General features: G+C 62.7%; 110 protein-coding genes and 2 tRNA genes (2 of these 112 running past the window's edge). 59 read left to right on the top strand and 53 right to left on the bottom strand.

The features are described from left to right. Window positions 1–504: the 5' portion of a DUF6515 family protein gene (locus D906_RS08570; protein ID WP_027614887.1), read on the bottom strand. 327 nt of this gene lie to the left of the window's left edge; only the first 504 of its 831 coding nucleotides appear in the window; it begins with the start codon at window positions 502–504; its stop codon lies beyond the left edge, outside the window. Window positions 505–900: 396 nt separating this feature from the next. Here D906_RS08570 and D906_RS08565 point away from each other — a divergent pair, with 396 nt between their 5' ends. Both D906_RS08565 and D906_RS08560 read left to right on the top strand, forming a co-directional pair. After that, window positions 901–1,377: an Lrp/AsnC family transcriptional regulator gene (locus tag D906_RS08565; protein WP_016712159.1), complete on the top strand. Its 477-nt coding sequence runs from the start codon at window positions 901–903 to the stop codon at window positions 1,375–1,377. A 54-nt stretch (window positions 1,378–1,431) separates the two neighbouring features. After that, window positions 1,432–1,635 (top strand): DUF2788 domain-containing protein, encoded by a 204-nt coding sequence (locus D906_RS08560; protein ID WP_003249787.1) that lies wholly within the window; start codon window positions 1,432–1,434, stop codon window positions 1,633–1,635. A gap of 12 nt (window positions 1,636–1,647) precedes the next feature. Here D906_RS08560 and D906_RS08555 read toward each other — a convergent pair whose 3' ends face one another. The 4 genes from D906_RS08555 to D906_RS08540 form a co-directional block, all read right to left on the bottom strand. Then, window positions 1,648–2,280 (bottom strand): pseudouridine synthase, encoded by a 633-nt coding sequence (locus D906_RS08555; RefSeq protein WP_019098010.1) that lies wholly within the window; start codon window positions 2,278–2,280, stop codon window positions 1,648–1,650. A gap of 6 nt (window positions 2,281–2,286) precedes the next feature. Beyond that, a complete protein-coding gene (gene amn / locus D906_RS08550; RefSeq protein WP_016712161.1) occupies window positions 2,287–3,750 on the bottom strand; it encodes an AMP nucleosidase in 1,464 nt (487 codons plus the stop codon). 105 nt (window positions 3,751–3,855) lie between these two features. Beyond that, window positions 3,856–5,508, bottom strand: a complete 1,653-nt coding sequence (locus D906_RS08545) for an acyl-CoA dehydrogenase family protein (RefSeq protein ID WP_027614886.1) — start codon at window positions 5,506–5,508, stop codon at window positions 3,856–3,858. A gap of 154 nt (window positions 5,509–5,662) precedes the next feature. Then, window positions 5,663–7,651: a hybrid sensor histidine kinase/response regulator gene (locus tag D906_RS08540; RefSeq protein WP_027614885.1), complete on the bottom strand. Its 1,989-nt coding sequence runs from the start codon at window positions 7,649–7,651 to the stop codon at window positions 5,663–5,665. 265 nt (window positions 7,652–7,916) lie between these two features. Here D906_RS08540 and D906_RS08535 point away from each other — a divergent pair, with 265 nt between their 5' ends. The 4 genes from D906_RS08535 (at window position 7,917) to D906_RS08520 (ending at window position 11,453) form a co-directional block, all read left to right on the top strand. Then, the gene (locus D906_RS08535; protein ID WP_019098012.1) at window positions 7,917–8,714 is read left to right on the top strand and encodes a hydroxymethylpyrimidine/phosphomethylpyrimidine kinase; all 798 of its coding nucleotides are present in this window, start codon (window positions 7,917–7,919) and stop codon (window positions 8,712–8,714) included. Window positions 8,715–8,727: 13 nt separating this feature from the next. Next, window positions 8,728–9,351, top strand: a complete 624-nt coding sequence (thiE, locus tag D906_RS08530; RefSeq protein ID WP_016712165.1) for a thiamine phosphate synthase — start codon at window positions 8,728–8,730, stop codon at window positions 9,349–9,351. A gap of 16 nt (window positions 9,352–9,367) precedes the next feature. Continuing rightward, window positions 9,368–10,651 carry a glutamate-1-semialdehyde 2,1-aminomutase gene (gene hemL, locus D906_RS08525; RefSeq protein WP_019098013.1) on the top strand — a complete coding sequence of 428 codons (1,284 nt, stop codon included), beginning with the start codon at window positions 9,368–9,370 and terminating at the stop codon, window positions 10,649–10,651. Between the two features lie 256 nt (window positions 10,652–10,907). After that, the gene (locus D906_RS08520; protein ID WP_016712168.1) at window positions 10,908–11,453 is read left to right on the top strand and encodes a tetratricopeptide repeat protein; all 546 of its coding nucleotides are present in this window, start codon (window positions 10,908–10,910) and stop codon (window positions 11,451–11,453) included. Between the two features lie 3 nt (window positions 11,454–11,456). Here the strand turns inward: D906_RS08520 and D906_RS08515 are convergent, their stop codons facing one another. Beyond that, window positions 11,457–11,783, bottom strand: a complete 327-nt coding sequence (locus D906_RS08515) for a DUF1820 family protein (RefSeq protein WP_016712169.1) — start codon at window positions 11,781–11,783, stop codon at window positions 11,457–11,459. Window positions 11,784–11,959: 176 nt separating this feature from the next. Here D906_RS08515 and D906_RS08510 point away from each other — a divergent pair, with 176 nt between their 5' ends. From D906_RS08510 to lnt, 4 genes are read left to right on the top strand one after another with little or no spacing between them, the layout of a single operon-like run. Next, window positions 11,960–12,958, top strand: coding sequence for a PhoH family protein (locus D906_RS08510; RefSeq protein WP_016712170.1), 999 nt, complete (start codon window positions 11,960–11,962; stop codon window positions 12,956–12,958). After that, window positions 12,951–13,424 carry an rRNA maturation RNase YbeY gene (ybeY, locus tag D906_RS08505; RefSeq protein ID WP_019098014.1) on the top strand — a complete coding sequence of 158 codons (474 nt, stop codon included), beginning with the start codon at window positions 12,951–12,953 and terminating at the stop codon, window positions 13,422–13,424. Before D906_RS08510 ends, ybeY begins: the two co-directional genes overlap by 8 nt. 25 nt (window positions 13,425–13,449) lie before the next feature. Continuing rightward, the gene (locus D906_RS08500) at window positions 13,450–14,289 is read left to right on the top strand and encodes an HlyC/CorC family transporter (protein ID WP_016712172.1); all 840 of its coding nucleotides are present in this window, start codon (window positions 13,450–13,452) and stop codon (window positions 14,287–14,289) included. 8 nt (window positions 14,290–14,297) lie between these two features. Further along, window positions 14,298–15,815 carry an apolipoprotein N-acyltransferase gene (lnt, locus tag D906_RS08495; protein WP_027614884.1) on the top strand — a complete coding sequence of 506 codons (1,518 nt, stop codon included), beginning with the start codon at window positions 14,298–14,300 and terminating at the stop codon, window positions 15,813–15,815. 64 nt (window positions 15,816–15,879) lie between these two features. Here lnt and D906_RS08490 read toward each other — a convergent pair whose 3' ends face one another. Both D906_RS08490 and D906_RS08485 read right to left on the bottom strand, forming a co-directional pair. Beyond that, on the bottom strand, window positions 15,880–16,641 hold the full coding sequence (locus D906_RS08490; protein ID WP_019098016.1) for a YdcF family protein: 762 nt from the start codon (window positions 16,639–16,641) through the stop codon (window positions 15,880–15,882). A 135-nt stretch (window positions 16,642–16,776) separates the two neighbouring features. Next, on the bottom strand, window positions 16,777–17,091 hold the full coding sequence (locus tag D906_RS08485) for a hypothetical protein (protein ID WP_019098017.1): 315 nt from the start codon (window positions 17,089–17,091) through the stop codon (window positions 16,777–16,779). Between the two features lie 229 nt (window positions 17,092–17,320). Here D906_RS08485 and leuS point away from each other — a divergent pair, with 229 nt between their 5' ends. From leuS to D906_RS08460, 5 genes are all read left to right on the top strand, one after another. After that, window positions 17,321–19,927 (top strand): leucine--tRNA ligase, encoded by a 2,607-nt coding sequence (gene leuS / locus D906_RS08480; RefSeq protein ID WP_019098018.1) that lies wholly within the window; start codon window positions 17,321–17,323, stop codon window positions 19,925–19,927. A gap of 61 nt (window positions 19,928–19,988) precedes the next feature. Continuing rightward, on the top strand, window positions 19,989–20,594 hold the full coding sequence (gene lptE / locus D906_RS08475; protein ID WP_016712177.1) for an LPS assembly lipoprotein LptE: 606 nt from the start codon (window positions 19,989–19,991) through the stop codon (window positions 20,592–20,594). A gap of 39 nt (window positions 20,595–20,633) precedes the next feature. Then, on the top strand, window positions 20,634–21,671 hold the full coding sequence (gene holA / locus D906_RS08470; RefSeq protein ID WP_027614882.1) for a DNA polymerase III subunit delta: 1,038 nt from the start codon (window positions 20,634–20,636) through the stop codon (window positions 21,669–21,671). Window positions 21,672–21,803: 132 nt separating this feature from the next. Next, on the top strand, window positions 21,804–21,968 hold the full coding sequence (arfA, locus tag D906_RS08465) for an alternative ribosome rescue factor ArfA (protein ID WP_016712179.1): 165 nt from the start codon (window positions 21,804–21,806) through the stop codon (window positions 21,966–21,968). A 60-nt stretch (window positions 21,969–22,028) separates the two neighbouring features. Then, the gene (locus D906_RS08460) at window positions 22,029–23,345 is read left to right on the top strand and encodes a lytic murein transglycosylase (RefSeq protein ID WP_027610062.1); all 1,317 of its coding nucleotides are present in this window, start codon (window positions 22,029–22,031) and stop codon (window positions 23,343–23,345) included. 35 nt (window positions 23,346–23,380) lie between these two features. Here D906_RS08460 and D906_RS08455 read toward each other — a convergent pair whose 3' ends face one another. The 13 genes from D906_RS08455 to D906_RS08395 all read right to left on the bottom strand — a co-directional run bounded on the left by D906_RS08455 (window position 23,381) and on the right by D906_RS08395 (window position 35,752). Next, a complete protein-coding gene (locus tag D906_RS08455; protein WP_025754322.1) occupies window positions 23,381–24,319 on the bottom strand; it encodes an LD-carboxypeptidase in 939 nt (312 codons plus the stop codon). Between the two features lie 86 nt (window positions 24,320–24,405). Next, the gene (gene lipA, locus D906_RS08450; RefSeq protein ID WP_016712182.1) at window positions 24,406–25,422 is read right to left on the bottom strand and encodes a lipoyl synthase; all 1,017 of its coding nucleotides are present in this window, start codon (window positions 25,420–25,422) and stop codon (window positions 24,406–24,408) included. Window positions 25,423–25,424: 2 nt separating this feature from the next. Further along, on the bottom strand, window positions 25,425–26,072 hold the full coding sequence (gene lipB, locus D906_RS08445) for a lipoyl(octanoyl) transferase LipB (RefSeq protein ID WP_019098023.1): 648 nt from the start codon (window positions 26,070–26,072) through the stop codon (window positions 25,425–25,427). After that, window positions 26,072–26,347, bottom strand: a complete 276-nt coding sequence (locus D906_RS08440) for a DUF493 domain-containing protein (RefSeq protein ID WP_003249736.1) — start codon at window positions 26,345–26,347, stop codon at window positions 26,072–26,074. Before D906_RS08440 ends, lipB begins: the two co-directional genes overlap by 1 nt. Before the next feature lie 73 nt (window positions 26,348–26,420). Further along, a complete protein-coding gene (locus D906_RS08435) occupies window positions 26,421–27,581 on the bottom strand; it encodes a D-alanyl-D-alanine carboxypeptidase family protein (RefSeq protein WP_016712184.1) in 1,161 nt (386 codons plus the stop codon). A gap of 220 nt (window positions 27,582–27,801) precedes the next feature. Continuing rightward, window positions 27,802–28,803: a septal ring lytic transglycosylase RlpA family protein gene (locus D906_RS08430; protein ID WP_016712185.1), complete on the bottom strand. Its 1,002-nt coding sequence runs from the start codon at window positions 28,801–28,803 to the stop codon at window positions 27,802–27,804. Further along, window positions 28,803–29,813, bottom strand: coding sequence for a lytic murein transglycosylase B (gene mltB, locus D906_RS08425; protein WP_025754323.1), 1,011 nt, complete (start codon window positions 29,811–29,813; stop codon window positions 28,803–28,805). The genes D906_RS08430 and mltB overlap by 1 nt, the downstream gene beginning before the upstream one ends. Before the next feature lie 17 nt (window positions 29,814–29,830). After that, a complete protein-coding gene (gene rodA / locus D906_RS08420) occupies window positions 29,831–30,934 on the bottom strand; it encodes a rod shape-determining protein RodA (RefSeq protein WP_042131952.1) in 1,104 nt (367 codons plus the stop codon). Window positions 30,935–30,972: 38 nt separating this feature from the next. Further along, window positions 30,973–32,862, bottom strand: a complete 1,890-nt coding sequence (gene mrdA, locus D906_RS08415; RefSeq protein WP_016712188.1) for a penicillin-binding protein 2 — start codon at window positions 32,860–32,862, stop codon at window positions 30,973–30,975. Between the two features lie 16 nt (window positions 32,863–32,878). Continuing rightward, window positions 32,879–33,346, bottom strand: a complete 468-nt coding sequence (gene rlmH / locus D906_RS08410; protein WP_003249722.1) for a 23S rRNA (pseudouridine(1915)-N(3))-methyltransferase RlmH — start codon at window positions 33,344–33,346, stop codon at window positions 32,879–32,881. A gap of 10 nt (window positions 33,347–33,356) precedes the next feature. Next, window positions 33,357–33,776: a ribosome silencing factor gene (gene rsfS / locus D906_RS08405; protein ID WP_016712189.1), complete on the bottom strand. Its 420-nt coding sequence runs from the start codon at window positions 33,774–33,776 to the stop codon at window positions 33,357–33,359. Window positions 33,777–33,819: 43 nt separating this feature from the next. Beyond that, window positions 33,820–34,512, bottom strand: coding sequence for a nicotinate-nucleotide adenylyltransferase (nadD, locus tag D906_RS08400; protein ID WP_019098025.1), 693 nt, complete (start codon window positions 34,510–34,512; stop codon window positions 33,820–33,822). Then, window positions 34,481–35,752: a glutamate-5-semialdehyde dehydrogenase gene (locus D906_RS08395; RefSeq protein ID WP_027614881.1), complete on the bottom strand. Its 1,272-nt coding sequence runs from the start codon at window positions 35,750–35,752 to the stop codon at window positions 34,481–34,483. Before D906_RS08395 ends, nadD begins: the two co-directional genes overlap by 32 nt. Before the next feature lie 295 nt (window positions 35,753–36,047). Here D906_RS08395 and D906_RS08390 point away from each other — a divergent pair, with 295 nt between their 5' ends. Next, the gene (locus tag D906_RS08390) at window positions 36,048–36,716 is read left to right on the top strand and encodes a DNA-3-methyladenine glycosylase (RefSeq protein ID WP_019099047.1); all 669 of its coding nucleotides are present in this window, start codon (window positions 36,048–36,050) and stop codon (window positions 36,714–36,716) included. 2 nt (window positions 36,717–36,718) lie between these two features. Then, the gene (locus D906_RS08385) at window positions 36,719–38,035 is read left to right on the top strand and encodes a bifunctional DedA family/phosphatase PAP2 family protein (RefSeq protein WP_025754327.1); all 1,317 of its coding nucleotides are present in this window, start codon (window positions 36,719–36,721) and stop codon (window positions 38,033–38,035) included. A 14-nt stretch (window positions 38,036–38,049) separates the two neighbouring features. On the opposite strand, the gene D906_RS08380 is transcribed toward D906_RS08385, so the two are convergent. From D906_RS08380 to D906_RS08370, 3 genes are read right to left on the bottom strand one after another with little or no spacing between them, the layout of a single operon-like run. Next, complete coding sequence (locus D906_RS08380) at window positions 38,050–38,640, bottom strand: LON peptidase substrate-binding domain-containing protein (protein WP_016712194.1); 591 nt, start codon at window positions 38,638–38,640, stop codon at window positions 38,050–38,052. Between the two features lie 9 nt (window positions 38,641–38,649). Further along, the gene (locus tag D906_RS08375; RefSeq protein WP_025754329.1) at window positions 38,650–39,366 is read right to left on the bottom strand and encodes an LrgB family protein; all 717 of its coding nucleotides are present in this window, start codon (window positions 39,364–39,366) and stop codon (window positions 38,650–38,652) included. Beyond that, entirely contained in the window at window positions 39,363–39,725 is a 363-nt protein-coding gene (locus D906_RS08370; RefSeq protein ID WP_019099791.1) for a CidA/LrgA family protein, read from the bottom strand. The genes D906_RS08375 and D906_RS08370 overlap by 4 nt, the downstream gene beginning before the upstream one ends. Window positions 39,726–39,868: 143 nt before the next feature. Between D906_RS08370 and D906_RS08365 the strand changes: the two genes are divergently transcribed. From D906_RS08365 to D906_RS08325, 9 genes are all read left to right on the top strand, one after another. After that, window positions 39,869–40,324, top strand: a complete 456-nt coding sequence (locus D906_RS08365; protein ID WP_019099790.1) for a MaoC family dehydratase — start codon at window positions 39,869–39,871, stop codon at window positions 40,322–40,324. 114 nt (window positions 40,325–40,438) lie between these two features. After that, a complete protein-coding gene (gene prmA, locus D906_RS08360) occupies window positions 40,439–41,317 on the top strand; it encodes a 50S ribosomal protein L11 methyltransferase (protein ID WP_027614880.1) in 879 nt (292 codons plus the stop codon). Between the two features lie 42 nt (window positions 41,318–41,359). Further along, window positions 41,360–42,712, top strand: coding sequence for a DUF3426 domain-containing protein (locus D906_RS08355; RefSeq protein WP_027614879.1), 1,353 nt, complete (start codon window positions 41,360–41,362; stop codon window positions 42,710–42,712). A gap of 175 nt (window positions 42,713–42,887) precedes the next feature. After that, a complete protein-coding gene (gene dusB / locus D906_RS08350) occupies window positions 42,888–43,901 on the top strand; it encodes a tRNA dihydrouridine synthase DusB (protein ID WP_027614878.1) in 1,014 nt (337 codons plus the stop codon). Then, on the top strand, window positions 43,898–44,218 hold the full coding sequence (fis, locus tag D906_RS08345; RefSeq protein ID WP_019099786.1) for a DNA-binding transcriptional regulator Fis: 321 nt from the start codon (window positions 43,898–43,900) through the stop codon (window positions 44,216–44,218). Before dusB ends, fis begins: the two co-directional genes overlap by 4 nt. A gap of 81 nt (window positions 44,219–44,299) precedes the next feature. After that, the gene (purH, locus tag D906_RS08340; RefSeq protein WP_027614877.1) at window positions 44,300–45,907 is read left to right on the top strand and encodes a bifunctional phosphoribosylaminoimidazolecarboxamide formyltransferase/IMP cyclohydrolase; all 1,608 of its coding nucleotides are present in this window, start codon (window positions 44,300–44,302) and stop codon (window positions 45,905–45,907) included. Window positions 45,908–46,089: 182 nt separating this feature from the next. Further along, window positions 46,090–47,385: a phosphoribosylamine--glycine ligase gene (purD, locus tag D906_RS08335; protein WP_019099784.1), complete on the top strand. Its 1,296-nt coding sequence runs from the start codon at window positions 46,090–46,092 to the stop codon at window positions 47,383–47,385. Between the two features lie 135 nt (window positions 47,386–47,520). Next, on the top strand, window positions 47,521–50,292 hold the full coding sequence (locus D906_RS08330; protein WP_019099783.1) for a hybrid sensor histidine kinase/response regulator: 2,772 nt from the start codon (window positions 47,521–47,523) through the stop codon (window positions 50,290–50,292). 37 nt (window positions 50,293–50,329) lie between these two features. Beyond that, window positions 50,330–50,926 carry a MarC family protein gene (locus tag D906_RS08325; protein WP_016712205.1) on the top strand — a complete coding sequence of 199 codons (597 nt, stop codon included), beginning with the start codon at window positions 50,330–50,332 and terminating at the stop codon, window positions 50,924–50,926. Here D906_RS08325 and D906_RS08320 read toward each other — a convergent pair. The 7 genes from D906_RS08320 to cobG all read right to left on the bottom strand — a co-directional run bounded on the left by D906_RS08320 (window position 50,923) and on the right by cobG (window position 57,437). Continuing rightward, a complete protein-coding gene (locus D906_RS08320; protein ID WP_019099782.1) occupies window positions 50,923–51,546 on the bottom strand; it encodes a hypothetical protein in 624 nt (207 codons plus the stop codon). The two genes, D906_RS08325 and D906_RS08320, sit on opposite strands and share 4 nt — an antisense overlap. Beyond that, window positions 51,533–52,219 (bottom strand): hypothetical protein, encoded by a 687-nt coding sequence (locus tag D906_RS08315; protein WP_019099781.1) that lies wholly within the window; start codon window positions 52,217–52,219, stop codon window positions 51,533–51,535. Before D906_RS08315 ends, D906_RS08320 begins: the two co-directional genes overlap by 14 nt. A 62-nt stretch (window positions 52,220–52,281) precedes the next feature. Continuing rightward, window positions 52,282–52,971, bottom strand: a complete 690-nt coding sequence (locus D906_RS08310; protein WP_025754332.1) for a hypothetical protein — start codon at window positions 52,969–52,971, stop codon at window positions 52,282–52,284. A gap of 99 nt (window positions 52,972–53,070) precedes the next feature. Then, window positions 53,071–54,768 carry a precorrin-3B C(17)-methyltransferase gene (cobJ, locus tag D906_RS08305; RefSeq protein WP_081741844.1) on the bottom strand — a complete coding sequence of 566 codons (1,698 nt, stop codon included), beginning with the start codon at window positions 54,766–54,768 and terminating at the stop codon, window positions 53,071–53,073. Next, window positions 54,756–55,490 carry a precorrin-2 C(20)-methyltransferase gene (locus D906_RS08300; protein WP_025754333.1) on the bottom strand — a complete coding sequence of 245 codons (735 nt, stop codon included), beginning with the start codon at window positions 55,488–55,490 and terminating at the stop codon, window positions 54,756–54,758. Before D906_RS08300 ends, cobJ begins: the two co-directional genes overlap by 13 nt. Further along, the gene (locus D906_RS08295) at window positions 55,487–56,113 is read right to left on the bottom strand and encodes a precorrin-8X methylmutase (RefSeq protein ID WP_016489386.1); all 627 of its coding nucleotides are present in this window, start codon (window positions 56,111–56,113) and stop codon (window positions 55,487–55,489) included. The genes D906_RS08300 and D906_RS08295 overlap by 4 nt, the downstream gene beginning before the upstream one ends. Continuing rightward, the gene (cobG, locus tag D906_RS08290; protein WP_019099777.1) at window positions 56,106–57,437 is read right to left on the bottom strand and encodes a precorrin-3B synthase; all 1,332 of its coding nucleotides are present in this window, start codon (window positions 57,435–57,437) and stop codon (window positions 56,106–56,108) included. Before cobG ends, D906_RS08295 begins: the two co-directional genes overlap by 8 nt. Before the next feature lie 142 nt (window positions 57,438–57,579). On the opposite strand from cobG, the gene D906_RS08285 reads away from it, so the two are divergent. The 17 genes from D906_RS08285 (at window position 57,580) to D906_RS08205 (ending at window position 74,906) form a co-directional block, all read left to right on the top strand. Continuing rightward, window positions 57,580–58,791, top strand: a complete 1,212-nt coding sequence (locus D906_RS08285) for a bifunctional cobalt-precorrin-7 (C(5))-methyltransferase/cobalt-precorrin-6B (C(15))-methyltransferase (RefSeq protein ID WP_027614875.1) — start codon at window positions 57,580–57,582, stop codon at window positions 58,789–58,791. Next, window positions 58,784–59,878: a cobalt-precorrin-5B (C(1))-methyltransferase gene (locus D906_RS08280; RefSeq protein WP_016712213.1), complete on the top strand. Its 1,095-nt coding sequence runs from the start codon at window positions 58,784–58,786 to the stop codon at window positions 59,876–59,878. The genes D906_RS08285 and D906_RS08280 overlap by 8 nt, the downstream gene beginning before the upstream one ends. Next, entirely contained in the window at window positions 59,875–60,594 is a 720-nt protein-coding gene (locus D906_RS08275) for a cobalt-precorrin-6A reductase (protein ID WP_027614874.1), read from the top strand. The genes D906_RS08280 and D906_RS08275 overlap by 4 nt, the downstream gene beginning before the upstream one ends. Before the next feature lie 89 nt (window positions 60,595–60,683). After that, a complete protein-coding gene (locus D906_RS08270) occupies window positions 60,684–61,121 on the top strand; it encodes an NfeD family protein (RefSeq protein ID WP_016712215.1) in 438 nt (145 codons plus the stop codon). A 26-nt stretch (window positions 61,122–61,147) separates the two neighbouring features. Beyond that, the gene (locus D906_RS08265; RefSeq protein WP_016712216.1) at window positions 61,148–62,002 is read left to right on the top strand and encodes an SPFH domain-containing protein; all 855 of its coding nucleotides are present in this window, start codon (window positions 61,148–61,150) and stop codon (window positions 62,000–62,002) included. 145 nt (window positions 62,003–62,147) lie between these two features. Then, window positions 62,148–62,537 carry a DUF2946 domain-containing protein gene (locus D906_RS08260; RefSeq protein WP_019098903.1) on the top strand — a complete coding sequence of 130 codons (390 nt, stop codon included), beginning with the start codon at window positions 62,148–62,150 and terminating at the stop codon, window positions 62,535–62,537. 46 nt (window positions 62,538–62,583) lie between these two features. Further along, window positions 62,584–63,069, top strand: coding sequence for a copper chaperone PCu(A)C (locus tag D906_RS08255; RefSeq protein WP_019098902.1), 486 nt, complete (start codon window positions 62,584–62,586; stop codon window positions 63,067–63,069). Window positions 63,070–63,091: 22 nt separating this feature from the next. Beyond that, a complete protein-coding gene (locus D906_RS08250; protein ID WP_016712219.1) occupies window positions 63,092–63,523 on the top strand; it encodes a DUF2946 domain-containing protein in 432 nt (143 codons plus the stop codon). A gap of 66 nt (window positions 63,524–63,589) precedes the next feature. Then, window positions 63,590–65,656, top strand: a complete 2,067-nt coding sequence (locus D906_RS08245; RefSeq protein WP_027614873.1) for a TonB-dependent copper receptor — start codon at window positions 63,590–63,592, stop codon at window positions 65,654–65,656. A gap of 58 nt (window positions 65,657–65,714) precedes the next feature. Then, complete coding sequence (locus D906_RS08240; protein WP_027614872.1) at window positions 65,715–67,082, top strand: PepSY domain-containing protein; 1,368 nt, start codon at window positions 65,715–65,717, stop codon at window positions 67,080–67,082. Between the two features lie 159 nt (window positions 67,083–67,241). After that, the gene (cycA, locus tag D906_RS08235; protein WP_027614871.1) at window positions 67,242–68,648 is read left to right on the top strand and encodes a D-serine/D-alanine/glycine transporter; all 1,407 of its coding nucleotides are present in this window, start codon (window positions 67,242–67,244) and stop codon (window positions 68,646–68,648) included. 185 nt (window positions 68,649–68,833) lie between these two features. Further along, entirely contained in the window at window positions 68,834–70,099 is a 1,266-nt protein-coding gene (gene urtA, locus D906_RS08230) for an urea ABC transporter substrate-binding protein (RefSeq protein ID WP_016712223.1), read from the top strand. Window positions 70,100–70,187: 88 nt separating this feature from the next. Then, window positions 70,188–71,708: an urea ABC transporter permease subunit UrtB gene (urtB, locus tag D906_RS08225; RefSeq protein ID WP_371105410.1), complete on the top strand. Its 1,521-nt coding sequence runs from the start codon at window positions 70,188–70,190 to the stop codon at window positions 71,706–71,708. Beyond that, complete coding sequence (gene urtC, locus D906_RS08220; protein WP_027614870.1) at window positions 71,708–72,787, top strand: urea ABC transporter permease subunit UrtC; 1,080 nt, start codon at window positions 71,708–71,710, stop codon at window positions 72,785–72,787. The genes urtB and urtC overlap by 1 nt, the downstream gene beginning before the upstream one ends. Then, on the top strand, window positions 72,784–73,641 hold the full coding sequence (urtD, locus tag D906_RS08215; RefSeq protein WP_016712226.1) for an urea ABC transporter ATP-binding protein UrtD: 858 nt from the start codon (window positions 72,784–72,786) through the stop codon (window positions 73,639–73,641). The genes urtC and urtD overlap by 4 nt, the downstream gene beginning before the upstream one ends. Window positions 73,642–73,660: 19 nt before the next feature. Then, on the top strand, window positions 73,661–74,359 hold the full coding sequence (gene urtE / locus D906_RS08210; protein ID WP_016712227.1) for an urea ABC transporter ATP-binding subunit UrtE: 699 nt from the start codon (window positions 73,661–73,663) through the stop codon (window positions 74,357–74,359). A 31-nt stretch (window positions 74,360–74,390) separates the two neighbouring features. After that, a complete protein-coding gene (locus D906_RS08205) occupies window positions 74,391–74,906 on the top strand; it encodes a GNAT family N-acetyltransferase (protein ID WP_019098565.1) in 516 nt (171 codons plus the stop codon). Between the two features lie 68 nt (window positions 74,907–74,974). Here the strand turns inward: D906_RS08205 and D906_RS08200 are convergent, their stop codons facing one another. Next, window positions 74,975–75,280, bottom strand: a complete 306-nt coding sequence (locus D906_RS08200) for a chaperone modulator CbpM (RefSeq protein ID WP_019098566.1) — start codon at window positions 75,278–75,280, stop codon at window positions 74,975–74,977. Window positions 75,281–75,282: 2 nt separating this feature from the next. Continuing rightward, window positions 75,283–76,239, bottom strand: a complete 957-nt coding sequence (cbpA, locus tag D906_RS08195) for a curved DNA-binding protein (RefSeq protein WP_019098567.1) — start codon at window positions 76,237–76,239, stop codon at window positions 75,283–75,285. Window positions 76,240–76,403: 164 nt separating this feature from the next. Here cbpA and D906_RS08190 point away from each other — a divergent pair, with 164 nt between their 5' ends. Beyond that, window positions 76,404–77,675, top strand: a complete 1,272-nt coding sequence (locus D906_RS08190) for an Hsp70 family protein (protein ID WP_016712231.1) — start codon at window positions 76,404–76,406, stop codon at window positions 77,673–77,675. A gap of 36 nt (window positions 77,676–77,711) precedes the next feature. Here D906_RS08190 and D906_RS08185 read toward each other — a convergent pair whose 3' ends face one another. Beyond that, on the bottom strand, window positions 77,712–78,719 hold the full coding sequence (locus D906_RS08185; protein ID WP_027614869.1) for an AI-2E family transporter: 1,008 nt from the start codon (window positions 78,717–78,719) through the stop codon (window positions 77,712–77,714). Window positions 78,720–78,789: 70 nt separating this feature from the next. Beyond that, on the bottom strand, window positions 78,790–79,077 hold the full coding sequence (locus tag D906_RS08180) for a PsiF family protein (RefSeq protein WP_025754342.1): 288 nt from the start codon (window positions 79,075–79,077) through the stop codon (window positions 78,790–78,792). A 378-nt stretch (window positions 79,078–79,455) separates the two neighbouring features. Between D906_RS08180 and D906_RS08175 the strand changes: the two genes are divergently transcribed. After that, window positions 79,456–80,328 carry a DMT family transporter gene (locus tag D906_RS08175; protein ID WP_016712234.1) on the top strand — a complete coding sequence of 291 codons (873 nt, stop codon included), beginning with the start codon at window positions 79,456–79,458 and terminating at the stop codon, window positions 80,326–80,328. Here the strand turns inward: D906_RS08175 and D906_RS08170 are convergent. Continuing rightward, window positions 80,325–81,215: a triacylglycerol lipase gene (locus D906_RS08170; RefSeq protein WP_020424232.1), complete on the bottom strand. Its 891-nt coding sequence runs from the start codon at window positions 81,213–81,215 to the stop codon at window positions 80,325–80,327. The genes D906_RS08175 and D906_RS08170 overlap by 4 nt on opposite strands. A gap of 123 nt (window positions 81,216–81,338) precedes the next feature. On the opposite strand from D906_RS08170, the gene osmE reads away from it, so the two are divergent. Next, window positions 81,339–81,680, top strand: coding sequence for an osmotically-inducible lipoprotein OsmE (gene osmE / locus D906_RS08165; protein WP_016712236.1), 342 nt, complete (start codon window positions 81,339–81,341; stop codon window positions 81,678–81,680). Between the two features lie 42 nt (window positions 81,681–81,722). Further along, complete coding sequence (locus D906_RS08160; protein ID WP_016712237.1) at window positions 81,723–82,253, top strand: bacterioferritin; 531 nt, start codon at window positions 81,723–81,725, stop codon at window positions 82,251–82,253. Between the two features lie 66 nt (window positions 82,254–82,319). Here the strand turns inward: D906_RS08160 and D906_RS08155 are convergent, their stop codons facing one another. Continuing rightward, a complete protein-coding gene (locus D906_RS08155) occupies window positions 82,320–84,386 on the bottom strand; it encodes an AsmA family protein (protein ID WP_019096787.1) in 2,067 nt (688 codons plus the stop codon). 342 nt (window positions 84,387–84,728) lie between these two features. Between D906_RS08155 and D906_RS08150 the strand changes: the two genes are divergently transcribed. The 3 genes from D906_RS08150 to D906_RS08140 all read left to right on the top strand — a co-directional run bounded on the left by D906_RS08150 (window position 84,729) and on the right by D906_RS08140 (window position 87,079). Then, window positions 84,729–85,181 carry a hypothetical protein gene (locus D906_RS08150; RefSeq protein ID WP_027614722.1) on the top strand — a complete coding sequence of 151 codons (453 nt, stop codon included), beginning with the start codon at window positions 84,729–84,731 and terminating at the stop codon, window positions 85,179–85,181. A 121-nt stretch (window positions 85,182–85,302) separates the two neighbouring features. Continuing rightward, the gene (locus D906_RS08145) at window positions 85,303–85,938 is read left to right on the top strand and encodes a TetR family transcriptional regulator (RefSeq protein WP_019098907.1); all 636 of its coding nucleotides are present in this window, start codon (window positions 85,303–85,305) and stop codon (window positions 85,936–85,938) included. 43 nt (window positions 85,939–85,981) lie between these two features. Continuing rightward, window positions 85,982–87,079: an AGE family epimerase/isomerase gene (locus D906_RS08140; protein ID WP_019098908.1), complete on the top strand. Its 1,098-nt coding sequence runs from the start codon at window positions 85,982–85,984 to the stop codon at window positions 87,077–87,079. Between the two features lie 81 nt (window positions 87,080–87,160). On the opposite strand, the gene D906_RS08135 is transcribed toward D906_RS08140, so the two are convergent. The 6 genes from D906_RS08135 to D906_RS08110 form a co-directional block, all read right to left on the bottom strand. Then, on the bottom strand, window positions 87,161–87,928 hold the full coding sequence (locus D906_RS08135; protein ID WP_016712242.1) for an SDR family oxidoreductase: 768 nt from the start codon (window positions 87,926–87,928) through the stop codon (window positions 87,161–87,163). A 591-nt stretch (window positions 87,929–88,519) separates the two neighbouring features. Then, entirely contained in the window at window positions 88,520–89,236 is a 717-nt protein-coding gene (locus D906_RS08130) for an ABC transporter ATP-binding protein (RefSeq protein WP_016712243.1), read from the bottom strand. Then, window positions 89,233–90,108, bottom strand: a complete 876-nt coding sequence (locus tag D906_RS08125) for an ATP-binding cassette domain-containing protein (RefSeq protein WP_019098909.1) — start codon at window positions 90,106–90,108, stop codon at window positions 89,233–89,235. The genes D906_RS08130 and D906_RS08125 overlap by 4 nt, the downstream gene beginning before the upstream one ends. After that, entirely contained in the window at window positions 90,105–91,406 is a 1,302-nt protein-coding gene (gene livM / locus D906_RS08120) for a high-affinity branched-chain amino acid ABC transporter permease LivM (RefSeq protein WP_016712245.1), read from the bottom strand. Before livM ends, D906_RS08125 begins: the two co-directional genes overlap by 4 nt. A 2-nt stretch (window positions 91,407–91,408) precedes the next feature. Continuing rightward, on the bottom strand, window positions 91,409–92,323 hold the full coding sequence (locus D906_RS08115; RefSeq protein WP_019098910.1) for a branched-chain amino acid ABC transporter permease: 915 nt from the start codon (window positions 92,321–92,323) through the stop codon (window positions 91,409–91,411). Window positions 92,324–92,477: 154 nt separating this feature from the next. Further along, window positions 92,478–93,614, bottom strand: coding sequence for a branched-chain amino acid ABC transporter substrate-binding protein (locus D906_RS08110; RefSeq protein ID WP_025752459.1), 1,137 nt, complete (start codon window positions 93,612–93,614; stop codon window positions 92,478–92,480). Between the two features lie 449 nt (window positions 93,615–94,063). On the opposite strand from D906_RS08110, the gene pncB reads away from it, so the two are divergent. Further along, entirely contained in the window at window positions 94,064–95,269 is a 1,206-nt protein-coding gene (pncB, locus tag D906_RS08105; RefSeq protein ID WP_019098912.1) for a nicotinate phosphoribosyltransferase, read from the top strand. A gap of 3 nt (window positions 95,270–95,272) precedes the next feature. Next, window positions 95,273–96,100: an ammonia-dependent NAD(+) synthetase gene (gene nadE, locus D906_RS08100; protein ID WP_019098913.1), complete on the top strand. Its 828-nt coding sequence runs from the start codon at window positions 95,273–95,275 to the stop codon at window positions 96,098–96,100. 33 nt (window positions 96,101–96,133) lie between these two features. Here the strand turns inward: nadE and azu are convergent, their stop codons facing one another. Continuing rightward, window positions 96,134–96,583 (bottom strand): azurin, encoded by a 450-nt coding sequence (gene azu / locus D906_RS08095; RefSeq protein ID WP_025752457.1) that lies wholly within the window; start codon window positions 96,581–96,583, stop codon window positions 96,134–96,136. A gap of 349 nt (window positions 96,584–96,932) precedes the next feature. Between azu and D906_RS08090 the strand changes: the two genes are divergently transcribed. Further along, window positions 96,933–97,520, top strand: a complete 588-nt coding sequence (locus D906_RS08090; protein WP_025752455.1) for a TIGR00730 family Rossman fold protein — start codon at window positions 96,933–96,935, stop codon at window positions 97,518–97,520. Between the two features lie 43 nt (window positions 97,521–97,563). Here D906_RS08090 and D906_RS08085 read toward each other — a convergent pair whose 3' ends face one another. Continuing rightward, window positions 97,564–99,864 (bottom strand): YgiQ family radical SAM protein, encoded by a 2,301-nt coding sequence (locus D906_RS08085; protein WP_025752453.1) that lies wholly within the window; start codon window positions 99,862–99,864, stop codon window positions 97,564–97,566. A 247-nt stretch (window positions 99,865–100,111) separates the two neighbouring features. Further along, window positions 100,112–100,315 (bottom strand): DUF3077 domain-containing protein, encoded by a 204-nt coding sequence (locus D906_RS26755; RefSeq protein WP_025752451.1) that lies wholly within the window; start codon window positions 100,313–100,315, stop codon window positions 100,112–100,114. 647 nt (window positions 100,316–100,962) lie between these two features. On the opposite strand from D906_RS26755, the gene D906_RS08070 reads away from it, so the two are divergent. Together D906_RS08070 and D906_RS08065 are read left to right on the top strand one after the other, a co-directional pair. After that, entirely contained in the window at window positions 100,963–102,117 is a 1,155-nt protein-coding gene (locus D906_RS08070; protein WP_019098919.1) for a YcaO-like family protein, read from the top strand. Between the two features lies 1 nt (window position 102,118). Beyond that, window positions 102,119–103,786 (top strand): ATP-binding cassette domain-containing protein, encoded by a 1,668-nt coding sequence (locus D906_RS08065; protein WP_027614867.1) that lies wholly within the window; start codon window positions 102,119–102,121, stop codon window positions 103,784–103,786. Window positions 103,787–103,901: 115 nt separating this feature from the next. On the opposite strand, the gene dnaB is transcribed toward D906_RS08065, so the two are convergent. From dnaB to rnr, 7 genes are all read right to left on the bottom strand, one after another. Continuing rightward, window positions 103,902–105,299, bottom strand: a complete 1,398-nt coding sequence (gene dnaB / locus D906_RS08060) for a replicative DNA helicase (protein ID WP_025752446.1) — start codon at window positions 105,297–105,299, stop codon at window positions 103,902–103,904. Window positions 105,300–105,412: 113 nt separating this feature from the next. Continuing rightward, window positions 105,413–105,859 carry a 50S ribosomal protein L9 gene (gene rplI / locus D906_RS08055; RefSeq protein WP_003249568.1) on the bottom strand — a complete coding sequence of 149 codons (447 nt, stop codon included), beginning with the start codon at window positions 105,857–105,859 and terminating at the stop codon, window positions 105,413–105,415. A 20-nt stretch (window positions 105,860–105,879) separates the two neighbouring features. After that, window positions 105,880–106,743: a hypothetical protein gene (locus tag D906_RS08050; RefSeq protein ID WP_019098921.1), complete on the bottom strand. Its 864-nt coding sequence runs from the start codon at window positions 106,741–106,743 to the stop codon at window positions 105,880–105,882. A 33-nt stretch (window positions 106,744–106,776) separates the two neighbouring features. Next, window positions 106,777–107,007 (bottom strand): 30S ribosomal protein S18, encoded by a 231-nt coding sequence (rpsR, locus tag D906_RS08045; protein WP_003249563.1) that lies wholly within the window; start codon window positions 107,005–107,007, stop codon window positions 106,777–106,779. Between the two features lie 28 nt (window positions 107,008–107,035). Then, window positions 107,036–107,461, bottom strand: coding sequence for a 30S ribosomal protein S6 (gene rpsF, locus D906_RS08040; RefSeq protein ID WP_003249557.1), 426 nt, complete (start codon window positions 107,459–107,461; stop codon window positions 107,036–107,038). Window positions 107,462–107,768: 307 nt separating this feature from the next. After that, window positions 107,769–108,515 (bottom strand): 23S rRNA (guanosine(2251)-2'-O)-methyltransferase RlmB, encoded by a 747-nt coding sequence (gene rlmB / locus D906_RS08035; RefSeq protein WP_016712311.1) that lies wholly within the window; start codon window positions 108,513–108,515, stop codon window positions 107,769–107,771. After that, window positions 108,512–111,097, bottom strand: coding sequence for a ribonuclease R (rnr, locus tag D906_RS08030; RefSeq protein WP_019098922.1), 2,586 nt, complete (start codon window positions 111,095–111,097; stop codon window positions 108,512–108,514). Before rnr ends, rlmB begins: the two co-directional genes overlap by 4 nt. A 272-nt stretch (window positions 111,098–111,369) precedes the next feature. Between rnr and D906_RS08025 the strand changes: the two genes are divergently transcribed. The 4 genes from D906_RS08025 to D906_RS08010 all read left to right on the top strand — a co-directional run. Beyond that, window positions 111,370–111,456 (top strand) — tRNA-Leu (locus D906_RS08025). An 87-nt stretch (window positions 111,457–111,543) separates the two neighbouring features. Continuing rightward, a tRNA-Leu gene (locus D906_RS08020) sits at window positions 111,544–111,630 on the top strand. A gap of 274 nt (window positions 111,631–111,904) precedes the next feature. Continuing rightward, window positions 111,905–112,918 (top strand): extracellular solute-binding protein, encoded by a 1,014-nt coding sequence (locus D906_RS08015; RefSeq protein WP_025752435.1) that lies wholly within the window; start codon window positions 111,905–111,907, stop codon window positions 112,916–112,918. Beyond that, window positions 112,918–113,655, top strand: partial view of an iron ABC transporter permease gene (locus tag D906_RS08010; RefSeq protein WP_016712314.1) — the beginning only. Its footprint extends 828 nt past the window's final position; the window shows 738 of its 1,566 coding nt (coding positions 1–738); it begins with the start codon at window positions 112,918–112,920; its stop codon lies beyond the right edge, outside the window. The genes D906_RS08015 and D906_RS08010 overlap by 1 nt, the downstream gene beginning before the upstream one ends.

Raw genomic sequence — 113,655 nt, 5'->3', positions numbered from 1 at the left:
TCCCAGCCAGACCTCACGCGCATAGGAAGGCAGGTAACTGACCCGTACGCCGTAGGGCGGGGCCACCACGATGTAACTGCCACCGTGTGGGCGGTACCAGTAGCCACCAGAATAGAAGTAATCCGCGCCACGGTAGGGCACCTTCCAGTAACGGTCGGGCAAATGATCAATGGTGTGGCCCGGGCGATACTGCGGCCCAGGCCCCCAGCCATTGCCATGGCCATCCGGGCGCCCCTGCCAGTCACCGCCGGGCCGTGGGCCACCGGCTTGCCAGGGGTGGTCGTCGCCATGGCGATGGGGAATGTCCTGGTAATAACCCTGGCGCGGCGGCTGGGTCTGGCGCACTTCATCGCGCGAGTTGAGCGAGCGGCCTGGCCCGCCCTCGCCTTGCACCTGCTGGCCGCGTTCGCCATGCCCCTCGCCCGGCCCTTCGGCCAGTACCCCGAGGCTGATGCTCAAACCCAGCAAACCAACACCTGCCAACTGCCAGATGCGCGACTTCATGGTATTCCTCTCGGTAGAAAATACAGCAACCACAGCCAGTCTACCGCGCCCGTCACACAGGCCAATTAAATTTCCAGACATGAAAAAAGGGAGGCCGCAGGGCCTCCCTTCAGGAATTGTCGTCCGTGCTCGGCACTTGTGGCGCCGGCTCACCTCACACCGTCTTCTGGAGGGTGTGTAGCCCGGGGGCCTGCAGATCCTGTTGGATGGCTGGCCGCGACCGCCCGCCTAGGGCGCGTCGCCGTGGACTGATGTCCGGGCAGTGATTCTGGTGATAAAGATACCGGACAGGTTGCGGCAGAGGATTGCGAAGATTGCTCGGATAAATAACACTTGCGCAATTTTTCACCCTGGATTGATAATTCGCCGCAATACGAACAGAAAAGGGCAAATGCCATGAGCAAACTTGACCGTTACGACCTGAGCATCCTCGCCGAACTGCAGCGCGATGCGCGCATTTCCAACCAGGAGCTGGCCGAACGCATCGGCCTGTCGCCTTCGCCATGCTCGCGTCGGGTCAAGCAACTGGAGGACGACGGCTACATCTCGCGCCAGGTGGCCCTGCTCGACCGCAAAAAGCTGGGCCTGAGCCTGACCGCCTACGTGCTGATCGGCATGGACCGCCACACCCCGGAGCGCTTCGAAACCTTCGAGGCAGCCATCCGCAACCTGCCACAGGTGCTCGAATGCAGCCTGGTCACCGGCATGGATGCCGACTATCAGCTTAAGGTGGTGGTACCCGACATGGACCACTACCAGAAACTGCTTCTAGGCAGCCTGACGCGTATCGAAGGCGTCACCAGCGTGCGTTCGAGTTTCGTGCTCAACCAGGTGCTGGCCAGTACCGAGATGCCATTGACCCACCTGCGTTAATTGCCCATGGCAGCCGGCGTATGATCGGCTGCTCAGACTGCCTGGAGAACACCGATGGATCCCGCCGTATTCGAAGAATGGATGATGATCATCCTGGTCACCGTGTTGATCGGTTTCATGGGTTTCATCGTCTGGGACCTGGCGAAAAAGTCCAAGGCCGGAAAGTTCGGTACGTTGATCCTGTTCTTCGTGTTGGGGCTGGGGGTGTTGGCCTTTATCATCAAGAGCGTGGTGGTGGGGTTTCTGGAAGGCGTGTAGAACCTTCAGGGCCTAAAGCCTGGCGGGGACGTCGCGCCAGCAGCCCTGCTCCAACCCATCCAGCGCCCAATCCCCGATCCGTACCCGCACCAGACGCAAGGTCGGCAGCCCCACCGCCGCCGTCATCCGCCGCACCTGGCGGTTACGCCCTTCGCGTATCACCAGCTCCAGCCAGCTGGTTGGCACGCTCTTGCGAAACCGTACCGGCGGGTTGCGCGGCCACAGCTCGGGTTCGTCCAGCCGCCGTGCCTCGGCGGGCAAGGTAGGCCCATCGTTCAGCTCCACGCCATTACGCAAGCGCTGCAACTGCTCGTCGCTCGGTTCCCCCTCCACCTGCACCCAGTACGTTTTGGCCAGCTTGTGCTTGGGGTCGGCAATGCGCGCCTGCAGCCCGCCATCGTTGGTGAGCAACAGCAAGCCTTCACTGTCGCGGTCCAGCCGCCCTGCCGGGTACACACCCGGGATGTCGATGAAGTCCTTGAGCGTCGCCCGCCCGTCGCCGTCGCTGAACTGGGTCAGCACGTCGAACGGTTTGTTGAACAGGATCAGGCGCGGCTCGGCCGGTGGCGCCTTCGGCTGGCGACGTGGGCCGGCGGCAGGCCGCGCCTGGGGACGGCGCGGCTTGTTACGGGGTGGCAGTGACATGGATCCTCAGCGGAACGGCGGCTCATCGAAGCTGCGCAGTTTACGCGAGTGCAGCGAGTTGAGCTCGGTGCGCAGCAGGTCGAGGGCGGCAATGCCGATCTTCAGATGCTGGCTCACCGCCCGGTTGTAGAAGGCGTTGGCCGAGCCCGGCAGCTTGATCTCGCTGTGCAGCGGCTTGTCGGACACACACAGCAAGGTGCCGTACGGCACACGCAGGCGGTAACCCTGGGCGGCGATGGTACCGCTTTCCATGTCCACCGCCACGGCACGCGACAGGTTGATGAGCGGGCGTTCCTGAGCCCAGCGCAGCTCCCAGTTGCGGTCGTCGTAGGTCAGCACGGTGCCGGTGCGCAGGCGCTTCTTCAACTGTTCGCCACGCTCGCCGGTAACCTGCGCAGCCGCCTCCTGCAAGGCCAGCTGCACTTCGGCCAGGGCCGGAATCGGGATGTTCGGCGGCACCACCCGGTCGAGAATGCCGTCACGGCGCATGTAGGCGTGGGCCAGCACATAGTCGCCGATGGTTTGCGATTGCCGCAGCCCGCCGCAGTGGCCGATCATCAGCCAGCAGTGCGGGCGCAGCACGGCCAGGTGGTCGGTGATGTTCTTGGCGTTGGACGGGCCGACACCAATGTTGACCAAGGTAACGCCGTCGCCGTCGGCGGCGATCAGGTGGTAGGCCGGCATCTGGTAGCGGTGCCAGATCACGCTGGCCACCAGCGCCTGGGTTTCACCGTGGTCCATGCCCTTTTCGATCACCACATTGCCCGGCAGCACCATGCGCACGAAACGCGGGTCGTCACGCAGCTGCTCCAGGCCATGGCTGATGAACTGGTCGACATAGCGGTGATAGTTGGTCAGCAGTATCCATGGCTGCACATGGCGCCAGTCGCTGCCGGTGTAGTGCACCAGGCGGCGCAGCGAGAAGTCGACGCGGGCGGCGTCGAACAGTGCCAGCGGAAAAATTTCGGCACGGTCCCAGTCGTACAGGCCATCGGCGATATTGTCGGTGGCGGCCGAAAGGTCGGTGCTGGGGAACACCCGCGCCAGTTGCGCGGCGGTAATACCGCTGCCGGCCAGCTCGTCGCCCTGGTCGACCACGTAGGGGTAAGGGATGTTCTGTTCGCTGACGCCGACCTCTACCGTGACGGTGTAGTCGTGCATCAATGGGCGCAATTGCTCCAGCAGGTAGCTACGGAACGCGGCTGGCTGGGTGACGGTAACGCTGTAGGTGCCGGCCACCTGGACCTTGGCATAGGCCCGCGTGGTGGCGGCCACTTCGCCGTGGCTGTGGTAGGTCAGGCGCAGTGCCGGGTAGCGGAACAGGTCCCGCTCATCGGCGCCCGGCTCGGTACGGTCCTTCAGGTAACGCTTGAGGGCCTGGCTCAGGGCCCCGGTGGCCTGTTCATGCAAGGCCGCCAGACGGTCGACGGCCTGTTCGGGAGTATCAACGACTACAAAAGCGTGGCTCACACTGTGCTTCCTGTCTGGACATGCATGTGAACCATCTTGCCTGCCTTCTTGGGTAAAAACATCCCCATTGATCGGTGTTGCATGCATTCGCGGGCACGTCCGCACCTACAGCGGCCAGGTGGGCGTAGCCCTTGTAACCAGAGCCTCGACATCTACACCCCGTGGTAACGCTCCGTACACCCGGCCGCTCCCCGCCAGCCGGCTTCCGATAAACGCATCACTCACCACCGCATTCCCCGCCTCCAGCAACAGCTTGGCCTGCAACGCCAGGGCAATGTCCTCAGTCAACTGCCGCGCCCGGTACTGCATGTCGCCCGTGTCGGCAAACGCCCCTTTGAGGTTACCGATGTGCGCGGCCAACCGTGGGTCGCCATGCCCGTCGCCCAGTTCGGCGAACAACGCGTCCAGCACACCCGGCTCCTTGGACAACGCCCGCAACACATCCAGGCATTGCACATTGCCCGAGCCTTCCCAGGTCGAGTTGACCGGTGCTTCGCGGTACAGCCGCGGCAGGATGCTGTCCTCCACATAACCCGCACCGCCCAGGCATTCGGCTGCCTCGTTGATCATGGCCGGCGCTCGCTTGCAGATCCAGTACTTGCCCACGGCCGTGACCAGCCGTGCGAAATGCGCCTGCTGCGGGTCGTCGAGCTGCTCCAGCGCCTGCCCCATGCGCAGGCTCAGGGCCAGCGCGGCCTCGCTTTCCAGCGCCAGGTCGGCCAGCACGTTCTGCATCAGCGGTTGTTCGTTCAACACCCGGCCACCGACCTTGCGGTGCGCGCAGTGGTGAGCCGCCTGAGTCAGCGCCTGGCGCATCAAGGCGCTGGAGCCGACCATGCAGTCGAAGCGGGTCATGGCCACCATCTCGATGATGGTCGGCACGCCCCGCCCTTCCTCGCCAATCATCCATGCCAGCGCCCCCCGGAACTCCACCTCGCTGGAGGCATTGGAGCTGTTGCCGAGCTTGTTCTTCAGCCGCTGGATGTAGAACTGATTGCGGTTGTCGTCCGGGCGATGACGCGGCAGCAGGAAGCAGCTCAGGCCTTTTTCGGTCTGGGCCAAAGTCAGGAAGGCATCACACATGGGCGCCGAGCAGAACCACTTGTGCCCCACCAGCTCGTAGGCCTGGCCCGGGCCGGGAGCGCCCACCGGATAGGCCCGCGTGGTATTGGCGCGCACATCGGTGCCGCCCTGCTTCTCGGTCATGGCCATGCCCAGGGTAACCCCGGCCTTGTGCCGGTCGCCGATGTTGCGAGGGTCATATTCGCAGGCCAGGATTTTCGGCAGCCAGTACTCGGCCAGCTCGGGTTGCAGGCGCAACGCCGGCACGGCGGCGAAGGTCATGGTCAGCGGGCAGCCGGTCCCGGCCTCGGCCTGGCTGTGCAGGTAGGTCATGGAAGCCCGCGCCACATGGGCGCCAGCACGGGCCTCGGCCCAGGGCAAAGAAGGCAGGCCGTGTTCGACGGCGGTGCGCATCAGCTCGTGGTAGGCGGGGTGAAACTCGACCAGGTCGATGCGATGACCATAGCGGTCGTGGCTGACGAATTCGGGTTTGTGTGCGTTGGCCAGGAAACCGGCCTGCATCAGCGGGCCGCCAGCCAAGGCACCATAGGCGTCGATCCGCGACTCGGCCCAGCCTGCGCCAAAACGCCGGGACCAGTCCTGCAGCGGCAGGTCGAGGCGGTAGAGGTTGGCGCCGTCGAGGGGCGGAGGCTGGTTGGTGACTTCGTGGGTTTCAGCGTACTGGTGCAGGTTCATCGGGGGCTCCTGGATCCGGGTAGGCTTGAGAGACCCAGTGAAGCACTGGTTGCGGGGGAGTCAAAGGGGCATTAATGACTAAACGTGGGGTGGGAGCATGGTTTGAGGATGTGTCAGGGCTGACAGGTGTCCGCCCTGCCCCAATCCCACACCTTCAAAGCGAACGCCGCGCCTGCAGGATGCTCGGGCTCATCTGCACCTGCGAAATCGCCATGTTCAAACTCAACTCGAACCGGCTCCCCAACCCACGCGTCGACTCATGCGCCAACCGCGCGCCCAGCAATTCCCCCATCTGCCGGCAGATCGACAAGCCAATCCCCAACCCGCCATAGCGCCGGGTCATCGACCCATCCACCTGGAAGAACCGCTGGTACAGGGTCGACTGCTCAAGGTCATCAAAACCAATCCCGCTGTCACTGACCGTAAAGGTCAACGCCAGATCCCCCGGCCCTACCCGGCGCCCGCGCACCTGGATCATCACCCCGCCCTGGTGGGTGAACTTCAACCCGTTCTCCACCAGGCAGCCAAGGCAGCGGGCCAATTTCTCTCCATCGCCCTCCAGCGCATCCGGCAGGTCAGCCGGGATATCCAGGCTCAGGTACAAGCCTTTGCCCAAGGCCTGCCCGGCATAACCGGCGCGCAAACCCTGCAGCAGTGTGCGCAGGCTGAACGGCGCCGGCTGCGCACGCAGGCGACCGGCCTGCAATTCAGACAAGGTGAGAATGGCATCGACCATGTCCATCATCCCCTGCGCAGACCCCACCGCCGTGCGGTGATACTGGGCCATCTCGGCCTCCATCGGCAGGGTGTGCATCAGTTCCAGCGAGCCGATCACACCATTCATCGGGGTGCGCAGTTCGTGGGTCACACTGGCCAGAAACTCATCCTTCAACCGGTTGCTTCTGGCCAGTTGCAGGTTCAACTGCTCCAGCGTGCGTCCGGATTCGCGCAAGGTTTGCGCCTGCTGCTCGCGCAGGCTGTTGATGCGGTCGGCCAGCGCCAGCGACAGCAGTGCCACCTCCAACGCCGAACCCAGTTGGCTGGCATACATGGTGATGAACAGGTTCGGCAGGTAGCCCAGCACCATCAGGGTGTTGACCAGGCCACCGAGCAGGAAGGCCGTCCAGGCGATGATGAACCAACGCGCCACGCGCAAGCCCCGCCACCAGGCGTACAGCCCCGCACTGAAGATGCTCACGGTAAACAGCAAGGCCAGCAGCGTGGCCATGCGCAGGGCAATGCCATAGGGCACGCTCACCGCCATTACCATGACCAGCGCGCCACCCAGCATCAGCAGTTGCAGCAAACGGTCAAAGCCGCGGCTGATGTTGCCCAATTGCAGGAAATGCCGGGCAAACTGGCAACCGAACAAGCCTGCCGCACCGATGAACAGTGGTGTCGAGGCATTCGCCCACCAGGGGCTGTCCGGCCAGAAATAAGCGACACCCGCACCGTTCACCGACACCTGATAGAAACCGAACGAGGCAATGTACAGGATGTAATAGAGGTAGCTGACGTCCCGCACGCTGAGGTAGATGAACAGGTTGTACACCAGCATCACCAACAACACGCCGTAGATCATCCCCAGCACATACAGGCGCGTGGGCTGCTCTTCCATATAGGCTTCAGGGGACCACAGCGCCAGCGGTGCCTGCACCGAGCCCTGGCTGTGCAGGCGCAGGTAGGCAGTAGTCACCTCGCCTGGCGGCAACTGCAGCTCGAACAGGTAGTTGTTCTGCCGGATCTGCCGGCTGTCGTAGGGCAAGGCATCGCCGGTGCGCTGCGCCAGGCGGTAGACACCGCCGCTATCAGGCAAGTACAGCTCCAGGTGGTCCAGCGGCGGGTAAGCCAGCTCAAGTAGCCACTGCCGAGGGGCAGCGCCGGGCGCGGCAACCGGGCGCAGCTCGACCTTGAGCCAGAACACCGAGGTGGAATAACCGGCATTCAGCACGTCTTTATCGTGGGGGCGGAAATGTTTGGCAAACCCGGGGGCACTGACCTGGGCGATGCTGGCACTGCCATCAAGGTCTTCATACACCTGCATGGCCTTGCCCAATGGAAGGTGCTGCGTAGCGCTGTCGAAATCGACCGCTCCAGCCAGCACGGGCAGCAAGCCCAGAAGCACAATCAGCAAATAGCGCATACAGCCCCAGCATGGCCTGCTCGGTCGCGTCGCGGTTGCCTCCCATCCGTTTGAGACGACGTGATCCTGCAGAACCCGTTTATCGAGTTATCCGAGCACTCTAGCATAGCTTCGCAACCTGGCAATCGGCCATATCAAAAATCAAAGAAAAGGCTCTAAATCAATACTTTCAGAAAAATTCAACAAACAATTCTGACCGAACGATCAACAAAACTCGTTTGTCGGACGATCCGCCCAAACAGGTTTGGTGGTAAGCTCGCCGACCATGAATACCTACAGCTCCCGCCCCGTTGTCCTCTGTCTCTCCGGCCACGACCCAAGTGGCGGCGCCGGCTTGCAGGCAGATATCGAAGCCCTGATCGCCCAAGGCTGTCACGCCGCGCCCGCCGTGACCGCCCTGACCGTGCAGGATACCGTCAACGTTTCCGACTTCCGCGTGCTCGACCGCGAGTGGGTACTGGCCCAGGCCAATGCCGTGCTGGCCGACTCCACCGTGGCCGCCGTCAAGCTGGGCATGCTCGGCTCGATCGAGATGGTCGACACCGTGGCCGAGCTGCTAGCTGCCCATCCGCACCTGCCGCTGGTGTGCGATCCGGTGCTGCGTGCCGGTGGCGGTGGCCGCCTGGGCAAGGACGAAGTGGGCTATGCCCTGCGCGAACGCCTGCTGCCGCTGGCGACCATCGCCACGCCAAACCTGCCTGAGGCGCGCATCCTCGCCGAACTGCCCGAGGGCACCGCCGACGAGTGTGCCGAGAAACTCTTGCCGTTCTGTAGACACCTGCTGATTACCGGCGGTCACGGCGACGAAGACGAAATCCACAACCGCCTGTACACCCAGGACGGCAAGCACCACACCTGGACCTGCCAGCGCCTGCCGGGCAGCTATCACGGCTCGGGCTGCACCCTGGCCAGCGCCCTGGCCGGCCGCCTGGCCCTCGGCGAGCAACTGGTAAGCGCCGTACGCAGCGCACTGGACTACACCTGGCGCACCCTGCGTGACGCCGAACAGCTGGGCAAAGGCCAGTACGTGCCGCGCCGCCTGCCCCTGGACTTCTGCTCCTGATACGAGGCCTTCCATGAAGCTACGCGGTCTGTACGCCATCACCGACAGCCAGCTGCTCGCCGGCCGTTTCCTGTCCCATGTCGAGGCGGCACTGGAAGGCGGCGTGTGCCTGCTGCAGTACCGCGACAAAAGCGACGACGCAGCGCGCCGCCTGCGCGAAGCCGAAGGGCTGATGAAGCTCTGCGAGCGCTACGGCACCCAACTGCTCATCAACGACGACGCCGAACTGGCCGCACGCCTGGGCGTCGGCGTGCACCTGGGGCAGACCGATGGCCCGCTGACCCCGGCCCGTGCCCTGCTTGGCCGCCAGGCGATCATCGGCTCAACCTGCCACGCCAGCCTCGACCTCGCCGCCCAGGCCGCCAGCGAAGGGGCCAGCTACGTGGCCTTCGGCCGCTTCTTCAATTCCGTCACCAAGCCGGGTGCGCCCGCTGCCAACGTCCAACTGCTGGAGCAGGCACGCGCCCAGGTGAAACTGCCGATCGCGGTGATCGGCGGCATCACCCTCGACAACGCCGCCCCGCTGGTCGCCCACGGCGCCGACCTGCTGGCGGTGATCCACGGCCTGTTCGGTGCCGACAGCGCGCAGGAAGTTACCCGCCGCGCCCGCGCCTTCAACGCCTTGTTCGCATCCTGATTTCGAGAGAACTTTCATGTCCCGTTCCGAAGACCTGTTCGCCAAAGCCCAGAAGCACATCCCCGGTGGCGTCAACTCGCCAGTGCGCGCTTTCAAAAGCGTGGGCGGCACGCCGCTGTTCTTCAAGCATGCCGAAGGCGCCTACGTTGTTGACGAGGACGACAAGCGCTACGTCGACTATGTCGGTTCCTGGGGCCCGATGATCCTCGGCCACGGCCATCCGGACGTGCTGGAGTCGGTACGCAAGCAGCTGGAGCACGGCCTGTCCTATGGCGCACCGACCGCCATGGAAACCGACATGGCCGACCTGGTCTGCTCGCTGGTGCCGTCCATGGAAATGGTGCGCATGGTCAGCTCGGGCACCGAAGCCACCATGAGCGCCATCCGCCTGGCCCGTGGCTACACCGGCCGTGATGCCATCATCAAGTTCGAAGGCTGCTACCACGGCCACTCCGACAGCCTGCTGGTAAAAGCCGGTTCCGGCCTGCTGACCCAGGGCGTGCCAAGCTCGGCGGGCGTACCGGCTGACTTCGCCAAGCACACCCTGACCCTGCCGTTCAACGACATCGCCGCCGTCGAGAAGACCCTGGCCGACGTCGGCCAGACCGTGGCCTGCATCATCGTCGAGCCGGTGGCCGGCAACATGAACTGCGTACCGCCGGCACCGGGCTTCCTCGAAGGCCTGCGCGAGCAGTGCGACAAGCACGGCGTGGTACTGATCTTCGACGAAGTGATGACCGGCTTCCGCGTTTCCCTGGGCGGCGCCCAGGGCCATTACGGCATCAAGCCGGACCTGTCTACCTTCGGCAAGATCGTCGGTGGCGGCATGCCGGTCGGCTGCTTCGGTGGCAAGCGTGAAATCATGGGCTGCATCGCCCCGCTCGGCCCGGTCTACCAGGCCGGCACCCTGTCGGGCAACCCGCTGGCCATGGCCGCCGGCCTGACCACGCTGAAGCTGATCAGCCGTCCGGGCTTCCACGCCGAGCTGACCGACTACACCAGCCGCATGCTCGACGGCCTGCAACAGCGCGCCGATGCCGCTGGCATACCGTTCGTCACCACCCAGGCCGGTGCCATGTTCGGCCTGTACTTCAGCGGTGCCGACGACATCGTCACCTTCGAAGACGTGATGGCCAGCGATGCCGAGCGCTTCAAGCGCTTCTTCCATTTGATGCTGGACGGTGGCGTGTACCTGGCACCAAGCGCATTCGAGGCAGGCTTCACCTCCATCGCCCATGGCGACAAAGAGTTGCAGATCACCCTCGATGCGGCTGAAAAGGCCTTTGCAGCCCTGAAGTAACGGTCAGCCTGTACCGGCCTCTTCGCGGGTAAACCCGCTCCTACAGGGGCTGCGTCGCTTTCACGGGTGGCGCGGTCATTGTAGGAGCGGGTTACCCGCGAAGAGGCCGGTGGAGGCAAGAAATATTCATGCACAATCAGCTGACTTCCCCAACCAAGCAGAAATTCGAGTAAAACTTTGTAAGGTTGGCGCTGCTTATCCCATAATGTGCCACCAGAGACCTTGGCCGCAGCTTTGCAGAGGTAAGTCGATCCCCATGAACCGCACCGGCCGCGCCCTGACCCTGGGCTGCCTGTTGCTTCTTCAGCCCCTGCTGGCCCTGGCGGAGGGCGGTAACTCGTTGCTCATTCCAGCGACGGGCCGCTGCACCTTGAACGTTCAGCCTGAAGACCTGGCAAACGCCCTCAAGGCCTGCGAGCAGACGGCAACCGCAGGGGATGCCCAGGCGCAGTTCGAACTGGGCGAGTACTTCTACACGCAAACGCCGAAAAACCTCGACAAAGCCCTGGACTGGTTCCAGAAGGCTTCGCTGCAAGGCCACGCTGACGCGCAGTACCGCCTGGGGGCCATGTTCTTCCATGGCGAAGGGGTCAAGGCCAACAACGTGCAGGCCTACATCCTGCTGAAGATGGCCGCCGTCAACGGCGCAGAAGATGCACTGGACATGGCCGACGAAGTGACCGAGCAAATGCCCCGCGACGAGCTTGAGCACGCCACTCAAGTGCTCGGCCAGATCTTCCGCAAGTACCTGCTGGAACTGCAGAACGCCGAAGGGCGTACGCCGTTCTCGCCGCTCCCCTGAGGCTTACCTTTCCGGCATCGGCATCGGGAACGGCATGACATTGCCGCCGCCCTTGGCTTCGCTGATCTTGGCCGTGCCCAGACGCTCCACCTCATCGATGCGCACGATCGAGTGCATCGGCACAAAACTGCGGACTACCCCTTCGAACTGGCTCTTGAGCTTTTCCTCGCTCGGGTCCACCACCAGTTGCGAGCGCTCGCCGAACACGAACTCCTCGATTTCCAGAAAGCCCCACAGGTCGCTCTGGTAGATCTGCTTGGCATACATCTCGAAGACCTGCCCCTGGTTGAGGAAGATCACTTTATAGATGGCAGGTTCGCGTTTGCTCATGTTCGGCGGGATAACACATGCGTAAGAAAAGGCGGCCATCATAGCAGACAGGTTTGCTGATCTGTGTCGGCTGTAACGGCCCTACATACCGTTGAACGTTTCAGTGCTTTCGCCACTGCCATTCAAGGGTTATTCTTGAGTTCACATCCATTGCCGTCGAGCGGCTAAAAACGACCTTGAACGCACCCATAGAACCCCATCGTTTCATCCTCGAGCCCTTCGAGGCCCACCGTTTCGCCAACCTGTGCGGCCAGTTCGACGAGCACCTGCGCCTGATCGAACAGCGCCTGGCCATCGAAATCCGCAACCGCGGCAATCAGTTCGAACTGATCGGCGAACCCAAGACCACTTCCGCTGCCGAACAGTTGTTGCGCCGTCTCTACCGCGAGACCAAGGCCACCGACCTGTCGCCGGAAACCGTACACCTGTACCTGCAGGAGTCGGCCGTCGAGAACATCGACAACCCGGCCGTCAACGAGGTCAGCGTGTCGCTGCGTACGCGCAAGGGCAACATTCGCCCGCGCGGGCTCAACCAGCAGCGCTACGTGAAGGAAATCCTGGCCAACGACATCAACTTCGGCATCGGCCCGGCCGGTACCGGCAAGACCTACCTGGCCGTGGCCTGCGCCGTGGACGCGCTCGAGCGTGAACAGGTACGCCGTATCCTGCTGGTACGCCCGGCGGTCGAGGCGGGCGAAAAGCTCGGCTTCCTGCCCGGCGACCTGGCGCAAAAGATCGACCCGTACCTGCGCCCGCTGTACGACGCGCTGTACGAAATGCTTGGCTTCGAACACGTGGCCAAGCTGATCGAGCGCCAGGTGATCGAGATCGCCCCGCTGGCCTACATGCGTGGCCGCACCCTGAACAACAGCTTCATCATCCTCGACGAAAGCCAGAACACCACGCTGGAACAGATGAAGATGTTCCTCACCCGCATCGGCTTCGGCTCCACGGCGGTGATCACCGGCGACATCACCCAGGTCGACCTGCCGCGCGGCACCAAATCGGGCCTGGCACACGTCATCGAGGTGCTGAAAGACGTTCCGGGTATCAGCTTTACCCACTTCCAACCCAAAGATGTGGTTCGTCACCCACTGGTGCAGCGCATTGTCGAAGCCTACGACCGCTTCGAAGCCCGCCAGGCCAAGCCCGAGGCGCCCGGCAAAGATGCTTGAACTTGATATTCAACGGGCCACGGACGCTGCCGCCCCGGATGACGCCGCCTTCCGCCGCTGGTGCGAACTGGCCCTGCGCCAGCGCAGTGCCGACTCGGAAATGACCATTCGCCTGGTCGACGAAGCCGAAGGCCGCGAGCTGAACCACACCTACCGGCACAAGGACTACGCGACCAACGTGCTGTCGTTCCCGGCCGACGTGCCTGACGACCTGCTCGATATCCCGCTGCTGGGCGACCTGGTCATCTGCGTGGCGGTGGTCGAGCGCGAAGCGGCCGAACAGGGCAAATCGCTCGAAGCGCACTGGGCACACCTGGTCATCCACGGTTGCCTGCACCTGCTCGGCTACGACCACATCGAAGATGAGGAAGCCGAGGAAATGGAAGGCCTGGAACGAGAATTGCTGGCAGAACTGGGTCACCCCGACCCGTATGCCGACGATGAAACCGACTCAATCACACACTGATACACGAAGGATCACGAGAACCGCCATGAGCGAAGATCGATCGAGCAACGGGCAGAAGTCCTGGCTGGGTAAACTGACCCAGGCTTTTGCCCATGAGCCGAAAAACCGCCAGGAGCTGCTTGAGCTGCTGCGCGAAGCCCACCAGAACAAGCTGCTGGACAGCGAAGCACTGACCATCGTCGAAGGCGCCATCCAGGTCGCCGACCTGCAGGTTCGCGACATCATGGTCCCGCGTTCGCAGATGATCAGCATCAAGGCCAGCCAGTCGCCGCGCGAATTCCTGCCGGCGGTGATCGACGCCGCGCACTCGCGCTACCCGGTGATCGGCGAAAGCCATGACGACGTACTCGGGATCCTGCTCGCCAAAGACCTGCTGCCGCTGATCCTCAAGGAAAACGGCGACAGCTTCAACATCAAGGACCTGCTGCGCCCGGCCACCTTCGTGCCCGAGTCCAAGCGCCTGAACGTGTTGCTGCGCGAGTTCCGTGCCAACCATAACCACATGGCCATCGTCATCGACGAATACGGCGGTGTGGCGGGCCTGGTGACCATCGAGGACGTGCTGGAGCAGATCGTTGGCGACATCGAGGACGAGCACGACGTCGAGGAAGACAGCTACATCAAACCACTGCCCAGCGGTGACTTCCTGGTGAAGGCGCTTACCCCGATCGACAACTTCAACGAGTTCTTCGACAGCGAGTTCTCCGATGACGAGTTCGACACGGTTGGCGGCCTGGTGATGAGCGCCTTCGGCCACCTGCCCAAGCGCAACGAAACTACCGAGATCGGGTCTTACAAGTTCCGTATTCTCAACGCCGACAGCCGGCGGATACACTTGCTGCGCCTGACCCCGATCACCCGTTAAGGACAAACATGCGTTGGATCACCCGCCCCGGCTGGCCCGGTAACCTGCTGGCCCTGGCGGCCGGTGCCTCCACACTCCTGGCCCTGGCGCCGTTCGACATCTGGCCGCTGGCCGTGTTGTCCATCGCCATGCTCTACCTTGGCCTGCGCGAGCTCAGCCCGCGCCAGGCCATGTGGCGTGGCTGGTGGTTCGGTTTTGGCCTGTATGGCGCCGGCACCTGGTGGATTTACGTCAGCATGAACACCTACGGCGGTGCCTCGCCGCTGCTGGCGATTCTGCTGCTGCTGGCGTTCTTCGCCGCGCTGGCCTGGTTCTTTGCCTTGCCCACCTGGCTGTGGGCACGCTGGCTACGGCGCAACGAAGCGCCGCTGGCCGATGCCCTGTGCTTCGCGGCGCTGTGGCTGCTGCAAGAGGCCTTTCGCGGCTGGTTCCTGACCGGTTTCCCCTGGCTTTACGCCGGCTACAGCCAGCTGGACGGCCCGTTGGCCGGCCTGGCGCCGCTGGGCGGCGTGTGGCTGATTTCCTTCACGCTGGCGCTCACTGCTGCCCTGCTGTGCAACCTGCACCGCCTGCGTGCCCGCCCCTCGTTCCTGGCCGTGGGCTGCCTGCTGTTGTTGGCCCCATGGGCACTGGGCCTGGCGCTCAAGGGCCACGCCTGGACCAAACCGGTAGGTGACCCGTTGAAAGTGGCGGCCATTCAGGGCAACGTCGAGCAAGACCTGAAATGGGACCCTGCGCACATCGACGCGCAACTGGCCCTGTACCGTGACTTGAGTTTCAGCTCAAAGCCCGTGGATTTGCTGGTGTGGCCAGAAACGGCGGTGCCGGTGCTCAAGGACCAGGCCCAAGGCTACATCGACGTAATGGGCCGTTTTGCTGCCGAGCGGCATTCAGCGCTGATCACCGGCGTGCCAGTGCGGGAAGTGGTGCACCATCAGCGCCGCTACTACAACGGCATCACCGTGACCGGTGAGGGTGACGGCACCTACCTCAAGCAGAAGCTGGTGCCGTTTGGCGAGTACGTCCCGTTGCAGGACATGCTGCGTGGCGCCATCGAGTTCTTCAACCTGCCCATGTCGGACTTCGCCCGTGGGCCGGAAGACCAGCCACTGCTGCAGGCCAAGGGTTATCAGATTGCGCCCTACATCTGCTACGAAGTGGTCTACCCCGAGTTTGCTGCTGGCCTGGCGTCACGCAGCGACCTGCTGCTGACCATCAGCAACGACACCTGGTTCGGCACCTCGATCGGCCCGCTGCAGCACCTGCAGATGGCGCAGATGCGCGCACTGGAAGCCGGCCGCTGGATGATCCGCGCCACCAACAACGGCGTGACCGCGCTGATCGACCCGTTTGGCCGTATTACCACGCAGATTCCGCAGTTCCAGCAGGCGGTGCTGTATGGTGAGGTGGTGCCAATGCAACAACTGACGCCTTACCTGCAATGGCGTTCGTGGCCGTTGACGATTGTCTGCGCATTGCTGCTGGGCTGGGCATTGCTGGCAGGCCGCATCGCCAAAACCGTCTGAGTTATCCTGTCCCGGCCTCTTCGCGGGCAAGCCCGCGAAGAGGCCGGGACAGGCAGTGCAAGGCTCAATAGAAAACCCGATACCCCACCAACCCCACCGCCTCATTGAACAACTGCCCGCTCTGCCACATCGCCCGGCTCTCCGGCAGCAACCCGCCAAACGGCCGCGCATGATCCTGCCCCAGGAACCCCACCGGCGCCGGCACCACCTCGAACCCCGCCTGCTCAAAGCTCCAGCGCGAGCGCTGCATGTGCCAGGCCTGGGTCACCACCACCACACGACGAATCCCCAACGGCTGCAGCACCTTGGCCGTGAACTGGGCATTTTCCCAGGTCGTGCGGCTGGCCTCTTCACGCCACTTCACGTCAACAGCAAAGTCTTCGTGAAGGCGATCCGCCATCAACCGCGCTTCGCTCGGCGGCGTGCCGTAGTGCAACCCACCACTGGTCAGCACCGGCAAACCTGAGGCCTTGGCCAACTGCGCAGCAAAACGCAGGCGTTCCAAAGCCGTGGCCGTGGGCTGGTCGCTACCGCCCCAGGCCGGGTCTCCGCGCTCACGCCCTGCGCCCAGCACCACAATGGCATCCGCCCGCCGCGCAAGCGCGGTCCAGTCGTTTACGGCCAAGGGAGGCTCGCTTTCCAGCCTATGGGCGATTTCCTGCACCACCAGCGGCAAACTCATGAGCCACAGGCCACCAAGCCCCACGGCAAAGCAAAACGCCGCCAACCGTGGCCGTCGGGCACGCAACCACCACGCCGCAAGCAGCAGCAGAAACAGGATGCCCGGCGGCATCAGCCATTGTTTGATGAAGAATCGGATCGGCATCGGCCACACCTCCTTGGCAGGCGTGCAGCCTAGAAGGATCGGCGCCGGTCAACAAGGGTGCGGCCGGCGCCGATCGTGAGTTGTGTGATAGTGAAGAACCGGCGCGCGATCGCCCGCGCCTGGCGTCCTGAACGGCTAGCGATGTGGCAGCGTCCTGGATCTCGCCGTATTGGCGGGGCGTTTCTTGTCCTTGAGCCAGATGATCTTGGCCGATGTCGGCTCCGCTTGCGGGTAACTGCCGACAGAGGCATTGTGGCGCTCCGGGAGGGATTCCAGGTAAGCCTTGATCACTTCGAACTCTGCGTGGCTCAGGCCACGCAACTCCAGCTCGGCTGGCATCTCGTCGCGCAATCGTACCGAGGTCCTTGCCACTTCCAGTGCCAGGCCAAGCCGGTCGATCAGGCGCTCGTAAAGCTCCGGTTTCATTGCGGGTAGCTGCGTCTCTCCCATCCGTTCACCTCAATTGAAGATAAAGAATATCTCCCCCCACACCTGAGCTTAGCGGCGCCATGAAAAGCAGCCGGGTGCTGCGACCAGCGGCCATTCGCAACGAAGGTTTCCCACGATGCGCAGCGCTGCTGTATGCTACGGCGTTCACTCTAAACGACACCGGAGTGCCGGACGCAGCGAGGTTCCGCTGCCTGGAACAAGGTCTCTTCTCTCTCAGCCAAAAGTAGCCATGCACGAACAATACACGCCCCGTGATATCGAAGCCGCCGCCCAGAAGTTCTGGGACGAGCAACAATCGTTCGCTGTTACCGAACAGCCAGGCAAAGACACCTACTATTGCCTTTCGATGTTCCCGTACCCGAGCGGCAAGCTACACATGGGCCACGTTCGCAACTACACCATCGGCGACGTGATTGCCCGTTACCAGCGTATGCTGGGCAAGAACGTCCTCCAGCCGATGGGCTGGGACGCATTCGGCATGCCCGCGGAAAACGCGGCGATGAAAAACAACGTCGCCCCGGCCAAGTGGACATACGAAAACATCGACTACATGAAGACCCAGCTCAAGAGCCTGGGTCTGGCCATCGACTGGGCACGTGAAGTCACCACCTGCAAACCCGACTACTACCGTTGGGAGCAGTGGCTGTTCACCCGCCTGTTCGAGAAAGGCATCATCTACCGCAAGAACGGTACCGTGAACTGGGACCCGGCAGACCAGACCGTACTGGCCAACGAACAGGTCATCGACGGCCGTGGCTGGCGTTCGGGCGCGCTGATCGAAAAGCGCGAAATCCCGATGTACTACTTCCGCATCACCGACTACGCCGACGAGCTGCTGGAAAGCCTCGACGAGCTGCCGGGCTGGCCTGAGCAGGTCAAGACCATGCAGCGCAACTGGATCGGCAAGTCGCGCGGCATGGAAGTACAGTTCCCGTACGACCAGGCCACCATCGGCCACGAAGGCACCCTGAAAGTCTTCACCACCCGTCCCGACACGCTGATGGGCGCCACCTACGTCGCCGTCGCCGCCGAGCACCCGCTGGCCACCCAGGCGGCCCAGGGCAACCCGGCGCTGCAGGCGTTCATCGACGAGTGCAAGAGCGGCAGCGTTGCCGAGGCCGACATGGCCACCCAGGAGAAGAAAGGCATGGCCACTTCCCTGCTGGTAGAGCACCCGCTGACCGGCGAGAAGCTGCCGGTATGGGTCGCCAACTACGTGCTGATGCACTATGGCGATGGCGCCGTGATGGCCGTGCCGGCCCACGACGAGCGCGACTTCGAGTTCGCCCACAAGTACAACCTGCCGGTCAAGGCCGTGGTGCGCACCAGCGCGGGCGATGAAGTGGGCAGCGAGTGGCAGGCCGCCTATGGCGAGCACGGCCAGCTGATCAACTCCGCCGAGTTCGACGGCCTGGACTTCGCCGGCGCCTTCGATGCCATCGAAGCCGCCCTGATCCGCAAGGAACTGGGCAAGTCGCGTACCCAGTTCCGCCTGCGTGACTGGGGTATCAGCCGCCAGCGCTACTGGGGCTGCCCGATCCCGATCATCCACTGCCCGTCCTGTGGCGACGTGCCGGTGCCGGAAGACCAGCTGCCGGTCACCCTGCCCGAGAACGTGGTGCCGGATGGCGCCGGCTCGCCGCTGGCGCGCATGCCGGAATTTTATGAGTGCACCTGCCCGAAATGCGGCACTGCGGCCAAGCGCGAAACCGACACCATGGACACCTTCGTCGAGTCGTCCTGGTACTTCGCCCGCTACGCTTCGCCGAACTACGACAAGGGCCTGGTAGACCCGAAAGCCGCCAACCACTGGCTGCCTGTCGACCAGTACATCGGCGGTATCGAGCACGCGATCCTGCACCTGCTGTACGCGCGCTTCTTCCACAAGCTGATGCGTGACGAAGGCCTGGTTACTTCGAACGAGCCGTTCAAGAACCTGCTGACCCAGGGCATGGTCGTGGCCGAAACCTACTACCGCGTGGCCAGCAACGGCGGCAAGGACTGGTTCAACCCGGCCGATGTCGAGATCGAGCGCGATGCCAAGGCCAAGATCATTGGTGCTCGCCTGAAGACCGACGGCCTGCCGGTGGAAATCGGCGGCACCGAGAAAATGTCGAAATCGAAGAACAACGGCGTCGACCCGCAGTCGATGATCGAAGCCTACGGTGCCGACACCTGCCGCCTGTTCATGATGTTCGCCTCGCCGCCCGACATGAGCCTGGAATGGTCCGACTCCGGCGTCGAAGGTGCCAGCCGCTTCCTGCGCCGCGTCTGGCGCCTGGCTCAGGCTCACGTCAGCCAGGGCCTGCCGGGCAAGCTGGATGTCACCGCATTGGACGACGCGCAGAAGGTCATCCGCCGCGCCATCCACGCAGCCATCAAGCAGGCCAGCAACGACGTGGGCCAGTTCCACAAGTTCAACACCGCCATCGCCCAGGTGATGACCGTGATGAACGTGCTGGAAAAGGCCCCGCAGGCCAGCGAACAGGACCGCGCCCTGCTGCAGGAAGGCCTTGAGGCCGTCACCCTGTTGCTGGCACCGATCACCCCGCACATTTCCCACGAGCTGTGGCAGCAACTGGGCCACCAGCAGGCCGTGATCGACGCTGGCTGGCCAGCTGTCGACGAAGCAGCCCTGGTGCAGGACACCATCACCCTGGTGGTGCAGGTCAACGGCAAGCTGCGTGGCCAGGTCGAAATGCCGGCTGCTGCCAGCCGCGAAGAAGTCGAAGCCGCTGCCCGCAGCAACGAGAACGTCTTGCGCTTCATCGATGGCCTGACCATCCGCAAGGTTATCGTGGTACCGGGCAAGCTGGTCAACATCGTCGCCAACTGATGGCAGCGCCCGCTCGCAGTCACTGCGGGCGGGCGTAAAAGGCCCACAAGGGAGCAACAACATGATCAAACGCAATTTGCTGGTAATCGGCCTGGCGGTCATGCTCAGCGCCTGCGGTTTCCAGCTGCGCGGCACCGGCTCTACCGAGCTGAGCGTGAAGGAAATGGACGTCAGCGCGCGCAACGCCTATGGCCCGACCGTGGTCCAGCTGCGTGAAGTACTGGAGCGTAGCGGCGTCAACGTACATGCTGGCGCACCGTATCGCCTGGTACTGACCAACGAACAGGAGCGCGAGCGCGCGGCCACCTACAACAGTGGTAACCGCACCGCCGAGTACGAGCTGACTACGGTGTTGAACTACAGCATTCAGGGCCTGAACAACCTGGAGCTGATGAGCGACAAGCTGGAAGTGCGCAAAATCTACCTGCGCGACGGCTCGAACATCACCGGTTCCGAGCAGGAAGCCAACCGCGCCCGTGAAGAAATGCGCCGCGATCTGGTCAACGCCATGGTCGTTCGCCTACAGATGCTGAGCCCGTCCCAACTGGACGAGCTGCAGCGCAAAGCCGACGAACGCGCCCAGGCCGAAGCCGCCGCGCTGGAAGCTGCCCGCCGTCAGCAGGCCGAAACGCCTCAGCAGTCGCCGCTGGAAGTACCGGGCAACTAAGCCCGTGTGGGGCACCTTCGGGTGCCCCCCCTGTTTCCCATGAAACTCGCCCCCGCCCAACTCAACAAGCACCTGCAAGGTACCTTGGCACCGGTCTACGTGGTCAGCGGTGACGACCCGTTGCTATGCCAGGAAGCCGCAGACGCCATTCGTAATGCCGCGCGTCAACAAGGTTTCGACGAGCGCCAGGTGTTCAGTGCCGACGCAAACTTCGACTGGGGCACCCTGCTCCAGGCTGGAGCGAGCCTGTCCCTGTTCGCACAACGCCGCCTGCTGGAACTGCGCCTGCCTTCGGGCAAACCTGGTGACAAAGGCGCCGCGGCGCTGATGGAATACTGCGCCAACCCCGCCGAAGATACCCTGCTGCTGATCAGCCTGCCCAAGCTCGACGGTAGTGCGCAAAAGACCAAGTGGGGCAAGGCGTTGATCGAAGGCGCGCATTGCCAGTTCATCCAGATCTGGCCGGTGGATGTGCATCAGTTGCCGCAGTGGATCAACCAGCGCCTGCAACAGGCCGGCCTGTCGGCACAGCGTGACGCTGTCGAGCTGATTGCCGCGCGCGTGGAAGGCAACTTGCTGGCAGCCGCGCAGGAAATCGAAAAGCTCAAGCTGCTGGCCGATGGCAACCAGATCACCGTGGAAACCGTGCAGGCCGCTGTTGCTGATAGCGCCCGCTTCGATGTCTTCGGCCTGGTGGACGCCATTCTCAATGGCGAAGCTGCACATGCCCTGCGTATGCTTGAGGGGTTGCGTGGCGAGGGGGTAGAACCGCCGGTCATCCTCTGGGCTTTGGCCCGTGAGCTGCGCCAGCTGGCTGGGCTAGCCCAACAGTTCAGCCAGGGTGTACCGCTGGACAAGGCCTTCAGCCAGGCCCGCCCGCCGATATGGGACAAACGCCGACCGCTGGTCAGCAAAGCCCTGCAGCGCTTGTCGGCGCAACGCTGGGCTCAGTTGTTGCAGGATGCCCAGCGTATCGACGCGCAGATCAAGGGGCAGGCCGAGGGGTCGCCCTGGACGGGGCTGTCTCGGCTTTCCCTGTTGATGGCTGGTCAGCGCCTGGCGCTACCTCCAGAATAACTGGGGTCGCGGTGGGAGCAGGCATGCCCGCTCCCACAAGACTGTGATCGACCATAAACATTATCAATTGGCCCCTACCCGCACCAAGCCCTAAAGTGCGCCCCGAAAACCACCCAACCCGGGAACCCCACCATGAGCAAAAAGCCGAAAAAGCACGGCCCCAACAAGGCCAAGTCCATCATCGCCCAACCGCTGTTCCGCTGCCGCCAGGAACAACCGGCCAAGGGCAAAGGCAGCTACCGCCGCGAAGCCTTCCAATCGAGAGATTGGGAGGCTTCCTACTTTTTGGCTGCATGAAAGCATCGCAAGCGCAGGCATGGTATGGTCGTCACCTGACCTGCAATTCTGGATCTGTGCATGCTCTTCCGTCTTCTCCCCCGTTGGGAAACCCGCCAGCTGATCGCGGCCTCCAGCTTCATCCTGCTTGTGGCCTGCGCGGAAAAACCCACCGCCGCCGACGCACTGCCGCTGGCCCCTGCGCAACCCGCTCCCGTGGTAACCGTGCCCGGCGCGACGCCTGACGTCAGCACTGAAATCCAGCCTCTGCAAACCTTCGCCCAGTGGCAGGCCGGCTTCCGCCAACAGGCCCTGCAAGCCGGGATTTCACCCAGCACCTTCGACCGCGCGTTCCTCGGCGTCACCCCTGACATGGACGTGATCAAGGCCGACCGTAGCCAGCCGGAGTTCACACGCCCGGTATGGGAATACCTCGAAGGCGCCCTGTCGCCCCTGCGCGTGCGCAACGGCAAGAAGCTGCTGGAGCAGAATGCCGAGCTGCTGACACGTATCGAACAACGCTATGGCGTGGACCGCCAGGTGCTGGTCGCGGTGTGGGGCATGGAAAGCAACTTCGGTCAGTTCCAGGGCAACAAGTCGGTGATCCGCTCACTGGCCACCCTGGCCTACGAAGGCCGCCGCCCACAGTTCGCCCAAGACCAGCTGATCGCTGCGCTGCAAATCATCCAGCATGGTGATATCGAGCCTGAAGCCATGCGCGGCTCGTGGGCCGGCGCCATGGGCCAGACCCAGTTCATCCCGACCACCTACAACACCCATGCCGTGGACTTCGACGGCGATGGCCGCCGCGATATCTGGAACAGCAAACCGGATGCCCTGGCTTCGACCGCGCACTACCTGCAGAGCTCGGGCTGGAAACGTGGCCAACCGTGGGGCTTCGAGGTACAGGTGCCGGCTGGTTTCGATTTCTGGCAAGCTGATGGCGCGCTGCGCAAACCGGTGAGCGAATGGCTGGCGATGGGCGTGAAACTGCCTGCAGGCACGCAACTGCCCGCCAACAGCAACCAGTTGTCTGCAGCCCTGCTGCTGCCGGCGGGTGCGCGTGGGCCGGCGTTCCTGGTGCTGGACAACTTCCGCGCCATCCTCAAGTACAACAACTCGTCGTCCTACGCGCTGGCGGTGAGCTTGCTGGGGGATCGCTTCAGCGGCTGGGGCTTCATTGCCGGCAGCTGGCCGAAGGAAGACCTGCCGCTGAGCCGCAGCGAGCGTATGGAATTGCAGAACCTGCTGAACAGCAACGGGCATGAGGCCGGAAATGCTGATGGCATTATCGGCGCCAATACCCGCAAGGCCATTCGCAATGCCCAGCAGGGGCTGGGGTGGCCGGCGGATGGGTATCCGACCCACAAGCTGCTGGAAAGCCTGCGCCAACAGTGAGATTGCCGGGGGGGGCGTTGCGCCCCCCGGCAATCTCAAGCCTTGAACAGGTCCTGTTCCAGCACCAATACCTGCCGATCACTGTCCAGCCTCACCCGAGCCCCCAGCGGCAAGCACACGTTCGGGTCACAATGCCCACTGCGCCACCCCGCCAGCACCGGTATCCCCAGAGGCGCAAAGGTTTCCACCAACAACGGTGCAAGCGCCGCCGTGGTAATCCCGGCAAAATCCCCCACCAGCACGCCCTTGACCCCTTCCAGCTTGCCTGCCAGGCGCAACTGGGTCAGCAACCGGTCCACCCGATACAACGGCTCGTTGACGTCCTCGATAAACAAAATGCAGCCCTGCGTATCCAGCTCGGCCAGCGTCCCCATGGTCGCACCCAGCATCGACAGGTTGCCGCCCAGCAGCGGACCACTGGCCACACCTGCCAATACACTGCTCAAGGCATAGTCCGTCGGGTGCACGATCTGCTCGCCTGCCCGCACATGCCCAGCCAGCTGCGCCAGCAACGACGATTCAGTTGGAGGCAACTTCGCCCCCAGAAGGTCGGCATTGAGCATCCCACCATGGAAGGTAACCAGCCCGCTATGCCGATAGATCGCAGCGTGCAGCGCGGTAATGTCGCTGTAGCCGATCAACGGCTTGGGGTTGCGCCGAATCAGGTCAAAGTCGAGCCGGTCGAGCAGGCGCATGCTACCGTAACCACCGCGCATGCACAGGATGGCGTCGATGGCCGGATCGGCAAAGGCATCGTGCAAGTCTTGCAAGCGCTGCTGGTCCGAGCCTGCCAGGTAGCCCTGGGCCTGGTGTACACCGGGGTAAAGGCGGCAGCTGTAGCCACGGTCGGCAAACCACTGGCTGACCTTGTGCGTATCCAGCCGCGCCGCGCCTGCCGGGGCGACAATGGCAAAGCAGGCGTTAGCCGGCAACGCGGCTGGCAGGCTCGGTAGTAAGGTTTCGGCGCAGTTCATTGCGGCTCCTTGCAGCGCTTGGTACACAAACAAAAATGCCGATGCCGCCCTTCGGCGTGCATCGGCATGCGTGCCTCGGACCAGGCTCAGAGCTTGATCTTGGCTTCGTGGGCCTGCTGGTCAGCGTGGTACGAAGAACGCACCAGCGGGCCGGAGGCGACGTTCTTGAAGCCCATCTTGTAACCTTCCTCGGCGAACCAGGCGAAGGTGTCCGGGTGCACGAAACGCTGCACTGGCAGGTGGCTGCGCGACGGCTGCAGGTACTGGCCGAGGGTGAGCATGTCGATGTCATGCTCGCGCATGCGGTGCATCACTTCGATCACTTCCTCGTCGGTCTCGCCCAAGCCGAGCATCAGGCCCGACTTGGTAGGTACATGCGGGACCATCTGCTTGAACTTCTGCAGCAGGTCCAGCGACCAGTCGTAGTCCGAGCCCGGGCGCGCGGCCTTGTACAGGCGCGGTACGGTTTCGAGGTTGTGGTTGAACACATCTGGCGGCTCTTGCGCGGTGATTTCCAGCGCGACGTCCATACGGCCACGGTAGTCCGGCACCAGGGTTTCCAGCTGCACGCCCGGCGACAGCGCGCGGATCTCGCGGATGCAGTCGGCAAAGTGCTGGGCACCACCGTCACGCAGGTCGTCGCGGTCCACCGAGGTGATCACCACGTACTTCAGGCGCAGGTCGGCAATGGCGACCGCCAGGTTTTTCGGCTCGTCCAGGTCCAGCGGCTTCGGCCGGCCGTGGCCCACGTCACAGAACGGGCAACGACGGGTGCAGATGTCACCCATGATCATGAAGGTGGCGGTACCACCGGAGAAGCACTCGCCCAGGTTCGGGCAGGAAGCCTCTTCACACACGCTGTGCAGCTTGTGCTTGCGCAGCAGTTGCTTGATACGGTCTACCTCGGGCGATACCGGAATACGCACGCGAATCCAGTCAGGCTTTTTCGGCAGCTCTTCGGTGGGGATGATCTTCACCGGGATGCGCGCCACCTTTTCGGCGCCACGCAGTTTTACCCCAGCTTCCACCTTCTTCGGCGCTGGGCGCGGGGTGACATCCTGGGTGGGTATCAGGTTCGGCACGGCTTCTTGCACAGTTGTCATATTCAGTCGATTCCGCCCGTGAGGGTCGTCTGCTCAGCGTAGTCGAGGTGCTTGACCAGCTGTCCGCGCAGCCTTGTCCTGACCTCGTCGAGTTCGATCGGACCTGCCAGGTCGCGCAGCTGGGTCATCGCCAGCCCCGCATAGCCGCAGGGGTTGATTCGGCGGAATGGCGCAAGGTCCATGTCCACGTTCAGGGCAAGGCCGTGGAACGAACGGCCGTTGCGAATTCGCAGGCCGAGGGAGGCGATTTTCGCTCCATCGACATAGACGCCCGGGGCGTCGGGCTTGGCAGAAGCCTGCACGTCGTAACTGGCGAGCAGGTCGACCAGCGTCTGCTCGATACGGCTGACCAGCTCGCGCACGCCAAAGCCCAGCCGGCGCACATCCAGCAGTAGGTAGGCCACCAACTGCCCGGGGCCATGGTAGGTCACCTGGCCGCCGCGGTCGGTCTGCACCACCGGGATGTCGCCCGGCACCAGCAGGTGCTCGGCCTTGCCAGCCTGGCCCTGGGTGAAGACCGCGGGATGCTCGACCAGCCAGATTTCATCCTGGCTGTCCGGGGTGCGCTGCTCGGTGAAGCGACGCATGGCCTCCAGCACCGGTTCGTAGGGCTGCAGGCCGAGCTCGCGAAAACCGAGGCAGGCGGACATCAAAGCACCATTTTCACGATGCCGGTAGCGCGCAGGGCGCTGTTGATATCGTGCAGCTGGTTCTCGCTTTCGGCAACGATGTGCAATTGCACGGTGGTGTACTTGCCTTCCTTGCTCTGGCGCTCGGCCAGGGTGGAGAGGTCGACTTTGGCGTGCTTGCTGAGGATTTCGATCACGGTGTCCTTGAAGCCGACAACGGTATCGCCGATTACCTTGATCGGGTAATCGTCGCAAGGGAATTCGATTTTATGCGACTTGACGTCTGGTTCGCTCATGGCGGAAACGGCCTCGTAAGCCGTGGCAACAACAATGCCCCCGCGAGATACGCGGGGGCATGCAGGTCACGTATCAGTTGAACAACCCGTAGAAGAATAGACGGATGCTATCCCACATACGGCGGAAGAAACCACCTTCCTCGACGCCATCGAGGGCGATCAGGTCGGCACTGTGAACCACTTTCTCGTCCAGTTTGACTTCCACTTTGCCGATCACGTCACCTTTGGCGATGGGTGCGGTGAGCTGCGGGTTCATGGTCATCGAAGCCTGCAGGCGCTTCAATTGGCCTTTAGGCATAGTCATGGTCAGGTCGTCGGCCAGGCCAGCCTTGATCTGGCCGGTGGCGCCCTTCCAGACAGGAGCCTGGGTCAGCTCGGTGCCCTTCTGATAGAAGGTCTGGGTTTCGAAGAAGCGGAAGCCATAGGTCAGCAGCTTCTGGGTTTCGGCAGCACGCGATTGCTCGCTGTTGGTACCGAACACCACGGCGATCAGGCGCTGGCCGTCGCGAACGGCCGAAGCCACCATGCAGTAGCCAGCTTCGTCGGTGTGGCCGGTTTTCAGGCCATCGACGGTCTTGTCACGCCACAACAGCAGGTTGCGGTTCGGCTGCTTGATGTTGTTCCAGAAGAATTCCTTCTGCGAATAGATGGCGTAGTGGGCCGGGTCGACGGTGATGATCGCACGGGCCAGGGTGGCCATGTCGTGCGCAGACGAATAGTGGTCCGGGTGCGGCAGGCCGGTCGGGTTCATGAAGTGGCTGTTGGTCATGCCCAGGTCGGCAGCCGTCTTGTTCATCATGTCGGCGAAGGCATCTTCGCTGCCGGCGATGTGCTCGGCCAGGGCGACCGAAGCGTCGTTGCCGGACTGGATGATGATGCCGTGCAGCAGGTCGCTGACGGTCACCTGGCTGCCCACCTTGATGAACATGCGCGAACCGCCAGTACGCCAGGCGTTTTCGCTGACGGTGACCGGGTCGTTTTCACCGATCTGGCCACGGCGGATGTCCAGGGTGGCGATGTAGGCGGTCATCAGCTTGGTCAGGCTGGCCGGCGGCAGGCGCTCGTCACCGTTGTTCTCGACCAGCACGTTGCCGCTGGACGCGTCCATGAGTACGTAGGACTTGGCTGCCAATTGAGGTGGTGCCGGCGTCATCTGCTCAGCCGCGAAGGCGGCAGGCGTGATCATCAGCAGTACAGGCAGGCAAAGTCGTTTGGCAAGGTTGGTGATGTTCATCCGTCTCTCGAAAATCGCTAATGGTCTGAGATGTTCCCTGGGCAAGATCGTGTGCCCAGCGCCAGTCAGTCTAGTTTTTTGGCCGTCGGCCTGGCCCACGAACGTGCGGCTTTATGTCGCTGCGGGCAAAAGCCGTCATTGTACATGGGCGCGCCCGGCAATTCATGACAAAACCGACAGTTTGGTTGCGGCCACGCTGATGGCCGCCCCATATAAACGGTCAGTCTGCTGTGACCAGCTTGGCCTGCCCCAAGTTCGCCAGGCGGATGCTGTCTTGTGCCTGCTGGATCTCGCCCTGGCTGCCAATCGGCCCCAGGCGTACGCGGTGCAGGGTCTGCTGGTTACGCACGATCGAGCTGATGAACACCGGCGCATTGACCATGGTGCTGAGCTTGGAGCGCAGCAGCTCGGCTGCGTCCGGGTTGGCAAAGGCGCCTACCTGCAGGAAGCTGCCGCCGTTGCCCGCCGGCACGTTGTTGCCCCCCACCTGCACCGGCACCACCGGCGCTGCGTGCTGCTGAGGCGGCGGGGTCCATTGCTCGACACGCCCGGTGTTGGCCGGGATCGCCTGGGTCTGGGCTACCTGCGGTTCTTTGAGCACCATCGGCGGCGTCTGGCCACGCTGGGCCCACCACTGCTGCGGGTCGATACCCTCGACGCGCACATGCGCGGTGCCGATCTCGGCGTAACCCAGCTTTTTCGCAGCCGCATAGGACAGGTCGATAATACGGTCGGAATAGAACGGGCCACGGTCGTTCACACGCAGGATTACGCTGCGACCGTTGGCCAGGTTGGTCACCCGCACATAGGCCGGCAGCGGCAGCGTCTTGTGCGCTGCGCTCATGCCGTACAGGTCATACAGCTCGCCGTTGGCGGTGTTCTGCCCATGGAACTTGGTGCCATACCACGACGCGGTGCCCTCGGCGCGGTAGTTGCGCGAGTCCTGCATCGGGTAATAGGTCTTGCCCAGCACCGTGTACGGGTTGGCCTTGTAGTTGCCCGTATGCACGGTCGGCGTGGCATCGGGGATCTTGTTCACATCCACGTCCCACCACGGCGCGCCGTCCTTGTGTGCCCGGTTGATGTCCAGGCCTGGCTGACTGCGCACGACGTTGCCACTGCTTTGCTGGGCCGGGCGGTTGGAGGAGCAACTGGCCAGCACCACGCCAACGGCGAGGCAGGTGAGCAGCTTGAAAGAATTGGCAGAGATGATTGCGCGCATTACTTGACGCCCCGTACTTGAACCAGCTGTTCCGCAAGCTGATGCACCGCCATGGCATACATCACGCTGCGGTTGTAACGCGTGATCGCGTAGAAGTTCTTCAGGCCCACCCAGTACTCGGGGCCATTGTCACCCTCAAGGCGGAAAGCGGTAACCGGCAGATCATCGCGCAGCGAATCATGAACCGACCAGCCGAGCGTGCGCAACTCCCCGACGGTTTTCACAGGCTCGATGCCTGTGGTCAGGCCTTCGTCGGCGCGCGCGCCATCCACCCAGGCGCGGCTGACCACGCCCCCACCGGCCACCCAGCCATGGCGCTTGAAGTAGCTGGCGACGCTGCCAATGGCATCGTCCGGGTTGTTCCAGATGTTGATGTGGCCATCGCCGTCGAAGTCCACCGCAAAGTTGCGGAAGCTGCTCGGCATGAACTGCGGCAGGCCCATGGCGCCGGCGTAGGAGCCTTTGAGCGTGAGCGGGTCGAGCTGTTCATCGCGGGCCAGCAACAGGAATTCGCGCAGTTCCTTGCGGAAGAATTCAGCCCGAGGCGGGTAGTCGAAGCCCAGGGTCGACAGGGCATCGATCACCCGGTAGTTGCCGGTGTTGCGGCCGAAGAACGTTTCCACACCGATGATGGCGACGATGTACTGTGCCGGCACGCCGTATTCCTGCTCGGCACGGGCCAATACCGCCTCGTGCTGGCGCCAGAAGTCCACACCACGGGCGATGCGCGCGTCGGTGAGGAACATCGGCCGGTAGTCCTTCCACGGCTTGACCCGTTCGGCCGGGCGCGAGATAGCGTCGAGGATCGACTGCTTTCGCTGCACGTCAGCGAACACGCCCATCAGCTGCTCAGGGGCAAAGCCATAGTCGCGGCTCATTTCGCCGACAAACTGGGCCACCTGCGGCGAGCCTTGGTAATCACCGGCGTGGGCCAGCTGTACAGCGCCGAACAGGCCCACCGCGCCGATCCACGGCGCACAACGGGCAGCCCAGTTACGCACTGCTTGCATGAAATTCTTCACCTTATTCAAACCTGTGCGATCCATTTGCGGTGCGTGTGGATCGACATCAGAACGCCAAACGCTGACAGCAGCGTCACCAACGATGTTCCGCCATAGCTGATAAACGGCAGCGGCACGCCCACCACGGGGAGAAGGCCGCTGACCATTCCGATATTGACGAACACGTATACAAAAAAGGTCATGGTCAGGCTGCCCGCGAGCAGCTTGCCGAACAGGGTCTGCGCCTGGGCTGTGATCATCAGGCCACGGCCGATCAGCAACAGATAGACAATCAGCAACAGGCAGATGCCGACCAGGCCGAATTCCTCGCCCAGTACGGCGATGATGAAGTCGGTGTGGCTTTCGGGCAAAAAGTCCAGGTGCGATTGGGTACCGAGCAGCCAGCCCTTGCCGAACACTCCGCCCGAACCGATTGCGGCCTTGGACTGGATGATGTTCCAGCCCGTGCCCAACGGGTCGCTCTCCGGGTCGAGGAAGGTCAGTACCCGCTGCTTCTGGTAGTCGTGCATCACGAAGAACCACATCGCCACCGCCACCGGCACTGCCGCTGCCAGCACGCTGAGGATCCAGCGCCAGCGCAGGCCGCCCATGAACAGCACGAAGGCACCGGAGGCAAGGATGAGCAGCGCGGTGCCCAGGTCGGGCTGGCGTACGATCAATATGAACGGCACGCCAATCAGCACAAGGCTGATGGCCACGTGCTTCAAATGCGGTGGCAAGGTGCGTTTGGACAGGTACCAGGCGATGGTCGCCGGCATGATGATTTTCATGAATTCCGAGGGCTGGAAGCGGATCACCCCGGGGATATTGATCCAGCGCGTGGCCCCCATGGCGTTGTGGCCCATCACGTCCACCACCACCAGCAACAGCACACCGGTCAGGTAGGCCAGCGGCACCCAACGGGCCATGAAGCGTGGCTCGAGCTGGGCGATGACGAACATCGACACCAGGCCGATGCCGAACGAGGTGGCCTGCTTGAGCAGCAAGTCCCAGTTCTTGCCACTGGCCGAATACAGTACGAACAGGCTGCCGGCCGCAAGGGTGAGCAGAATGACCAGCAAGGGGCCGTCGACATGAATGCGCTGCAGAAAGCTGGCGCGCCGACGCATCACATCCTCGCTGGAGAGCATGCGATCGAAATTGTTCATCACAGGGCCGATTCCTGGGTCACGGTGGCAGGCGCGAACTCGGGCTTGAGCCGGCCGTTTTCGTCGAGCAGCCAGGCGTCCATGATCTGGCGTACCACGGGGGCAGCAACACCAGAGCCGGACTCACCGTTCTCGACCATCACCGAGACCACGATCTTCGGGTCATCGGCCGGGGCAAAGGCGACGAACAGGGCGTGGTCGCGGTGGCGCTCCTGAAGTTTGTTGCGGTCGTACTTCTCACCCTGCTTGATCGCCACCACCTGGGCGGTACCGCTCTTGCCGGCAATGCGGTACTGGGCGCCAGCAGCCGCCTTGCGTGCGGTACCACGGGCGTTGTGCATCACCTGCTCCATGCCGTGGGTGACCTTGGCCCAGTCGGACTTGTCACGCAGCACGATGTTGTCCATGGGGTTTTCGTCCACCGGCGGCTGGCCTTCGATGGTCTTGGCCAGGTGCGGGCGGTTCCACACGCCCTTGTTGGCGATCAATGCGGTGGCCTGGGCCAGTTGCAGTGGCGTGGCCTGCATGTAGCCTTGGCCGATGCCGAGAATCAGGGTTTCACCCGGGAACCAGGCCTGGCGGCGCGTGGCACGCTTCCATTCACGCGATGGCATCAACCCGGCGGACTCCTCGAACATGTCGAGGGAAACCCGCTGGCCGATGCCGAACTTGTTCATGTAGCTGGACAACCGATCGATGCCCATCTTGTGCGCAAGGTCATAGAAGTAGGTGTCGTTGGAACGCATGATCGCGGTGTCCAGATCGACCCAGCCATCGCCGGAGCGGTTCCAGTTACGGTATTTGTGGTCATAGTTGGGCAACTGGTAGTAGCCCGGGTCGAACACCCGGCTGCTGGCGTTGACCACGCCACTGTCCAGGCCGGCAATCGCCACGGCCGGCTTGATGGTCGAACCCGGCGGGTACAGGCCACGCAGCACGCGGTTGAACAGCGGCCGGTCTATCGAGTCGCGCAGTTCGGCATAGGCCTTGAAGCTGATGCCCGTCACGAACAGGTTGGGGTCGAAACTTGGCTGACTGACCATCGCCAGCACCTCGCCAGTACGCGGGTCGAGCGCCACCACTGCGCCACGTCGCCCGCCCAGCGCGGCTTCGGCGGCTTCCTGCAGCTTGATGTCCAGGCTCAGCACGATGTCCTTGCCAGGTTTCGGGTCGGTGCGCTTGAGCACTCGCAGCACACGGCCACGGGCGTTGGTCTCGACTTCCTCGTAGCCGACCTGGCCGTGCAAGGCGTCTTCGTAAAAGCGCTCGATGCCGGTCTTGCCGATATGGTGGGTGCCGCTGTAGTTCACCGGGTCGAGGGTTTTCAGCTCTTTCTCGTTGATGCGCCCCACATAACCCACCGAATGGGCGAAATGCGCCCCCTGCGGATAATGCCGCACCAGCTGAGCAACCACTTCCACACCTGGCAGGCGGAACTGGTTTACTGCCACCCGGGCGATCTGCTCTTCATTCAGCTCGAACAGGATCGGCACGGGCTCGAAAGGCCTACGGCCCTGACGCATGCGCTTCTCGAACAGCGCCCGGTCGTCGGCAGTCAGCTCCAGCACTTCGACGATAGTATCCAGCACTTCTTGCCAGTTACCTGCACGTTCGCGGGTCATCGACAGGCTGAAGCTGGGCCGGTTGTCGGCAACGATCACCCCGTTGCGGTCGAAAATCAGCCCGCGAGTCGGCGGAATCGGCTGCACATGCACCCGGTTGTTCTCCGACAGCGTCGAGTGGTAGTCGTACTGGATGATCTGCAGGTAATACAGCCGCGCGATCAGCACACAAATAAGCAGCATGATCGCCACCGCGCCAACCACGACGCGGTTGCGCACCAGGCGGGCGTCTTTCTCGTGGTCCTTGAGACGGATCGGCTGCGACATCGGACTGCTTACAGACTCATTTGTGGTAAGGGTGCCCGGACAACACGGTCCAGGCGCGGTAGATCTGCTCGCCGATGAGTATCCTTACCAACGGGTGCGGCAGGGTCAGCGGCGACAACGACCAACGTTGCTCGGCGCGCGCACAGACCTCAGGCGCAAGGCCTTCCGGGCCCCCCACCATCAAATTCACCGTGCGCGCATCCAGGCGCCAGCGGTCCAGCTCGGTCGCCAGCTGCTCGGTACTCCAGGGCTTGCCATGGACCTCGAGGGTGACAATGCGTTCCCCAGGCTGCACCTTGCTCAGCATGGCTTCGCCCTCCTGACGGATCAGGCGGGCGACGTCGGCATTCTTGCCACGGGTGTTCAGCGGGATTTCCACCAGCTCCAGCGACAGCTCGGCAGGCAGGCGCTTGGCATATTCATGCCAGCCTTCCTCGACCCACTTCGGCATGCGCGAGCCGACCGCGATCAGGCGCAAACGCACAGCGCTGCCCTTATTCGCGGTCTTTGAGCTTGTCGGAGTACTCGTGAGCGTGGTCCGGGCTGTGGTGCTTGCCATCGGCAGCACGGCTTTGCTCGGCACCCTGCCACAGGCGCTCCAGGTCGTAGAACTGGCGGGCAGCGGCAGTCATCATGTGCACGATGACGTCGTTCAGGTCCAGCAGCACCCAGTCGCTGTCGCCCTTGCCTTCTTCACCCAGTGGTTGGGCGCCCTTGGCCTTCACGGCTTCGCGGACCTTTTCCAGCATCGCGTTGATCTGGCGGTTGGAGGTACCGGTGGCAATGATCATGTAGTCGGTCAGGCTGTGCTTTTCGCGCACGTCGATGACCTGGATGTCCTGGGCCTTGACGTCTTCCAGCGCTGCCTTGGTCAGGGCGACCAGTTCTTCGCCGTAAATTTTCTGCTTGGTCATATAAAACTCGTTCAACTCGTTGGATGAGGCGCCAGAGGCACCGTCAGTTGGGCGCACGATACAGTTCGTGCGCCTCGATGTAGGCCAGTACGGCGTCCGGCACCAGGAACCTCACCGATTTGCCGCTGGCCAGCAGCTGTCGGATCTGTGTAGCCGACACCGCAAGCGGCGTCTGCCAGACGAACGAAATATTTCCCGCCGGGCCGGACATGGCGGCAGGATCGCTCTCCGAGCGCGCAGCCAGCAGGTTGCGCAGCTCGTCAGGGGGTTCTACGTCGGCATCCGGGCGTTGCAGCACCAGGATGTGACAGTGTTGCAGCAATTCTTCCCAGCGATGCCAGGTAGGGAGGCCACAGAAGGCATCCCAGCCCAGCACCAGGAACAGCTGGTCGTTGTCGGCCAGTTCGGCGCGGATCGACTCCAGCGTTTCGATGGTGTACGACGGTTTGTCACGTTCCAGCTCGCGGGCATCGACGCTCAGGCAGGCAACGCCTTGCACCGCTTCACGAACCATCGCCAGGCGATCCTCGGCGGCCACCTGCGGGGTGTCGCGGTGCGGCGGCCGGGCGTTGGGCAGCAGGCGCAACTCATCCAGCCCCATGAACTCGGCCACTTCCAGCGCGCTGCGCAGGTGGCCGATGTGCACGGGGTCGAAGGTGCCGCCTAGAATGCCGATGCGCCGGACTGCCTGGGCCTTGCTCAACTCAGCACGACCCCTGGCCGCGCAACTGGCCATCGCCGATGACCACGTACTTCTCGCAGGTCAGGCCTTCCAGGCCGACCGGGCCACGGGCATGCAGCTTGTCGGTGGAAATGCCGATTTCCGCACCCAGGCCGTACTCGAAGCCGTCAGCAAAGCACGTCGGGGTGTTGAGCATAACCGACGCCGAGTCGACTTCAGCCATGAACTGGCGAGCTTCGCCCTGGTGTTCGCTGATGATCGAGTCGGTGTGGTGCGAGCCATAGTGGTTGATGTGCTCGATGGCCTGGTCCAGGCCGTCCACGATGCGGATCGACAGGATCGCGTCCAGGTACTCGGTGTGCCAGTCGTCTTCGCTGGCAGGCTTGGCCTCGATCAGCGCACGGGTACGCTCGCAGCCACGCAGCTCCACGCCCTTCTCCTGGAAGCGGCGGGCCATTTCCGGCAGGAAGCGCTCGGCCACCTGCTGGTCGACCAGCAAGGTTTCCATGGCGCCACAGATGCCATAGCGGTAGGTCTTGGCGTTGAAGGCCACGTTCCAGGCCTTGTCCAGGTCGGCATGCTGGCTGACGTAGACGTGGCAGATACCGTCCAAGTGCTTGATGACCGGCACCCGGGCATCGCGGCTGATGCGTTCGATCAAGCCACGGCCGCCGCGCGGCACGATGACGTCGACGAACTGCGGCATGCTGATCAGCGCGCCCACGGCTTCGCGGTCAGTGGTTTCGACCACCTGAACCACGGCGGCCGGCAGGCCGGCTTCAGCAAGGCCACGCTGAATGCAGGTGGCGATGGCGCGGTTGGAATGGATGGCTTCGGAGCCGCCGCGCAGGATGGTCGCGTTACCCGACTTCAGGCACAGGCTGGCGGCATCGATGGTCACGTTCGGGCGCGATTCGTAGATGATCCCGATCACCCCCAGCGGTGTGCGCATCTTGCCGACCTGAATGCCCGATGGGCGGTAGCTCATGTCGCGAATCGCACCGACCGGGTCCGGCAGGCTGGCCACCTGGCGCAGGCCGGTGATCATGCTGTCGATGCGTGCCGGGGTCAGCGCCAGGCGGTCGAGCAGCGCCGGCTCCAGGCCATTGGCGCGGCCGGCGGCCAGGTCCAGCTCGTTGGCGGCCGTCAGCTCGGCACGGGCAGCATCCAGCGCATCGGCGGAGGCTTGCAGGGCGCGGTTCTTCTGCGCGGTGCTGGCACGGCCGATCACCCGGGAAGCCTCACGGGCAGCGCGACCCAGGCGGGTCATATAGTCAAGAGCGGACTCAGTCATGGGTTCGGTGTCTTGGCGAAGGGGAAATCGGCTGATTATAACTGCCGCGCAGGTGTACGCCCAGCGGCGGGTGGCGGATGGTAGAAAATGGTAGTTCGTCTCACGATTATCTGCGCCTGTGAAATCGAGCGCCGCGCGGGCGGCGCTCGATTTCAACGACAACGAATACACCACGGCGAGCACACCGAAGCCCCACCAATGAAACATACAGATACCATTCAATCGCGCCCCTGGTTCAGCCTCGATTAAGCCATTCATTGCTATCATCCCGCCTCCCCAGCCACGAACCGCCCGCATGCCAGCCCTGCCCGACAGCTTTTTCGACCGCGATGCCCAGACCCTGGCCAAAGCCCTGCTAGGCAAGGTTATCCGCCATCGCCACGGCGACCTGTGGCTTGCCGCGCGCATCATCGAGACCGAGGCCTACTACCTCACCGACAAAGGCAGCCACGCCTCGCTCGGCTACACCGAAAAGCGCAAGGCGCTATTCCTGGATGGTGGTCACATCTACATGTACTACGCCCGCGGCGGAGACTCGCTGAACTTCAGCGCCCACGGGCCGGGCAACGCGGTGCTGATCAAGTCCGCCTATCCTTGGCAGGATGCCCTTTCAGGCCCCAACAGCCTGGCGCAAATGCAACTGAACAACCCCGATGCCAGTGGCAAGCTGCGCCCGGATGAGCGCCTGTGCGCGGGCCAGACCCTGCTATGCCGGGCCCTGGGCCTGAAAGTGCCGCACTGGGATGCCCAGCGCTTCGACGCCGAGCGGCTGTATGTGGACGATTGCGGCAACGCCGTACCACGGGTCATCCAGACCGCGCGCCTGGGCATCCCGCACGGGCGCGACGAACACCTGCCCTACCGTTTCGTCGACGCCGACTATGCCCGCTTCTGCACGCGGAACCCGTTACGTCGCGGCCAAGTCGAAGGCCGTGACTTCTTCATTCTCGAACAAGGAAGCTGAACATGGGCCAATGGCTCGACAGCCTGACCGGCTGGCTCAGCGCCAACCCGCAGTGGCTTGGCCTGGCGATTTTCCTGGTGGCCTGCATCGAATGCCTGGCCATCGCCGGCATCATCGTGCCGGGCACCGTGCTGCTGTTCGCCGTTGCGGTACTGGCCGGCAGTGGCACCTTCAGCCTGGGTGAAACCTTGCTGCTGGGCTTCCTTGGCGGCCTTTTGGGTGATGCGCTGTCGTACACGGTGGGCAAGTACTTTCACCAGAACATCCGCCGTCTGCCCTTACTACGGCACCACCCGGAATGGATTGGCAGCGCCGAGACCTACTTCCAGCGTTATGGCATTGCCAGCCTGCTGGTAGGCCGCTTCATCGGCCCTCTGCGGCCGATGCTGCCGATGGTGGCCGGCATGTTCGACATGCCTCTGCCGCGCTTCATCGCCGTCAGCCTGGTGGCCGGTGCTGGCTGGTCGGTCGCCTACCTGCTGCCCGGCTGGGCCACTGGCGCAGCCATGCGCCTGCCGCTGCCGGAAGGCTTCTGGCTGGATGCGGGCATCATCGCCGGCACCCTGGCCGTACTGATTGGCCTTAGCCTCAACAGCAGCCTGCGTGACCAGCGCCACGGCACCCGGCTGGTTGCCGGCCTCAGTTTCATCGCCCTGGCCGGGATATTTATCGGTTGGCCTTACCTGCATGAGTTCGATCAGGGCGTGATGACACTGGTGCAGGAGCACCGCAGCCAGGCCATCGATGGCAGCGTGGTGCTGGTGACCCGGCTGGGCGATTTTCGTACCCAGCTGTTCCTCGGCGGGCTGCTGACAGGCCTGTTGCTGCTTGCCCGGCAGTGGCGACACGCCATGTTCGCTGCCGGCGCCCTGATGAGCACGGCGATTGCCAACGGCACACTCAAATGGCTGTTCGCCCGGGCACGGCCGGAAGTGCTGACCGACCCGCTGACCAGCTACAGCATGCCCAGCGGGCACAGTTCGGCGTCGTTTGCGTTCTTTCTGGTGATGGCCGTGCTGGCGGGGCGTGGGCAGCCGCCGCGGATGCGCCTGACTTGGGTGATGCTGGGTTGCATTCCGGCCCTGGCGATTGCCCTGTCGCGGGTTTACCTGGGGGCTCACTGGCCGACAGACATTCTGGCCGGAGCACTGCTGGCGTGTTGCGTGTGTGCGCTTAGCCTGACCCTGGTGCAACGGCGCCAGGCACTGCCAGCCTTGCCGCAGCGGGCGTGGTGGCTGGTGTTGCCGGCCTGCGTGGCGCTGCTGGCGTTCTTTGCCATGCATGCGCTGCCGCAGGCTTTGCTTCGATACCAATATTGATGTAGCCAGTACCCTCAGGCAAACAGCTCGCCCTGAATCCGCTCCAGCAGCTTCTGGATCTCCCCCAGCCGCTGCTGCGGTGAATCCAGGGTCAACAAGTCCAGCTTGTCCTCTTCCATGAATGGCAGCAGGTACGCCAGCTGATTGGACAGCGCCTGACGCCCGTCCACTGGCCTCGGCATGTCCAGCGCTTCGACCATCGGGTGCTCACCCAACGCCACCAGCAACGCCAGCAGGTCGTCGTCCGCCTCCAGCAACGGGCTGTCCGCCTGCTCCGGCAACCACTGCACCTGCCCCACCAGCAACTGGTCTTTCTGCACTTCGGTGCTGTCGAGGTTAAAGCGCCGAACGCCTTCAACCCGGATACCCAGCAACCCGTTGTCCTGCTGCACGAAGTCGCGGATGACCGCCTCACAGCCAATCGAGGCGACCATCGGCGGCGCTTTGCCAACCTGCTCGCCCTCAAGGATGCACACCACACCAAAACCTTCGCCCTGCTTCATGCAGCGGCTTATCATGTCCAGGTAGCGCGCCTCGAAAATCTGCAAGTCGAGAAAGCAGCCAGGAAACAGCACGGTATTGAGCGGAAACAGCGGTAGCGTCATGACAAGTCCTCAAGCCACCAGGCTGACCGCCAGCGGCAGGAACACCGCCGTGGCCACGCCCATCAGGCTCATCGCCAGCGCGGCAAAGGCGCCGCATTCATCACTTTCCTGCAGGGCCACCGAAGTGCCCACCGCGTGCGCGGTCACCCCCAGCGACATCCCTCGCGCCTCAGGGCTGTGTACCCCGAAGCGATTCAGCAGTGCCGGGCCGAAGATGGCCCCGATCACCCCGGTAATCAATACGAACACCGCAGCCAAGGCCGCCACGCCACCAATCTGTTCGGCCACCAGCATGGCGATCGGCGAGGTCACGGACTTCGGCGCCATGGTCATCAGGATCATGTGTTCGGCACCAAACCACCAGCCCAGCAACAGGCAGAACAGGGTGGCGAACAGGCCCCCGACTACCAGCGTAGTAAATGTGGGCCAGAACAGCTGGCGGATACGCCGCAGGTTGAGATAGAGCGGCACAGCCAGGGCGACAGTGGCAGGCCCCAGCAGGATGTTCATGATTTCGGTGCTTTTGCGGTACTCGCTGTAGTCGATACCGCACAGCAGCAATACACCGATTACCAGCAACATCGACACCAGCACCGGCTGCAGAAAGATCAAGCGGGTCTTTTCGTAGGCCGCCAGCACAACCTGGTAGGCCCCGAGCGTAATGCCGATACCGAACAACGGGTGATGGACGACTGCGTCAAGCGCGCCTTGCCAGTCGAGCATCATGGCTGCTCCTCACGCTTGCCCTGGCGCTGGATGAGCTTTTGCATCAGCACCCCGACAAACACCAGCGTCACCAGACAGGAAATCAGCAAGGCACCGACAATGGCCCAGAAATCAGCGGCAATGTCCTTGGCATACACCATCACCCCTACCGCCGGCGGCACCAGCAACAGCGGCAGGTAGCGCAACAGGCTACTGGCGGCCTCGTTCAACGGCTTGCCCACTTCACCGCGAGCCATGAGAAAGAACAACAGCAGCAACAGGCCAATAATCGGCCCCGGCAAAACCGGCACCAACAGGTGATTGATCGCCGTCCCCAGCAGCTGGAACAGCACCAGCCAGGTCAAACCACGCAACAGCATAAGCATCTCCCTCGGGCATGGTGGCCATTATAAGCACGCCCGGCTATAGACCGATATTCGCCGAAAAGCGGGCAACTTGACTGAAACGGTTAGCCGTGCTGATCTTGCACTTTCGTACCAACTGACAACCCGGAGAGTCCGCGATGCCCTATGTACCGGTTACAGAGCTTTCGCAGTACGTTGGTAAGGAACTGGGCCGCTCTGCCTGGCTCAAGATCGACCAGCAGCGCATCAACCTGTTCGCCGAGGCAACCGGCGATTTTCAGTTCATTCATGTCGACCCTGAGAAGGCGGCAAAAACACCGTTTGGCGGCACGATTGCCCACGGTTTCCTGACGTTGTCGCTGATTCCCAAGCTGATCGAGGACATCCTGGTCCTGCCGCAAGGGCTTAAGATGGTGGTGAACTATGGGCTGGACAGTGTGCGGTTCATTCAGCCGGTCAAGGTCGACAGCCAGGTGCGGTTGAAAGTGGAGCTGGCCGAGGTGACAGAGAAAAAGCCGGGGCAGTGGTTGCTGAAGGCGATTGCCACCTTGGAAATTGAGGGTGAGGAGAAGCCTGCTTATATAGCTGAGTCGCTTTCCCTGTGTTTTGTCTGACGCATTCCGGGGGCGCCGCGTGCGCCCCGATCCACAAATCCCCCGCACTCGCGTAAACTGCCAGCCTTCGCGCAGCCTAGGGCTGCCCCTGTCGATTTACCAAAGGTGCCCGCCATGCCCTGGCTGCAAGTACGCCTGGCCATCAGCCCGGAACAAGCCGAAACCTACGAAGACGCCCTGCTTGAAGTAGGCGCCGTCTCAGTCACGTTCATGGACGCCGAAGATCAACCGATCTTCGAGCCAGACCTCAACACCACCCCGCTGTGGTCGCACACCCACCTGCTGGCCCTGTTCGAGGCCGATGCAGAGCCTGAGCAGGTGTTTTCCCACCTGCGCCTGCTGACCGGCGCCGAGCTGCCCGAGCACCAGGCCGAAGTGATCGAGGACCAGGACTGGGAACGCAGCTGGATGGACAACTTCCAGCCGATGCGTTTCGGCCAACGTCTGTGGATCGTGCCGAGCTGGCACGATGCCCCGGAAAAGGACGCCGTCAACCTGCTGCTCGACCCGGGCCTGGCCTTCGGCACTGGCACCCACCCCACCACGGCCCTGTGCCTGGAGTGGCTGGATGCCCAGCAAATGGAAGGCACCCAGGTGCTGGACTTCGGCTGTGGCTCGGGCATCCTGGCCATTGCCGCGCTGCTGCTGGGCGCCCGTGAAGCTGTCGGCACCGACATCGACGTGCAGGCCATCGAGGCTTCGCGCGACAATGCCCAGCGCAACGGCATTGCCGATGAAAAGCTGGCGCTGTACCTGCCCGAGCAAATGCCGGCCATGCAGGCCGACGTGCTTGTCGCCAATATTCTGGCCGGCCCGCTGGTATCGCTGGCGCCGCAGTTGTCCGGCCTGGTCCGCCCAGGTGGCCTGCTGGCCCTGTCGGGCATCCTCGCCGAGCAGGGCGAAGAAGTGGCTGCCGCCTACGCCGCCGACTTCGAGCTGGACCCGATCGTCGTGCGCGACGGCTGGGTGCGCATCAGTGGTCGCCGCCGTTAAGCGGGCCTAGAATAGTCTTCTGCACAGCTCCCGGATTGCCGCATGACCGACAGTTTCGTCACCCAGTGCCCGCATTGCCAGACCAGCTTTCGCGTCACCCACCACCAGTTGAACGTGGCTCGCGGTGTGGTGCGCTGCGGTCACTGCTTGCAGGTGTTCAATGCCGCCAAGCAGTTGCTGGAGCAGAACCGCGCCAATGCTCCGGTGGTGCCTGCGCCAGTACCCGCTATGCCGGCCGAACCGCTGATCGAACAGGCGGTCACCCCTGAGCCCGCCATCGAAGTACGCAACGATAGCGCTGACGATGCCTGGGCGCTTACCGCCCAGGCCCTGGATGAGCTTGACCTCGACAAGGAACTGGAGCGCCTGGAGCGTCGTGGCCAACCGGCACCCACACGCCCGGCCAACCTGGAGGGTGGGCTGCAGGCACGGCGCGACGAGCTGCACCCGGACGAGCACGCAGACGACCTGTTTGGCACGGCCACCGACGAGCCCTTCGAACCCCAACAGCCGGCAGAAGCCGCCCCGGTGCTGCCGGAGCCAGAGTCCCTGGCGCTGGACCTGGAACCGGCACCCGGCGAGCGCACCGAGCCGACCCTGGGCAGCAACCTCGACCTGGATATCGATGACGAGCCGCCCGTACACCGCGCGCCCGAAATCGATAAGCAGCCTGCCTTCAGCGAGCCACTGCACGCCAGCGATGACGAAATACCGGAAAAAGGCCTGAGCGCCCGCGACGATGAGCCGCTGGCGCTGGATCTGTCGGCCCGCGACGATGAACCTGACGAGCCACTACCCGGCGACCGCCTTGAACCAGGCCTTGCCAGTAAACCCGAGCGCCCGGCACGCAAGGAACCGCTGGTCGACGTGGTCGACGACCCGCTGCAGCTGGGCTGGGAAAAACCCGCCCCCAACTGGGGCAAGCGTTTGCTGTGGGGTTTTCTGACCTTGCTGGCTGCTGGCCTGCTGGCCTTCCAGTACGTGTGGTTCCACTTCGACGAAATGGCCCGCCAGGACCAATACCGGCCAATTTTCCAGCAGATCTGCCCGATGGTCGGTTGCCAGGTGCCCACCCGCGTCGATATTGCACGCATAAAGAGCAGCAACCTGGTGGTGCGCAGCCACCCCGACTTCAAGGGTGCACTGATCGTCGATGCGATCATCTACAACCGCGCCCCCTTCTCCCAGCCGTTCCCGCTGCTGGAACTGCGCTTTGCCGACCTCAATGGCCAGCTGATCGCCAGCCGTCGCTTCAAGCCCAGCGAGTACCTTTCAGGCGAATTGGCAGGGCGTGGCGACATGCCCAGCCAGACGCCGATCCATATTGCCCTGGACATCCTCGACCCGGGGCCGAAGGCCGTCAACTACAGCCTGAGCTTCCGTTCCCCGGAATAGGCAGTGCACCAGCGGGGCTGCCAGGCGGCCCCGCTGTCCATATGTCGCACCAAAAGTCATAAGCCGACAACTGTTCAGATTTTATCCAGATCCATCTTTATCCGGTCACCGAGAGCGGGTATCATGCCAACCCTTTTTCGAACTCCAAGATTCGGCCCCACAACAGGGATCACCTATGTCGGCGGTACGCATCGGCCAATACACACTGCGTAACAACCTGATCCTCGCGCCCATGGCCGGGGTCACGGACCAGCCTTTCCGTACACTTTGCCAGCGCCTGGGCGCGGGCATGGTGGTGTCGGAAATGGTCAGCAGCGACATGAGCCTGTGGAACAGCCGCAAGTCGAGCCTGCGCCGCATCCATGAAGGTGATCCCGAGCCACGCTCGGTGCAGATCGCCGGCGGTGATGCGCAGATGATGGCAGCGGCGGCGAAGGCCAACGTCGAAGCGGGCGCCCAGATCATCGATATCAACATGGGCTGCCCGGCAAAAAAAGTCTGCAACAAAGCTGCAGGCTCTGCTTTATTGAGAGATGAAGCCTTGGTCCACGAAATCCTCCACGCCGTTGTAGGCGCCGTGGATGTTCCGGTGACCCTGAAGATCCGCACCGGTTGGGACCGGGCGAACAAGAACGGCCTGAACGTGGCGAAGATCGCCGAACAGGCCGGCATCCAGGCGCTGGCGGTGCATGGCCGTACACGCGCCGACCTGTACACCGGCGAGGCCGAATACGACACCATCGCTGCCATCAAACAGGCGGTGTCGATCCCGGTTTTTGCCAACGGCGATATCACTTCGCCAGAAAAGGCCCGGGCGGTGCTGGATGCCACCGGGGTCGATGGCCTGTTGATCGGCCGCGCCGCCCAGGGGCGGCCGTGGATCTTTCGCGAGATCGAGCATTACCTGCGCACTGGCGAACACCTTTCAGCGCCGCAGCTGGACGAAGTGGAACGCATCCTGCTGGAGCACCTGGCCGCGCTGCATGCCTTCTATGGCGATGTGATGGGCGTACGTATCGCCCGCAAGCACGTTGGCTGGTACCTGGCAACACGACCCGGCGGCAAGGAGTTTCGCTCCCGGTTCAACGCTTTGGAAGACACACAAGCGCAGTGCGCCAACGTTCGCGCGTTTTTCGGTGAACGTCGACAGAGCCTTGAGACAGAGGACGGACAAGGGGTGGCCGCATGACGATGATGACCGAGACATTTGTGAGTGGAACAACGCCCGTGAGCGACAACGCCAACCTGAAACAGCACCTCAACACGCCGAGCGAAGAGGGCCAGACCCTTCGCGACAGCGTCGAGAAGGCGCTGCACAACTACTTCGCCCACCTGGAAGGCGCGACCGTGACGGACGTGTACAACCTGGTGCTCTCCGAAGTCGAGGCGCCCCTGCTCGAATGCGTGATGAACTACGTGAAGGGCAACCAGACCAAGGCCAGCGAGATGCTCGGGCTGAACCGAGGCACCCTGCGCAAGAAGCTCAAGCAGTACGACTTGCTGTAAGCCAGAATCCCAACCAGAAAAGGCGGCTCCCTGAACAGAGGCGCCTTTTTTGCTGACTCCACCGCGTTATTGGAACCCGAAATGACCGACCAGACTACCCGCCTGCCAGTCCGCCGCGCCCTGATCAGCGTCTCCGACAAGACCGGTATCCTCGAATTCGCCCGTGAGCTGCAACAGCTCGGTGTCGAGATCCTGTCCACCGGCGGCACCTACAAGCTGCTCAAGGACAACGGCGTGAACGCGGTGGAAGTGGCCGACTACACCGGCTTCGCCGAAATGATGGATGGCCGGGTCAAGACCCTGCACCCGAAGATCCACGGCGGCATCCTCGGCCGTCGCGGCACCGACGACGCCATCATGAACGAGCACGGCATCAAGCCGATCGACCTGGTCGCGGTCAACCTGTACCCGTTCGAAGCCACCATTTCCAAGCCGGGCTGTGACCTGCCGACCGCTATCGAGAACATCGACATCGGCGGCCCGACCATGGTCCGTTCGGCTGCCAAAAACCACAAAGACGTGGCCATCGTGGTCAACGCCAGCGACTACGCCGGCATCGTCGAAGGCCTTAAAGCCGGTGGCCTGACCTACGCCCAGCGCTTCGACCTGATGCTCAAGGCGTTCGAGCACACTGCCGCCTACGATGGCATGATCGCCAACTACATGGGCACCATCGACCAGGCCAAGGACACCCTTTCGACTGCCGATCGCAGCGAATTCCCGCGCACCTTCAACAGCCAGTTCGTCAAGGCCCAGGAAATGCGTTATGGCGAGAACCCGCACCAGAGCGCGGCGTTCTACGTAGAAGCCAAGAAAGGCGAAGCCAGCATTTCCACCGCCATCCAGCTGCAAGGCAAGGAACTGTCGTTCAACAACGTGGCCGACACCGACGCCGCGCTGGAGTGCGTGAAGAGCTTCGTCAAGCCGGCCTGCGTCATCGTCAAGCACGCCAACCCGTGCGGCGTGGCCGTTGTGCCTGAAGACGAAGGCGGTATCCGCAAGGCCTACGACCTGGCCTATGCCACTGACACCGAGTCGGCATTCGGCGGCATCATTGCCTTCAACCGCGAGCTGGACGGCGAAACCGCCAAGGCCATCGTCGACCGCCAGTTCGTCGAAGTGATCATCGCGCCGAAAATTTCCCAGGCTGCCCGTGAAGTGGTTGCCGCCAAGCAGAACATACGCCTGCTTGAGTGCGGCGAATGGCCTGCCGAGCGCGCCGCCGGTTGGGACTTCAAGCGCGTCAACGGTGGCCTGCTGGTGCAGAGCCGCGATATCGGCATGATCACCGCTGATGACCTGAAAATCGTCACCAAGCGCGCCCCGACCGAACAGGAAATCCACGACCTGGTGTTCGCCTGGAAAGTGGCCAAGTTCGTCAAGTCCAACGCCATTGTCTACGCCAAGCAGCGCCAGACCATCGGCGTAGGCGCTGGCCAGATGAGCCGCGTCAACTCCGCGCGCATTGCTGCAATCAAGGCCGAGCATGCTGGCCTGCAGGTGCAGGGTGCGGTCATGGCCTCGGACGCGTTCTTCCCGTTCCGTGATGGCATCGACAATGCGGCTAAAGTGGGTATCAGCGCCGTGATCCAGCCGGGTGGTTCGATGCGTGATGCTGAAGTCATTGCTGCTGCCGATGAAGCCGGCATTGCAATGGTGTTCACCGGTATGCGCCACTTCCGCCACTGATTTACGACAATCGGCCGCACTGAAGCAGGCATCTGCTGCGTTGGGGCCGGTTCCGCTGATGCTCATTGCCAAAAGGCAACTCCGCTCATCGGAACCGGCCCCGCCTTGCATCTACCTGCTCCAGTGCGACCTCGTACAGCGTGAAGCTTTGCCTTACGCCCGAAAGAATTCGAGGTTTTGACATGAAAGTTTTGATCATCGGCAGCGGCGGCCGTGAGCACGCCCTGGCCTGGAAAGTCGCCCAGGACCCACGCGTCGAGAAAGTCTTCGTTGCCCCGGGCAACGCCGGCACTGCCATTGAAGCCAAGTGCGAAAACGTCGCCATCGACGTCTGCGCGCTGGAGCAACTGGCCGACTTCGCCGAGAAGAACGTCGACCTGACCATCGTCGGCCCGGAAGCACCGCTGGTCATCGGCGTGGTGGACCTGTTCCGCAGCCGTGGCCTGGACTGCTTCGGCCCAACCAAGGGCGCGGCCCAGCTGGAAGGCTCCAAGGCCTTCACCAAGGACTTCCTGGCACGCCACAAGATCCCGACCGCCGACTACCAGAACTTCACCGAAATCGAGCCTGCACTTGCCTACCTGCAAGAGAAAGGCGCACCGATCGTGATCAAGGCCGACGGCCTGGCTGCGGGCAAAGGCGTGATCGTCGCCATGACCCTCGAAGAAGCCGAAGCCGCCGTGCGTGACATGCTGGCCGGTAACGCCTTTGGTGAAGCCGGTTCGCGTGTGGTAATCGAAGAGTTCCTCGACGGCGAGGAAGCCAGCTTTATCGTCATGGTCGACGGCCACAACGTGCTGCCCATGGCCACCAGCCAGGACCACAAGCGCGTCGGCGACCAGGACACCGGCCCGAACACCGGCGGCATGGGTGCCTACTCCCCTGCCCCGGTGGTGACCGCCGACGTGCACCAGCGCGTGATGGACCAGGTCATCTGGCCGACCGTGCGCGGCATGGCCGAGGAAGGCAACGTCTACACCGGCTTCCTCTACGCAGGCCTGATGATCGACAAGGCGGGCAACCCCAAAGTCATCGAGTTCAACTGCCGCTTCGGCGACCCAGAGACCCAGCCGGTCATGCTGCGCCTGGAGTCGAGCCTGGTGCTGCTGATCGAAGCCGCTTTCGCCAAGGCGCTGGACAAAGTCGAAGCTCAGTGGGACCCGCGTCCAAGCCTGGGCGTGGTGCTGGCAGCTGGCGGTTACCCTGGCGACTACGCCAAGGGCGAGGCGATCAGTGGCCTGGACGCTGCGGCCAAGATCGAAGGCAAGGTGTTCCATGCCGGTACTTCGCTCAAGGATGGCCAAGTGGTCACCAACGGCGGCCGCGTTTTGTGTGCCACCGCCATGGGCAGCACCGTTGCTGACGCGCAGCAGCAAGCTTACCGTCTGGCCAAGGAAGTGAGCTGGAACGGCAGCTTCTACCGTACCGATATCGGTTATCGGGCCATCGCCCGCGAGCGCGGTGAGCACCAGCAGTAAGTACTACCGGAGCGCCGTAGCGCTTTCAGCGCACGGCATCCGGCTCGTCGACAAGGCCCGCCACGGGCCTTGCCTTCGACTTGGCGCGCCGCGCATAGTGAGTACCCGGCACATCGACCAAGAAGGGATTTCGTAGTGCGTCGGCTTCGGATTGCCTCAGCTCTGATCGTCAGCTTGCTGACCTTGCTCTGCATGTTCCCGGCAGCTGCCGAACATGACGGAGGCTGGACCGTTCTGCTCGACGAACAGGCCAACCTGCAACTGAGCGATGTGCGCTCCGAGCGCTACCGCAACCAGTTCAGCCCTCTGATTCTCGCCGAGCTGGATGCAGCGCCTGCGGAACAGGCCTTGTGGCTGCACTATCGCCTGCAACCCGGCGACCAGGAACAACTGCTGCGGGTATTTGCCCCGGACCTTTCTGGCCTGGACCTCTACGCCCTCGAGGGCAACCAGCTTCTGCGTCAGCTGCACCACGGGCGCCTGGCCGGCAACGCCAGCCCCACCCTGCGTGGCAGCGACCATGTATTACCCCTGCCCAACAGCAAACAACCGCTGGACATCTACCTGCGCCTGGTCTCAGAACACCAGCTACGCCCGGCCATCAGCCTGGAACCGGCAGCCGTAGCGGCCTCAGACCAAAGCCAGCCCCTGCTGTTCGGCATGCTGTTCGGCGGCCTGGTGATGCTGATCATGCACAACCTGATCCGCTTCCTCTACAGCCGTTCCACCACCACCCTGATCCTGGCGCTGTACCACGGCCTGATGCTGCTCAGCGGCCTGATCCTGCTGAACCTCAGCGGTCCTTGGTGGCATGTGTGGCACAACGCGCAAACACCCGCCGCCTACCTGACACTGGTGCTGGCAGGCCTGGCCGGGCTGTATTTCACCCAACATTTCTTCACGCCGTGCAATTCGCCACGGCTTAACCGCCTGCTGCAAGGTGAAATGCTGGTGGTCGGGGTCAGCGGCCTGGTGCTGCTGTTCGTCGACACCCTGCCCCTCAACCTGATGACCTACGCCCTGCTGGCCTTGGGCAGCGTGAGCATGCTGCTGGTCAGCAGCTACCACTGGTACCGTGGCTATGCACCGGGGCGCCTGTTCAGCCTGGCCATGGTGGTGTTCAACCTGGGTGGCCTGGTGCTGCTGCCGGCCCTGTTGGGCCTGACCCGCACCTCGACGCCCTGGTTGCTGTGCATCCTGTTGGGTCTGACCGTGGTCAGCGGGCTGCTGCTGAACCTGGCCGTCAGCGAACGCCTGCGGCGCATGAGCGAGGAGCGCTTCAGCGCCAGCCGTGCACTGGCCGCCAGCGATGCCGAAATCAATGCCAAGGCCGAGTTCCTGGCCAAGATCAGCCACGAAATCCGCACCCCTATGAATGGTGTACTGGGCATGACCGAACTGTTGCTGGGCACACCGCTGTCGGTCAAGCAACGCGACTACGTGCAGACCATCCACAGTGCCGGTAACGAGCTGCTCACGCTGATCAACGAAATTCTCGACATTTCCAAGCTGGAGTCCCGGCAGATCGAGCTGGATGATGTGCAGTTCGACCTTAACGCGCTGATCGAGGACTGCCTGAACATCTTCCGCGCCAAGGCCGAGCAACAGAACATCGAGCTGATCAGCTTCACCCAGCCACAGGTGCCGCGCGTGATCAGTGGCGACCCGACGCGCCTGCGCCAGGCCTTGTCGAGCCTGTTGGAGAATGCGCTGAAAAACACCGACCAGGGCGAGATCCTGCTGGTGGTGGCGCTGGACCAGCGCGGCGAGGTACCACGCTTGCGCATTGCCGTGCAGGACAGCGGCGAGCCGTTGCCCGCCGCCGACCGCGAAGCCTTGTTGCAGGCCGAGTTGCACAGCCACCACTTCCTGTCCAGCAATAAGCTGGGCGGCCACCTTGGCCTGGTCATTGCCAAGCAGCTGATCGGCCTGATGCAGGGCGAGTTCGGCATCAAGAGCAGCACGGGCATGGGCAACACCCTATGGCTGACCCTGCCGCTGGACCCTTCACGCCTGGAGCAACCACCGGCCGACCTCGAAGGCCCGCTGCGCGATGCCCGTGTGCTGGTGGTGGACGACAACGACACCTGCCGCAAGGTGTTGGTACAGCAGTGCAGCGCCTGGGGCATGAACGTCAGCGCGGTGCCATCGGGCAAAGAAGCCCTGGCGCTGCTGCGTACCAAGGCGCACCTGCGGGACTACTTCGACGCCGTGCTGCTGGACCAGAACATGCCCGGCATGACCGGTATGCAGCTGGCCGCCAAAATCAAGGAAGACCCGAGCCTGAACCACGACATCCTGGTGGTGATGCTCACCGGTATCAGCAATGCGCCGAGCAAGGTCATTGCGCGTAACGCCGGGGTCAAGCGGATACTGGCCAAGCCGGTGGCCGGCTACACGCTGAAAACCACCCTGGCCGAGGAACTGGCACAGCGCGGCCGCGAGCAGGCGGTGCCTGCCAGCCTGCCAGGCATCCCGCAGGCGCTGGACCTGCCTGGCAACTTCCGCGTGCTGGTCGCCGAGGACAACAGCATTTCGACCAAAGTGATCCGCGGCATGCTCGGCAAGCTCAACCTCGAGCCCGACACGGCCTGCAATGGCGAAGAAGCCCTGCAGGCGATGAAAGCGCAGCGCTATGACCTGGTGTTGATGGACTGCGAGATGCCGATACTGGACGGCTTCTCCGCTACCCAGCAACTGCGCGCCTGGGAAGCGGCCAACCAGCGCCAGCGCACGCCGGTGGTGGCGCTGACGGCGCACATTCTGGCCGAACACAAGGAGCGCGCACGGCTGGCGGGCATGGACGGGCACATGGCCAAGCCGGTGGAATTGTCACAGTTGCGCGAGCTGATCCAGTACTGGGCCAACCAGCGGGAAACCCTGGTAGATCCAGCGCATACTTCCTAGCTGACACAAGCATCAGTATTGCTGAGGACTACGCCCCATGCTCCATGAGTTGTTCAGCGTCTACCTGAAAATGCTCGTGCTCTACAGCCCGTTCTTCGTGCTGTCGTGCTTCATCAGCCTGACCCGCGGCCACTCCAGCAAGGAGCGCAAGCAACTGGCCTGGAAGGTGGCCTTCGCGGCGCTGGTCGCCAGCGTGCTGCTGTACCTGTTCGGTCGGGTGATTTTCGGTATTTTTGGCATCACCGCTGACGCCTTCCGCATCGGAGCCGGCAGCGTGCTGTTCATCTCGGCCCTGGGCATGGCCCAGGGCAAACCGGCCGTGCAGGCCGATAACGTGCAGCAAGATGTGACCATCGTGCCGCTGACCATTCCGCTGACCGTCGGCCCCGGCACCATTGGTGCCCTGCTGGTGATGGGCGTCGGCCAGCCGCACTGGGATGACAAGTTGCTCGCCATCATCAGCATTGCCCTGGCCAGTTTCACCGTGGGCCTGGTGCTGTACCTGTCACACGGTATCGAACGCATTCTTGGCGAGCAGGGCCTGCAGATCGTCAGCCGCTTGATGGGCCTGTTTGTCTGCGCATTGGCAGCGCAGATCATCTTTACCGGTATCAAGGGATACCTGATGCCCTAAACCTCCATTTCATGGATTTCCTTCAAGGCAATCTTCACCAGTGCCCGCTCGACACCGCTGCGACGTTCCTGATTGAACAGGCGTGTATTGAAACGCACCAGCTCTGCGGCCACCTGCATGTTGCGGCGCTCGCGAAACAGAAAGCCATTGGTGAATACCGCCGTGTTGCCAGCCTCGTGGTACACCACAATGTCCACGTAGTTGCCACTGACTGGCGCGCAGGACAACAGTTGAAACTGCGCTCGGTCCCTGCTGCGAGACTCGAAATGCAGCAAGGGTTTGCCGTTTCTCTTTAGCGCCTCGAACGCCAGCGCCATGCTGCTGGAATGCTGAGCCCCTGCGACGGCGTCGATCTTGCTCAACGCCTGATCGACAATTCTGGGCCGCTGCGGGTCCGGCCAATGGACTTCTTCAGCAGACTTCGCGTCCCACCCCAGGTACATCAACTTCTTGCGGTAGTAATCGTATTGTTCCTGCTGCGTTGCTTTGGCCATGTCTTGCAACGTCACGGTCTCGGCCCATAACGAAGCAAGCTTCACGGCCTGACGCTGCTCAAGGCTGACGCCGGGAATGAACGACACCAGGCTTGCGCCTACGACTACGGCTTCATGCTGTTGCATCGCCACCCTCCGGCTTCAACACGCCTAGATCAATGATTTTTCCAACATGCTGTGTTCGCTCAAGTAGATCGTGCAGGCCTTGGCGATGAGCGACAGTCAGGTATTCGCTCAATGTTCCGGCACTGGCCCGCAGGTCTATCCCCTCGGCAGGTATGGGCTGCAAACGGGTATCGGGACGAATCTGTGATGCAGGCAAGGCACTCTTGAACGCCAACCCACACATATCCAGAGACGCATCAGGCAGCATCACGCCCAGCTCGTAGGCGCAGTGTGTGGTCTTGTCCTGCTCCGCCAGCGTGAAGGGTTGCAGGTGCTTCTGCACCACCACCTGCGAGAGCAGGGTAATGGCAGCCCGCAAATGACCCGCCAGGCTGGGATGACGGGCCTGCAAATCGTCGCTGAGCCGCTGAACCGGCACCAGTGATTGCCCAGCCTGCGCCTGCTGGTGATCACTGCGGCTGCGCACGACCACCCAGCCTCGCTCCTCCAGTGCCGTGCGGTACCCGCTGTACCAGCGCCCGTAGTGGATAAACCGTGAGCCGTTCAATTTGTCCGAGCGCAGCTGGGCAAACAGAATCGAGTCCAGCGCATACTGCCTCAAGGGCTGCGCCGCGTCCGCGACCAGCAGCGCGGTGCCACCAACGAGCCACAAGGAGTAGCCTTCCTTACTCATTGCAATACCTCGAATTTCAAACGTGCAGAATGAAGAACGGGGCCCGCAGGCCCCGTTTGCTCTCAAATCTCGTATTCGTCGGCGGCCTTGACGGCCTTGTCAGCGAGTTTCTGCTCGATCGTTGCGCGCACCTGGTCGGTGTAGACCACTTCATTCAAGGCAAGTACTGCCGAACCGCAGTAGCGGTCTTTGCTTGAACTCTTCCATTCGAACACCGTGGTATTCAGGTCGTTTTCACTTGGCGAAGCACTGAATGCGTTCACCAGCATGAACAGTTCGCCCTCAGGCGTTTCAATGCACGTTCCCAACCCTGTGGTCGAGACCGGGTTGCCTTTGACGTTCTGCTTGTAGACCTTCTGTGCTTCTTCAATGTTACCGAGCGCATTGATGGCATCGCCGGCCAGCTTGGCCATGGCCTCGCCTACCGGCCCGCCGAGCAAGGCCTTACCTGCGGCACTGGCGACCTTGAAGGCAATCGGGCCCAGGGTCAGCGATGCGCTCTGGTCGTAGTCACGTTCGTAAGAGCGTCGCCCCGCCACCCAGCCCAGGGTGCGCATCACCTCCAGAAACTTGTTGAACCAGGCTTCGGACTCACCGTCACGGTCATGCAGCTTGGACGCCACGCGAGAAGCGAACTGGAAGGTGGTCTTGGCATCGCGTCGGCTTTGCGCCGACATGCCTGCGCTCAGCGCTAGAAGAGATTGTTCGACAACAGCGATGCTATCGCCACTGGAAGCGTTGATATCGTTCATGTACAGGGTCCTTGAATGCCCCGATGGGAATCATCGAGGGGCATTCACCCTATGCCGTAAACGACGAGGGAACAGGCATGAACCGGTTCCCTCGGTGCCTCACTCGGCAGACGGGTACCAGCGCGGGGTATACACCCACTGCTTGCCGTCGGCGCTGGGGAATTGGCAGGTCGTGGACGAGCCGACCAGAACCATGGTGCGCATGTCGACCATTTCTGGCAACAGCTCGGCCAATGTGACTACCTTCAGCGTCTGCCCCGGCCTACCGATGTCACGGCCAAGGACTACAGGGGTGTTGCCATCGCGATGCCGGCGCACAACCTCCAGTGCCACACCCAACTGATGAGGCCTGGCTTTGGAGATCGGGTTGTAGAAGGCCAGCACCAGGTCAGCCTGAGCCGCCAGGTCCAGGCGCTTCTCGATGATGGACCAGGGCTTGAGGTTGTCCGACAGCGACATCACGCAGAAGTCGTGACCTAGCGGTGCACCTGCCTGGGCGGCCGTTGCAAGCGAGGCCGAAACGCCAGGCAGGATCTCGAGGTCGACGCGGTGCCACGCCGGGTCACTGGACTCATGCAACGCTTCAAGCACCGCAGCAGCCATGGCGAACACGCCCGGGTCACCCGACGACACCACCACCACCGAACGGCCCTGGGCCGCCAGCTCGAAGGCATGCCGGGCGCGCTGCATCTCTTCACGGTTGTCGGTGCAGTGCAGCACCTGGTCGTCACGGAACGGCCCGGCCATGCGCACGTAGGTTTCATAGCCAAGTACGTCTTCGGCACGCGCCAGCTCTGCCTTCACCGCCGGCACCATCAGTTCGGCAGCGCCCGGCCCCAGGCCGATAACGGCCAGACGACCACGACGGCGGCCAACCTGCGCCACCTCGACCGGGGCAGGCGCCACGGCAATGGCCGCACCCTCAAGCTCGGTCAGCCGGGCATCGGGCAACGCCGCCGCAATCATGCTGGCCACCCCGTCTGGATTGGCAGCGAAGCGCAAGGCCACACCCAACGCCTGCGCGGCCTCATGCAAGCCGCTGTCGGCCATGGCCTGCTCGTCTGCCAGCAGACAGGCTACCGATGGCTCGGCGATGCCAGCCTGCTGCAGTGCGGCACGAATACCGTGCAGGTTACCGCCTGCAACAGCCACAACCACCGAACGCGGGTGAATCAGCAATTCGTCGCGGTTGGCCGGGCGCGCCTGATGCCCCACATGAATGGTGCGCCGAGCCGCCTCGCTGGCGGGTAACTGCGCCTGCTGCAGCCAGGGGGCATCACCTTCGATGCGCACCGATTCGCCGGCCAGGAGGTCGGAGACAAAGCGCTTGCCTTGCTCGATATCCGCCAGGGCATAGCCCTGTGGCGGGTTCAGCAAGCAGGTACCAAAACGCAGCTCGCCACTGGTGGTAATGGCAGCGGCAACCCCCAGTGCTTCAGCCAGTTCACGCGCCATCACGTTCACGCCGCTCAGGCCACCGAGTAACGGCACTACCGCGCTGCCATCTTCGGCCACGGCCAGCACCGGCGGCTCGACGCCCTTCTCGCTGAGCAGGCTGGCCAGGCTACGGATGACGATACCTGCAGCGCACAGGGCGATGATCGGCGTGTCCTGCTGGTACAGCCGGCGCAGGGTGTCGCCGAACGCGGTGTAGTGAAGGTCGACACCTTCGACCCGGCCTTCCAGGCCATGGATCGACGCCTGCGGGTAACGCTTCTGGATTCGCTGCGCGGTGGCCAGGCTGCCTGGGCCAAGGATGACGATGGCGGGTGCCTTGTGCATGTTCAACCCTGCCATTTTTCACCCGGCACGATGATCAGCGAGAAGTACGGCGACGACTGCGGGTCAACCAGGTCCAGCGGCACGATCTTCTGGTTGGCCATGGTGGCCCGCTCCACATACAGCGCACGCCCGTCCAGGCCCAGTTCGGCGAGCACCTCGCGTACCTTGGGGAAGTTGCGACCAAGCTTCATGATCACCGCAGCATCGGCGTCGGCCAGGCGGCGCTTGAGCTCTTCGGCCGGCAATACACCCGACAACACCGACAGGCTCTGGTTGCGGTAGACCAACGGCGCGCCCAGCACCGAAGCACCACCGAGCATCGAGCAGACGCCCGGGATCACTTCGGCCTCATACCGCTGCGCCAGGCGATCGTGCAGGTACATGTAGGAGCCGTAGAAGAACGGGTCGCCTTCGCAGATCACCGCCACGTCGCGGCCGGCATCCAGGTGCTCGGCCACCTGCACGCTGGCTGCGTCGTAGAAGTCGCTGATCACCTGTTCATAGGACAGCGGCGCTGGCAGGGCTTCGGTGGTAACCGGGTAGACCAGTGGCAGCAGGGTCTGCTCAGGCTGCAGGTGTGCCTCGATGATACCGAAGGCGTTGCCACGCTTGCCCTTGGCCACGAAGTAACCGACCACAGGCGCTTCGCGCAACAGGCGCAGGGCCTTGAGGGTGATCAGTTCAGGGTCGCCAGGGCCCACGCCCAGGCCCAGCAGTCGTCCACGCGGCGCCATCATTCCACCTCCGTGGCCAGGGCGTTGACCGCGGCGGCGGCCATCGCGCTGCCGCCCAGGCGGCCCTGCATGATCACGAACGGCACGCCACGGCTGTCGGCGGCGAGCATCGCCTTGGACTCGGCGGCGCCGACGAAACCGACCGGGAAGCCGAGGATCAGCGCCGGCTTGGGAGCGCCCGCGTCAATCATCTCCAGCAGGTAGAACAGCGCGGTAGGCGCGTTGCCGATCACCACCACGCTGCCTTCCAGGTATGGGCGCCACAGCTCGAGGGCTACGGCGGAGCGGGTATTGCCAGCATCCTTCGCCAGGCCTGGCACGCTCGGGTCGCGCAGGGTGCAGATAACCTTGTTGTCTGCGGGCAGGCGTGCCCGGGTAATGCCTTCAGCCACCATGTGCGCATCGCAAAGGATCGGCGCGCCGTTAAGCAGCGCTTCGCGCCCGGCCCGGCCGGCACCTTCGGAGAACTGCAGGCCGTCGATGGCATCGACCATGCCGCAGGCGTGGATCACGCGCACGGCGAGCTTTTCGAGGTCTGCGGGAATCCGCTCGAGCCGGGCTTCCTCACGGATGATCCGGAAGGAATTGCGATAGATCTCCTGACCATCGCGGATGTAGTCAATCATCAAGGTGCTCCGTCGGCAGGTCGAGCATGGCGCCTGCTTCATTCAAGGTAAGGTCGGTGGCGCGCAGGGCTCCGAAGCCCGGATGGCGCGCATCACGCAGGTACAGGTCATAACGGCCCGGTGAACGGGCCAGCAAAGTGGCCGGGGCTACATGAGCCACGGCGCAGGAACGGGGGCAACCGGACAGGTGCACGCTGGCGGGTACACCTGGGCCCAGCAGCGCGGCCAAGGCAACGGCGTCGGCCTTGGTCTCGCCAAGGGCCTTGGCGCAGCCGCTGGCGCCAGTGCAGGCGCTGATACGTGCCAAGGGTTCATGGTCGTGGCACAGCAAGCCCAGCGCAGACAGTTCGGCCTGGGCCTGATCGATGTGTCGTTCTTGCAGATTGGTCACCACCAGGCTTTGCCAGGGGCTAAGGCGCAGGCTGCCATCGCCCCATTCACGGGCAATACATGCAGCACCGCGCAACATGGCTGGGGTCAGGCGGCCTTGGGGCGGGGCAACGCCAAGGGCAAGGCCTCGAGCCTGGGGTAGCACCCCCAGCCAAGAAGCACGGTGTGGTTCGCGTCGCCATGTGAGCACAGCGTCGTCGCGGCGGATGTCCAGCCCGAGCCCATCGACGAAATCGCTTGCCGGGTACACCTCAAGCAACTGGCGCATGCGCGCCTGCGCAGGGGTTGCCAGGTCGAGAAAGCGCTCCAGCACGGCACGCACCAGCGCCAGACCTTGCTCCAGCGGCACCGCACCGAGCGCCAGGCCATCTGCCGGGCAACCCGCCAGGCCGAACGCCAGCCAGGTCTGCTGCTCCAGGCGCAGGGCCGACAGCCACAGGTCGTGAGGGTGTTCGAGCATGGCCAGGCGTTCGCCGGCATCCAGCTGCACGGCGAACTTGGCCGACAGTTGATGGAAGCGCGGGGTGCTTTCCAGCATAAGGAGGATCTGCTCGGCCAACGGCCGCGCATCCAGCAGCATGGCTGGGTCATGCCCGGCCAGCGGGCTTAGCATCAGGTTGCGCACATCATCACCGGCCGCTTCGCGGGGGCCCAGGCCGGCAAGGAGCAACGTGTCGATCAGCGCACGGTGCTCGCTGCCGATGCCACGAATTTGCAGGTTGCCACGGTTGGTGGCCTCGATCACACCGCCGGCGAAGCGCTCGGCCGCCGCCGCCACCGCTTCGGCCTGGCTGACCAGCAGCAGGCCGCCCGGCAGCTTGATGCGGCAGATGCCGCCGTCACGGGCACTGACGATGCGCCACAACCCCGGGCAGGCCGAGGGGCGGGGCGAAACGTTGGGAGCATGGGCCTGCGTCAAAGGGGCGTCCGGCAATCTGTGAAAATGCGCTTGAGTGTAGAAGGCGCGGTATTATGCCTGCTTTGTCCGGCGGCATGAAAAGCCGGTGGTCGAGCATCATTCGAGTTTGAGCAGATTTTTGGGTGCGCAGCGGCCCCAAAATCTTGAAGAGGTATACATGGCACCCTGGCTGACAGTAGTAGGCATCGGCGAAGACGGCTTCAGTGGCCTGGGCAAACAGGCCCGGCGCGCGCTGCTGGGTGCTGCGCGGATCTTCGGCAGCCCGCGCCAGCTGGCCTTGCTGCCACGCTGCGTGCCCGGCGAACGGCTGGGCTGGCCAAGCCCGTTCTCGCTGGCCCCGGTGCTGGCCTTGCGCGGCGAGCCAGTGTGCGTGCTGGCCAGCGGCGACCCGATGTTCTACGGCGTCGGCGCCAGCCTGGCGCGTCAGGTGCCTGCCGATGAAATGCGCGTGCTGTCGATGCCCTCCTCTTGCGCCCTGGCCGCTGCGCGCCTGGGCTGGCCGCTGCAGGACGTGCAAGTGGTGTCGCTGGTCGCCCGCCCCTTGGCGGCGCTCAATGCCCACCTGCACAGCGGTGTGCGCTTGCTGGTGCTGAGCAACGATGGCGACAGCCCGGCGGCCGTTGCAGCATTGCTTCGCGAACGTGGCTTCGGGCCAAGCCGCCTGCGGGTTTTCGAACACCTGGGTGGCCAGGAAGAACGCGCATTGGAGGGCACCGCCCAAAACTGGCCGCACGCCGAAACCGCAGCGCTCAACCTGGTGGCCATCGAATGCCTGGCCTCACCCGAAGCGCCACGCCTGCATCGCCTGGCCGGGCTGCCGGACAGTGCCTTCCGGCACGACGGCCAGCTGACCAAGCGCGATGTCCGCGCTATCACACTGGCGCGCCTGGCGCCCCAGCCCGGCGAACTGCTGTGGGACGTGGGCGCCGGCTGCGGCTCGATCGGCATCGAATGGATGCGTGCCCACCCGGCCTGCCGCGCACTGGCCATCGAGGCCGACGAAGGCCGCCAGGGCTTCATCGAACATAACCGCAATGCGCTGGGTGTACCTGGCCTGCAACTGGTTCGCGGCAAGGCGCCAATGGCACTGCAAGGCCTGGAACAGCCCGATGCCATCTTCATCGGCGGCGGCGTCACCCGTGAAGGCGTGCTGGACTTTTGCTGGGCGAACCTGCGCCCCGGCGGCCGGCTGGTGGCCAACGCAGTGACCTTGCAAAGCGAACTGGCCCTGGCGCACTTTCGCGAACAGCACGGGGGTGAACTGACCCGCCTGCATGTCGCCCATGCCCAACCCTTGGGCACGTTCGATACCTGGCGCCAGGCGCTGCCGATCACCCTGCTGGAAGTGATGAAGCCCGCCGATGCGTGAAGAAACCCGCGAACAGCCGGCGCCCCTGCGCAGCGGCCTGACCACCGGCAGCTGCGCTACCGCCACCAGCCTGGCAGCGGCCAAGCTGCTGCTCACCGGCCAGCAAGACGATGCAGTGGATATCACCCTGCCCAAGGGCAAGGTGGTGCAGATGCGCCTGGAGTTCTGCCGCCTGATCGGCGAAGGCGCCGAAGCCGGCACCCTCAAGGATGCGGGCGACGACCCGGATGTGACACACGGCGCCTTGCTCTACAGCCAGGTGCGTCTGTTGGCCGAGACGGGCATCCGCTTTGTCGCGGGGATCGGCGTCGGCACCGTGACCCGGCCGGGGCTGGTGCTTGCGGTGGGCGAACCGGCCATCAACCCGGTACCTCGGCGCATGATCACTGAACACCTGCAGCGCCTGGCCGATGAGTGTGGCTATCCCGGCGGTTTCGAGGTCACGGTCAATGTGCAGGGCGGTGAGCAACTGGCCCTGAAGACCATGAACCCGCGCCTGGGCATACTGGGCGGGCTGTCGATCCTCGGCACCAGCGGCATCGTGCGGCCGTTTTCCTGTGCAGCCTATATCGCCTCGATTCATCAAGGCATCGACGTGGCCCACACCAACGGCTACACGCATATCGCCGCCTGCACCGGCAACGCCAGCGAAGACACCATGCGCCGCGTCTACGGCCTGCCAGAAATCGCCCTGATCGAAATGGGTGATTTCGTTGGCGCAGTGCTCAAGCACCTGCGCAAGGTGCCGGTGCCACGCCTGAGCCTGTGCGGTGGCTTCGGCAAGATCAGCAAACTGGCGGCCGGGCACATGGACCTGCACAGCCGCCATTCCAGCATCGACCTGCCGCAACTGGCTGGCTGGGCTGCAGACATTGGCGCTGACGAAGCGTTGCAGGCCGCCATCATCGGCGCCAACACCAGCCAGCAAGCACTCGCTCTCGCTCATGCGGCCGGCGTTGCCCTCGGTGATGCCGTGTGTGCCCACGCCCTGGCCTTCGCCCGCAGCGTGGTGCCGGCACAGGTGCAAGTGGAAGTGTTCGCCATCGACCGCCAAGGCGGCATCGTTGGCCGGGCGGGCGTGCAATGACTGCGCGCATTCTGCTGTTGGGCGGCGTCACCGAGGCCCTGGCCATCGCCCGCCGCCTCGGCCCGCAGCACGTTTACAGCCTGGCGGGTATCGGCCGCGTGCCGCAGGACCTGCAATGCCAGGTGCGGGTCGGTGGCTTTGGCGGCGCTGAAGGCCTGGCCAGCTACCTGCGCGAGGCCGGTATCACGCTGTTGATCGATGCCACCCACCCTTACGCCGCGCAGATCAGCCGCAACGCCGCCAGTGCTGCGCGTATTGCCGGCATCCCGTGCTGGGCCTTGCGACGCCCGGCCTGGCAGGCGCAAGCGGGGGACGACTGGCGCGAGGTCGAGGACTGGGCGGCGTTGATCGAGGCGCTCAAGCCGTTTCGCAGGCCGCTGTTCACGCTGGGGCGAGAGCCGCTGCAACATCTGGACGAAATACCGCCGGAACAGTTCTGGACCTTGCGGGCGTTGGAGGCATGCCCTGGCAACGAGCGTTGCGAAGTGATTGGTGCCCGCGGGCCATTCCATATCGAGGATGAACAGGCGTTGTTCCGGCGCCGCAGGATCGATGTGCTGATCAGCAAGAACAGCGGCAGTGTGGCGACCGAACCGAAGCTCGAAGTGGCGCGGGAGTTGAATGTGCCGGTACTGATCCTGAAGCGCCCGGTGCTGCCGGAAGTTGACCGACAATTCGGCTCACTGACTGATCTGGCAACAGCGCTCCTACACTGATTTCAGATTTTTCTTCCAGCCTGCCAAGTGGCCCGATACCGCCCTACTGCCTTAAACTCAATTCCCCCACCCCGGAAGGTTTCACCCATATGGAAATGCAATGGTGGATCTGGCTGGTCTTCGGCATCGCGCTGATCCTGCTCGAACTGGTCCTGCCGACGTTCTTCATCCTCTGGTTCGGCATCGGTGCCGTGCTGGTCTCGCTCACCTCGCTGGCCGCCCCCAGTCTGCAACTGGACATGCAGGTATTGCTGTGGGTGTTGCTGTCGTCGGTCACCACCGCGTGTTGGTTCAAGCTGTTCCGGCGCAAGCAGCCGGATGTGCGCTGGACCGCCGACAGCGTGATCGGTGAAGTGGGCTTGCTGACCGCTGGCGTTTCGGAGTTCCAGAAAGGCCGCGTGCGCTTCCAAAAGCCGATTCTGGGTAACGAAGAATGGACCTGCATCGCCGACAGCGAGATCCCTGCTGGCGAGCGGGTGCGCCTTACCGCCATCGAGGGGAACACCGCCCGCGTCATCCGGGCCTGAACCTGCACTAAAAGGAATTTCGCATCATGACCAGCCTTATCGTCGTCGCGGCCATCGCCCTGTTCGTCCTGATCACCGTGTTCAAGGGGGTGCGTATCGTGCCCCAGGGCGAGGAATGGATCGTCGAGCGCCTGGGCCGCTACCACAGCACGCTCAAGCCCGGCCTGAACATCCTCATCCCCTACATGGATGTGGTCGCCTACCGCCTGCCGACCAAAGACATCATCCTCGATGTGCAGCAACAGGAAATCATCACCAAGGACAACGCAGTCATCGTCGCCAACGCGCTGTGCTTCGCCAAGGTGGTCGACCCGCAGAAGGCCTCCTACGGCGTGCAGAACTTCTCGTTCGCCGTCACCAGCCTGACCATGACTTCGCTGCGCGCCATCGTCGGTGCCATGGACCTGGACGAAGCCTTGTCCAGCCGTGAGCAGATCAAGGCACGTTTGCGCGATGCGATGTCGGAGCAAACCGAAGACTGGGGCGTGACCGTGCGCTCGGTGGAAATCCAGGACATCAAGCCCTCCGAGAACATGCAGCTCGCCATGGAGCGTCAGGCGGCAGCCGAGCGTGAGCGCAAGGCCGATGTAACCCGTGCCGAAGGCGCCAAGCAGGCGGCGATCCTTGAAGCGGAAGCACGCTTGCAGGCCGCCAGGCTGGATGCCGAAGCGCAGATCAGCCTGGCCGAGGCCTCGGCGCGGGCGATTTCGCTGGTGAAGGAAGCGGTGGGCAACGAGACCGTGCCGGCCATGTACCTGCTGGGCGAGCGCTATGTCGGGGCCATGGAGAACCTGGCGGGCAGCAGCAATGCCAAGGTGGTGGTGTTGCCAGCTGACCTGCAAGAGACCGTGCGGGGGTTGATGGGCCGCAACAAGGCCTGAGATTGATTTGACCTGCTTCGCGGGCACGCCCGCGAAGCAGACGACACCGCTTCAACTGCCCACCTGCGTCACTTCACCGCACCCCGCCATTTTTACCTATACTCCGCCTTACAATACCCACCACGATTCCTGACCGGATCTCTCCATGCCCCCACGTCGGCACATTGCCTGGATAGCCTGCCTTGCAGTGCTGTTCAACCTGCTGGCCATGCCGCTGTCTTCTGCTGCGCCCAAGGGCCCGGCCGAGCAGTTGCTGTGGGGGGCTTTCTGTTCCAGCATGGCCAACAAGGCCAAAGTCGACGTCCAGGCCCTGGCCAAGATCGACCTCGGCACGCAAAACGACGACAGCGCCAGCATGATGAACTGCTGGTGCTGCTCGGGCGCCGCACCGCTGCTGGCCCTGCCCGGCTACCCGCCACAGTTGCACAACCCGCCGACACTGCTCGCCGGGCTATTGTCGCCACCGGCTGACTACCAACCCTCGCCGCGCCAACTTTGGCCTGCGCTCAACCCCCGTGCCTCTCCGCTGGCCTGAGTTCATCACGTTGTCTGCCTGAACCTGAACAGAACGGAGATTCACCATGCTCAAGCACGCCCTCGTCATGGCCGCCCTGCTGCTGCCTGGCGCCTTTGCCAATGCCCACGAATACAGCGTGGGCGACCTGCACATCGCCCACCCCTGGTCACTGCAGTTACCACCCAACGCGCCGAACGTCGCGGCGTATTTCGTGGTGCACAACAATGGCAAGACCGATGACCGCCTGCTCAGCGTCAACAGCCCCATCAGCGATGACGCGCAACTGCACGAGCATGTCATGAGCGCCAGCGGCGCCATGAAGATGCAGCAGGTGCCCAGCGTGGTGGTACCTGCCGGCAAGGACCTGACCTTCGCCCCCAGCGCCTACCACGTGATGCTGATGCAGCCCAAGGAGCGCAGCCTGCTCACCGACGGCAAGCGCTTCCCGTTGACCCTGCACTTCGAAAAGGCCGGCAACATCACTGTTGAGGTGGCCGTGCAGAAGCAGGCGCCAGCGGACCAGCCGCAAGCCCACGAACACGCGCACTGACACCTGCTGACAGGCACTCGCCATGAGCCTGCCGCGCAACAGCATCAGCCGTACCACCCGCCCTGACCGCAGGCGCGCCGGTGGTGGATGGCTGAGCCTGTTCGCCATGTGGATGATCTTCATCGGCCCACTGATTTCCCAGTCGATGCCGATGGACCACCATGCCGGCATGAGCATGCCGATGGACATGCCGATGACGGCTGCCCATCAGCATGGCGGCGACACCCATCACGGCCACGGCAACGATGGCCAGCTGCATGTGATGTGGGAAAAGTGCGGTTACTGCAGCCTGTTGTTCAACTGCCCGGCCCTGCCCCAGGCCCTCAGCCCGCTCAGTGCCGGCAGTGTCGTCCCCACCCCCCACCTGCTTGCGCCAACGCACCAGGGCCATGCCCGGCAGGCTGTATTCCCCGGTGCGCGCAGCCGCGCCCCACCTTCCGCGATCAGCGTCTGAACCCACATTTTGCGCACGGAGCCAGGAGGCTTCGCGCTAACTCATGACTGATCGACTGGAATCATTATGTCCGGCTGCCCCCCTGTTTTTGCCTTGTCCCTGCGTGGGACCATCGCCGCCCTGTGCGGCTCGCTGCTCGCGCCCGTGGCCCTGGCCGCCGACCCTGGCCATGAGGGCCATGTGCACGAAGCCCCCGAGCTGAGCCCGACGGTGATCACCGCCGTGGCCCCGAGTTCGCCGCTGACCGTGGTCACCAACCCGAAAGACCCGCGCCAGCCCGTACCGGCCAGCGACGGCGCCGACTACCTGAAGACCATCCCCGGCTTCTCGGCAATACGTGCCGGTGGCACCAACGGCGACCCGGTACTGCGCGGCATGTTCGGCTCGCGCCTGAACATCCTCACCAACGGTGGCCTGATGCTGGGCGCCTGCCCCAACCGCATGGACGCGCCCACGTCCTACATCTCGCCGGAAACCTACGACCGCCTCACCGTGATCAAAGGCCCGCAAAGCGTGATCTGGGGCCCGGGCGGCTCGGCAGGCACCATCCTTTTCGAACGCGAACCAGAGAAATTCGGCACCCTCGGCAGCCGGGTGAACGCCAGCCTGCTGGCCGGCTCCAACGGCCGCTTCGACAAGGTGCTGGATGCCGCCGCCGGCAACAGCCAGGCCTATGCCCGCTTCGTCGGTAACCAGTCTCGCTCGGACGACTACCACGACGGCAACAACGACACCGTGCCGTCGCGCTGGGAAAAATGGAACGGCGATGTCACCCTCGGCTGGACGCCCGACCAGGACACCCTGCTGGAGCTGACTGCCGGCAAGGGCGATGGCGAGGCCCGCTATGCCGGGCGTGGTATGGACGGCTCGCAGTTCAAGCGCGAAAGCCTGGGCCTGCGCTTTGAAAAGTCCAACCTCGGCGAGGTGCTCGACAAGGTCGAGGCGCAGGTCTACTACAACTACGCCGACCATGTGATGGACAACTACAGCCTGCGCACCCCATCGGGCAGCGGCATGATGGGCATGCCGATGGTCAGCAACGTCGACCGCCGCACCATGGGCGCACGCATCAAGGCCACCTGGCGCTGGGCCGACGTGCAACTGATCGGCGGCATCGACGCGCAGACCAACGAACACCGCAAGCGCGGTGGCATGGGCGTGGACGCGCACAAGGGCCAGGCCTGGACCAAGGACGCCGACTTCCACAACTACGGCGCTTTCAGCGAACTGACCTGGTACGTCAGCGGTGAGGACCGGCTGATTACCGGTGCCCGCCTGGACCGCGCCTCGGCCCGTGACTTGCGCAAAGGCAGCGCCACCGAAGGCGACACTCGCGCCGACACCTTGCCCAGCGGCTTCGTCCGTTATGAGCACGACCTGGCAGCCATCCCGGCCACCACCTACATCGGCCTCGGCCACGCCCAGCGCTTCCCCGACTATTGGGAGCTGTTCTCGCCCAAGCTGGCACCACCGGGGGCGGCCAACGCCTTTGACGGTATCAAGCCGGAGAAAACCACCCAGCTCGACTTCGGCATCCAGTACCGCACCGAGCGCCTGGAAGCCTGGGCTTCGGGCTATGTCGGGCAGATCCGCGACTACATCCTGTTCGACTACCGCACCGGCATGATGGGCATGAGCACCTCCCAGGCACAGAACATCGACGCCCGCATCATGGGCGGCGAACTGGGCGCGGCCTACCAGCTGACCGAAAACTGGAAGGCCGACGGCACGCTGGCCTACGCTTGGGGCAAGAACAGCAGTGATGGCAAAGCGCTACCGCAAATGCCACCCCTGGAGAGCCGCCTGGGCCTGACCTACAGCCGTGATGTGTGGAGCGTCGGCGCACTGTGGCGGTTGGTGGCGGCGCAAAACCGCATTGCCGAGAACCAGGGCAACGTGGTCGGCAAGGACTACGACAAGAGCGCCGGCTTCGGCGTGTTCTCGCTCAATGGCGCCTACAAGGTGAACAACAACCTCAAGCTCAGCGCGGGGGTCGACAACCTGTTCGACAAAACCTACGCCGAGCACTTGAACCTGGCCGGGAACGCCGGGTTCGGCTACCCGGCTACAGATCCACAGCCGGTCAATGAGCCAGGCAGGACCTTCTGGACCAAGGTCGATTTCAGCTTCTGACAACAACAACGGGCGCAACTTCGGTTGCGCCCATCAGCTGGTCACACAGGAGGTTCCCATGAGAGGAACACGCATCAATTTCTATAACCTGGCCTGGCGTTGGCATTTCTATGCGGGGCTGTTCGTGGCCCCGTTCATGATCCTGCTGGCGATCACCGGGATCATCTACCTGTTCAAGCCGCAGCTCGACCCGCTGCTGTACCGCGACCTGATGGTGGTCGAAGCCGGCCACCACCGACAGGGCGCCGATGCAATGCTGGCCGAAGTGCGCCAGGCCTACCCCAAGGCTCACGTCGGCCAGTACCTGCCGCCGCTGAACGCGGAGCGCAGTGCGCAGTTCGTGGTGCATGACGGCGGGCGTGAACTGAATGTGTTTGTCGACCCGTACAGCGGCAAGGTCCTCGGCGAGCAGGACGGCAAGCAAAACCTGCAAGCCATCGCCCGCGCCCTGCATGGCGAACTGATGGTCGGCACGGTTGGTGACCGCCTGGTGGAGCTGGCGGCCGGCTGGGGCATCGTGCTGGTGGTGTCGGGCCTGTATTTGTGGTGGCCGCGCGGACGCAACGGTGCCGGCGTGCTATGGCCACGGCTGTCGTCACGCGGCAGGCTGTTGTGGCGCGACCTGCATGCGGTAACCGGCTTCTGGGGCTCGGCCTTGCTGTTGCTGATGCTGGTCAGCGGCATGACCTGGACCGGCTTGTGGGGCAAGCAGTACGCCGATGTGTGGAACCGCTTCCCGGCGGCCATGTGGAACGACGTGCCCAAGTCGGACCAGCAGGCGGGTGAATTGAACAGTGCGCACCGCCAGACCGTGCCCTGGGCGATGGAGAACACGCCGATGCCGCAGTCCGGCGCGCACGCCGAACACGCCGGGCACCACATGATGTCGGACATGCCCGCAGCCCCCCAGGTGAGCGTGCAGCAGGTCGAAGACATCGCTACTGCCCGCCAGGTCGAGCCGGGTTACAGCATCACCCTGCCGACCACGGCAGACGGCGTGTTCACCATTGCCGTGTTTGCCGACGACCCGCGCAACGACGCCACCCTGCATGTCGACCAATATACCGGCAAGGTCTTGGCTGATGTGCGCTGGCAGGACTACAGCCCGGTCGCCCGCGCCACCGAGCTGGGGGTAATGCTGCACGAAGGCAAGATGTTCGGCGCCCTCAACCAGATCATCATCCTGCTGGTGTGCCTGATGATCCTGCTGGGCTCGGTGAGCGGGCTGGTGATGTGGTGGAAGCGCCGGCCAACGGGTGGGCTGGGCGTACCGCCGCTGCGCCATGACCTGCCGCGGTGGAAGACGGCGGTGGGGGTGATGCTGGTGCTGGGGGTGATGTTCCCGCTGGTGGGGGTGTCGATGGTGGTGATGTGGGTGGTGGATAGCCTGGTGGTACGCCGTCGTCGGGCGCTGGCCAGCGCCTGAGTTTTAGCCTGCGCCGGTTTACCCGCGAAGAGGCCGGCACAGGCAGAACACTGCTACCCAAATGTAGAGTCGATCTGTCGCGCCCCGAACTGGAACGCGCGTGTCAGCCTAACCGGCTACCTCAGACAAGAAGACCGACCTTACAAGGGAATGCAGCCTATGACGCAAACCTCATCCACACCACCCGAAGAGCAACACCTGCAACGCAACCTGACCAACCGCCACATCCAGCTGATCGCCATCGGTGGCGCCATCGGTACCGGCCTGTTCATGGGCTCGGGCAAAACCATCAGCCTGGCCGGTCCATCGATCATCTTCGTCTACATGATCATCGGCTGCATGCTGTTCTTCGTCATGCGTGCCATGGGCGAACTGCTGCTGTCGAACCTCAACTACAAGTCGTTCATCGACTTCTCGGCCGACCTGCTCGGCCCCTGGGCAGGTTACTTCACCGGCTGGACCTACTGGTTCTGCTGGGTGGTCACTGGTATTGCCGACGTGGTGGCCATCGCGGCCTATACGCAGTTCTGGTTCCCGGACCTTCCACAGTGGATACCCGCGCTGACCTGTGTAGGGCTGCTGCTGTCGCTGAACCTGGTCACCGTGAAGATGTTCGGCGAGATGGAATTCTGGTTCGCGCTGATCAAGATCGTCGCCATTCTCGGCCTGGTCGCCACCGGGCTGTACATGGTCATCACCGGCTTCACTTCGCCCAGCGGGCGCACGGCGCAACTGGCCAACCTGTGGAATGACGGCGGCATGTTCCCTAATGGCCTGATGGGCTTCTTCGCCGGTTTCCAGATTGCCGTGTTCGCGTTCGTCGGTATCGAACTGGTGGGCACCACCGCAGCCGAAGCGAAGAACCCGGAGCGCACCCTGCCACGGGCTATCAACTCGATCCCGGTACGGATCATCGTTTTCTATGTGCTGGCGCTGATTGCAATCATGGCCGTGACCCCGTGGCGCGACGTGGTGCCGGGCAAGAGCCCGTTCGTGGAACTGTTCGTACTGGCCGGCCTGCCGGCGGCAGCCAGCATCATCAACTTCGTGGTACTGACCTCGGCGGCCTCTTCGGCCAACAGTGGCGTGTTCTCCACCAGCCGCATGCTCTATGGCCTGAGCCAGGAAGGTGACGCACCCAAGGCGTTCGAAAAACTGTCGAGCCGCTCGGTGCCAGCCAACGGCCTGTACTTCTCCTGCACCTGCCTGTTGCTGGGTGCGGTGCTGATCTACCTGGTACCGAACGTGGTCGAGGCGTTCACCCTGGTGACCACCGTTTCGGCGGTGCTGTTCATGTTCGTGTGGACGCTGATCCTGCTGTCGTACCTGAAGTACCGCAAGCATCGTGCAGCGCTGCACCAGGCGTCGAAGTACAAGATGCCGGGCGGGCGCTTCATGTGCTACGTGTGTTTGGTGTTCTTCGCTTTCATCCTGGTGTTGCTGAGCCTGGAGGCAGATACGCGTTCGGCGCTGCTGGTGACGCCGATCTGGTTCGTGCTGCTGGCAGTGACTTATCAGGGTGTGCGCAGCAGACGTCATCCACGCTCGGCTGTGCGTAACGGCTGATAGCCCTGGGGCTGCTTTGCAGCCCCAATCCTGTGCACACAAATATCCCAGGCACCAATCTGGATCCAACCAACGCCCCAACACCTCGCACAGCCCCTCTATTACGCACCTTCCGCCACTAGGCACACCCCTTGCAACCCCCCTCCCCGCTTGCCCAACACATAAAAACTCAGCGGAGAGAGCACATGAAGCGTCGCAGTCTGATCAAGGCCTTTACCCTCAGCGCATCGATTGCGGCGATGGGCCTGAGCTGGAGTATCCAGGCCGCCGAGACCATCAAGGTCGGCATCCTGCATTCGCTGTCCGGGACCATGGCCATTTCCGAGACCTCGCTCAAGGACATGGCGCTGATGACCATCGACGAGATCAACGCCAAGGGCGGTGTGAACGGCAAGATGCTGGAGCCGGTAGTGGTCGACCCAGCTTCCAACTGGCCGCTGTTCGCCGAAAAGAGCCGCCAGCTGCTGACTCAGGACAAGGTGGCGGTGGTGTTCGGCTGCTGGACGTCGGTGTCGCGCAAGTCGGTGTTGCCTGTGTTCGAGGAGCTCAACGGCCTGCTGTTCTACCCCGTGCAATACGAGGGTGAAGAGATGTCGCCGAACGTGTTCTACACCGGCGCCGCGCCCAACCAGCAAGCGATCCCGGCCGTGGAATACCTGATGAGCGAAGACGGCGGCAGTGCCAAGCGCTTCTTCCTGCTGGGCACCGACTACGTCTACCCGCGCACCACCAACAAGATCCTGCGCGCCTTCCTGCACAGCAAAGGCGTGGCCGACAAGGACATCGAAGAGGTGTACACGCCGTTCGGCCACGCCGATTACCAGACCATCGTCGCCAACATCAAGAAGTTCTCCGCAGGCGGCAAGACGGCGGTCATCTCAACGGTCAACGGCGACTCCAACGTACCGTTCTACAAGGAACTGGCCAACCAGGGCCTGAAGGCTACCGACGTGCCGGTGGTGGCGTTCTCGGTAGGCGAAGAAGAGCTGCGCGGCATTGACACCAAGCCGCTGGTGGGCCACCTGGCCGCCTGGAACTACTTCGAGTCGGTGGATAACCCGGTGAACCAGAAGTTCGTTGCCGACTGGAAGGCCTACGCCAAGGCCAAGGGCCTGCCGGGCGCCGACAAGGCCGTGACCAACGACCCGATGGAGGCCACCTACGTAGGTATCCACATGTGGGCGCAAGCCGTGGAAAAAGCCAAGTCCACCGATGTGGACAAGGTGCGCGAAGCGCTGGCCGGGCAAACCTTCAAGGCGCCATCGGGCTTCACCCTGACCATGGACAAGACCAACCACCACCTGCACAAGCCGGTGATGATCGGCGAAATTCAGGATGACGGGCAGTTCAGCGTGGTGTGGGAAACCGAACAGCCGCTGCGGGCGCAGCCGTGGAGCCCGTTCATTCCGGGGAATGACAAGCGCCCGGACTATGCAGTGAAAGGTAACTGAGTGCATTGGGGCTGCTTTGCAGCCCTTTCGCGGATAAATCCGCGCCTACAGGTTCAGCGCCGACCGTGTAGGAGCGGATTTATCCGCGATGAATCCACCGCCGATTTCCAGGATTACCCGCATGCTCAGACTCCTGCTCACCCTTCTCCTGCTATTGCCCTTGGCAACCCAGGCCAGCGAGGGCGAATTCTTCCTCACCGCCAAGCCCGCCGAGCAAGCCCAACTGCTCGAAAGCTGGGCGGCGCAACCCGATGCCACTCGCCTGCCGCTGCTCGAAAACCTGCGCCAAGGTCGCATCGCCGCTGACGACACCCGCAAAGTACGCCTGAACAACCGCCTGCGCGGCCTGATCGACAACGCCCTGGCCAGCCACCGGTTGCTCAGCGACAACAGCGACACCCGCCTGGCCGCCGCCCAGCAACTGCAAAAAAGCGCACAACCTGCGCAAATGGCCTTCCTCGACCGGCGCTTCGCCAGCGAAACCGACACCGCCGTGCACGCCGCCCTCGGCCTGGCCTTGGCCAACCTGCAACTGGGCGCCAGCGAGCCGGCAGTACGCCTGGCCGCCGTGCGCCTGCTGGGCGAAACCGGCGACCCGCTGGCCCGCACCCGCCTCGAAGCCCTGTTACAACCCGATGCAGAAAGCGACCCAGGGGTGCGCACCGCTGCCGAAACCAGCCTGGCCCAGGTCAAGCGCAAGCTGCTGGTCGGCGAGCTGCTCGGCCAGGCCTTCAGTGGCCTGTCGCTGGGCTCGATCCTGCTCCTGGCAGCACTCGGCCTGGCCATCACCTTCGGCCTGCTCGGGGTGATCAACATGGCCCACGGCGAAATGCTGATGCTGGGCGCCTACAGCACCTACATGGTCCAGGTGCTGGTGCAGCGCTACGCCCCGGACGCCATCGAGTTTTACCCGCTGATCGCCCTGCCGGTGGCCTTCGCCATCAGCGCCGGGGTCGGCATGGCGCTGGAGCGCACGGTCATCCGTCACCTCTACGGCCGCCCATTGGAAACGCTGCTGGCCACCTGGGGCATCAGCCTGATCCTGATCCAGGCCATCCGCCTGCTGTTCGGCGCGCAGAACGTCGAAGTCAGCAACCCGGCCTGGCTGTCGGGCGGCATCCAGCTGCTGCCCAACCTGGTGCTGCCGTACAACCGCCTGGTCATCATCGGCTTTGCCCTGGCCGTGGTGCTGCTCACCTGGCTGCTGCTCAACCGCACGCGGTTGGGCCTGAACGTGCGCGCCGTCACCCAGAACCGCAACATGGCTGCCTGCTGCGGCGTGTCCACCGGGCGCGTCGACATGCTCGCCTTCGGCCTGGGCTCTGGCATTGCCGGGCTCGGCGGCGTGGCCCTGAGCCAGGTCGGCAACGTCGGCCCGGACCTGGGCCAGAGCTACATCATCGATTCGTTCCTGGTGGTGGTGCTGGGCGGCGTCGGCCAACTGGCCGGCAGCCTCTGGGCCGCCTTCGGCCTTGGCATCGCCAACAAGCTGCTGGAGCCGCAGATCGGTGCCGTGCTTGGCAAGATCCTCATCCTTGCGTTGATCATTCTGTTCATCCAGAAACGCCCGCAAGGCCTGTTCGCCCTCAAGGGACGGGTAATCGACTGATGAACCAGCCACTGCTTGTCACCGCTACGCAAAAGGCCGGGCCGCGCCTGACGCTGGCCATCGGCGCCCTCGTCGTCCTGCTGCTGGTCGCCCTGCCGCTGTTGTCACTGCTGCCGGCGGACCATGCCTTGCAAGTGTCGGCCTACACCCTGACCCTGGTCGGCAAGATCCTCTGCTACGCCATCATCGCCCTGGCCCTGGACCTGGTCTGGGGCTACGCCGGCTTGCTGTCGCTGGGCCACGGCCTGTTCTTCGCCCTGGGCGGCTACGCCATGGGCATGTACCTGATGCGCCAGGCGGCCGGTGACGGCCTGCCGGGGTTCATGACCTTTCTGTCGTGGACCGAGCTGCCGTGGTACTGGGCCGGCACCCAGCATTTCGCCTGGGCTCTGTGCCTGGTGGTGCTGGCGCCGGGGCTGCTGGCGCTGGTGTTCGGCTGGTTTGCCTTCCGTTCGCGAATCAAGGGCGTGTACTTCTCGATCATGACCCAGGCCCTGACGTTCGCCGGCATGCTGTTGTTCTTCCGCAACGAAACCGGCTTTGGTGGCAACAACGGCTTCACCAACTTCCGCACCATTCTCGGTTTCGACATTACCGCGCAAGGCACCCGGGCCGTGCTGTTCCTGCTTACCGTCGGTTTGCTGCTGGCCAGCCTGTACCTGTGCTGGCGCCTGACCCGTAGCAAATTCGGCCGCCTGCTCACCGCCGTGCGCGATGCCGAAAACCGCCTCATGTTCTGTGGCTACGACCCGCGTGGTTTCAAGCTGCTGGTGTGGGTGCTGAGCGCTGTGCTGTGCGGCCTGGCGGGTGCGCTGTACGTGCCACAGGTGGGCATCATCAACCCCAGCGAGATGTCGCCGACCAACTCCATCGAAGCCGCCGTGTGGGTGGCCCTGGGCGGGCGTGGCACGCTGATCGGCCCGTTGCTCGGTGCCGGCCTGGTCAATGGCATGAAAAGCTGGTTCACCGTGGCCTTCCCTGAGTTCTGGCTGTTCTTCCTTGGCGCACTGTTCATCCTTGTCACCCTGTACCTGCCCAAGGGCGTGGTCGGCCTGTTGAAGAAAAGGAGCCAGCCATGAGAGGCGTGCCCCCGGTCCACCCGGAATTCATGCTGGAACCTGTGTTCGACAACCTGGGCGCCGGCCGTGATGCCATCGGCCTGGGCCAGAGCCGCAAGGCCGGCCTGGATACCCGCCACGGCACGGTGCTGAGCCTGGAGGACATCAGCGTCAGCTTCGATGGCTTCAAGGCACTCAACGCGCTGAACCTGTACATCGGCGTGGGCGAACTGCGTTGCATCATCGGCCCCAATGGCGCCGGCAAGACCACGATGATGGACGTGATCACCGGCAAGACCCGCCCCGACACCGGCAGCGCCTATTTTGGCGACACCCTCGACCTGACCCGCATGAGCGAATACCAGATCGCCCAGGCCGGCATTGGCCGCAAGTTCCAGAAGCCCACGGTATTCGAGGCGCTGACCGTGTTCGAGAACCTGGAGCTGGCGCTGAAGACCGACAAGTCGGTGTGGGCCAGCCTCGCGGCGCGCCTGGGCGGTGAGCAGCGCCAGCGCATCGAAGAGGTGCTGACCACCTTGCGTCTGCTGCCCCTGGCTCAACGTCAGGCCGGCTTGCTGTCCCATGGGCAGAAGCAGTTCCTGGAGATTGGCATGTTGCTGGTGCAAGAGCCGCAATTGCTGCTGCTGGACGAACCGGTGGCCGGCATGACCGATGCCGAGACCGAGTTCACCGCCGAGTTGTTCAAAGGCCTGGCCGGCAAGCACTCGCTGATGGTGGTGGAGCATGACATGGGGTTTGTGGGGAGCATTGCCGACCATGTGACCGTGTTGCACCAAGGCAGTGTGCTGGCAGAAGGTTCGCTGGAGCAGGTGCAGGCGGATGAGCGGGTAGTTGAGGTGTATTTGGGCCGATGATCTATTCCAAGGACATGACATGCTGAAAATCGACACGCTGCACCAATACTACGGCGGCAGCCACATCCTCCGGGGCCTGTCCTTCGAAGCCAAGGTTGGCGAAGTCACCTGCCTGCTGGGCCGCAATGGTGTGGGCAAGACCACGCTGCTGCGCTGCCTGATGGGCCTGGTACCTGCCCGCGATGGCAGCATCGAATGGGAAGGCAAGCCCATCACCAGCCTCAAGCCCCAGCAACGGGTACATGCCGGTATCGCCTATGTACCCCAGGGCCGCGAGATCTTCCCGCGCCTCACCGTCGAGGAAAACCTGCTGATGGGCCTGTCCCGCTTCCCGGCCCGTGAAGCCCGCGAAGTCCCCGCTTTCATCTACGAGCTGTTCCCGGTACTGGAGCAGATGAAGCAACGCCGTGGCGGTGACCTGTCGGGCGGCCAGCAACAACAGCTGGCCATCGGCCGCGCCCTGGCCAGCCGCCCGCGCCTGCTGATCCTCGACGAGCCGACCGAAGGCATCCAGCCCTCGGTCATCAAAGAAATCGGTGCTGTCATCCGCCGCCTGGCCGAGCGTGGTGACATGGCGATTCTGCTGGTGGAGCAGTTCTACGACTTTGCCGAAGAACTGGCCGACCAGTACCTGGTCATGGCACGGGGTGAGATCGTCCAGCGCGGGCGTGGCGAAAACATGCAGGCCGAAGGTGTGCGTGGGCTGGTAACCATTTAATCTGCAAGCAACGCCCCTGCGAGACGCTGTCATGAGTTACGAAATACGCGATGCCCTGCCTGCCGACGTGCCAGGCATCCTCGACATCTACAACGACGCCGTGCGCAACACCACGGCGATCTGGAACGAAACCCCGGTAGACCTGGCCAACCGCCAGGCCTGGTTCGATGCACGCGCGCAGCAGGGGTATCCGATCCTGGTGGCGGTGGATGAGACGGGTGTACTGGGGTATGCCTCGTTTGGCGACTGGCGGCCGTTCGAAGGTTTTCGTCTGACCGTGGAGCACTCGGTGTATGTCCGGGGTGACCAGCGTGGCAAGGGGTTGGGGCCGGTGTTGATGGCGGCGCTGGTCGAGCGGGCACGCGGTTGCGGCAAGCATGTGATGGTCGCGGCCATCGAAAGTGGCAATGCAGCCTCGGTGCGCCTGCATGAGCGGTTGGGCTTTGTGGTGACCGGGCAGATGCCGCAGGTGGGGGTGAAGTTTGGCCGCTGGCTGGATTTGACTTTCATGCAGCTGGTGCTGAACCCAGGTGCAGAGCCATCCTGAGATTGATGTTGCCTGCACTGGCCTCTTCGCGGGCACGCCCGCGAAGAGGCCAGTGCAGGCAAACACACTCACATCTGAGTAAACCTGCCCAGCCGCTGGCGCAACATGTTGTTCTCGCTGCGCAACTGCTGCACCTCCTGCAGCAACTCCAGCGCCAGCGCCACCCCTTCCCATTCCAGTTCCAGCTCTTGATGCAGCTTCGCCGCGCGCTTGGCCACTAACGGCGCCTGATCGTCGAACAACCAGTCCTCAGGCGTTCGCCCGGAGGGTTCGACAATGCCGTGCTCGACGATTTCGATCACGCAGTCCGCCGTGACATCGGCTTCCTGACACAGGGTACGCATGTCCAGTTGAACGATCAGGGTGCTGCTCATGATCACTTACTCCATTGTGCCCTCGGGTTGAACGCGGCCTTTTCGGAAAGCTTGGCCCACAGTTCACGGGTAGATTCGTCAGAAGTCGTCGGCATGACCACCTTGAGCTGCGCGTAAAGGTTGCCGCGCTCGCCCTGCTTGTTCGCCAGGCCTTTGCCCGGTACGCGCAGGCGCTGGCCACTCTGGCTGTCGGGGCGGATGGTCAGGTTGATCTTGCCGTCCAGGGTCGGCACCGCCACCTTGGTGCCCAAGGCCGCCTCCCACGGTGCCAGTGGCACGGTGATGATCAGGTCATGGCCTTCGACATCGAACAGCGGGTGCGGTGCCATGCGGATGGTCAGGAACAGGTCACCATTGGCCCCACCACCGCTGCCCGGGGCGCCCTGGCCTTTAAGGCGGATACGCTCGCCGTCGGTCACCCCGGCCGGGATCTTCACGTTCAGCGTCTTGGTGGTGAAGCCGGTGCGCTGGCCCATGGCATTGGTTTGCGGCACCTGGAAGCTGATCTGCTTGGACTCCTTGCTCAGGGTCTCTTCAAGGAATACCGCCAGTTCAAGCTCCACGTCCTGCCCTCGCCTGCCGGCACTGCGTTGTTGCTGACGGGCGCCACCGAAAGGGTTGCCACCCCCTCGCCCACCGAAGATCGAGCTGAAGAAGTCGGAGAAGTCGCCACCCTCGAAGCCGCCGCCACCGCCACGGCTTTCCCAGCCAGGTGGTGCCTGGAACGGCCGGCCATGCTGGCCGCCGTACTTGCGGATTTCGTCGAACTCGGCACGTTTCTGCGCGTCGCCCAGCACTTCGTAGGCCTCGTTGGCCTCTTTGAATTTATCCTCGGCGTCGCGCTCCTTGCTGACATCGGGGTGATACTTGCGGGCCAGCTTGCGGTACGCGGCCTTGATCGCCTTGTCGTCCGCCGTGGGCTCTACGCCGAGTATCTTGTAATAGTCTTTGAAGTCCATTTATGGATCACCAATGTAAATGTGCGTGTTGCCACTGAAGATAGGGGTCAAGCATAGCCTTTCAAGGCCGCTTTGGGTTTGCTCCATGGCAGACGACTGGTCTTGATTCTGTAGCCAACTGGCATACACTGCGCGGCCGTTTTGCCTCCGGAAGCTCATTCCCCATGTCTGACGTATCCCCGGCCCGTGCCCTGGGCATCGACTTTGGCACCTCCAACTCCACGGTCGGCTGGCACCGCCCTGGCGTGGAATCGCTGATCGCCCTGGAAGACGGCAAGATCACCTTGCCCTCGGTGGTGTTCTTCAACATCGAGGAACGTCGCCCGGTTTATGGCCGCCTGGCACTGCACGAGTACCTGGAAGGCTACGAAGGCCGCCTGATGCGCTCGCTGAAGAGCCTGCTGGGCTCCAAGCTGATCAAGCACGACACCAGCGTGCTGGGCAGCGCCCTGCCGTTCAAGGACCTGCTGGGCATGTTCATCGGCGAGCTGAAAAAGCGCGCCGAGGCTGCCGCGGGTCGCGAGTTCGACCAGGTGGTGCTGGGCCGCCCGGTGTTCTTCGTCGACGAAGACCCGGCTGCCGACCAGGAAGCCGAAGACACCCTGGCCGATGTCGCGCGCAAGATCGGTTTCAAGGATGTGTCGTTCCAGTACGAGCCGATTGCCGCAGCCTTCGACTATGAGTCAAGCATCAGCCGCGAAGAACTGGTGCTGATCGTCGACATCGGCGGTGGTACGTCCGACTTCACCCTGATCCGCCTGTCGCCCGAGCGCCACCTGGTCGCCGAGCGCCAAAGTGACATCCTCGCCACCGGCGGTGTGCACATTGGCGGTACCGACTTCGACAAGCAGTTGAGCCTGCAGGGCGTGATGCCGCTGTTCGGCTACGGCAGCCGCATGAAGAGCGGCGCGCTGATGCCCACCAGCTATCACCTCAACCTGGCCACCTGGCACACCATCAACGCCCTGTATTCACAGAAGTCGCAACTGGCGTTGGGCAGCATGCGCTACGACATCGAAGACAGCTTCGGCATCGACCGCCTGTTCAAGCTGATCGAACAGCGCGCCGGGCACTGGTTGGCGATGGAGGTCGAGGCCAGCAAAATCGAGCTGACCCACAGTGAAAGCCGCCACATCGACCTGCGCCGTGTCGAGCCTGAGCTGACGGCAGAGCTGACTCGCGTGCTGTTCGAAGAAGCGATCGAAGGGCTGCTGGAGCGAGTGCGGGGTAGCGTGACCGAATTGCTGGCCAAGGCTGGCGTGAGCGAAGGCCAGGTGGACACGGTGTTCTTCACTGGCGGTTCCAGCGGTATTCCGGCGCTGCGTAACAGCGTTGCGGCGATGCTGCCGAATGCGCGGCATGTGGAAGGCAATATCTTTGGCAGCATTGGTAGCGGGCTGGCCATCGAGGCGCGCAAGCGGTACGGGGCGGCCTGAAGCATCCTGGGGCTGCTTTGCAGCCCCGGCAATCTGTCAGACCAGTTCAGCCCGCTTGAGCTCACTCTTCAGATAGGCATAGTAAATCGGCCCCGCCACCACACCAGGCAGCCCGAACGCCGCTTCGAACACCAGCATCGCCAGCAGCAACTCCCACGCCTTGGCACTGATCTGCCCCCCCACGATCCGCGCATTGAGGAAGTACTCGACCTTGTGGATGACAATCAGGTAGCCCAGCGCCGCCGCCGCCACCCAGATCGACAGCGACAAGCCGACAATGGTGATCAGGGTGTTGGACATCAAGTTGCCGATTACCGGCAGCAAGCCCAGCAGGAAGGTCAGCACGATCAGCGTCTTGGTCAGCGGCAGGTGCACGCCGAACAGGGGCATCACCACCGCCAGGAAGATGCCGGTGAAAAACGTGTTGAGCAGCGAGATCTTGATCTGCGCGAAGACGATGTTGCGAAACGCCTTCACCAGTAGATTGAGGCGCTCGAACAGCGCCGCCGCCAGGGGCTTGCGCCGGGAAACATCGGGAATGCGCTGCAACGCGATGATGGCACCCAGGATCATGCCGATCAGCAGTGTCACGAACATGTGCGCCATGCCCTTGCCCACCAGTTGCAGATCGCTCAGGTGGCTCTTGATCCAGTCACCGATGGCCACCTTGAACTCGGCGGCGCTGGCGGGCAGGTAGCCCTCGATGAACGGCGGCAGCTGGCCACGGGCGCGCTCGACCAACGCCATGAACTTGTCCAGCGAGGCGCCGGGGTTTTCCGCCTCGTGCAGCAGGAAGCTGAAGGCACCGGCAATCAGCAGCGTCAGGGTACTGACCACCAGCGTACCGAGCAGCGCCACGGCCAGCCAGCGGGCGCGTTGGCCGGCCAGCAGCGGTTGCAGACGCGGGGTAAGCATGTTGACCAGTTCGAACACCAGCAGGCCGGCAAGCAGGCTGGGCAGCAACTTCAGGGGCAAGGCCAGCAGCAGCCCGGCCATGAAGATGATCAGGCTGGCCAGGGTGATCTGACGGGGGGTAAAGGTCATACAGCCTCGACGGCAGACAGCGGGAATGCCCGCAGTCTGCCAGCCTTGCGCCTGCAGGCATAGGCGCAGGTCATTTCTTCTTCAGGCAGTCGCTCATGAAGGCTTTGCGTTCGTCACCCTTCAGGGCCTTGGTGGTGGCGTCGGCGTTGCAGGTTTTCATCTTCTCTTGCTGGGTTTGCGGCACGTCCTTTTTCAGGCAAGTGCTCATGAAGGCTTTGCGCTCATCGCCCTTGAGGGCCTTGGCGGTGGCGTCGGCGTTGCAGGTTTTCATCTTTTCCTGCTGCGCGGTGTTGGCCGCGAAGCCTTGGGCGCTGAACAGCACGGCCAGCACCAGTAATGGAATGTGCAGCACTTTCATGGAGTGGTCTCCTTCGCTCCGCGCCCGATGCACGGGGGTCGAGCTGAGTGTAGCCAAGAGATGCCTGACTTGAGTTTTTCGGTGGTGCATAGATCGAGCGCCGCCCGTGCGGCGCATCGCGAGCTGCGCTCGCTCCTACGTTTGTTTCGGGCCAGTAACGCCTGTGCCAGGCGCGCGCGACCGCCTACTTCGTGCAACGCGATATTCAGCCATGCGCCAAAGCGTACGCACGCACATCCCACAGGCATAATTGGCCCGAAACAAACGTAGGAGCGAGCGCAGCTCGCGATGCGCCGCGCGGGCGGCGCTCGATCTGACAGGCGCCGCTGTTATCAAAGGCGAACGCCTCCAAAATCTGCTTTTCCGAGTACCTGTTCCATGAACTACCTGTTCCCCCTCACCGCCATCCTCATCTGGGCCGGCAACACCGTGGTCACCAAGATGTCCGCCGGTGCCATCCACCCCGCCGAAATCGGCTTCTACCGCTGGCTGCTGGCCGCCCTGCTGTTCACTCCGTTCCTGCTGCCCGCCGTGTGGCGCAACCGCGCAGCGATCCGCCCGTACCTGGGCAAGGTGTTCGTGTTGGGCGTGCTGGGCATGGCGCTGTACCAGAGCCTGGCCTACTTCGCCGCCGGCATTACCAGCGCCACCAACATGGGCATCATCCTCTCGCTGATGCCGCTGATGTCACTGGCACTTTCCATCGCCTGGCTGGGCCAGCGCCTGAGCTACGGTGCCCTGCTGGGCGCAGTGGTGTCGTTCTTTGGCGTACTGGAAGTGGTCAGCACCGGCCATCCCGCCAGCCTGCTGGCGCACGGCCTGAACAGTGGCGACCTGCTGATGCTGGTGGCCACCCTGGCTTACGCGCTGTACAGCTTCCTGCTGAAGAAATGGCAGCTGCGCCTGCCGCCTCTGCAGTTGCTGTACCTTCAGGTGCTGGTGGCCATCGTCGTGCTGCTGCCGTTGTTCCTGCTGTCGGACAAGACCGGCCTGAACAGCCACAACATCGGCCTGGTGCTGTACGCCTGCGTGCTGGCCTCGATGATCGCGCCGCTGGTGTGGATGCAAGCTGTGCATCGCCTGGGGCCAAGTCGCACCACGCTGTTCTTCAACCTGCTGCCGGTTGTCACCGCAGTGATCGCCGCCGTGGTGCTCGACGAGCAACTGGCCCGCTATCACCTGGTCGGCGGCTTGCTGACCTTGGCCGGGGTGGTGCTGGCCGAGCGCTGGACCACGCCCATTCGCCGCTAAAGCCCTGCAGCCTTGAGCCGGGCGGCATGTTCAGTGAACAGCCGCACCGGCTCTGCACCTTTACCCACGGCGCCGAGCGACTGGTTGACGATATCCAGATGGTCCAACGGGTAGTCGTCACCAATCACCTGACCCAGGTGCGAACTGAAACGCCCGACCATGCCGTCACATTGGCCCTTTTCCTTGACGAAGCTGCGCGCGAACAGGCGGCAGAAGCGGTTGCTGCCGTCAAAGCGGTTGCGCCCCTGGTCGGTCAGGCCGGGCTGCAAGGTGCCGGACCACGAGTAATAGCGCACGCCATCGACTTCATATGCCCCTTCCCCACCCCAGGTCTGCGGCAGCCCCTGTGGATAAGCCTGGTTGAACAGCCCCACCCCGGCGCGGGTCAGCGACTGGTGCGAGGCGTGCACATCAACCGGCAGCGGGTCGCGGCGCCAACCGGTTTCCAGCCACACCAGCAACACGGCAAAACCATGCAATACGGCCTTGAGAATACGGCCCTGGGGGGAATCGCCCGGTGCCGTGCGCTCCAGGTGGTCAGCCAGCTCGGAGCCGTGGTTGGGGCCAGCCACCGAGGTGACCGAAGCCACCCGATCCGGCCGCTTGGCCGCAGCGTAGCGCGCACTCAGGGCACCCTGGCTATGGCCGATCAGGTTGACCTTGGCGGCGCCGGTGCGCTGGCAAATGTCTTCGATGATCGCCAGCAACTGCTCGCCACGCACCTCGCTTGAGTGCAGCGGCGAAACCTGCACCGGAAACACCCGTGCCCCGCCCTTGCGCAGGGCCGGCACGATGCCGAACCAGTACGGATAGAGCACCAACCGGACAAACCCGAGCATGCCCGGCACCAGCACCAACGGGTATCGCGTGGCCAATTCCTGCTGCATTGCCCCAGCCCCTTTCCGTGGACGACCGGCCAACACTACAGCGGCCATCATGACCATCGCAATCGAACTCCTGGCGCGCGCTGTGGTTCCAAACCACACAGACCCTTTGCAAGGAGCGGGACCATGTACAAGCAGACCCTGGCAATCCTTCTGGCAAGTGCCACCCTGGCCGCCTGCGGCAGCCGCCCGGAAAACCCGGTGGACTACGTCACCTACCGCGACGAACCACTGGTCAAACAAGTGGAACACGGCATGACCATGCAGAAGGTCATCGCCATCGGCGGCAGCCCTTCGAACGTAATCGACCTGCCGCACGGGGGCACCTGCAACGACTACATCCTCAACCGCGACGGCAAACAGCAGCCCTACTACGTGCGCTTCGACGCCACCGGCCATGTCGACGCCAAGGGCTTCAAAACCTGCAAACAACGCCAAGAGGACAGCGACGCCTTGCATGGCGCCTGAGTCCCACCCTGATCTACCGTCCTGACCCGTCTGGAGATAACCATGAGCAACGTTGAACTGACCGATGTGCAAACCCTGCGCGAGCGTGCCCGCCAGCATGTCGAGCAAGGCGCGGTGACCGAGGGCTACAACGCCGACCGCACGGAGATCCTGCGCCTGCTGAACGAGTCACTGGCCACCGAGCTGGTCTGCGTGCTGCGCTACAAGCGCCACTACTTCATGGCCAGCGGCATCAAGGCCAGTGTGGCGGCCAGCGAGTTTCTGGAGCATGCCAACCAGGAAGCCGAGCATGCCGACAAACTGGCGGAGCGCATCGTGCAGCTGGGCGGGGAGCCAGATTTCAACCCGGATAACCTGAGCAAGAATTCCCATGCCCAATATGTCGCGGGTAATTCATTGAAGGAGATGGTGCTGGAGGATCTGGTGGCGGAGCGAATTGCCATTGATAGCTACCGCGAGATCATTCAGTACATCGGCGATAAAGACCCGACTACGCGGCGCATCTTCGAGGACATCCTGGCGCAGGAAGAAGAGCACGCGGACGATATGTCCGATCTGCTACAAGGGCTGTAATCGCAAGGGGCTGCTCTGCAGCCCATCGCCGGCTTGCCGGCGATTGGGCCGCAACGCGGCCCCCTATCATTTCTTGCCTTTCACCGCAGCCGGCGCCTTGCCCGCCTTCATCTGCTGCAACAGCGGCGTGCACTGGTTGGGATCATCCCCACTGCTGGGCGCAATCAGCGCCAGCAACCCCGCCGCCGGCCCGGCCACGACACCGAGCGCCACCATTCCCGCACCGCGTAGCGCCAGCGGCAACGCCTGCACCCCGGCACTGGGCTTGGCAAACGGCCCGCGCACATACAGCGGCGATCGAAGCGAGAACAGCCGCAGCCCTTTCGATTCCGGCGTGATCTTCAAGTCCAACTGCTCGCTGGCGAAATTGGCCGTGCCGTTGATGTAGATGATGGCGTTCTCGGTATCGAAGATGAACAGGCGCGTTGTGGCCAGGCCATCCTTGATCCCCACATCTGCCGCCGCGCAATTGATCTTCACATCCTCGTCACCAAACAGTTTGCCGACCACGTAGTTGCCCACGTTCAAACCGGCAATCTCCATCAAGCTGCGACTGATGGCGCCATCGTTGATCAGCATGCGCAGGTCACCATTGGCCGTGCCCAGCAAAGCCGCTACCGAGTTGCCACGGCCGCTGATGTCGGCATCACCGTTCAGCTCGCCAAAGCTGGTCTGCATCGGTGCAAAGGAAGGGAACAGTTGCTTGAGCTTGAAACCACGTGCAGTCAGCTGGGCACGCCCCTGCAATGGCACGTTGCGCCCGTCCAGGCGGATCTTCGAGGCCAGGTTGCCGCCCGCCACGCCAAACCGCAGGGGCTCCAGACGCAGCAGGCCGTCTTCCAGAATCACGTGGGCCGACAAGTCATTGAACGGCAGTTGCGCGCTGTGCACGATGCGCTTGCCGGCAAAGGTGACATCCGCGTCCATGGCGCGCCAACGCTCGGTGCGGAACTCTTCCACCGGCAGCACCTTGCCCGTCGGCTGCTTGCTGGCACCGCCACGGGCCTTCTGTTCGGCGTTGGAGTCGGCGCCGATCAGCGGTGCCAGATCCTTGAACAGCAACTGGTTCGAAACCAGGTTGCCGGACAACTTGGGCCGTGGCTGGCTGGCGACGAAGGCCAGGTCACCGTGAATATCGCTGTCACCGATCTTGCCGTTGAAGCCCTGATAGTTGAATGTCGCCCCTTGCGCCGCGTGCAGGTTGGCGTTGAGGCGGCCGTCAGTGGAGTAGGCCGGGGTGTCTGGCAGGGTCACGCCGGTCAATGGATAGAGGTTACCCAGGCTGGCGCCGGACAAGCGCAGGCGCAGGTCGAGGGCGCCGAGGTTGCGTGGATCGGTCAGGGTGCCGGCGAGCACCACATGGGTATCGGCAATCCGCACGTCGGCCTGCAGCGGGAACGGCTGGCTGGCGTCCTGTAATGCCAACAGGCCGCCGATTTTGCCGGTGCCGGACACCGGCTGGCCCTTGTAGCGGCCCTGGGCCTTGAGCCCGAAGGCGTAGTCCTGGGCACCACCGACTTTTTCGGCGCTGGCCTTGCCGACGATGTCGCTGAACGGGATCGGTTTGCCCAGCGGGTCGATCTGCACCTTCATGCTGGTTTGCAGGGTCTGGTCGTCGAAGCTGACATTACCTTGGTCGAAACCGATGGCGCCGATGTCCAGCTGCCATTTTGAAGGTTCTGCGTTTTCGTCTTTTGGCCCGAGGTCAAAGGTCCAGTTGGCCCGGCCATCGGCCAGGCGGGTGAGGCTGGCCGTCGGTTTGGTGAGGTTGATGCGCGGGATGCTGATCTGCTGGAACAGCAACGGCAGCGGCGCCAGGCGGAACTCGACACGCTCCAGGCCGACCATCTTCGGCTCCTTGAGCCAGTCGGGGTTGCCCAACGTCAGGTCTTCGGCGATGAAGTGCGGCCATGGCACCCAGGCACGCCAGCCACCTTCTTCGGGCTCGGTATGCCACTGGACGGCAAGGTTGCCATTGATCGCAAAAGGCCGGTGCAGGGCCTCGGACACCTTCTCGTTCAGCAGCGGCTTGACGCGGTTCCAGTCAAAGGTGGCAATCACAACCACCAGGATCGCCAGCAGTGTCAGCAGGCTGGTGAGGGTCCAGACGAGAATTCTGGCGGGACGCGTCATTGCGGGGTTCTCCTTGCGGCATGGCACAAAACGGGCGCAGCGGTGGCACTTGATATCTGGGACTGATGAAAACCCGCAGGGTTTTATCGATGGCGCCATGATAGCGAAGTTTTTCCTGGCCTTTTGCTCAGCAATTTGTCGCGCCAGGCCCTACCTGTTACCCGCCCGCAGCAGGGGAAACTCGCCGCGCCTATCCCTGCAAGGTACGGAATAGAGCCGTTTTCCCACCTCTATCAATGCGGTCGATTGTTACCATTACCCGTATGAACTTCTCTCTGGCGTTACGCGGCGTAGCATTGGCTCCGTACCCACTTTCCAGCCCCCGAGAGGAGCACCGAAATCATGAAACGTCATCTGCTGACCCTGACCCTGTCCATCCTGGCTGCCAACGCGTTTGCCCTGCCAGCCGCCGAACAACACCTGACCGCTGAATCGCGCTCCAGCGCTGCCGAAATCGCCCAACCGCTGAAAACCGTAGCCGAAGGTGGTTCTGACCGCCTGATCGAACGCAGTGGCCGTGTCGCCGAAGGTGGCTCTGATCGCCTGATCGAACGCAGTGGCCGCGTCGCTGAAGGTGGTTCTGATCGCCTGATCGAACGCAGTGGTCGCGTCGCTGAAGGTGGTTCTGATCGCCTGATCGAACGCAGTGGTCGCGTCGCCGAAGGTGGCTCTGATCGCCTGATCGAACGCAGTGGTCGCGTCGCCGAAGGTGGTTCTGATCGCCTGATCGAACGCAGTGGCCGCGTCGCTGAAGGTGGTTCGGATCGCCTGGTTGAACTCAGCCGTGTGAGCTGATCGCCATGGTCGAAAAGAACAACTCATGTCACAACGCTTGCTCCCCTCCAGGCCCGGTCATTGACCGGGCTTTGTTTTTTTAACTAGAGTGCCCAGCCTTACCGTCACAGAAGCCCGCACCATGCTGCCGCGCGCCGAACAGAAGCTACAGACCCGCCAGGCCCTGCTCGATGCCGCCTGCCTGCTGATGGAGAGCGGCCGGGGGTTCGGCAGTATCAGCCTGCGTGAAGTGGCCAAGACGGCAGGCATCGTGCCCACCGGGTTCTACCGGCATTTTTCCGACATGGACGCCTTGGGCCTGGCCCTGGTGGCCGAAATCGACACAACCTTCCGTCAGACCATCCGCCTGGTACGGCAAAACGAATTCGAACTGGGCGGCATCACCGACGCCTCGGTGCGCATCTTCCTCGACGTGGTGGCCGCCCACCGCGCGCAGTTCCTGTTCCTGGCCCGCGAGCAGTACGGAGGTTCACAAGCCGTGCGCCAAGCCATTGCCCGCCTGCGCCAGGACATCAGCGACGACCTGGCCACCGACCTTGCGCGCATGAAACGCTGGCAGCACCTGGACAGCGCCGCGCTGGCGGTGATGGCCGACTTGGTGGTGAAAACGGTGTTTGCCACCCTGCCAGAGCTTATCGACAGCCCGGAACCGGGTTATCCACAGGCACTGACGCCGCAGGAAAAAATCACCCAGCAATTGCGCTTCATCTTTGTCGGGGCGCGGCATTGGCAAGGGCTGGGCAACCCACAACCCTAGTTCTGCTACCATGGCGCCCTGCCCGACAGCGACGAGCGCCGACATGTCCAACCCCCGCCACACCCTGCCCGAACTGGCCCGTTTCAACCAGCACTTCGCCGAGCGCATCGTACCGCTGTGGCAAGGCCCGGGCTGGAATGCCGACATGGCCCTGCCCTACGAGGCGCTGGACAATCAGCATCAGCCATTGCCAGTGCAGCGCTACCGGGCCATGGCCTGCGCACGCCAGCTGTACCTGTTCAGCAGCCGTATCGGCCAACCGGGCGCAGCCGAGCGCGCAGCCGCCTTGTTCCGCTCGCTGCAAAAGCACTTCCACGACGCCGAGCACGGTGGCTGGTTCTACAGCATCGATGCCCAGGGCAAACCGCTGGACAGCCGAAAGGATCTGTACACCCACGCATTCATCGTCTTCGCCTGCGCGCACTACTGGGGCAAGGTACGCGAAAACCTGGTCGAGTCCACCCTGAACGCCGCGCTGGACATCATCGATCAGCAGTTCGCCCGTGACGACGGCCTGTACGAAGCCAGCCTGGGCGAAGACTGGGCCGACCTGGGCAGCGGCCCGCTGCAGAACCCGCAGATGCACCTGGCCGAAGCGTTCCTGCAAGTGCTGGCGGTGCGTGATGACGGGCATACCCAACAGTCGCTGCTGCAACTGTGCGAGGCACTGCAAACACACTTCATCGAACCGGCCCACGGCCTGATGCTGGAAAAGCCACGCGGGGCTGTGGATAACTGGTTTGAGCCGGGGCACCAGTTCGAGTGGTTCTACCTGCTGCATACCTCGCCGCTGCTGCGTGATACGCCGCTGCATGCGTCCATCGACCGGGCATTCGGCTTTGCCGAGCAATACGGGGTGAAAGAAGGGGCGGTATTGGCGATGCTGGATGTGGAGGGCAAGGTGATCGACGCCACCCAGCGGATCTGGGCGCAGGCGGAGTACCTGCGAGCGCTGGTGCTACGTGAGGCGGGTGAGGCGAAATTGGCTACCCAGATGCAGGCGCTGGAAGCGCGGTTCCTGCGGGAAGCGGGCTGGTATGAATGCCGGGATGGGGAAGGTAATGTCAGCCGGCATGATATGCCTTCGACTACGCCCTACCACTTGGCGACCTGCCTGGAAGGGTTGCAGCGCCTGAGCTGACGCTTTCGCGGGTAAACCCGCTCCCACAGGTATTGCACAAGCCCTGTGGGAGCGGGTTTACCCGCGAATAGGCCATCAAATCTAACCCTTGACCGTACGGTCGATGGAGAACCCTGCCCAATCCTGGCTCACCGGCATCAGCTCCAGGCTGTTGATGTTGATGTGCGCCGGCTGGTTGAGGATCCAGAAGATGGTCTCGGCAATGTCCTGCGGCTGGATCGGCTCCGCACCGGCATAGGTAGCGTCGTACTTGGCCTGGTCACCGCCGAAGCGCACCAGCGAGAACTCGCTCTCGCACAGGCCCGGCTCGATGTTGCTCACCCGCACGCCAGTCCCGCGCAGGTCGCAGCGCAGGCTCAGCGAGAACTGGCCGACAAAGGCCTTGGTGCCGCCATACACGTTGCTGCCCGGGTACGGGTAGTTGCCCGCCACAGAACCCACGTTGAGGATCGATGCACCTCGGCCGTGGGCGATCAGGCGTGGCAGCAGCAGGCGGGTGGTGTACATCAGGCCCTTGATGTTGGTGTCGACCATGGTTTCCCAGTCGTCCAGGCTGCAGTTCTGCGCTGCGTCCACGCCCAGCGCCAGGCCAGCGTTGTTCACCAGGCCGCGCAGCTTGTCGAAACCGGCCGGCAGGGTGGCGATGGCCTGTTCCATGGCCTTGCGGTCACGTACGTCCAGCACCAGGCCATGCACTTCGGTCTTGGCCGACAGTTCCGCGCACAGGGCGTCCAGGCGCTCCTTGCGACGGCCAGTGAGCACCAGTTTCCAGCCGGCCTCGGCAAAGCGGCGGGCGGTGGCCTCGCCGAAACCGGACGTGGCGCCAGTGATGAATACGGTGGACGTCATGCTCTGTTCCTCACGGTAGGTTGTCATGGCAGCTTTGCAGCATGCCCGCGCCGGGCGCTGGCAGCAAGCCAGTCTGGCGGCTGTTCATTTTTTGTTCATCTACGGCAAACCCTTGCAGCAGAGGGCCCGGCGCCAGCTATGCGCATGTTATCCACAAGGCTTTCCCCACGGATTGGGGGCAACTTGTCCACGGTGCGGAACCCTTTCAGCGACAGGTGGTCGTTGGATATCTTTTGAGTGATGGCGCAAGGCTTTCAAGCATGCCGCCTGCAGCGGTCTGTCCAACGTTTCTTCACAGAGTTATCCACAGGCGTTTCAGCGACATCCAAGTCCTTGCAGGGCTTTGAAAAACCTTGAAAAATCATCCACAAAGAGCGCCTGATCAAAAAACGATCAACCCTGTGCAGGGCTTGGTATCAAAGGGATTGAGCGAGATGCCACCATGTTTTCCACAGGCGGTTCCACATTATCCGTGGAAAAGATCCGGCCTGTGGAAAGATGGGGCCAGGAAGGAAACCGGGGTATGTGGAGACAGGTCCGTGGCAAGTTGTCCACATTGAGAATGGGCCGCTCAGCGGCCCCGAATGAAACTCAGTGCCCGCCAAGGTAGGCGTTACGCACCTCTTCGTTGACCAGCAACTCCTGCCCGGTCCCGGTCATGCGGATCTGCCCGTTGACCATCACATACGCCCGGTCCGACAGCTTCAGCGCATGGTTGGCGTTCTGCTCCACCAGAAAGATGGTCATCCCGCTCTTGGCCAGCTCGCGCAAGGTCGAGAAGATCTGCTTGACCACAATCGGCGCCAGCCCCAGCGACGGCTCATCCAGCAGCAGCAGCTTCGGCCGGCTCATCAGCGCCCGGGCAATGGCCAACATCTGCTGCTCACCCCCGGACATGGTCATGGCCCGCTGGTTACGCCGCTCCTTCAAGCGCGGGAACAGCTCGTACATGCGCTGCATGTCTTCGTCGGCATGCTTGTCGCCGATGGGGATGGTGCCCATCATCAGGTTCTCCTCGACGGTCATGTCAGGGAACACCCGGCGCCCTTCCGGCGACTGAGCGATGCCGTTGGAGGCGATGTAGTGCGACGACTTGCGGGTGATGTCGGTGCCGCGATAAACGATGTGCCCCGACGCTGCCCGAGGCTGGCCGAAAATAGACATCAACAGGGTCGACTTGCCCGCACCGTTGGCACCAATCAGGCTGACCGTCTCACCTTCGTTGATGTGCATCGACACCTTTTTCAGCGCCTGGATCGGCCCATAGAACACGTCCAGGTCCTTCAGTTCGAGAATGGGCGCACTCATACCAGTTCCTCTTCGTCTGCACCCAGGTAGGCGGCGATCACCGTCGGGTTGTGGCGGATGTCTTGCGGGGCGCCTTCGGCAATCACGTTGCCGTGGTCCAGCACCACGATATGGTCGGAAATGCTCATGACCATGCCCATGTCGTGCTCAATCAGCACCACGGTGATGTCGTGCTCGTCACGCAGCACGCGGATCATGCGGCTGAGTGCCTCGGTTTCCTGCGGGTTCAGGCCTGCTGCCGGTTCATCCAGGCAGATGATTTTGGGCCGCGTACACATGGCCCGGGCAATCTCCAGGCGACGCTGCTGACCGTACGACAGCTCACCGGCCAGGCGGTTGGCGCAGTCGACCAGGTCGACCACTTCCAGCCAGTAGAAGGCGTGGTCCAGCGCATCGCTCTCGGCCTTGCGGTAGGCCTTGGTGTTGAGCACCCCGGCCAGCAGGTTGCGGTTGACCCACATGTGCTGGGCCACCAGCAGGTTTTCCACCACCGACATTTCCTTGAACAGGCGAATGTTCTGGAAGGTACGGGCCAGGCCTGCGCGGTTGACCAGGTGAGTGCCGCCGAACATCTTGTAGTACAGCCGGTTGGCAAAGCGCGCCGGCGACACGAAGTCCGCCGCCTGGAAGCGCTCGCCCAGCAGCTGGATGACGTTGGTGTGGCTGCCGCGAACGTTCAGCTCGATGCGCCCGCCGCTGGCCTTGTAGAAGCCGGTCAGGCAGTTGAACACCGTGGTCTTGCCCGCGCCATTGGGGCCGATCAGGGCGAAGATCTGATTGCGCTTGACCTTGAGGCTGACGTCGCTGAGCGCCTTGATGCCACCGAACTGCATCATCAGGTTGTCGACCGAGAGAATGATATCGTCGCTCATGGCGCCACTCCTTTACGCGGGGTCACACCGGTACGGCTGATGCGGATCAGCCCACGCGGTCGCCAGATCATCATCAGCACCATCAGCACGCCGAACAGCAGTACCCGGTATTCGGAGAAGCTGCGCAGCAGTTCCGGCGCAACGGTCAGCACGAATGCAGCAATCACCACGCCCACGGTCGAGCCCATGCCACCCAGCACGACGATGGCGAGGATCAGCGCCGACTCGAAGAAGGTGAACGACGACGGGTTGACGAAGCCCTGGTAAGTGGCAAAGAACACCCCGGCCAGGCCGGCAGTGGAAGCACCCAGGGTAAAGGCCGACAGCTTGACCAGTACGTGGTTCAGGCCCATCGAACGGCAGGCGATCTCGTCTTCACGCAGTGCTTCCCAGGCCCGGCCGACCGGCATGCGGGTCAGGCGGTGCTTGATGTAGAGCACCGCCAGCACGACGATGAACAGCACCGCGTAGATGAACACGAACTTGAGGTTGGCGTTGTAATCGAAGCCGAAGAACTCGTGGATCGGTACGCCGCCGTCCTTGGCCCGACGGCCGAACTCCAGGCCGAAGAAGGTTGGCGACGGCGCCGGCATGCCGTTGGGGCCACCGGTGAACGACAGCCAGTTGTTCAGCACCAGGCGGATGATTTCGCCAAAGCCCAAGGTCACGATCGCCAGGTAGTCACCGTGCATCCTCAGCACCGGGAAGCCGAGAATGCACCCCGCCAGTGCTGCGGCAATCGCCGCCAGCGGCAGCACGCTCCAGAAGCCCAGGCCCAAATACTGGTAGCCCAGCGCCAACCCGTAGGCACCAATGGCATAGAACGCCACGTAGCCCAGGTCGAGCAGGCCGGCCAGGCCGACCACGATGTTAAGGCCAAGGCCCAGCAACACGTAGATCAGCCCAAGGATGACCACGGTCAGCAGGTACTTGTTGGCAAACACCGGGAACACAATGGCAATCACGATCAGCGCGGGGATGATGTAACGCAAGCGCGACTTGTAGTCCGGTGCGTTCACATGCACGCCCGAGCCACCGCTTTCAAAGCCCTGGAGCATGCGCGTGCCAGCGGCGGTCTGCAGGTACAGGCTGAGCAGGAAGCGCCCCAGCATCACCCCGCCCACCAGCCAGGCCACGCGCCGCGGCTCGGCATTGAAGCTGTAGCCGTCGAGCACCACGCCGACGACCGGGCCAAACACAATGAGTGCCAGCAGGCCGGCGACGATGGTCTCCAGCAGGCTGCGTTTAAGGTCGAAACCCTTGGTTTCGGTAACAGCGGCAGTTTTGGCAACGGACATGTTCACACCTTAGCCACGAGCGGGCGACCCAGCAGGCCTTGTGGGCGGAAGATAAGGATCATCACCAGCAGCGAGAAGCTGAACACGTCCTTGTAGTCGGAGTTGATCAGGCCAGAGAACAGCGACTCGGAAATACCCAGGATGATCCCGCCGAGCATGGCGCCAGGCAGCGAGCCTATACCACCGAGCACGGCGGCGGTGAACGCCTTGATGCCGATGATGAAGCCGGCGTAGAAGTCGAAGGTGCCGTAGTTCATGGTGATCAGCACGCCGGCCAGCGCGGCCATGACTGCGCCGATGACGAACACGTAGGAGATCACCCGGTCGGTGTTGATGCCCAGGATCGAGGCCATCTTGCGGTCTTGCTGGGTGGCGCGGCACATGCGGCCGAGCTTGGTGTACTTGATTACGTAGGTGAGCAGGCCCATGCCGACGAAGGCGGCCACCAGAATGAAGATCTTGGTGTAGGTCAGTTGCACGAAGCCGGTGCCGACTTCGACACGCATGGCACCTTCAAGCAAGGTTGGAACACCTTGCTGGCGGGCACCCTGGCTGATCTGTGCATAGTTTTGCAGGATCAGCGAAATGCCGATGGCGCTGATGAGCGGTGCCAGGCGGGTAGAGTTACGCAGGGGTTTGTAAGCGATGCGCTCGATGGTGAAGCCGTATACGCCCGTAACGACGATGGTGAACAACAGCGTGCCCAGCATCAGCAGGGGGAACGACTCGATACCGAAGTAAGCCAGCAATGCCAGGCTGATCGCCGCCAGGTAGGCGGAGATCATGTACACCTCGCCGTGCGCGAAGTTGATCATGCCGATAATGCCATAGACCATTGTGTAGCCGATGGCGATCAGGCCATAGACCGACCCGAGGGTCAGGCCGTTGACCAGTTGCTGCAGGAAAATACCATCCATAACGCAATCTCACCTGATTGAGATTGCACGAGCGCCGACCACGGCGCGGGCCACCGGTGCGGGGCCCTCGCAGCGCAGAACTGTGCAGATCTACGAATAAAGACAGGTACCGCGGGGCTTGGGCCCGAGCATCAGCCCGGGCCGTGGGCCGTTGTTATTTTTGTTTTTCCAGCTGGTGGTATTTACCGTCTTTATCCCACTGGTAGACCACGTAGTCGGACACGGTGAGGTCACCCTTGCTGTCCCACTTCTTCTCGCCCATCACCGTCTTGACCGGGTTGGCCTTGAGCCACTTGGCCGCGTCTTCGCCCTTGTTCGACTTGGCGCCGTTGAATGCAGCCGCCAGGGCTTCCAGCGAGGCGTAGGCGTACAGGGTGTAACCTTCAGGTTCGGTACCGGCCTTGCGGAACTCCTCTACCACCGCTTTGCTGTCGGGCAGCAGGCGCGGGTCGGCGCCGAAGGTCATGTACACGCCATCGACGTACTGCGCGCCGCCAGCGGTGGACACCAGTTCGTCGGTGACGATGCCGTCATCGGACATGAACTTGACGTCTTTCAGGCCCTGCTCGCGCAGTTGGCGGACCAGCGGGCCAGCCTCTGGGTGCAGGCCGCCGAAGTAGACCACGTCGGCACCGGTGGAGCGGATCTTGGTGACCACGGCGCTGAAGTCTTTCTCGCCGCGGGTCAGGCCTTCGTACAGCACAGGCTTCACGCCGCGTTTTTCCAGTTGCGCCTTGGTCGCGTCGGCCAGGCCCTGGCCATAGGTGTCCTTGTCGTGCAGCACCGCGACTTTCTTGCCCTTGAGCACGTCAACGATGTAGTCGCCGGCGACGATACCCTGCTGGTCGTCACGGCCGCACATGCGGAACATGGCACTGAGGCCGCGCTCGGTCACTTGTGGGTTGGTCGAGCCCGGGGTAATGGCAATGATGCCCGCTTCGTCATACACCTCAGAGGCTGGAATGGTGTTGGAAGAACAGAAGTGCCCCACCACGCCGATCACTTTGTCCTGATCGGCCAGGCGGTTGGCCACGGCCACGGCCTGCTTCGGTTCGCAGGCGTCATCGCCTTTGACCAGGACGATTTTCTCGCCGTTGACGCCACCGGCGGCGTTGATCTTGTCGGCCGCTGCCTGCGCACCTTTCATGTACTGCTCGCCAAACGCGGCGTTAGCCCCGGTCATTGGGCCCGCTACACCGATCTTGACGTCGGCCTGAACATACGAAGAAACACCTAGGGCCGTAGCTACGGCCAGAGCCAGGAAACCTTTCTTGTAAAACGTCTGCGACATGAGGTGGTGCTCCTAGAGTTTTTTTTGGTTGGCACTACAACTTCTCAACCCTGTGCTCAGAGCAAGGGCCGTGCCATAGGGTTTGTCTTCCGGGAAAACACACTGTGCTAGGCGCCAGCAGGCGACCGGCGGCCTTTTCTTTATTGAGCGTGCAACCGTCTGCCACGCGGCAGGCGCCACCACACGTACAGACAAGGAGCAACCGCCCGGTGCCATCATTGCAACCCCGCCAAGTGTTAACGTGCAACCGGCCTGTAACAGCGGACGTCACCGAACTGCACACCGCTGGTGCGCGACTGCTACAGGCGGCACCGTTTCAAGGCTAGCCGGTGCACGGAAAAACACCTCTGTTTTGGCTGTTCCGGCCTCTTCGCGGGCAAGCCCGGACACAACAAGCCCCAAAAGGCTGGCACAATGTCCGCCATTCGCCGCTTCCGGAGCCCCACTTGATGAGCGAGAGCGCATTCGCCGAGCGCATCGTGCACAACCTGCTCGACACCGACTTCTACAAACTCACCATGATGCAGGGTGTGCTGCACAACTACCCGGACGCCGACGTCGAATGGGAATTCCGCTGCCGCAACGGTGAGGACCTGCGCCCTTATCTTGGCGAGATCCGCCACCAGCTCGAACTGCTCAGCGACCTCACCCTGGATGATGGCCAGCCGGCCTTCCTCGAGCGCATCAGCTTCCTCAAGCCCGACTTCCTGCGTTTTCTGCGGTTGTTTCGCTTCAACCTGCGCTACGTGCGCATCGGCATCGAAAACGACCAGCTGTTCCTGCGCCTGAAAGGCCCGTGGCTGCATGTGATTCTGTTCGAAGTACCGCTGCTGGCCATCGTCAGCGAAGTGCGCAACCGCCACCTGCACCCACGCATGCGCCTGGCTGAGGCCCGCGACCAGCTGTACCGCAAGTTCGACTGGCTGCGCGCGCATGCCAGTGACGATGAACTGGCCGAACTGCAGGTAGCCGACTTCGGGACCCGGCGGCGCTTTTCCAGCCGTGTGCAGGAAGACGTGGTGCGGGTACTGCGCGACGACTTCCCGGGCCGCTTCGTCGGCACCAGCAACGTCGACCTGGCATGGAAACTGGATATCAAGCCACTGGGCACCATGGCCCATGAATGGATCATGGCCCACCAGCAACTCGGCCCACGCCTGATCGACAGCCAGATCGCCGCGCTGGACTGCTGGGTGCGCGAATACCGCGGGCTGCTCGGCATCGCCCTTACCGACTGCATCACCATGGATGCCTTCCTTGGCGATTTCGACCTGTACTTTGCCAAGCTCTTCGACGGCCTGCGCCACGACTCCGGTGAACCGGTGGCCTGGGCCGAGAAAGCCATTGCCCACTACCAGAAACTGGGTATCGACCCGATGACCAAGACCCTGGTGTTTTCCGATGGCCTCAACCTCACCCGTTCGCTGGAAATCTTCCGTGCCCTGCGCGGTCGCATCAACGTCAGTTTTGGCATCGGCACCAACCTGACCTGCGACATCCCGGGTGTGGCCCCGATGAGCATCGTGCTTAAAATGACCGACTGCAACGGCGCGCCAGTGGCCAAGATCTCGGACGAAGCCGCCAAGACCCAATGCCGCGACGAGAACTTCGTCGCCTACCTGCGCCACGTATTCAAAGTCCCCAGCAAGGAGTAACCCATGCAAGCGGTTCAGCAAGAGATTGCACAGGCACTGAAGGTACAGCCGCCGTTCGCCGACACTGCCGCGCTTGAGGCCGAAGTCGCCCGGCGCGTGGCGTTCATCAAGGACTGCCTGGCCAACGCCCGGCTCAAGACCCTGGTGCTGGGCATCAGCGGTGGCGTCGACTCGCTGACCGCCGCCCTGCTCGCCCAGCGCGCCATCAACGAGTTGCGCGCCGAGACCGGCGACAAGGCCTACACCTTCATTGCCGTGCGCCTGCCGTACCAGGTGCAGCATGACGAGCATGACGCCCAGGCCTGCCTGGACGTGATCAAGGCCGATGAAGTGCACACCGTCGACATTGCCCCGGCAGTGAGGGCGCTGGCCGCTGAGGTTGTAGAACTGAAGAATGGCTCGCCAACCCTGGTGGATTTCGTGGTGGGCAACGTCAAGGCGCGTACGCGCATGGTCGCCCAGTACACCATTGCCGGCGCACGTGCGGGCCTGGTGATCGGTACCGACCACGCCGCCGAGGCGGTAATGGGCTTCTTTACCAAGTTTGGTGATGGTGCCTGCGACCTGGCGCCGCTGAGCGGGCTGGTGAAAAACCAGGTACGGGCCATTGCGCGCAGCTTTGGTGCGCCGGAGTCACTGGTGGAGAAGGTGCCGACCGCAGACCTTGAAGACCTGGCGCCGGGCAAGCCGGACGAAGCGTCCCATGGCGTGACCTACCAGCAGATCGATGCCTTCCTGCATGGTCAGCCGGTTGATCAGGCGGCATTCGACATAATCGTTGCCACCTACCGCAAGACCCAGCACAAGCGCGAACTGCCGTTCGCCCCCTGAAGCTAAGGGGCCGCCTTGCGGCCCCTTACCCGCTTACTTGACGACGACCTTGCCCTTCATCATCGAGATGTGGCCCGGGAAGGTGCAGAAGAAGCTGTAGTCACCACCGGCTTCCAGCTTGGTAGCGTCGAACTTCACTTCGGTTTCTTTCTCAGGCGCACCGATCATCTTGGTGTGAGCGATGATCGCGGCGTTGTCAGCCTTGATGTAGTCCTTGTCCAGGCCCTGGCTCATGCCTTCGGTAGCAATGCCCTGCATGTCGGCAGTCTTGCTGATCACCAGATTGTGGCCCATCACGTTCTTCGGCAGGTTGCCCGAGTGGGTCAGTTTGACGGTGAATTCCTTGCAGCTCTTGTCGACGGTGATTTCCTTGGTGTTGAAGGACATCTGGTCGGTCGAGTCGACAGTTACCGAGCACTCGGCGGCGAAGACAGAGGCGCTGGCGAGGGTCAGCAGGGATACCGCTACAGCTTTCGCAAACATCATGAATCTCCTTGGCAGGGTTTTATCAATTGCGAGACTGCCTGAAACCGTTCAGCCCCTTGCTGATATGGGTCAAGGGGGTGTCAAGAGGCCAGCCAGTAGAATTGTTCAATGGATTGTATACAACCAATCTAAGGGCACATCATGCCCTTTTATTAGACGATGGGACAACCTCTCATTTAGGAGCAATACCAAATGCCCATCTCTGCCTTCCTCAATAGCCTGCTCGCCGCCTATGCCCACGGGGCTACCGGCGCCATCTGCGAATTCTCCCGCCCGGAATGAACGCGGCCTTGGAAGCAACGGGCATGCGCCGTACCCTGTGCACCTGAGTGACAGGAGATGAGCAATGCCCGTACGTTCCGTTTGTGTGTTCTGTGGTGCCAGCATTGGCGCCAACCCTGCTTACCGTGAAGCTGCCGTCGCGCTCGGCCAGGCCATTGCCCGCCGTGGGCTGACCCTGGTGTATGGCGGCGGCGCCGTGGGCCTGATGGGCGTGGTGGCCGACGCGGCCATGGCAGCAGGTGGCGAGGTGGTCGGCATCATCCCGCAAAGCCTGCTGGACGCTGAAGTCGGCCACAAAGGCCTGACGCGCCTGGAAGTGGTCGATGGCATGCACGCGCGCAAGGCACGCATGGCCGAGCTGAGCGATGCCTTCATCGCCTTGCCGGGTGGGCTGGGTACGCTGGAAGAATTGTTCGAGGTATGGACCTGGGGGCAACTGGGCTATCACGCCAAGCCGCTGGGGCTGCTCGATGTGAACGGCTTCTACGACAAGCTGGGCGGGTTCCTCGACCATATCGTCGAAGAAGGCTTTGTGCGGCAGCAACATCGGGCGATGTTGCTGCTGGCGCAGCAGCCGGATGAACTGCTGGATGGCATGGACAGCTTCATTGCGCCGGTGGCGCCGAAGTGGGTCGACAAGAAGCCTGATTGACCTTGAGATTTCGGGGCTGATTTGCAGCCCCGAAATTCATCAATCAGCGCGGGATCACTGGCTGACGCGGCTTCTTGTTGCCCTTGCCACCCTTGGCTGCTTCCTTGCGCTCTTTGGCCGCCTTCTCGTTACGCGCAAACGCCTCGGCCTTGGCCTTCTCGCGTTTGTCCCACGGCTTGCTGCCATCGCTGGCACGCGGTGGCAGGCCGGTGTGCTGGGTAAGGATCTTCTGATCCTTGCCCACCTTGTGGCTGCCCGCCGGCGTCGAGTTTTTGCGGCGTGCGCTCTGGTAGGTATCGGTCTGCGGCTGGTGCAGCGGGATCAACTGGTGCTTGCCCGGCCCGATCAGGTCGGCACGGCCCATGCGCTGCAGCGCCTCACGCAGCATCGGCCAGCCTTTCGGGTCGTGGTAGCGCAAGAACGCCTTGTGCAGGCGGCGCTGCTCGTCGCTCTTGACGATCTCCACCCCTTCGCTCTTGTAGGTCACCTTGCGCAGCGGGTTCTTGCCCGAGTGATACATGGCCGTGGCCGAAGCCATCGGCGACGGGTAAAACGCCTGCACCTGGTCGGCGCGGAAGCCGTTACCCTTCAGCCACAGGGCCAGGTTCATCATGTCTTCGTCAGTGGTGCCCGGGTGCGCGGCGATGAAGTACGGGATCAGGTACTGTTCCTTGCCCGCCTCTTTCGAGAACTTCTCGAACATGCGCTTGAAGCGGTCGTAGGTGCCGATGCCCGGCTTCATCATCTTGTCCAGCGGGCCACGCTCGGTGTGCTCCGGGGCAATCTTCAGGTAACCGCCCACATGGTGGGTAACCAGCTCCTTCACGTACTCCGGCGACTCGACGGCCAAGTCGTAACGCAGGCCCGAGGCGATCAGGATCTTCTTCACACCCGGCAAGGCACGGGCCTTGCGGTACAGCTCGATCAACGAGCTGTGGTCGGTGTTGAGGTTTTCGCAGATGCCGGGGAACACGCACGACGGCTTGCGGCAGTGCTTCTCGATATCGTGGCTCTTGCAGGCGATGCGGTACATGTTGGCAGTCGGGCCACCAAGGTCGGAGACCACGCCGGTGAAGCCCGGCACCTTGTCGCGCATCTCTTCGATTTCATTCAGGATCGACTCGTGCGAGCGGTTCTGGATGATGCGGCCCTCGTGCTCGGTGATCGAGCAGAAGGTGCAGCCACCGAAGCAGCCACGCATGATGTTCACCGAGAAACGGATCATCTCGTAGGCCGGGATGCGCTCCTTGCCATAGGCCGGGTGCGGCACACGGGCGTACGGCATGCCGAACACGTAGTCCATTTCTTCGGTGCTCATGGGGATGGGCGGCGGGTTGAACCACACATCCACTTCGCCGTGCTTCTGCACGAGGGCGCGGGCGTTGCCCGGGTTAGTCTCCAGGTGCAGCACGCGGTTGGCGTGGGCGTAGAGAACCGGGTCGTTACGCACCTTTTCGAACGACGGCAGGCGGATCACCGATTTTTCACGGGTCACGCTCGGGCTGTCGAGAATCTGCACCACCTTGGCTTCGTTCGGGTCTTCCTGGTCGCCCTTGGCCTGCTCGATCGCGCAGGCCTGGGTGTCCTGGGTGTTCACGTACGGGTTGATGATCTTGTCCACGCGGCCTGGGCGGTCGATACGTGTGGAGTCGATCTCGTACCAGCCTTGCGGGGTATCACGGCGCACGAAGGCAGTGCCGCGCACGTCGGTGATGCTTTCGATTTTCTCGCCGTTGGACAGGCGCTGGGCCACTTCGACCACCGCGCGCTCGGCGTTTCCGAACAGCAGGATGTCGGCGCTGGCGTCGATCAGGATCGAGTGGCGGACCTTGTCCTGCCAGTAGTCGTAATGGGCGATCCGGCGCAGCGAAGCTTCAATACCGCCGAGTACGATCGGCACGTGCTTGTAGGCTTCCTTGCAGCGCTGGCTGTACACCAGGCTGGCGCGGTCCGGACGGCTGCCGGCCAGGCCACCAGGGGTGTAGGCATCGTCCGAACGCATCTTCTTGTCTGCGGTGTAGCGGTTGATCATCGAGTCCATGTTGCCCGCGGCCACACCGAAGAACAGGTTCGGCTCGCCGAGCTTCATGAAGTCGTCTTTCGACTGCCAGTTCGGCTGGGCAATGATGCCCACGCGGAAGCCCTGGGCCTCCAGCAGGCGGCCGATGATGGCCATGCCGAACGACGGATGGTCGACGTAGGCATCACCGGTCACGATGATGATGTCGCAGGAATCCCAGCCGAGCAGATCCATCTCCTCCCTGCTCATCGGCAGGAAAGGTGCTGGCCCGAAGCATTCGGCCCAGTACTTGGGATAGTCGTAGAGTGGTTTGGCTGCTTGCATGTCAGTGACCGGTTCTGGTGTGCAGGGAAATCGCGGGCGCGGAATATAGCACAAATTTTGACCAAATCCGACTGTCTTCGTGGGGATTGGTGGGGGGGCGACCATTGGATGCGGGCTGCGAAGTGCCTGGCTTGAGGTTTGCGGTGGCGCCCACATCGAGCGCCGCGCGGGCGGCGCTCGATTTCATAGGCGCAGAAAATGTTGTGGCGAACACGTGGCGGCCCTCACACCACCTGAAGCCAAACCCTCACTGCCTCATCCCCAACTCAGCATCATCCATCAGCGCCTTGGCCATCGCACTCGGGTAATGGGTAGCCCAGATCATCATCGGCTTCTCATCCATCACCCGGGTGATGATCAACTCGCGCACATACCCCATCCACTCCGAAGATTGCTCTCGGGCATCTCGTGGGTAAACCCACTGGATTACCACAGACTCTACGACTGGCACCTACCAGTGGGAGCGGTCTTGCCCGCGAAAGGCCCGTCCAGGCGATATATCAATGAGGCCTTACAGCGTGCACCTCCCCCTACATCACATAGAACAAAAAATGGCAGGTTCGAAAACCTCCCGTACACAGCCACTATCAAGCAAGCCCAATGGCTTACGGTGCACAGCATTCGTTCCCTGATCGGGATTAACCAGAAAAACTACATTCGCCAGGACCAATCATGACCCGCCCCTCTACTGGAGGGTCGTAGTCCTTTAAGTATTTTACAAAACATTTATCCCCATTAACCCTCCATAAGCGTTAACCCATTAATTAATGGATGATTTTTCTACCTCGCAGGAAAATTGTAGGAATAGAACTACGAATACCAGAAAAAATTCCTACGCTAGCTTTCCGCAACAAATTCCGGGCAGCTCTTGAACCAAGAAAAAAACAAGTGATACAAAAGCCCTGCGCAACGAGCGCACTCAAATCAACCTTAAAGGAGCAATAGCCATGGGACGTCGTCGTTCTGAAATCAACATGCCTCAGATCTCTCGCGTGATGAACTACACATTTACCGAATCCGAGGTTGACTTCCTCAACATGCTGTAAGCAATAAGCCAGAAGGGGCTTTGCCCCTTCTAGCCTGACCTAGGAGCTAAAGATGATCACCGAACGCGAGTTGACCACAGAAGAAGCCTACAACCGCCTGACAAAGCTACATCAGCATCTAGGCTTTCACTCGAAAACAAAACTATCAAAAAATAATAACTTGGTCGCCACATGCCACTTATACGACAGCACCTACAGGGAGATCTCTTGCGGAGCAGGAAAGGGGGAGCATTGTGAGCTAGGAGCCCTTGCCGAGAGCCTAGAGCATTACTTCGTCGACAAGGCCATTCCAAACATCATCGAAAGTGACAAAATCCTACAATCCATAGCTCCTTTCGACGACTGGCTACTAAAGTCTATCCCGCCTAGCTGCAAAATACCTTATTTTGCACTTCACGCATTGGACAGCCACAATGAAATAAAAATCCCAGCGATATTGATAGCCCCCTCCTCCAGCAACCTTAAAGCAATTGAGAAAACTGCAGCAGGATTCCTTGCAAAATATGCGAGCAACTCTGGAACAGCTATTGGCTGCACCGAGAGCGAAGCTCTCTTACACGCCATAAATGAAGCTATCGAACGTCACGCCTTGTCAATGTACTATCTATCGCTTTGCAAGCTGAACTCACCCCCAGAAATCTATCGACCCTCCAATTCTTTCCTGGAAGAGACTTTTGCACATGACACCAAGCTTCTCTGCCATGCGAAAAAACTAGATATATACTTAACCCACGATTTCTATGACGTTCCATTTTGCATTGCTATTTCTCGCAGCAAAAAAGAAGGCTCTCTCAGCGGCGTCGGCTCGGGAAGTTCCATAAATCCATCCATTGCAATGTACCGCGCTGTAACTGAACAGATGCAGTGCGAACAGCTTTCTGGACCGAAAGAAAAACAAGAAGATCTCACCACGGAGAAAGTGCTCACCTACTCGGCAAAACTTTCCTCACTTCTGCACCCATGCCCTAAGTACAACGTGCCTGAATATCATCCACCTCGTATAGAGCTAAGCGTACGTGGACAGATCAAGCGCACGCTGATCAACCTGGGCAAGGATAATAAAACTGTATTCTACCGCACACTATATGAGCACCCCAACCTCGCCACAGTCGTACAAGTTTTCATACCCGGACTGGAGCGCTTCCACTTGATAAGGTCCGGAATTCCAGTCGCGCCGCAGAGCGCATTCAAAGGCATAAGGCAATGATATGCATATTTACCGAGGCCTCCTCGCCGCCCTGAGCGCGACCTTAATTCTCAAAGTCGCGACCGTCGTACCTGCCCTGATCCTGGCTGACATTATCGACAACCTGTCTACCTCGGCCACGTCTTCTCTCGTTCTGCTCGGTGCCTTCATATGCCTTGTCGCACTACAAGCCTCGTTGACCCCTTTACAAGCCTGGTGCCTTGCGCGGCTCTGCCAAGAGCGCGTGAAGCAGCTTTCCATGCGCTGGTGCCGAGGGTTGCTGGACAAACGTTTCGAGGCTTATGGACAACTCCATGGCGGAACCTTGGTAAAGGTACTGGATAGAGGAATAACGGCCCAGGAGCGGTGGCTAGGCTTTCTGATTGGCTCGGCGTGGCCGGTCTTGGCCGAAGCAGTGGTGCTGGTCGCGCTGTTTGCGTACCTCGGGGCTACCTCGGTATTGATCGGCCTCGTCCCCTTGAGCTTGGCGTATCTGTGGACAAACGATCGACTGGTGCGCTGGCGTCGCCCCCGTATCGAAGCAGTCAACTCGCGAGAAGACGAACTGGCGGAACAATGGGTTGACACCTTCGCCAGCGCGTCAACGGTCAAGCTGGAAAAGGCCGAGGATGCCGCAATGATTCCGGTCAACCAGACACTATCGGGCTATGCCGACTCGGCGGTAGGGGTTGCCTACAGTGGCGGATGGCTACAGGGCCTGCGCACCCTGTTCATTGGCCTGGGCAGTGGTGGTTTGCTGTTGTGGGGTATCCATGATCAATCCCAGGCAACACCGCATCTGAGCCTGGGCGAGCTTGTTGCCCTCTTTACTCTGGTGAGTGGGTTGCTCGCCGGCGTTGCACAACTGGCGGAAGCCTGGCGATTGCTCGATCAGTTCCGGCTCGACAAACGCAAGCTCGAACACTGGCTGCAACTTCCGGTGTTCGGCCCGACAGAATCCATAAAGGCAGAGCCCTCAGATGAAAACGCAGGGCTTTGCATTACCCCCTGCCAACTCAGCGCTCGAAACGCGCTGCAACTGCTGATCGATGAGCCCTTGGTAATTCGTGCAGGAGAACGGGTTGCGCTGGTTGGGCCCAGCGGGTGCGGCAAGTCCACACTTCTGCATGCGCTGGCAGGAACGGTATTCCAGTTGCGCAGGCATGTTCACTTGCACGGCAGGTGCCTAGCTGCACTCGACGGGCGTGAGCAGTTCAATAGTTTACGACTCTGCCCTCAGGATGCGCACTTCATACCCGGTTCAATGCCCCGGGCGGTATTGTTCGAGCATGCTCATGATCGCGCTCAAATCGAACGATGGCTTGAGTGCCTGGGGCTAAGCAAAGACTGGTACGAGCTTGAACTGGACGCACGCGCAGAATCCATTTCGGGTGGAGAAGCACGCAGGTTGACGTTGCTACGCTTGCTTAACCGGCCCGGCGAATTCAATTTCTTTGACGAGCCCACAGCTGGGCTTGATGCCGGGTCGGCAGAGCGCACCTGGGACCTGTTATTCGAAACATTCCAAGGGAAGGGGTTGATCTGCGTGACGCATGATCAGAGCGCGTTGTCGCGGTTTGACCGGGTTATCACCCTGAGCGAGGGGCGCATCATCAGTCAAGCAAGACCGAAGATCGCTCAGAACACTGAGCCAGCAGGCGCACCGCACACCCTGTGGGAGCGGCTTTAGCCGCGAACACCGGCATAGCCGGTGCATCCTCCGCGATGGATTCTTCGCGGCTGGAGCCGCTCCCACAGAGTTCCTGTTAAGCCGGTAGATATTCGCAGCCTAATTAAACCGCGCTTTATTCATCATCATCGAAGTTGTACATACCCGGCGCGAGGTTTTCGAAGCGGGTGTACTTGCCGATGAACGCCAGGCGTACGAAGCCGATGGGGCCGTTACGCTGCTTACCGATGATGATTTCGGCCACGCCCTTGTGCTCGGTCTCGGGGTGGTACACCTCGTCGCGGTACACGAACATGATCACGTCGGCGTCCTGCTCGATTGCACCAGATTCACGCAAGTCGGAGTTCACCGGGCGTTTGTTCGGGCGCTGTTCCAGGGAGCGGTTCAGCTGCGACAGGGCGATGACCGGGCAGTTGAATTCCTTGGCCAGGGCCTTGAGCGAGCGGGAGATTTCGGAAATTTCGTTGGTCCGGTTGTCGCCGGCCGACCCCGGAATCTGCATCAACTGCAGGTAGTCGACCATGATCATGGCAATTTCGCCGTGCTCACGGGCCAGCCGACGGGTACGGGCGCGCATTTCCGAGGGGCTGATACCGGCGGTATCGTCGATGAACAGCTTGCGGTCGTTGAGCAGGTTCACCGCCGAGGTCAGGCGCGGCCAGTCATCGTCGTCCAGCTGGCCGGAACGTACCTTGGTCTGGTCGATACGGCCCAGCGACGAAAGCATACGCATGATCAGCGATTCGCCTGGCATTTCGAGGGAGAACACCAGCACTGCCTTGTCGGTACGCAGCACGGCGTTTTCCACCAGGTTCATGGCGAAGGTGGTCTTACCCATCGACGGACGGCCCGCGACGATGATCAGGTCGGCAGCCTGCAGGCCACTGGTTTTTTCATCCAGGTCAGTAAAGCCGGTGGACACGCCGGTGATATCGCTGTCGGAGTTGAACAGCGTATCGATACGGTCGATGGCCATGGTCAACAGTTCGTTGACGCCGACCGGGCCGCCGGTTTTCGGCCGCGCCTCGGCGATCTGGAAGATCTGCCGTTCGGCATCGTCGAGGATTTCTTCGGCGTTACGCCCCTGCGGGTTGAAGGCGTTGTCGGCGATGTCGGTACTGATGCTGATCAGTTGGCGCAACGTGGCCCGCTCGCGAATGATCGCGGCATAGGCCTTGATGTTGGCCACCGACGGGGTGTTCTTGGCCAGCTCGGCCAGGTACGCCAAGCCGCCGATTTGCGATGAGAGGCCTTCTTTGTCCAGTTGCTCATGCAGGGTCACCACGTCGAATGGCTGGTTGGCGTCGGCCAACTTGTGCACGGCACGGAAGATCAGGCGGTGGTCATGCCGGTAGAAGTCGCCATCCGACACCTGATCCAGCACCCGCTCCCAGGCGTTGTTGTCCAGCATCAGGCCACCGAGCACGGCCTGTTCGGCCTCAATGGAATGCGGCGGCACCTTCAGGGCTGCGGTTTGCAGGTCTAGCTGTTCGGAGGTGGTGATCTCGTTCATGGCCACGAAAGAATTCTGGAGGATGAAAAAGACAAAGGGCACGGCCTGTCGAAAACAGGACCGTGCCCGATGTTAACCGCCCGGCTCGCAAGGAGCCAGCCAGTCAGCGCAGCTTAGGCAGCTACGACAACCACGCGTACGGTGGCTTCAACGTCGCTGTGCAGGTGCACGGCTACGTCGTATTCGCCAACCTGACGGATGGTGCCGTTCGGCAGACGAACTTCAGCTTTGGCCACTTCAACGCCGGAGGCGGTCAGGGCGTCAGCGATGTCGTGGGTGCCGATCGAACCGAACAGCTTGCCTTCGTCGCCAGCGGTGGCAGTGATGGTCACTTCCAGCTCGGCCAGTTGGGCAGCGCGGCTTTCAGCCGAAGCTTTCTTGTCAGCGGCTGCTTTTTCCAGCTCGGCGCGACGCTCTTCGAACGCAGCCAGGTTGGCGGCGTTGGCAACGGTGGCCTTGCCGAATGGCAGCAGGAAGTTACGGCCGTAACCAGCCTTAACTTTTACTTTGTCGCCCAGGTTGCCCAGGTTAGCGACTTTTTCCAGCAGGATCAGTTCCATTTGGTAAAACCTCTTAACTTTTAACCTTCACCGTTCGCGGAGTCATTCCCCTTGGGGGACTTGCGACCGCGAAAATCAATCAGGCTGTCGACAATGGCCAAAACCACCAGCAACGGATAAATCAGCTGCATGATCAGCGGCAGCGTCACGTACATGCCCACCAGCCAGAAACCGGCCAGTCGGCCCTGTGCCACCAGCCCGTGCATCAAGGCGATGCCGGCCAGCACCAGAACCAGGCTGGAAGCCGATGCCAGGATGATGAACTGCGGGCCGATAAACGGCGCCACCACCATCACTGCCACCAAGACCGCCATGGTCTGTTTCGGCAACTTCAGTTCGCGAAACTCGCGACCGAAGCCTCCAGGGTTGTACAACGCTGCCTGCCAGTAGCGCGCCAGCATTAACGCCAACACACTGAACAATTGCACCGTCACTGCTGTGGAAGCGACCAGCACAGGGCGGATCAGCTCACCGGAGAGCACCGGTTGCCCTTCGATTTTGGGCATGGCCTCGGCAAACGCCTTGGCCAGCACATCGAAGGTTTGCGCCAGCGCCAGATCAAGCACGAGGCTAAACGCCACGGCGAACACGGCACTGGCCAGCAACACCCGGCTCCAGGGATGCTCGGCACGCAGCATGGCGGCCAGGGCCAGGGCACCCGCAATCACCAGAAAGGTGATGGGATCGCCCATGACCCACACGGCCAGCCCGGCCAGCAGGCCGCCGGCGATGACCGTTGTAGCATCCTTGAACCCACGCCGCAGCAGCACAAGGCTGCTGGCAGCGGCACTCAACCAGAACAGCAGCGGCAGTACCGCGCTGATGACCACCACCAGGGTGGCCTGCACACGACCGCGCATGATGAAACTTGCTAACGCTCGCATGCTAATCCCTTACTGCTTGTCGACGACCCGGTCTCAGCGGCCGTGGCTGTCGGTGTAGGGCAGCAGGGCCAGGAAGCGGGCGCGCTTGATAGCGGTAGCCAGCTGACGCTGATAACGAGCTTTGGTACCGGTGATACGGCTTGGAACGATCTTGCCGGTTTCGGATACGTAAGCTTTCAGGGTGTTGAGATCTTTGAAGTCGATCTCTTTCACGTCTTCAGCAGTGAAGCGGCAGAATTTACGACGACGGAAGAAACGTGCCATTTAATAGGCTCCTCTAAAGGTCCGTGGATTACTCGTCAGCGTTATCGCTGGAGTCGCTGTCATTGCTGTCGTCGCCTTCGGCGGAGTCAGCATGCTCAGGACGCTCGCGACGCTCACGGCGCTCGCTGCGGTTCTCTTCAGCCTTCAGCATCTCGGACTGGCCGGTAACGGCTTCGTCGCGACGGATGACCAGGTTACGGATAACGGCATCGTTGTAGCGGAAGTTGTCTTCCAGCTCGGCCAGGGCCTTGCCGGTGCACTCAACGTTCAGCATCACGTAGTGAGCCTTGTGAACATTGTTGATTGCGTAGGCCAGTTGACGACGGCCCCAGTCTTCCAGGCGGTGGATTTTGCCACCATCTTCTTCGATCAGCTTGGTGTAACGCTCAACCATGCCGCCGACTTGTTCGCTCTGGTCCGGGTGAACCAGGAAGATGATTTCGTAATGACGCATGAATGCTCCTTACGGGTTAGTAGTCTGCCAGGAAATCTGGTCAGACAAGGAGTGAATGACACTGTATGTCTTGCACGGAGGGGAGGCACATGAGCGCCTGCCAGCTCGGCAAGGGGCGCAATTGTAGAGAAGGCGGGGCGGACAAGCAAGGAGGCTGGTGAATATTTGAACAGTCTGAAACATATTCTCAGGCTACCGGCCCTTTCGCGGGTAAAACCGGTCCCGCAGGGATCCCACAGCCTTGAAGACAGTGAAAATCCTGTGGGAGCGGGTTTACCCGCGAAGAGGCCGGAACAGGCTTACGCGATCAGCGCTTGGCTTGCCGCTGGCGCACCGCTTCGAACAGGCAAACCCCGGTCGCCACCGAAACGTTCAGGCTGCTGACGCTGCCACCCATCGGCAACTTCACCAAAAAGTCGCAATGTTCGCGGGTCAACCGGCGCATGCCCTTGCCTTCCGCGCCCATGATCATCACCAGTGGCCCGGTCAGGTCCTGCTGGTAGATCTCCTGCTCGGCCTCGCCGGCAGTGCCCACCACCCACAGGCCACGCTGCTGCAGCTTCTCCAGCGTCCGCGCCAGGTTGGTCACGGCCACCAGCGGGATCACCTCTGCCGCACCGCAGGCCACCTTGCGCACAACCGGCGTCAGGGTGGCCGACTTGTCCTTGGGCACGATCACAGCCGTGGCACCGGCCGCATCGGCCGTGCGCAGGCACGCGCCGAGGTTATGCGGGTCGGTCACACCGTCCAGCACCAGGATCAGCGGCGGCGTTTCGGTGCGCTCAAGCAACTCTTCGAGCATCAACTCGCCCCACACCTGGCTTGGGCTGACCTCGGCGACCACGCCCTGGTGCACGCCCTCTACCCAGGCATCCAGCTCACGGCGTTCAGCCTGGCCGACCGGCACGCGGTTCTCCGCTGCCAGCGCCAGCAAGGTTTCCAGGCGTGGCTCGCTGCGCCCTTCCGACAGCCAGATCTGCTTGACGCGCTTCGGATGGTGCTTCAGCAATGCCTGCACGGCGTGCACGCCGTAGATCTTTTCCAGCTGACTCATGACTTGCTCTTGCTCTTGCGTGGCGCACCGGACTTCGGCGGGCCTTTACGGTGCTTGGTCGGCTTGCCGGAGCCGGAGGCCTTGCCACCTTTGTCCGACTTGCTGCTGGCATGGCCGCCACTGCGTGCCTCGCTCATCAGCGCCTTTTTCATTTCGCGGCTCTTGCGCACTTCGGCGTTACGCTGCACGGCGTCTTTCGGGAAGTACGCCTCGGCGGTTTCGCTCTTGCGGCTACGCGGTTTAGGCGTGGCTTTCGCTTCGGTTACCGGCTGCTGTTCAACCTTGTCGGCTGCTGACGCGGCGCCGCGCTGCTTGCGGCCGATCGGTGCGGCGAGGGTTTTTTCCGACACCTCGAAGTCGATCTTGCGCTCGTCCAGGTCCACACGCATGACCTTCACTTCAATGGTGTCGCCCAGGCGGAAGCTGCGCCCGGTGCGCTCGCCCGACAGACGGTGGTGCACAGGGTCGAAGTGGTAGTAGTCGCCCGGCAGCGCACTGACGTGCACCAGGCCCTCTACGTAAATGTCGGTCAGCTCGACGAACAGGCCGAAACCGGTCACGGCGGTGATCACACCCGGGAAGGTCTCGCCCACGCGATCCTTCATGAACTCGCACTTGAGCCAGTTCACCACGTCACGGGTAGCTTCGTCGGCCCGACGCTCGGTCATCGAGCACTGCTCGCCGAGCTGCTCCAGGGTGTTCTCGTCGTACGGGTAGATACGCGCCTTGGGAATGCTCATGGCGCCAGCACGCTTGACGTGCGGGGTATCGACCTTGGAACGGATGATGCTGCGGATGGCGCGGTGCACCAGCAGGTCCGGGTAACGGCGGATCGGCGAGGTAAAGTGGGTGTACGCCTCGTAGTTCAGGCCGAAGTGGCCATTGTTCTCGGTGCTGTACACGGCCTGGCTCAGCGAACGCAGCATCACGGTCTGGATCAGGTGGAAGTCCGGGCGCCCGGCGATGCTCGCCAGCAGGGCCTGGTAATCCTTCGGTGAAGGGTCCTTGCCTTTGTGCAGGCTCAGGCCCAGCTCACCGAGGAAGGCGCGCAGCTTTTCCAGGCGCTCCGGCGGCGGGCCGTCGTGCACGCGGTACAGGGCTGGCACGCCGTGCTTTTGCAGGAACTCGGCGGTGGCCACGTTGGCCGCCAGCATGCATTCCTCGATCAGCTTGTGGGCATCGTTGCGCACGGTCGGGCGGATTTCCGCGATCTTGCGCTGGTCGCCGAAGATGATGCGGGTTTCCTGCGTTTCGAAGTCGATGGCGCCACGGGTGTGACGGGCATCCACCAGCACCTTGTACAGGTTGTACAGGTTCTTAAGGTCCGGTACGACTTCCTTGTATTCCTCGCGCAGCGCCTTGCCTTCGCGGGTGCGGGCGTGCTCGAGCATGCTGCTGACCTTGTTGTAGGTCAGGCGGGCGTGGGAGTGGATAACGCCTTCGTAGAACTGGTAGTCGACCATTTGGCCGGCTTTGTTCATGGTCATTTCACAGACCATGGCCAGACGGTCGACGTGCGGGTTCAGCGAGCACAGGCCGTTGGACAGCTCTTCGGGAAGCATCGGCACTACACGCTCGGGGAAGTACACCGAGTTGCCGCGCTGCTGAGCCTCGACGTCCAGGGCCGAGCCCAGGCGAACGTAGCTGGACACGTCGGCAATCGCCACATACAGGCGCCAGCCACCGGAGAACAGGCGCAGCTTGCCCAGCGGTTCGCAGTAGACGGCGTCGTCGAAGTCCCGAGCATCCTCACCGTCGATGGTGACGAACGGCAGGTGGCGCAGGTCGACGCGCTTCTCTTTGTCCTTCTCTTCGACTTCGGAGCGGAACTTGCGCGCTTCCTTGACGACAGCATCAGGCCAGACGTGCGGAATGTCGTAGCTGCGCAAGGCAACGTCGATTTCCATGCCCGGTGCCATGTAGTTGCCGATGACCTCGACCACGTCGCCTTGCGGCTGGAAGCGCGGGGTTGGCCAGTGGGTGATCTTGATCTCGACGAACTGACCGATCTTCGCGCCGCCGTTACGCCCGGCGGTTACTAGCACTTCCTGCTGGATCTTCGGGTTGTCCGGGGTTACGTAGCCAATGCCACCTTCTTCGAAGTAACGGCCGACCACGCTTTCGTGGGCACGGGAGATGACCTCGACCAGCGCACCTTCGCGGCGGCCACGGCGGTCGACGCCAGAGACACGGGCCAGGCCGCGGTCACCGTCGAACACCAGGCGCATCTGCGACGGGCTGAGGAACAGGTCTTCGCTGCCGTCATCGGGAATAAGGAAGCCGAAGCCATCGCGGTGGCCGGAGACGCGACCACAGATCAGGTCCAGCTTGTCTACCGGGGCATAAGTGCCACGCCGGGTATAGATAAGCTGGCCGTCGCGCTCCATGGCACGCAGGCGGCGGCGCAGGGCTTCGATCTGGTCTTCTTCGTACAGACCGAACTCGGCCGCCAGCTCCTCACGCGCGGCCGGTTCGCCACGGTCGGCGAGGCGCTGCAGGATCAGCTCACGGCTGGGGATAGGGTTGTCGTATTTTTCCGCTTCGCGAGCGGCCTCGGGATCGAGGGATTGCCAATCGGCCATCAGAAGGGGTTCACCTTGGGGTATATAGATATGAATTCTGGCATAGGCGTATTGAAACCGGAAATGTCAGCCTTGGACAGCCCCACCGGCGCTTCCGGCGAACAGGAATAGGCCTGCGGAATCAACAAGTTGAATTTTTTGAAATTTTTTTCGCTTGGGGGGTTTACAGCCCCCCGGACCGTCCGTATAGTGCGCACCACAACGACGGACAACCCCCGAAGTTGTAGTAGAGATGAACGACGCTGTAAAGCATCAAGTAACCTCGAATGTGTGCCCAGGTGGCGGAATTGGTAGACGCGCTGGTTTCAGGTATCAGTGGCTTAACGGCCGTGGAAGTTCGAGTCTTCTCCTGGGCACCAAATATTTTCAAGTAATAGATGACCAAGGATCTGTTACTACTGTGTGAAGCTGACAATAGTCGCCTTCTGCAGATGATGTAAAGCTTTGCCCAGGTGGCGGAATTGGTAGACGCGCTGGTTTCAGGTATCAGTGACTTAACGGTCGTGGAAGTTCGAGTCTTCTCCTGGGCACCATACAAAAACCCACTAGCTTGCTAGTGGGTTTTTTCTTGCCTGCGTTTTTTGTATCCCTCCTCTTTCGGTCATAGGTGCAAACCTGTGCCGCCCTCTTGGCGGGCACGCCCGCTCCCACAGAATCATCACAGGCCTTCCGGGTAGTGAAATACCTGACACCTTCAGACTGTTACACCTTGGTCTGACCATGAATTTCTCGTCACCCGGCCACTTGAGAAACGATTTCGTTTACCATTGTTTCCAAATATGTAGCCGTAAGCGAGGAAGTACCCGCATGACGATCCGCCCGCAACCGCTGATGCGTACCTTGGCCGCCACCGTGCTGAGCCTGGTCATCGGCGCTCCGGCCGCCATGGCAGACGCACCGGTCACCCTGACCATGTACAACGGTCAGCACAAGGAAATCGGCGAAGCCATCGCCAAGGCCTACGAGGCCAAGACCGGCATCCACATCGATATCCGCAAGGGCAGCAGCAACCAGCTGGCCAGCCAGATCATCGAGGAGGGCGACCGTTCGCCAGCCGACCTCATCTACACCGAAGAGTCCCCGCCCCTGAACAACCTGGGCGAACTGGGCCTGCTGGCGAAGATCGACGACGCCACCGCGAACATGGTGCCCAAGGAGTATGTGGGCGCCAACGGCACCTGGATGGGCATCACGGCGCGCACGCGCATCGTGGTGTACAACCCGAAGAAGGTCGATGAAAAAGACCTGCCGACCACAGTGATGGACTTCGCCAACCCTGAGTGGGAAGGCCGCGTCGGCTACGTACCCACCAGCGGTGCATTCCAGGAGCAGGCCGTGGCCATCCTGAAGATGCATGGTCGTGAAGCCACCGAAGAATGGCTGACCGGCCTTAAAGCCTTCGGCAAAACCTACACCAACAACATGGTCGCCCTCAAAGCCGTGGAAAAAGGTGAAGTGGCTGCGGTACTGGTGAACAACTACTACTGGTACGCACTTGAACGCGAACGCGGCAAGCTCGACACCAAGCTCTACTACCTGGCAGATGGCGATGCCGGCAACCTGGTGACCATCTCTGGCGCCGCTGTGGTCAAGGCCAGCAAGCACCCGAAAGAAGCCCAGGCACTGCTCAACTGGATGGCCAGCGAAGAAGGCCAACGTGTGATCACCCAGACCACCGCCGAGTACCCGCTGCACAAGGGCATGGTTTCCGACCGGGGCCTGAAGCCGTTCGAAGACCTGCGCCCGCCGAAAATCTCGCCAGCCGACCTGGGCAATGCCGAGGAAGCCATCGAGCTTGAACGCGAGGTCGGCCTGCTCTGATGACCGCCGCCCTGTCCGAGCCGGCGCCGGTACGCTTCGTACCGCGCCGCAAGCGCCCCTCCATCTGGGTGGTGCTGCCTGTGCTGTTCCTGGTGGCGATGAGCTTGCTGCCGCTGCTGTATGTCGCCATCAAAGCCTGGGAAGCCGGCTGGCGTGAAGCCTTGCACCTGCTGTGGCGCCCCTTTGTCTGGGGGCTGATGCGCAATACCCTGATGCTGATGGTCGGGGTGACATTGGCCTGCATGGTGGTCGGGCTGGCCCTGGCCTGGCTGCTGGAGCGCAGCAACCTGGCTGGCCGCCGGCTGTGGGGCGTAGTGCTTTGCCTGCCCTTCGCTGTGCCGTCGTTCGTCAGCAGTTTCACCTGGGTGTCGCTGAGCTCGGACTTCGAAGGGCTGGGCGGGGCCATCCTGGTCATGGCCCTGTCCAAGTACCCATTGGTGTTCCTGCCGGTGGCCGCCACCCTGCGCAACCTCGACACCTCGCTGGAGGAGTCGGCGCGCACCCTGGGTTGTAGCCGCTGGGGCGTGTTCATCAAGGTCACCTTGCCGCTGCTGTGGCCCTCGATGCTCGGCGGAGCGCTGCTGATCGCCCTGCACATGCTGGTGGAGTTCGGTGCGTTGTCGATCCTCGGCCTGCAGACCTTCACCACGGCGATCTACCAGCAGTTCGAACTGGAATTCAGCAATGCCAACGCGGCCATGCTGTCTGCCGTGCTGTTGGCGATGTGCCTGGTGATG

It is taken from the genome of Pseudomonas sp. LAIL14HWK12:I1 (genome assembly GCF_003202095.1).
Classification (GTDB): domain Bacteria; phylum Pseudomonadota; class Gammaproteobacteria; order Pseudomonadales; family Pseudomonadaceae; genus Aquipseudomonas; species Aquipseudomonas monteilii.
Note: the sequence above shows the minus strand (reverse complement) of the source record. Positions and strands in the feature narration are given on the sequence as shown.

Coding starts and splice junctions, on each gene's coding strand:
- D906_RS08250 (WP_016712219.1), top strand. CDS start 63,092: ATGAGCCTGCCGCGCAACAGCATCAGCCGTACCACCCGCCCTGACCGC.
- D906_RS08150 (WP_027614722.1), top strand. CDS start 84,729: ATGAAACGTCATCTGCTGACCCTGACCCTGTCCATCCTGGCTGCCAAC.
- D906_RS08490 (WP_019098016.1), bottom strand. CDS start 16,641: ATGCCGATCCGATTCTTCATCAAACAATGGCTGATGCCGCCGGGCATC.
- D906_RS08455 (WP_025754322.1), bottom strand. CDS start 24,319: ATGAACTGCGCCGAAACCTTACTACCGAGCCTGCCAGCCGCGTTGCCG.
- ybeY (WP_019098014.1), top strand. CDS start 12,951: ATGCTTGAACTTGATATTCAACGGGCCACGGACGCTGCCGCCCCGGAT.
- D906_RS08460 (WP_027610062.1), top strand. CDS start 22,029: ATGCTCTTCCGTCTTCTCCCCCGTTGGGAAACCCGCCAGCTGATCGCG.
- D906_RS08160 (WP_016712237.1), top strand. CDS start 81,723: ATGAGCAACGTTGAACTGACCGATGTGCAAACCCTGCGCGAGCGTGCC.
- D906_RS08285 (WP_027614875.1), top strand. CDS start 57,580: ATGGCACCCTGGCTGACAGTAGTAGGCATCGGCGAAGACGGCTTCAGT.
- D906_RS08115 (WP_019098910.1), bottom strand. CDS start 92,323: ATGGATGGTATTTTCCTGCAGCAACTGGTCAACGGCCTGACCCTCGGG.
- D906_RS08205 (WP_019098565.1), top strand. CDS start 74,391: ATGAGTTACGAAATACGCGATGCCCTGCCTGCCGACGTGCCAGGCATC.
- D906_RS08245 (WP_027614873.1), top strand. CDS start 63,590: ATGTCCGGCTGCCCCCCTGTTTTTGCCTTGTCCCTGCGTGGGACCATC.
- D906_RS08200 (WP_019098566.1), bottom strand. CDS start 75,280: ATGAGCAGCACCCTGATCGTTCAACTGGACATGCGTACCCTGTGTCAG.
- D906_RS08540 (WP_027614885.1), bottom strand. CDS start 7,651: ATGCGCTATTTGCTGATTGTGCTTCTGGGCTTGCTGCCCGTGCTGGCT.
- urtD (WP_016712226.1), top strand. CDS start 72,784: ATGAGAGGCGTGCCCCCGGTCCACCCGGAATTCATGCTGGAACCTGTG.
- urtC (WP_027614870.1), top strand. CDS start 71,708: ATGAACCAGCCACTGCTTGTCACCGCTACGCAAAAGGCCGGGCCGCGC.
- D906_RS08085 (WP_025752453.1), bottom strand. CDS start 99,864: ATGCAAGCAGCCAAACCACTCTACGACTATCCCAAGTACTGGGCCGAA.
- D906_RS08265 (WP_016712216.1), top strand. CDS start 61,148: ATGACCAGCCTTATCGTCGTCGCGGCCATCGCCCTGTTCGTCCTGATC.
- lptE (WP_016712177.1), top strand. CDS start 19,989: ATGATCAAACGCAATTTGCTGGTAATCGGCCTGGCGGTCATGCTCAGC.
- D906_RS08430 (WP_016712185.1), bottom strand. CDS start 28,803: ATGCGCGCAATCATCTCTGCCAATTCTTTCAAGCTGCTCACCTGCCTC.
- urtA (WP_016712223.1), top strand. CDS start 68,834: ATGAAGCGTCGCAGTCTGATCAAGGCCTTTACCCTCAGCGCATCGATT.
- D906_RS08255 (WP_019098902.1), top strand. CDS start 62,584: ATGCTCAAGCACGCCCTCGTCATGGCCGCCCTGCTGCTGCCTGGCGCC.
- dnaB (WP_025752446.1), bottom strand. CDS start 105,299: ATGAACGAGATCACCACCTCCGAACAGCTAGACCTGCAAACCGCAGCC.
- thiE (WP_016712165.1), top strand. CDS start 8,728: ATGAAGCTACGCGGTCTGTACGCCATCACCGACAGCCAGCTGCTCGCC.
- D906_RS08355 (WP_027614879.1), top strand. CDS start 41,360: ATGACCGACAGTTTCGTCACCCAGTGCCCGCATTGCCAGACCAGCTTT.
- D906_RS08110 (WP_025752459.1), bottom strand. CDS start 93,614: ATGTCGCAGACGTTTTACAAGAAAGGTTTCCTGGCTCTGGCCGTAGCT.
- D906_RS08180 (WP_025754342.1), bottom strand. CDS start 79,077: ATGAAAGTGCTGCACATTCCATTACTGGTGCTGGCCGTGCTGTTCAGC.
- D906_RS08130 (WP_016712243.1), bottom strand. CDS start 89,236: ATGAGTGCGCCCATTCTCGAACTGAAGGACCTGGACGTGTTCTATGGG.
- D906_RS08310 (WP_025754332.1), bottom strand. CDS start 52,971: ATGAACGATATCAACGCTTCCAGTGGCGATAGCATCGCTGTTGTCGAA.
- urtE (WP_016712227.1), top strand. CDS start 73,661: ATGCTGAAAATCGACACGCTGCACCAATACTACGGCGGCAGCCACATC.
- D906_RS08280 (WP_016712213.1), top strand. CDS start 58,784: ATGCGTGAAGAAACCCGCGAACAGCCGGCGCCCCTGCGCAGCGGCCTG.
- D906_RS08070 (WP_019098919.1), top strand. CDS start 100,963: ATGATCACCGAACGCGAGTTGACCACAGAAGAAGCCTACAACCGCCTG.
- D906_RS08320 (WP_019099782.1), bottom strand. CDS start 51,546: ATGCAACAGCATGAAGCCGTAGTCGTAGGCGCAAGCCTGGTGTCGTTC.
- rpsR (WP_003249563.1), bottom strand. CDS start 107,007: ATGGCACGTTTCTTCCGTCGTCGTAAATTCTGCCGCTTCACTGCTGAA.
- cobJ (WP_081741844.1), bottom strand. CDS start 54,768: ATGGCAGGGTTGAACATGCACAAGGCACCCGCCATCGTCATCCTTGGC.
- rpsF (WP_003249557.1), bottom strand. CDS start 107,461: ATGCGTCATTACGAAATCATCTTCCTGGTTCACCCGGACCAGAGCGAA.
- D906_RS08485 (WP_019098017.1), bottom strand. CDS start 17,091: ATGGGAGAGACGCAGCTACCCGCAATGAAACCGGAGCTTTACGAGCGC.
- D906_RS08500 (WP_016712172.1), top strand. CDS start 13,450: ATGAGCGAAGATCGATCGAGCAACGGGCAGAAGTCCTGGCTGGGTAAA.
- D906_RS08275 (WP_027614874.1), top strand. CDS start 59,875: ATGACTGCGCGCATTCTGCTGTTGGGCGGCGTCACCGAGGCCCTGGCC.
- rplI (WP_003249568.1), bottom strand. CDS start 105,859: ATGGAACTGATCCTGCTGGAAAAAGTCGCTAACCTGGGCAACCTGGGC.
- rlmB (WP_016712311.1), bottom strand. CDS start 108,515: ATGAGTCAGCTGGAAAAGATCTACGGCGTGCACGCCGTGCAGGCATTG.
- livM (WP_016712245.1), bottom strand. CDS start 91,406: ATGTCCGTTGCCAAAACTGCCGCTGTTACCGAAACCAAGGGTTTCGAC.
- D906_RS08065 (WP_027614867.1), top strand. CDS start 102,119: ATGCATATTTACCGAGGCCTCCTCGCCGCCCTGAGCGCGACCTTAATT.
- purD (WP_019099784.1), top strand. CDS start 46,090: ATGAAAGTTTTGATCATCGGCAGCGGCGGCCGTGAGCACGCCCTGGCC.
- D906_RS08380 (WP_016712194.1), bottom strand. CDS start 38,640: ATGACGCTACCGCTGTTTCCGCTCAATACCGTGCTGTTTCCTGGCTGC.
- D906_RS08145 (WP_019098907.1), top strand. CDS start 85,303: ATGCTGCCGCGCGCCGAACAGAAGCTACAGACCCGCCAGGCCCTGCTC.
- D906_RS08370 (WP_019099791.1), bottom strand. CDS start 39,725: ATGCTGTTGCGTGGTTTGACCTGGCTGGTGCTGTTCCAGCTGCTGGGG.
- lnt (WP_027614884.1), top strand. CDS start 14,298: ATGCGTTGGATCACCCGCCCCGGCTGGCCCGGTAACCTGCTGGCCCTG.
- mrdA (WP_016712188.1), bottom strand. CDS start 32,862: ATGTCGCAGCCGATCCGTCTCAAGGACCACGAGAAAGACGCCCGCCTG.
- D906_RS08015 (WP_025752435.1), top strand. CDS start 111,905: ATGACGATCCGCCCGCAACCGCTGATGCGTACCTTGGCCGCCACCGTG.
- azu (WP_025752457.1), bottom strand. CDS start 96,583: ATGTTTGCGAAAGCTGTAGCGGTATCCCTGCTGACCCTCGCCAGCGCC.
- urtB (WP_371105410.1), top strand. CDS start 70,188: ATGAATCCACCGCCGATTTCCAGGATTACCCGCATGCTCAGACTCCTG.
- pncB (WP_019098912.1), top strand. CDS start 94,064: ATGAGCGAGAGCGCATTCGCCGAGCGCATCGTGCACAACCTGCTCGAC.
- D906_RS08140 (WP_019098908.1), top strand. CDS start 85,982: ATGTCCAACCCCCGCCACACCCTGCCCGAACTGGCCCGTTTCAACCAG.
- D906_RS08325 (WP_016712205.1), top strand. CDS start 50,330: ATGCTCCATGAGTTGTTCAGCGTCTACCTGAAAATGCTCGTGCTCTAC.
- D906_RS08270 (WP_016712215.1), top strand. CDS start 60,684: ATGGAAATGCAATGGTGGATCTGGCTGGTCTTCGGCATCGCGCTGATC.
- D906_RS08365 (WP_019099790.1), top strand. CDS start 39,869: ATGCCCTATGTACCGGTTACAGAGCTTTCGCAGTACGTTGGTAAGGAA.
- lipB (WP_019098023.1), bottom strand. CDS start 26,072: ATGTCCGCCTGCCTCGGTTTTCGCGAGCTCGGCCTGCAGCCCTACGAA.
- D906_RS08560 (WP_003249787.1), top strand. CDS start 1,432: ATGGATCCCGCCGTATTCGAAGAATGGATGATGATCATCCTGGTCACC.
- D906_RS08155 (WP_019096787.1), bottom strand. CDS start 84,386: ATGACGCGTCCCGCCAGAATTCTCGTCTGGACCCTCACCAGCCTGCTG.
- D906_RS08515 (WP_016712169.1), bottom strand. CDS start 11,783: ATGAGCAAACGCGAACCTGCCATCTATAAAGTGATCTTCCTCAACCAG.
- dusB (WP_027614878.1), top strand. CDS start 42,888: ATGTCGGCGGTACGCATCGGCCAATACACACTGCGTAACAACCTGATC.
- purH (WP_027614877.1), top strand. CDS start 44,300: ATGACCGACCAGACTACCCGCCTGCCAGTCCGCCGCGCCCTGATCAGC.
- hemL (WP_019098013.1), top strand. CDS start 9,368: ATGTCCCGTTCCGAAGACCTGTTCGCCAAAGCCCAGAAGCACATCCCC.
- D906_RS08375 (WP_025754329.1), bottom strand. CDS start 39,366: ATGATGCTCGACTGGCAAGGCGCGCTTGACGCAGTCGTCCATCACCCG.
- D906_RS08090 (WP_025752455.1), top strand. CDS start 96,933: ATGCCCGTACGTTCCGTTTGTGTGTTCTGTGGTGCCAGCATTGGCGCC.
- D906_RS08170 (WP_020424232.1), bottom strand. CDS start 81,215: ATGCAGCAGGAATTGGCCACGCGATACCCGTTGGTGCTGGTGCCGGGC.
- prmA (WP_027614880.1), top strand. CDS start 40,439: ATGCCCTGGCTGCAAGTACGCCTGGCCATCAGCCCGGAACAAGCCGAA.
- D906_RS08440 (WP_003249736.1), bottom strand. CDS start 26,347: ATGAGCGAACCAGACGTCAAGTCGCATAAAATCGAATTCCCTTGCGAC.
- D906_RS08390 (WP_019099047.1), top strand. CDS start 36,048: ATGCCAGCCCTGCCCGACAGCTTTTTCGACCGCGATGCCCAGACCCTG.
- D906_RS08240 (WP_027614872.1), top strand. CDS start 65,715: ATGAGAGGAACACGCATCAATTTCTATAACCTGGCCTGGCGTTGGCAT.
- D906_RS08300 (WP_025754333.1), bottom strand. CDS start 55,490: ATGATGGCGCCGCGTGGACGACTGCTGGGCCTGGGCGTGGGCCCTGGC.
- D906_RS08555 (WP_019098010.1), bottom strand. CDS start 2,280: ATGTCACTGCCACCCCGTAACAAGCCGCGCCGTCCCCAGGCGCGGCCT.
- fis (WP_019099786.1), top strand. CDS start 43,898: ATGACGATGATGACCGAGACATTTGTGAGTGGAACAACGCCCGTGAGC.
- D906_RS08520 (WP_016712168.1), top strand. CDS start 10,908: ATGAACCGCACCGGCCGCGCCCTGACCCTGGGCTGCCTGTTGCTTCTT.
- D906_RS08190 (WP_016712231.1), top strand. CDS start 76,404: ATGTCTGACGTATCCCCGGCCCGTGCCCTGGGCATCGACTTTGGCACC.
- cbpA (WP_019098567.1), bottom strand. CDS start 76,239: ATGGACTTCAAAGACTATTACAAGATACTCGGCGTAGAGCCCACGGCG.
- D906_RS08295 (WP_016489386.1), bottom strand. CDS start 56,113: ATGATTGACTACATCCGCGATGGTCAGGAGATCTATCGCAATTCCTTC.
- rnr (WP_019098922.1), bottom strand. CDS start 111,097: ATGGCCGATTGGCAATCCCTCGATCCCGAGGCCGCTCGCGAAGCGGAA.
- nadD (WP_019098025.1), bottom strand. CDS start 34,512: ATGGCCAGTTGCGCGGCCAGGGGTCGTGCTGAGTTGAGCAAGGCCCAG.
- D906_RS08050 (WP_019098921.1), bottom strand. CDS start 106,743: ATGCGAGCGTTAGCAAGTTTCATCATGCGCGGTCGTGTGCAGGCCACC.
- D906_RS08545 (WP_027614886.1), bottom strand. CDS start 5,508: ATGAACCTGCACCAGTACGCTGAAACCCACGAAGTCACCAACCAGCCT.
- D906_RS08535 (WP_019098012.1), top strand. CDS start 7,917: ATGAATACCTACAGCTCCCGCCCCGTTGTCCTCTGTCTCTCCGGCCAC.
- holA (WP_027614882.1), top strand. CDS start 20,634: ATGAAACTCGCCCCCGCCCAACTCAACAAGCACCTGCAAGGTACCTTG.
- rsfS (WP_016712189.1), bottom strand. CDS start 33,776: ATGACCAAGCAGAAAATTTACGGCGAAGAACTGGTCGCCCTGACCAAG.
- D906_RS08175 (WP_016712234.1), top strand. CDS start 79,456: ATGAACTACCTGTTCCCCCTCACCGCCATCCTCATCTGGGCCGGCAAC.
- osmE (WP_016712236.1), top strand. CDS start 81,339: ATGTACAAGCAGACCCTGGCAATCCTTCTGGCAAGTGCCACCCTGGCC.
- D906_RS08125 (WP_019098909.1), bottom strand. CDS start 90,108: ATGAGCGACGATATCATTCTCTCGGTCGACAACCTGATGATGCAGTTC.
- D906_RS08185 (WP_027614869.1), bottom strand. CDS start 78,719: ATGACCTTTACCCCCCGTCAGATCACCCTGGCCAGCCTGATCATCTTC.
- D906_RS08135 (WP_016712242.1), bottom strand. CDS start 87,928: ATGACGTCCACCGTATTCATCACTGGCGCCACGTCCGGTTTCGGCGAG.
- nadE (WP_019098913.1), top strand. CDS start 95,273: ATGCAAGCGGTTCAGCAAGAGATTGCACAGGCACTGAAGGTACAGCCG.
- rodA (WP_042131952.1), bottom strand. CDS start 30,934: ATGCGTCGGCGCGCCAGCTTTCTGCAGCGCATTCATGTCGACGGCCCC.
- lipA (WP_016712182.1), bottom strand. CDS start 25,422: ATGACAACTGTGCAAGAAGCCGTGCCGAACCTGATACCCACCCAGGAT.
- mltB (WP_025754323.1), bottom strand. CDS start 29,813: ATGCAAGCAGTGCGTAACTGGGCTGCCCGTTGTGCGCCGTGGATCGGC.
- cycA (WP_027614871.1), top strand. CDS start 67,242: ATGACGCAAACCTCATCCACACCACCCGAAGAGCAACACCTGCAACGC.
- D906_RS08395 (WP_027614881.1), bottom strand. CDS start 35,752: ATGACTGAGTCCGCTCTTGACTATATGACCCGCCTGGGTCGCGCTGCC.
- D906_RS08315 (WP_019099781.1), bottom strand. CDS start 52,219: ATGAGTAAGGAAGGCTACTCCTTGTGGCTCGTTGGTGGCACCGCGCTG.
- arfA (WP_016712179.1), top strand. CDS start 21,804: ATGAGCAAAAAGCCGAAAAAGCACGGCCCCAACAAGGCCAAGTCCATC.
- D906_RS08260 (WP_019098903.1), top strand. CDS start 62,148: ATGCCCCCACGTCGGCACATTGCCTGGATAGCCTGCCTTGCAGTGCTG.
- D906_RS08435 (WP_016712184.1), bottom strand. CDS start 27,581: ATGAACATCACCAACCTTGCCAAACGACTTTGCCTGCCTGTACTGCTG.
- leuS (WP_019098018.1), top strand. CDS start 17,321: ATGCACGAACAATACACGCCCCGTGATATCGAAGCCGCCGCCCAGAAG.
- D906_RS08385 (WP_025754327.1), top strand. CDS start 36,719: ATGGGCCAATGGCTCGACAGCCTGACCGGCTGGCTCAGCGCCAACCCG.
- D906_RS08565 (WP_016712159.1), top strand. CDS start 901: ATGAGCAAACTTGACCGTTACGACCTGAGCATCCTCGCCGAACTGCAG.